The following is a 112299-nucleotide window of genomic DNA, read 5'->3' on the forward strand; positions in this document are numbered from 1 at the left end:
GAGATCCGCGCCCGCCACCGTGATGGTCTGGTGTGCGACGGCGACCGAGGCGACGGAAAGCCGCAGCGATCCGCGGACACCGCGCACCGCGAGCACCTCGGCCACGAGCGGTTCGGGCAGCGTGTCCGTGCCCAGGACGAGCAGGTCCGGGCGGAGCGGCTCGGCGGGTGGCGGACCCGGATCCTCGACCGACCAGTCGACCGGGATCGGCGGTGGCGCGGCCGCCGTCGACGCGGGCTCGCGGGCATAGCCGCCGCACCCGGTGACGAGCGCGCACAGCACCAGGGCGACGAGCTGTCTCACAGCTGCAGCGTCGCCTGTCCCAGCTGCGGCGGGTTGCACACCCGGCACGGGGTCAGGCCGCGCACGATCACGTCGTCGATCTTCACCAGTTCCGCCTCGTCACGCGCCTGCGGGAGGTGGCAGTCGACCCGGTGATAGGACGACTCTCCGGCGACGACGAACCCGGTGAAGCCGAATCCGTTGGCGGCGGCCGGGTTGGAGCCGTGGTCGGCCACCGCGGCGGCGACGCGGTCGAGCGCGTCCTCCAGCCGGACCCGGTCGGCGCGGTGGTTCTGCACGATGATCATCGCCGATCCCATCACCACGATCGCCAGCCCGACCATTCCGCCGGAGATCAGGTACGGGAACTGCGCGGGGGTGAAGTTGCTGCTGGCCGCGCCGTTCCAGCCGAGGAACATCACGAGGAAGCCGGTGACGCAGAGCAGCACCCCCAGCTGTCCGCCGAGTCGACCCAGGTTGATCCGCACTGTGTACTCCTTCGTCGTGGGCGGCTCAGGCGCCCAGGTAGGCCTCACGCAGGTTGACCTGGCGCAGTTCGTCGCCGACGCCGGTGTAGACCAGCGTCCCCTTCTCCATGATCAGCGCGCGGTCGGCGAACGGGAGCGCCCCCGCGTTCTGCTCGACCATCAGCACGGTGGTGCCGTCGGCCTTGATCCGCGACGTCACCTCCCACACCGTCTTCGCGACGGTGGGGGACAACCCGAGGGATGCCTCGTCGATCAGCAGCAGCCGGGGACGGGACATGAGCGCGCGGCCCACGGCGAGCATCTGCTGTTCGCCGCCGGACAGCGTCCCGGCGAGCTGTTCCTCGCGCTCGGCGAGCCGGGGGAAGTAGTCGTAGGCCAGGTCGAGTTGCCGCTTGACCGTCTTGCTGTCGCGCCTGCGGGTCCAGGCGCCCAGCCGCAGGTTCTGCCGCACGGTCAGCCGGGGGAAGACCCGCCTGCCCTCGGGGCACAGCGAGATGCCCGCGCTCACCCGCGCCGACGGCGACTTGCGGCCGAGATCCTTGCCGTCGAACAGGACCCGCCCCGACCGCGGTCGCAGCAGACCGGCGATGGTGCTGACCGTGGTCGTCTTGCCCGCGCCGTTGAGACCGAGCAGGACGCAGACCTCGCCCTCCTGGACCTCGAAGTCGACGCCGTGCAGCACGGGGAAGGCGTCGTAGCCGACGACCAGGCTCTCGATCTTGAGCAGCGTCACGACGCGGCCTCCTCTTCGCCCAGGTACGCGCGGACCACCTCGGGGTGGCGGCGCACCACGTCGGGTCGGCCCTCGGCGAGCACCTCGCCGAAGTTGAGGCAGTACACGTAGTCGGAGATCCGCGTGACCAGCGGAACGTGGTGGTCGATCATCACGATCGTGAGGCCGAACTCCTTGCGCAGCCCCAGAAGCGTGTCACCGAGCGAGTGCGCCTCCTCCGGTCCGAGCCCGGATCCCGGCTCGTCGAGCAGCAGCAGATCGGGGTCGGTGGCCAGCACGGTGGCGATCTCGATGCGCTTGAGCAGCCCGTAGGGCAGGTCGGCGACCCGCGCGTGCGCGTGACCCGCGAGCCCGGACAGTTCGAGCAGCTGGTGGGCGCGGTCGGTGAGCCCGCGCTCCTCGACGAAGGTCGCCGGGCCGCCCACCATGCCGGTCACCGGGTCGTAGCCGATGCGCAGGTGCTGGGCGGTGAGCAGGTTCTCCAAGACCGTGGCGTTCTTGACCAGGCCGACGTTCTGGAACGTGCGCCCGATCCCGAGCGCGGCCCGCGCGTGCACCGGCATGGCCGTGATGTCGCGGCCGCGGTGGCGGACCCGGCCGGAGGTGGGGCTGTAGAAGCCGGTGACGCAGTTGAACAGCGTGGTCTTGCCCGCGCCGTTGGGGCCGATGATGCCGACGATCTCCCATTCGCCCGCGCGCAAGGTGACCTCGCGCAGCGCCTGGACACCGCCGAAGTTGATGCTGAGCGCGTCGACCTCAAGCACGGACATCGTTCACCTCGATCTCCTTGACCGCGCCCGCGTGCCGGTCGAACCGGCCGCCGAGCATCCAGCCCCGGATCGGCGCGACCTGCTGGCCGATGCCGCCGGGGAAGCGGGTGATCGTGAGCAGCAGCAGGATCGGGCCGATCACCAGGGCGACGAACTCCTTGGGCAGTCCGATGACCCCCTCGACGAAGCCGGTCAGGTGCAGCACCTCCACGAGGAAGCCCGAGCCCAACAGCGCGAAGAAGACTGACCCGAGCACCACCCCGAGCCGGTTGCGCAGCCCGCCCACGACTGTCATCAGTACGAACAGCAAGGCCAGTTCGAAGTCGAAGCTGCTCGGCACGATCACCTCGTCGTGGTGTGCGAGCAGCGACCCGCCGATCGCGGCGAACACACCGGAGACGACGAACGCGAGCATCGTGTACGCCTTGACGTTGATGCCGTAGGACGAGGCCACCCGCGGGTTCTCCCGCAGCGCCTGCAGCGCCCGCCCGCCCTTGGTCCGGGTGAGCCGCAGGTCCAGCCACCACACCAGGGCCAGGAAGGCCAGGCACACGTAGTAGTACTGGTAGTCGGTCTCGAAGCCGATCGGCCGCGGCGCCGCCTTGCCGCCCTCGCCGCCGGTCAGCGCGGCGATGCCGAACAGGCTCTCCTCGGCGAACATCCCGTAGGCCAACGTGACCAGCGCGAAGTACAGCCCGGACAGCCGCAGCGAGATCGCGCCGAGCACCGCGGCCTGGACCCCGCCCATGAACGCCGCGACCGGCACCGCCAGCCAGAACTCCATGCCCAGGTCGGTCACCACGAACGCGGAGGTGAACGCGCCGATGCCGACGAAAGCCTGGTGGCCCAACGAGATCTGGCCCGCGTAGCCGATCAGCACGTTCAGCGACAGACCGATGATGGCGAAGATGGCCGCGGTCGAGAGCACGCCGACATCGGACACGCCGAGGTCGAACGGCGAGAGATGGTTGCCGGGGACGGCGAGCACCAGCCACGCCACCGCGGCCCAGACCACACCACGGCCCAGCACGCCGGACGCCCTTGGCCGGAACGGCTTCTCCTCGACGCTGACCGTTGGGAGGACCGCGGTCTTCTCGGCCGGAGTCTCCGGTGGAGTCTGTGTCGCGGTCATGTCGCTGCCCTCCGGACGAACAGGCCCTGCGGCCGCAGCAGCAGGACGGCGAGCAGGAAGACGAACAGCACCAGGGCTTTCGCGCCGTGGACCTGTTCGAACGCGGACAGCGTGCCCAGCTGCTCGACGACGCCGACGACAAGTCCGCCGATGACCGCGCCCGGCATGCTGCGCATCCCGGCGAGCACGGCGGCCATGAGCCCCGGAAGCAGGGCCCGACCAGCGCCGAAGGTCAGGAAGCCCGCGGTGAACGTGGTGTTCGGGCCGGCGAGCACGCCCGCCAGCCCGCCGAGCAGCGCGGCGATGCCCCACGTCATCATCGACACCCGGCGCACGCTGATGCCGACGAGTTCCGCCGCCGTCGACTCCTGCTGCGCCGCCTGGATCGCCAGACCCGACGGCGACCGGAAGAACACCGCCAGCGCGACCGCGACCGCGCACAGCACACCGAAGGTGATCAGCTGCTGGTAGGTGACCGCGGCCCCGAACGGAGTCGCCGCGACGCCCTCGACGATCTTGGGCATCTGCCGGATCGGCACCTCGTTGTTCTGCCAGAACTGGATTCCGACCGCCGTCAGCGCCACGCCCGCCGTGCCGACGAGCAGCGTGACCTTCGAGGCGTTGCGCAGCGGGTGGATCACCAGCCGCTCGGTCAGCAAGCCCATCGCGACCGCGGCGAGCAGTCCGAAGAGGACACCCCAGCCGTAGGACCAGCCCCAGATCTCCACCGCAACGAACGCGGCGAACAACCCCGTGGTGCCGAACTCGGCCTGGGCGAAATTGAACACCCCGGACGCCCGGTAGACCAGCACGATTCCCAACGCCACCAAGGCGTAGACGCTGCCCTGCAGTACTCCGGTGACCAGGACGATGCCAAGTTCATCGATACTCACGCGGCCACCTCACAAGTTCGGTGGCTGCACTCGCGAAGGCACTGTGTCGAAGATCCGCTCATGGCGCCACGTTCAGCCGCTGGGTGCGGTACTGCCGCGCGCCGCAGTCGGCACGCAGCAAGTGCATGGCGGTGCCGCCGAAATGGTCGCTGCCGCTCCACTGCACGCCCGGGTAGACCCCGGTGTCGAACCGCTTGCCACTGACCAGCGTGGCCAGGAACCTCTCCCGGCTGAGGTCCTTGCCGGTGGCCTGGAGCATCGCGCCGACAAGCTTCTCCGCGCCCCACAGCGCGACGCCGATGTCGTCGGGCGCGGAGCCGGTCTTGCGGCGGTAGGCCGGGTCGAACTCCGGGTCCAGCTGACCGATCTTGTCCAGCCCAGGGAACGACGAGAAGAACAGCGCGTTGCTCACGTTGGGGCAGCCGCCGGTGGCCACGATGTTGAGGCCGTTGGTGTTGCCCGGCCCGAAGAACTGCACACCGCACGTCATCGACTTGCTGACATTGATCAACCCGCTTGGGCTGGCGTTCCACAGCACCGCCTGCGCGCCGCTGTTGCAGATCTGGGTGGCGATGGCCGGGGCGTCCACGTCGGTCTTCTTAGGGATTCGCCGCGACAGCACCACATTCGCGCCGATCGCCTGCTTCATCGCGCCGTCGACCTTGGCGTAGAAGTTGTTGAGGCTGTCGTTGTCGGCGACGATCACCGCGACCTTCTTGCCCGCCAGGTCCGTCTTCGCCACGTTGACCAGCAGCGGAACCTGCTCCTCGTAGGTCAGCGACATCGCGTGGAACGTGCGCAGCGCGTTGAGTGAGCCCAGGTTCGGCCGGGTCTCGTGCACACCGGCCGACAGGTACGGCGTGTTGACCGAGGTGGCGTAGCGGGCGCAGGCGTCGATCTGGTCGGAGCCGCCCGCGCCGATGAGCAGGAAGACCTTCTGCTGCTGCGCGAGTTCCTTGCACACCCCGCGCGCGCTGTTCGGGTCGAAGCGGTCGTCCCGGAAGACGATCTCGACCTTGCGGCCGTGGATGCCGCCCTTGCTGTTGATGTGGTTGGCCCACACCCCGACACCGCTCTGAAACGACTGCTGGGGGAACGCGGCCGCACCGGTGACCGGGGCGTGCACGCCGATCTTGATGGTCGTGTCGGTGACCCCGGTTCGGTCGCCCGGTCCACCTCCGCCGCCTGGGGTACCGCCACCTGGGCCTGGTCTGGTGCCGCCGCCACCCGTTGAGCCACCGCCGGTTGAGCCGCCGCCAGTGGCACCACCCGCGCCAGGCACGTTCCCCGCGGGTTGACCCGTCACCGGGTCCACACCTGGTGCGGCCGCGCCGGGGTCGAGCGCAGCGCCGTCGGCGCCGACCTGGCCGGTGCCGTCGCCGTAGTACTGCCCGCCCGGGCCGATTCCGAGCTCGGCCACGCCGGGCTTCTGGCCGCAGGCCGTCGAGGCGAGCGCGGCGACGGTGAGGAAGACCGCGGGCACCAAGGTGTTCCGAACGCGCATCACAGCCGACCTCCCGCGGCACGCCGCGTTTCCAGGGCGCGGCTCACGCCGCGGCGCACCGTCGTCAGTGTCGGCTCGCCCGCCGGGCCGAGCGCCAGCATCATCAGGTAGGCGGCGACGAGAACCACCGGGATCAGGAACAGCGCCGCCGTCGGGATGTTGTCGAAAATGGGCAGCTTGCCCGCGCTCCGCGCGGCCTGCGCCTGTCCCGCCGCGGCTGGTGCCTCCGGACCGGCCGCGACCGGCTCCCCCGCGGCCGCGGGGACCGGGCCCGGGTCGGGCACGGCGCCTGCATCGGCAGGCACGCCGCCACCGCCACCCCCGCCCAGGTCACCCGTGCCGGTTCCGCCTGTGCCGCCGGAGGATCCCGCCGACTCGCCGCCGGTCGAACTGTCCGGAATGGATGGACTGGTGGTCGGCGGGGCGGGCGTGGAGACCAGTTTCGCGCCCACGCCGTTGGCCGCCGGACCGTCGAACGCGACCTGGAACGTCGCGGGCGCTTCGACTTTCTCCACCAGCACGACCGAAGGCGGCGCCGAGCTGCCCGGCGCGAGCCAGGTGCTCGCCATGGAGGTCAGGTCGAACGTCCACACGCCGCCCGGTCCGGCCGTTCCCGCCGCCGGCGCGCCGCAGTCGAACAGTGGCTGGGTCTTCCACGGCGCGGCCTGGCCGTCGGCCCAGAACTCGGTCACCGGACACGCGATGATCTTCGCGCTCTCCTGGTTGGCGTTGGCCGCGGGCGCGCCGTTCTGCTTGAGCGCCAACACGAACGACGTCACCGTCGCCCCCGGTTCGGCGTCGAGCGCGAACTCGATGGCGAAGATCTTCTCCGGGTCGCCGACCGCCGCGGCCACCGGCAGCGACCCGTTGGGGGCGTTGGGCGGCGCTACCGCCGGTGGTGCGGCGGCGGGCTGGTCGGGGGTCTCGTTGACCCGCCACCACCACCCCGTCTTCACCACCGAGACGCCGGACAGGGTGCCTGGGGCGACTTCGGGAGCGGCCGCCTGGGAAACCCCTGGAACGATCAGGAACGCGAGCCCGCCGATCAGGGCGACGGCGGCGCGGCGCCTGCGCGTGGACATGGCACTCCCAGGGTCGGCGACTGTCGATACAGGACTCAACGCCTGTCTCGATCGGAGGTTGTTGGGACATCCAGGCGTATTTCGGGCACTGGAGTTGTGACCAGTCACAACGACCTCCTGACGCCGCGACGGCGGGCGGACAGCGGGGGTGGCTGTCGAGCGGGTCAACGAGGCAACCTCGCCAAGGATGCGCACAAGTGCATGTCAGGCGGTCCCACCAAGATCGCGAAAGCCCGCCCTCGCCGGTGTTTCACCAGGTAGGACGGGCTCTCGTCGCGAACTCTCCGCGGTGTTCTCAGCCGATGCCCAAGCGCACCTCGCTCGACTGTTTCAGCGTCCGGGTGACGGTGCACAGCGCCTCGACCGCCCGGGTGACCACCGCTCGCACCTCCGCCTGCGCGTCGGCGTCCAGCCCGGACAGGTCGACGTCGAACGTGACGTCGACCCCGTCGAGCTGGTGGGCGCCATCGGGCCGCACATCGGCGGCCGTCGCCCGCATCGGGATCTCACCCGCGCGGCGGAGGACCAGTTCCTCGCCGGTGACCGCGACACAGCCCGCCGCGGCGGCCAGGAGGAGTTCGACCGGACTGAACGCCCCCTCCTGGCCGACGCGGCCGATCTTGACCTCGGCCCCGCGATCATTGCGCGCCACGAACTCATGCGAACCGGTGCGCTCCACATCGATGGTCATGCCGTGACCCCCGCACCTTCGCTGTGCCGCGCTTTCTCCGCGGCCGAACGCTCCACACAGAACTCATTGCCTTCAGGGTCCGCCAATACGACCCACCCGGTCCCGTCCGGCCTGCGCTGGTCGTCGACCAGCGACGCGCCATGGGCGAGCAGCCGCTCGACCTCGGCGTCGCGGGTGTCGTCCGGGCGCAGGTCGAGATGGATTCTGTTCTTCGACGACTTGCCCTCGGGAACGCGGATGAAGAGCAGCGTCGGGCCGTGGTCGAAGTGGATCATCGCCTCCGGGTCGCCCGGCTCGTCCTCCGGCTGGATGGGCCGGGCGACGACCTCACTCCACCAGAGGGCCAGCGTGTACGGGTCGGCGCAGTCGAAGGTGATGTTGTGGATCGCTGAAGCCACGCGGGGGTTTCCTTACGTCGTCAGGCGGAGGATGCCGACGCGACCGGTCGCTCCCGCGGCCCAGCACGCGCCGTCGCGGGCGCAGTCAACCGTGTCGAACGTGCCCGCGTCGAACTGTTTCCAGCTGCGGCCGCTGTCGAAGGTGACGTCGCTGCCGGTCGGTCCGACCGCTATCGCACCACTGCGGACGAAGGGGTGCCAGGCGACGCCGGAGCGGTAGCCCTGCGGGGCGTTCGACGGCTTGGTCCACGTCCGGCCCGCGTCCTGGGTCAGGCCCAGCGCGTCGACGCCGTTGGTGGGCGCGGCGAAGTCGCCGCCCACGGCGATCCCGCGTTTGGTGTCGCGCCACGCGGTGGCGAACACGCCGCCGCTCGCGTTGCTCGCCAGCACGGTGTCGGCCGCCGTCCAGGTCCGGCCGCGGTCGTTCGAGTGCAGCACCCGGGCCTTGGCGCCGCCGCCGGTCGCGATCCACGCGTCCCGGCCGCCCGCGACGCTGACGCACTGCCCGCTCGCGGCGAACGCGAACTCGCCCTCCAGGGCGGCGGGCATCCCGTCGGACGGCAGGACCGACCACGTCGCGCCGCCGTCGCCGGTGGACAGGACGCGGAACTTGCCGTCGACCGGGTCGCTGAGCGCGAGGCCGTGCCTGCGGTCGAAGAACGCCATGCAGTCGTAGAACGCGGTCGGCTCGGTGTTGCGGAACGTCTCGGTCCACGTCGCGCCGCCGTCGGTGGTGCGGTAGATCCGCGAGTCCTCACCTGGGCCGATCGACATCGCGACGGCGTTGTGGGCGTCGAACGCCTCGATGTCGCGTAACTGCAGGGTCTCCGCTCCCGGCGGGGTCGACCGCTGCCAGGACGCGCCGGCGTCGGTGGTGCGCAGGACGGTGCCGCCGCTGCCGCTCGCCCAGGCCACGTGGTGGCTGACGGCGGACAGGCCGCGCAGCCGGGAGTCGGAGCCGGTGGGGGAGAGCTGCCAGGTGAGTCCGGGCTCCGGGGTGGCCGAGGCGGGGACCTGCAGCAAACCGAAGGCCGCGGCGACCGCCGCGGCGATGATCAAGGGTCGCTTCATGTGCCGGACCCTAGTGCCCAAATCAAGTTACTCAAGAGTTTAAACTCGGCCACAACATGAACGCATATACCAGTTTCGTGGCCCTGGGGGACTCCTTCACCGAAGGCATGTCCGACGACCTTCCCGACGGCACCTGCCGTGGCTGGGCCGATCTCGTCGCCGACCGGCTCGCCGCGTCGACACCGGGATTCCGCTACGCGAACCTGGCGGTGCGCGGCAAGCTCGTCCGGCAGATCGTCGACGAGCAGGTCGCGCCCGCCGTGGCCATGGCACCGGACCTGGTGAGCTTCGCGGGCGGCATGAACGACGTGCTGCGGCCGGGCTGCGACGTCGGCGCGGTGGCGGCCAAGATCATCCACGCGGCGGAGGAGCTGTCGGGCGCGGCGAAGCAGCTGGTGCTGTTCCGCGTGGTCGACCCGACCGCCCGGATGCGCGGCAGCGCGCGGCTGATGCCCCGGATCAACCGGCTGCTCGCGGTGGTCGACGAGCTGGCCGAGAAGCACTCGGCGATCGTGGTGGACCTGTTCTCCGCCAAGGTGTTCGACTCGCCGGCGCTGTGGGCCGAGGACCGCATCCACCTCAACGCCGAAGGGCACCGCCGAGTCGCCGAGGCGACCCTGCAGGCCTTGGGACACGAACCCGAGTTCGACTGGGCCGGTCCCGTGCCGCCGATGGCGCCCGCGTCGGTGGCGAGCCGCGTGCGCTCGGACCTGCGGTGGGCCCGGCAGCACTTGGGACCGTGGATCGGCAGGCGGCTCACCGGGCGGTCCTCGGGTGATGGGCGCGCGCCCAAGCGGCCCGAGCTCTCCCCATTCGCCTAGGCGGCGCTGGTCGTCCGCTGTCCCAGCAGGGCGCGGATCTCGCGAACCGCCGCTCGGCCCGCCCGGTTGGCGCCGATCGTGCTGGCGGACGGGCCGTAGCCGACTAGGTGCAGGCGCGGGTCCGCCGCGACGCGGGTGCCGTCCATGACGATCCCGCCGCCAGGCCCACGCAGGCCCAGCGGGGCGAGGTGGTCCAGGGCTGCCCGGAAACCCGTGGCCCAGAGGATGACGTCGGCCTCGACGATCCGGCCGTCCGCCCAGGAGACACCGGTCGGCAGCACCCGCGAGAACATCGGCTGCCGGTCGAGCACCCCGCTCTCCCGCGCGGCGATGACCTCCGGCGTGAGCGACAGCCCGGTCACGCTGACGACGCTTGCCGGGCTGCGGCCCGCCCGCACCGCTTCGTCCACCCGGGCGACCGCCGCGCGGCCGACTTCCTGGGTGAACGGTTCCGTGCGGAACACCGGCGGACGCCGGGTGACCCACGTCGTCGTGGCGGCGACGGTGGCGATCTCCATCAGCGCCTGAACCGCGGACGCGCCGCCGCCCACGACCACCACGCGCTTGCCCGTGAACGCGGCCGGGCCGGGGTAGTCGGCGGTGTGCAGCTGCGTGCCGAGGAAGTCGGCTTGGCCGGGGTAGTGCGGCCAGAACGGCCGGTCCCACGTGCCGGTGGCGTTGATCAGGGCTCGTGCGCTCCAGTCGCCGTGGTCGGTCTCGACGCGCAGGCGGGGGCCGTCGGTCACCGAGTGGACCTTCACCGGGCGCCGGATCGGGAGGGCGAACTTCCGCTCGTACGCACCGAAGTACTCGGCGACGACCTCGGCCGCCGGGCGGTCGAGGTCGTCGGACTCGAAGGGGAAGTACGGGAGTTCGTGGATGCCGTGCACCCCGCCGAGCCGCAGCGTCGGCCAGCGGTGCTGCCACGCGCCACCGGGTCCGGGGTTGGCGTCGAGCACCACGAAATCGAGTTCGGCGCGGCGCAGGAAGTAGGCGCTCGACAGGCCCGCCTGCCCGGCGCCGATGACGGCGACGTCCACCTCGGTGGTCATATCCACCACAACGCCTGGGTCGCGTGAGGCTTCCCGCGACCGGCGTCTGATCGGTCACACGCGGTCGCGGTCGGCCTTCATCAGCGTCCAGCCGAGCGCGGCGAACAGCAGCATCCAGCCGGTGATGGACAGGCGTGCGGGGATGTGGCCCGCCATGATCGCCGGAGTCATCGGAATGAAGACCCAGACACCCAGGGCCAGGGGAAGCCACCGAGCGGCACCCTGCCAGGCGCCTGCCCGAACGACGGCCACGCCGACGACGACGAGCCCGAGACCGGTGGCCAAGGTCGACACCCCGTAGAGGACGTCGAGGAGATCGGTGCGCTCGCTGGGATACGGGTCCTCGGCGGCCGTCGTCGCGATCACCTCGGTCACAGCGAGCAGCGCCATGCCCGCGAGACCGACCGTGTGGCCGATCCAGGCCGCGCGCGACCGGCCCGCGACGCCGGTCCGCCACAGCGCGGTCTGCCCGAGGATCAGTCCGAGATGCTGGACGAAGAACCAGAGCTGGATCGCGATGAAAGCGCCCGCGGCCAGCGGATAGCTGAAGCGTTCCTCGGGTACCGCGGCCGGGACGACCGCCAGGAGGACGCCGGAGGCGGCGCCCAGCAGTCCGGCCCAGAGGCAGATCGCGCCCGCGCGGCGGACGAAAGCGGCGGCGGCGGGCGATCTCGCCGCACGGGTGTCGACTGTGCTCATGATCTTACCCTTACGCTAGAGTGACACTCTAGTGAGTGTCTTCCAATAGTGTGGCGCGTCATGGGTGAAGTCAAGAGTTCCCGCCGAGAGAAGTCCGAGGCGACGCGGCGCAAGATCCTGCGCGCGGCACACGAGGAGTTCGGCGAGAAGGGCTACCACGGCGCCACGATCGCCTCGATCGCGAAGCGGGCCGGGGTGGCGGGCCAGACGGTGTATTTCGTCTTCCACACCAAGTCGGCACTCATCAGCGCGGTCATCGACAGCCTCGTCATGGGCGAGGAGGAGCCGACCATCCCGCAGGAGTCGCCGTGGTGGCGGGCGATGGCCGCCGAACCGGACGCGGCGACGGCACTCGGGCACTTCGTCCGCGGGGCCGGTCCGCTGTTCGAGCGGGCCAGCACCATCAGCGAGATCCTGCGCGGCGCGGCGCTCACCGACGACGAGGTGCGCCGCACCCACGAGTTCCACGAGGACTTGCGGCGAACCGGGTTCCGCGAGGTCGTGGTCATGCTCGCGGAGAAGGCGCCACTGCGGACCGGCCTGACCGTGGACACGGCGACCGACATCCTGCTCACGGTCTACGGCGACACCACCTACTTCATCATGACCAAGGAACGAGGCTGGTCGCATGACCAGTACCTCGACTGGCTCTGCGAAGCGCTGCCGACTTTGCTGCTTGAGCCCTAGTCGAGCGAGCCGGTGCCGCGCCGTTCCATGTACATCATCCCGGGCTCGGCGAATCCGAAGCCGCGGTAGAGGTCGTGGGCGTCCTTGGTGTGCAGCGCCCAGCGGAACTTGGCGCCGGGGCCGTCGTCGATCATCGCGCGCACCAGCGCCTTGCCCAATCCGTTGCCGCGCGCGGAGTCCAGCACGTAGACGTCCGCGAGGTAGCCAAACCCCACGCCGTCGGAGATCGCGCGGGCGAACCCGACCTGCGCGCCGGTCTCGCGGTGGTAGGCGCCCACCACCCGCCACGCGGACTCGACCTGAGCGGCGACCTGTTCGCGGGTGCGCCACTGGCCCCAGTACGCCTCCGTCGACATGAACGCCCACACGGCGTCCAGGTCGATCCGCTTCGGGTCGTCATCGATCTCGAACTCGCTCATGTTCGCAATGTAGCGGCGTAGCGGGCGGGGGAGACACCGATATTCGCGGTGAACTCCCTGGTGAAGTGGGCCTGGTCGGCGTAGCCCAGTTCGTTGGCCAGGCCCGCCCAGCCGACGTCCTCCCCGGAGTCGACACGGGCCGCTGCCTCGTGCATCCGGAACCGGCGGATCACCCATTTCGGCCCCACACCGACGTAGTCGCTGAACAACCGCTGCACCGAGCGCGCCGTCAACCCGAACTCCCGGGCCAGGGCGTCCACTCTGGACACTCCGCCGTCGATGGCCGCCACCATCGCGCGGATGTCGTCGACCACGGGGTCGACCTCGGGCAGCCGCGGCGACAACACCCCCTCCGCGGCGGCGACCATGGCGTCGGCGTCGCCCGCCGTGAGGACACCGCCGGGCTCGACGAACCCGCGCACGACCTTGTCGGTCAGTGAGGAGACGCGCTTGCCCAGCCACGGCCGGAACCCGCCTGCATGGAAACGGACGCCGAGCACGTGCCCCTCGCCGACGAGGCGCCGCACGAACTTCCCGCGCATCACGCCGTAGAGCAGCGGGCCCTCGTCCTCGAACACCAGGTGGACGTTGGGGTGGGGCAACACCTGTTGCTCGATCGGGTCGGCCAGATCCCACGACACCAGCCAGTAGTACTCGACGAACGGTGCCAGCGCGGCCGAGGGCGCCAGCGTGCGCAGGTCGAACTTGGTGCCCACTTGGGAGCCAAGCACGCCCTTGCGTTTCTCTCCGACCACCGCCACACCGGCAACCTAACCCCGGGCACCGACATGTCGCGTTTCTTCAAGACCTCCCCTGTGGACAACTCGTAGCGTCGGCGGCATGGACAAGCAGACCTGCATGGAACGGGCCGCCAAAGCAGCCGCGGCCGTCGTCGCGAACGTGAAGCCCGACCAGTACGACCTCCCCACCCCGTGCGCCGACTGGGACGTGCGCGCGTTGGTCAACCACCTCACGCACTGGTCGGCCGTCGTCTCCGAGCGCACCGCGCGCAAGCTGCCGATTCCCGAGGACGGCTCGGAGAAAGAAGGCAGCACCGACTACGCGGCCATGCCCGGCTTCCAGGACTTCTTCGCCGACCGACTCGACCGCGCGGTCCGCGCGTGGGGCGAGCCGGGAGCCTGGGATGGCGAGTCGGTGATGGCGTCGAGCCCGCTGGCCGCGTCCTTCATCGGCCAGATGGTCTACGGCGAACTCGTCATCCACGGGTGGGACCTCGCCAAGGCGACCGGCCAGGACCTCGATGTGGACGACGAACTCGCCCGCGTCGCGCTGGCCGACGCCGAGGGCATGGCCGACATGGCTCGGGAGTGGGAGGCGTTCGGCGCCGAGGTCAAGGTGCCCGACACCGCGCCGGTGCTCGACCGGTTGGCGGGATTGACCGGCCGCGACCCGGCCTGGCGGCCGTAGTCTGCGGGGCATGACGACGGTGGTGATCGGCGGCGGTATCGCTGGGGTGTCGGTGGCGGCGGAGCTGGCGGTGAGCCGCGACGTTGTGCTCGTGGAAGCCGAGCCGATGCTCGCCCGGCACACCACCGGCCGCTCCGCCGCCGTCTACCTGCCGAGCTACGGCGGCCCCGTCATCCGCGCCCTCACCGCCGCCAGCCGCACCCGGTTCGCGCCGGAACTGCTCAGTCCCCGGCCCATGCTGTGGGTGTCGACCGACGAGGACGGTGACCAGCACGTTCGCGACACCCTGGCCGCGGGGACCGCCGAGCCCATCACCGTCGCCCAGGCCCGCGAGCTGTGCTCCGCCCTTCGCCCTGACGCGTTCCGGTCCATCGCGATCGACACCGGGACGATGGACATCGACGCGATGGGCCTGCACCAGCACTACGTCCGCGAGCTGAAGGCCCGCGGCGGCGAGATCCGCATGGGCGCCCCCGTCACCGCCCTGACCCGCGACGGCGGCGGCTGGCGGATCTCCCTCGGTGAGGACGAGCTCCACGCCGACGAGGTCGTCAACGCCGCGGGCGCCTGGGCCGATCACGTCGCCGCGCTGGCCGGGATTCCCTCGATCGGCCTGACCCCGCTCAAACGCACCATCGCGATCGCGGTCGGCAAACCCGTCGACCCGGCGTGGCCCCTCGTCGCCGACGCCGCCGACCGGTTCTACTTCCGCCCCGAGGGCGAAGGCGTGCTGCTCTCACCCGCCGACGAGACCCCCAGCGAGCCCTGCGACGCCAAGCCCGACGACCTGGACGTCGCGCTGGCACTGGAGCGGGTCAACGAGGTCACCACCCTCGGCCTGCGCTCCGTGCGCACGGCCTGGGCGGGCCTACGGTCGTTCACCCCGGGCCGCACCCCGGTCGTGGGGGCCGCGCCCGGCCACCCCGGTTTCCACTTCTTCGCAGGTCAAGGCGGTTACGGCATCCAGATGGCGCCCGCGCTGGCCGCCGCGGGCGCCGCGGTCATCCTCGGTGCGGCGATCCCGGCCGATATCGCGGTGACCGCCCAAGACCTACGCAGTCCGCAATGGACGGCGTAGCGTCACTCCCATGGCCACTCTCGGAGAACGGTTCGCCCACGCCATCGCGCAGCGGGACCGCGACGGGATGACCGCGCTGCTCACCGACGACGTCGACTTCAAGGCCCTCACCCCGGGCAGGTTCTGGGACGCGGGCAGCCCCGCCGAGGTGCTCGACGTGGTCTTCGCGAACTGGTTCACGGAGTCCGACCACATCGACGCCTTGGCCGAGGTGGAGAGCGGGAAGCCGGTCGGCGACACGCAGCGCACCGGCTACCGCTTGGACATCACCAACCCCGACGGCACGCACGTCGTCGAGCAGCAGGTCTATTACCGCGAGCGCGACGGCAGGCTGCTCTACCTGCGGATCGTCTGCTCCGGCTACCGACCCGCGTAACTTTCACCTGGTGCGAATCGCCACCTGGAACGTCAACTCCCTGCGCTCTCGCATCGACCGGGTCGAGAAATTCCTGGAGCGCCACGACATCGACGTGCTCACGCTGCAGGAGACCAAGGCCCGCGAGGACCAGCTCCCGCTGATGGGCCTGCAAGCCCTCGGCTACGACATCGCCGCGGCGGGCACCAACCAGTGGAACGGCGTGGCCGTCCTCAGCCGGGTCGGCATCGAGGACGTCCAGGTCGGTTTCGAGGGCATGCCCGGCTGGGGCGACCCGATCGCCGACGAGTCCCGGGCCATCGGCGCCACCTGCGGTGGTGTCCGAGTCTGGTCGCTCTACGTCCCGAACGGCCGCAAGGTCGACGACCCGCACTACGTCTACAAGCTCGACTGGCTCGCCAAGCTGCGTGCGGCCGCCCGCCCCTGGCTGGGCGTCGACACCGCGCTGACCGGCGACTGGAACATCGCGCCCATGGACGAGGACGTCTTCGACATGGCCGCGTTCGCCAAGTCCACCCACGTGACCCCGCCGGAGCGCGAGGCGTTCGCCGCCTTCCTCGACGACGGCTACGTCGACCTGGTCCGGCCGCACGCGCCCGGCCCCGAGGTCTTCACCTACTGGGACTACTACCGCCAGCGCTACGAGCGCAATCGCGGGATGCGCCTGGACTTCGTCCTCGGTTCGCCCTCCCTGGCCGCCCGCGTGACATCGGCGTTCATCGACCGCGACGAGCGCGCGGGAGCAGGGGCGTCGGACCACGCGCCGGTCGTCGTGGAGATCGCCTGAATGATCTGGGCGGAGTGCTGATCAGCGCACTATCGTGAAGCGATGGACCTCGCCGCGAAGCTGGCTGACGTCGTCGGAGCCGGGTATGTGCTCACGGGTGCCGACGCCTCGGAGGACTACTCGCACGACGAGACGCTGTCCGCCGAACCCGTCCGCCCCGCCTATGTCGTCCGCCCGGCCACCGCCGCCGAGGTCGCCGACCTCCTGCGCGTCGCGACCGAGGCGAACACGCCGGTCACCGCCCGCGGGTCCGGCAGCGGCCTCTCCGGCGCCGCCGTGCCGCGGGAGAACGGCATCCTGGTGTCCTTCGACCGGATGACCAAGGTCATCGAGATCGACACGGACAACCACGTTGCCGTCGTCCAGCCCGGCGTGACGCTGCAGGAGTTGGAGGACCGCACGGCCGAGGTCGGGCTGGTGTACCCCGTGTACCCGGGCGAGCTGAGCGCGAGCCTGGGCGGCACCGCCGCGACCAACGCGGGCGGGATGCGCGCGGTGAAATACGGCGTCACCCGCCACCACGTCCTGGGCCTGGAAGCCGTCCTGCCCACCGGCGAAGTGCTGCGCACCGGTGGGAAGTTCGTCAAGGCCAGCACCGGATACGACCTCACCCAGCTCATCGTCGGCTCCGAGGGCACCCTCGCGCTGATCACCGAGGCGACGCTCAAGCTGCAGCCCCGCGTCGCCCATCAGGCCACCGTGCTCGCGCCGTTCGCCGACCTCGACACGGTGGTGCGGGCGGTCCCGAAGGTCGTCGGCAGCGGCCTCGCGCCGCTCATCCTCGAGTACATCGACGCCATGACCATGGGCGCCATCACCTACACCGCCGACCTGCAGCTCGGCATCCCCGACCAGGTCCGCGACACCTCCCAGGCCTACCTGGTCGTCATGCTGGAGAACCGCGCGAGCGACCGCCTCGACGCCGACGTGGAAGCCGTGGGCACGCTGCTCAGCGAGTTGGGCGCGGTCGACGCGTACGTGCTGCCCGGCCCCTCGGCCCGCAAGCTCATCGAGGCGCGGGAGAAGGCGTTCTTCACCGCCAAGGGCGCGGGCGCCGACGAGATCATCGACACCGTCCTCCCACGCGCGTCGCTGCCCCAGTTCATGGCGAAGGTCACCGAGATCGCCCAGGCGAACGAGAGCTTCGTCGTCGGCTGCGGACACGCGGGCGACGGCAACGTGCACCTCGCGGTGTTCCAAAAGGACACCGAGAAGCGGACAGCCACCCTGCGCGGCCTGTTCGAGGCGGGAATGGCCCTGGGCGGCGCGATTTCCGGCGAACACGGGATCGGGCACGCCAAGAAGCACTACTTCCTCGACCTGGAGGATCCGGCGAAGATCGACCTGATGCGCCGGATCAAGCAGGCGTTCGACCCGGCGGGGATCCTCAACCCCGGCGTCCTGTTCGACTGAACTCCCTCCCCGGCAAGAGAAGGACCTCATGAACGGCGCACAGTCACTGATCCGCACGCTGGTCGACGGGGGCGTCGACGTGTGCTTCGCCAACCCCGGCACCTCCGAGATGCACTTCGTCGCCGCACTCGACTCCGTGCCCGAGATGCGCGGTGTGCTGGCGCTGTTCGAAGGCGTGGTGACCGGCGCCGCCGACGGGTACGGCCGGATGGCGGACAAGCCCGCCGCGACCCTGCTGCACCTGGGGCCGGGCATGGTCAACGGCATGGCGAACCTGCACAACGCCCGCCGCGCGCATACCCCCATCGTCAACGTCATCGGTGACCACGCCTTGTCCCACAAGGGTTTCGACGCGCCGCTGGAGTCCGACATCGACGCCTTGTCGGAGTGGACGCACGGGTGGAACCGCACGTCGACCGACAGTGCCGTGATCGGCCGTGACGCCGCCGAGGCGGTCGCCGCCGCGCGCACCGCGCCGGGGCGCATCGCCAACCTCGTGCTGCCCGCCGACGTCTCCTGGGGTCCCGACGGCGTCGTCGCGTCGCCGATCGAGCCGCCCGCTCCGTCCATAGTGGACGACTCGACGATTGCCGCCGTCGCGGATGTACTGCGGTCCGGCGAGTCGACGGTGATCCTGCTCGGCGCCGGAGCGACCCGGGAACGCGGACTCCTCGCCGCGAGCCGCATCGCGGTCGCCACCGGGGCGAAGCCGCTGATCGAGACCTTCCCCGCGCGGCTGGAGCGGGGCGCGGGCCTGCCCGTGTTCGACCGGATGGGCTACCTGTCCGAGCAGGTCCAGTGGCAGCTCACCGACGTCAAACACCTGATCCTGGTGGGCGCCAAGGCCCCCGTGTCGTTCTTCGCCTACCCGGGCAAGGCCAGTGAGCTGACCCCCGAGGGCTGCAAGGTGCACACGCTCGCCGACCTCGGCGAGGATGTCGCGGCCGCGCTGGAAAGCCTCGCCGACAGCGTCGCCGCCGACGCGAAACCGGTGCTGCAGGAGCCTTCTCGGCCCGCGCTGCCCTCCGGTGTGCTCACCCCGCAGAACTGGGCCGAGGTCATCGGCGCGCTGCTGCCCGAGGGCGCGATCATCTCCGACGAGGCCAACACCTCGGGCCTGATGATTCCGATGGTCACCGCGGGCGCGCCGCGCCACGACGTGCTCACCCTGACCGGCGGCGCCATCGGCCAAGGCCTCCCGGTCGGTGTCGGCGCCGCGATCGCGTGTCCCGACCGGCCCGTGGTGTGCCTGCAGTCCGACGGCAGCGCGATGTACACGATCTCGGCGCTCTGGACGATGGCACGCGAGAACCTCAACGTCACCACGGTCATCCTCAACAACCGCGCCTACGCCATCCTGCGGATGGAGCTGATGCGCGTCGGCGCCGAGGGGGCGGGCCCGAACGCGAACTCGCTGCTCGACCTGTCCACACCGGACATGGACTTCGTGAAGATGGCCGAGGGTATGGGAGTTCCGGCGAGCCGGGCCACCACGGCGGAGGAACTGGCCGAGCAGTTCAGCCGCGCGCTGGCCGAGCCAGGCCCGCACCTGATCGATGCGATGGTGCCCTCACTCATCTGACGAGGCACGGGCCTGTGGCCGCCGGTGTCAGTTCACCGGCCAAGGGCACCAGCCGTGGCCGTGGTGCCACCAGTAGTGGTGGCCGCCGAACAGGAGATGGTCGACCAGGCCGAACAAACCACCGTGGTAGTGGTGGTCATACCAGCACGGATAGTCGCCGCCCGCTGTCGTCTCCGGCTCCGCGGAGGCTGTTGGCGCCGCGAGTGCGAGGCTCAGTGCGGTGGCGCTGAGCAACATGCCGAATCGTCTTGCCGTGGTGCGCATAAGTCACTCCTAGCTGGACAGTACGGACCAATCAAGCGTCGCAGACAAGGAATGCCGGGACGAGCCCTCGGAAGGTGGACCCGGAGGGAGTCATCCGTCCAGCGCAACGTCACCACCACGCGCAAAGAGAACACCTTTGAGGAAGCCAAATCCTCAAAGGTGTTCTCTTCGGTTCACTGAGCGCGGATCAGCGGTCTTCGTCGATGACGAGCGGCGCGTGGTCGGCCTTCGCGCGCTCGGCCGCGTCGCGCATCTCGATCACGTCCGTCGCCCACGAACCGATCTCCCGGGCGACGTCGCGCACCGCCCCGGTGATGATCGTCGCGATGTGCCCGATGTGGGTGGCGGCGGACTCCGTCAGCTCCTGCACGGTGTCCTTCGCGGTCTCGAATTCGCTGACCATGTCGGCCCCCGTTCCTCTCATGCCGCACGCACCGCGCGGCCACTGCCGACCGTACCCGCAGGCGGGCCGGAAGGGCTGCCCCAAAGGCTGTCCGGCAGGGCAAGACGCACTATTTTGGTGAAAACCGACGTGAGCTGCCTGCTGAAGCCGCCGGTGTTGTATGGCAGGCCGTACTTCTCGCAGATGGCCCGGACCTCGGGGGCGATCTGCGGGTAGCGCCGGGCCGGGATGTCCGGGAACAGGTGGTGCTCGATCTGGTGCGACAGGTTGCCGGACATGAGGTGGAACAGCGGGCCGCCGCTGATGTTGGCCGAGCCGAGCATCTGCCGGTAGTACCACTGCCCGCGTGACTCGTTCTCGGTCTCCGCCTCGGTGAAGGTCTGCACTCCGCTGGGGAAGTGCCCGCAGAAGATGATCGAGAACGCCCACACGTTGCGGACCAGGTTCGCGGTCGCGTTGCCCGCCAGCGTGGTGAGGAACATCGGACCGGTCAGCGCGGGGAACAGCACGTAGTCCTTGAGGGTCTGCTTGAGCCCCTTCTGCCAGATGCGCTGCCGGACGCCCTTGGTCTCCGACCACTTCTTCTCACCGCTGAGGAGCTTCTCGGTCTCCATGTCGTGCAGCATCACGCCCCACTCGAAGAGCACCATGAGCAGGCAGGCGTACACCGGATTGCCGAGGTAGTAAGGGTTCCACTTCTGGCCCTCGTCCATCCGCAGGACGCCGTAACCGATGTCGCGGTCCTTGCCCAGGATGTTGGTGTAGGTGTGGTGGATGTAGTTGTGCGAGTGCTTCCAGTTCTCCGCGGGCGCCACGGTGTCCCAGTCGAACATCTTCGAGTTCAGCGCCGGGTCACGCATCCAGTCGTACTGGCCGTGCATGACGTTGTGGCCGATCTCCATGTTGTCGAGGATCTTCGACACCGACAGCGCGGTCACGCCGAGCACCCACGCGGGCGGGAAGAACCCGGCGAACAGCAGGCCGCGGCCCATGACTTCCAGCGTCCGCTGGACTTTGATCACGTCGTAGATGTACTTGCGGTCTGCTTCGCCGAGGTCGTCGATGACGCGCTGGCGCAGCTCGTCGAGTTCGCGGCCGAGGGAGTCGAACTGGGCCTTGCTGAGCTTCGGGAGTGTGGTTACGGACATGGTGGGTCTCCTTAGAGATCGATGGCGACGTCGCCGACGGGGACGGAGACACACAGCTGGATCTCTTCGTCCGGATCGGTGGACAGCGCGCCGTTGCGCACGTCGCGGACGCACCCCTCGGTCTTGACGCGGGTGCAGGAAAAGCAGATGCCCATGCGGCAGCCGTGCTCGGGCTTGAGTCCCGCGGCCTCGGCCTGCTCCAGCAGCGTCGCCCCGGAGTTCGGCGCGGTGCGGTGGCTGCGGGCGAAGGTGACATCCCCGGTCGCGTCGGCCGCGTCGACGGTGATCGGGGCGGGCGCGAAGTCCTCGGTGTGCAGTCGGTCGCTCACGCCGAGGTCGGCGAAGACGTCGCGGACGCCCTTCATGAGTCCGGGCGGTCCGCACAGGTAGGTCTGCGCCTCGGCGAACCAGGGCGCGACCTTGCGCAGGTGGGTCTCGTCGAAAAAGCCTTCGAGGTCGCCGCCCGCGGCGTCGGTGTAGGCGAGGACGAGCTTGTCCGCCGCGAGGTCGCGCAGCTGCTCCAGGCACGGCACGTCGGCCTCGGTGTAGGCGTAGTGCAGGAAGGTGACGGTGCCCTGGTAGTCCTCGTCGCTCAGGGTGCGCAGCATCGACAGCACCGGGGTGATGCCGCTGCCGCCGCTGATGAGCAGGATCTTGTCCGGGCGCTCGGCGGGCAGGGTGAACTCGCCTTCGGCCTGCGAGAGCCCGAGGATCAGGCCCGGGCGGGCATTGGCGTGCAGCCATCGGGAGACCAGGCCGCTCTCGTGCGCCTTGACGGTCAGCTCGAAGTGCCCGTCGCGGTGCTGGGAGGTGGCGGGGGAGTAGCAGCGGGCGCGGCGCACGCCGTCGATGTCGACCGACAGCCGGACGTACTGGCCGGCGGTGAAACCGCGCCACCGGCGGGTGGGGCGGATGGTCAGCGTGACCGTGTCCCGGGTGGTTCGGTGAACACTTGTCACCTCACCGCGCAGTTCCCGGATGGTCAGCATCGGATGGATCAGTTCGAGGTACCGGTCGACGCCATGCGGCGTGGCCAGGGCCTCCAGGAACCTCAGCCCAGTGGTGAGCACCACGACCTCCTTGTTGGGTGTACATGCGTACACTCAAAAGTCCAGCGCGGCGGAGCGTTGTTGTCAACGCGGATCGGATGTGACGGTGAACACCCGTACTCTCAAACTCGTGGCAGTGGACGCGGGCGGAACCCGCCAGGAACGCAAGCAGCGCACGAGACAGGCGCTGCTGGACGCCGCACTGGGGGCGGAGCAGAGCTTGGCGAGCCTGAGCCTGCGCGAGGTGACCCGCGAGGTCGGCATCGTGCCCACGGCGTTCTACCGGCACTTCGCGTCCATGGACGAACTGGGCGTCGAGTTGGTCGAGGAGGCCATGCGCCCCCTGCGCGCGATGCTGCGCGACGCCCGCAAGCGCCCCGCGGGCGACGCCATCCGCGGGTCGGTGGAGATCCTGGTCAAGCAGGTCGGCAAGCACGGCCCCCAGTTCCGCTTCCTGCTGCGCGAACGCCATGGCGACGTCCCGTCGGTGCGGCGCGCGATCGCGGCGGAACTGCGGCTGTTGGGCAGTGAGCTGGCGATCGACCTGGGCCGGTTCCCCGGCTTGGCGGACTGGTCGGCGGAGGACCTGCGGATGGGCGCGGACCTGATGGTCGGCGCGATGATGTCCATCGTGACCGCGCTGCTCGACGTCGGGGACCACCCGGACGACCGAGCGCACGTGGTCTCGGTCGCCGAGGGACAGCTACGGCTGATCGTCCTGGGCATGGCCGCCTGGCGCAGCGAGCAGGCGAGCTGACGAGCTCAGTCGGGGCGCGGTGAGTCAGAGCCAGCCGCGCTGCGCTGCCTTCAGGCCCGCCTCGAAGCGGCTCGAGGCGCCGAGACGGTCCATGAGCGCGGCCATCTGCCGGCGGACACTGCGCGATGAGACGCCGAGCCTGCGTCCGGCGACCTCGTCGGTCAGGCCGGTGGCGAGCAGGCTCAGGACTTCCTTCTCCATCGCGTTGAGACCGGTGTCGACGTCGGAGGCGCGGTCGATACCCAGGGGGATGGCGTCGCTCCAGGTGCGTTCGAAGAGCGCGACCAGGGAGGAGACGATTCCGGGCTCGCGTGTGCACAGCGCGCCCAGCCGGGAGTTGGCGGGGTCGATCGGCACGAGGGCGACGGTGCGGTCGAAGACGACCATGCGCGGCGGGAGCGTGGGGCAGGTGCGGACCAGGCCGCCCAACTCGGTCAGCCATCGGGCGTAGGCGTGGGTGGCGGGGTCGTTGCGGGCGCTGTCCTGGTAGAGGGTCAGCAGGGCGACGCCACGGCCGATCGCGCTTTCGTCCAGCGGGCGGGACGCGTCGAGGCTCGCCGCGGACTGGGCGCCCCCGGGCATGACCGAAAGGCACTCCGTGGTCAGCTCGGCGGCGAGGACTTCCAGCTTCGCCTCGATGGCGTCCATCCCGACGAGACGCTCGGAGGTCTCGGTCGGACTGTTCGGCCGCAGTTCGCCGTACTCCGCGATGGCCGCGGCGGCGGCGGCCCGGCTCAGTTCGAGTTCGCGCTGCCTGCGCTGAAGATCCAGCTCCTGCTGGCGGACGATCAGCTCCAGGCCGAGCTCGGGGCTGACCGGGCGCAGGGTGCCTGGCGCGTCCCGCGAGGCACGCAGGAGTTGCAGGTCGGCAAGCCGGTCGAGGGCTTCCCGGACAGCGGTCTCGGACAGGTTCAGCCTGCGCGAGAGCTGCGGCACACCGTCATGCGGGTCGGTGAGCAGTGCGCGATAGATCGTCTCCGCGGCAGGGTCCAACCCCAGTTTGTCCAGCACGACCGCAGCCCCCAGGCATCGTCACAGTCAGGACACCGCCCCCTGCGGGTCCGTTGAAGATTCTACCGAACGGGCAGTCCGTGCCGGGGGCTTATGAGTGAACTCGGGGTGCCCACGTCCTGAAGCGGCCGGGCCGGATTGGGAAGCCCGATTCGCCTTCCCCAGGCACCCGGTCTGCCACAGGATGGTCCTAACGGAACACCGGGACGACAGGTCCCCGGGTCGAGCGTCCGTCAGACATCCTTTCAGGACTCGTTGGAGGAAGATCCATGCCCAAGACCGCCCGCCTGCTCGCCGCGGCCGCGCTCACCCTGGTGCTGTCGGGTATCACGATCCAGGCCGCCGTCGCCACCGAGCGTCCGGGAGGCATCGGCTGGGACGGCAAGCCGCCCGTGACCGTCACGCCCAACGCCCCCACGCCTGCCGGCGCCACCGGCTAGGACCGATTCGAAATGCTGACGGTCCGGGCCACCCTTGTGGACACCGGGCTGAAGCCGGGCACGGCGGCCGCGGCCCAGCAGGTCGAGGCGGTGCTGTGGGCGCACGCCACTGCGGAACACGGGCTCGAACACGTCCGCGTCCAGACGGTGGGGAGCACCATCGGGGTGGTGCTCTTCCTCCGGACCACCTGTCAGATCGACGCGCTCGCCAAGGCGAACAGCCTGCTGCTGTGCGCTCTCACCGCGCCGACGCGCGCCCGGTTCACCGCCGTCCTCCACGTTCCTGACCGACCCACACCCACGCGAAACCACGCGGTGATCCGCCCCCAGGGCGAGATCGCCAGTTCGGGCTGCCGCGAACCAGACCAGAGAGGACCCCACGGTGCCCACTAGCCAGACCGCGCTGCTTGTCGGCGGCACTGACGAGCACCTGGACCGGGCCAAAGCGCTCGGCCTGACCGTCGTGCTGATCCAGCATCCCGACCACCTCAACCCACACCAGACCCGCCACGCTGACGCACTGCTGATGCTGGACTACACCGACTGGGAGACGGTGTGGCCGCTGGCCGAGGCCGCCCACAAAGTCTGGGGCTTCGCCGCGGTCCTCTCGCTCACCGAGGGCGGGTTGGAGACCGCGGCGAAGTTGAACGAGCACTTCGGCTTCCAGGCGAACAGCTATGAGGTCGTCCGCCGGATCCGCGACAAGGCCTGGATGCGCCGGGAACTCGCCGCACACGGCGGTCGACTCTCCACGGACTTCGGGCTGGCCACCGATCGGGGCTCCCTGGTCGAGTTCGGGGCTCGGGCCGGATACCCGTTCATCGTCAAACCCACCGACACCGCGGCCAGCTTCGGCCTGCTCAAGGTCGAGGACGCGGCGGATATCGACCGGGTCTGGCAGCGGATCGAGCAGTTGCTCGGCACCCGCACCGACCGGGGGCTGAAGCTGTTCGTCATCCGCGAGTTCCTCATGGAGGCCTACGTCGACGGGCCCGAGTTCAGCGTCGAGGCCTGCAGCTTCGCCGGTCGGCACGCCATTGTCACGGTCACCGAGAAGCTCCAGGACCAGACCAACTTCGTCGAGTTGGGCCACGCCCTGCCCGCGCGCCTGGACCCCGAGACCTACGACGAGGTGGTCGCGGCGACAGCGGAGTTCCTCGACGTGATGGGGGTGACCGACGGTCCGACGCACACCGAGTTCAGGCTCGGAAGCCAGGGGCCGGTCGTCATCGAGTCGCACACCCGCAACGGCGGCGGCGGGCTCACCGACCTGGTCATCGGCGCCTACGGGATCGACCTGGTCGCCTACGGCGTCGGCTGGCCGCTCGGCCTCGTCGAGGAGTTGCCGGACCGGCCGAAGCCGACCGGCGCGGCGTGCACCCGTTTCGTGCTGCCCGAACCGGGCACGGTCACCGCGATCACCGGGGTCGACGAACTGAAGCGGCGCCCGGACGTGCTGGACGTGAACGTGTCCGTCGCGCCCGGAGACACCATCCGCCCGCTGCGCGACAACTGGGACCGGGTCGCGTACCTCGCGGTGCGCGCCGACGACACCGACAGCGCGGTCGCGCTTTGCGAGCACCTGGTCGCCGAAGCGATCCGGATCGACGTGAGGACAGAGAGCGAATGAACGTCATCGACAACGTCATCTCCTACGCGGGCCACGCGGGCGACACCGAGGCCTTCGAAGCCGAATACCGCAATATTCTGGACAAGTACGGATTCGTGCACGCCGTCGACCTTCCGGACAGCTTCGACCACGCCTCGTTCCTCGCCCGGTTCGGCGCGTTCTACCCAGGTCCATCCGGGAAGCTGATCGATGACATCGTCCCGGAAACCGGGATGGACGACGTCTACTACGGGTCCAACAAGCGGTCGCTGCTGCCGCACACCGAGGGCTACGAGTTCCCGGGACTCCCGCCGCGCTATCTCGCCCTCTGGTGCGTGACTCCGCCGACCGGTGCGGGTGGCGAGACCACTCTCTTCGACGCCCGCCCGGTGACCGACCGCATGTCCGCCGCGGCGCGAAGTCACCTTGAGGAGAGCCGGTTCGACTGGGTCGCCAGCGAAGGGCTGCGCCGGATCGGGCTGGGCCAGCGAGCCACCCACCCGATGCTGGAGACCGTCGAGGGGATCGAACTGCTTCGGTTCTCCTGCAACAACTTGGTGCTGAAGCAGCCGGACGAGGTCGTGGCGTCGTTCCGGGCCCAGATCATGCGGGAGTGGGACGGCGGGCACCACCGGGTCAGCTATGTGCGCAACGACCTCGTGCAGTTCGACAACTGGCGGGTCCTGCACTCGCGCAACGCGTTCTCCGACCCCAAACGGCACCTCAAGCGCATTCAGATCAGGCACCGGACGGACCTCAGGTCGTGTCCGGCCCCGGCTCAGGGATAGGTGAAACGGAATGAACAGCAAGAAGCTCGAATCGGCACTGGACGAGATCGCGCACCTCAAGTCGCAGTACGTCGCGAACCGTTCGGCCTTCGTCAGCGGGGCCACGATGGTCGACCTGCTGGGTGCCCTTGGCGCGACGGAATCGGATTTCGCGCGGCTGAGCTCGATCAGCGACCGGCTGCCCATGGACCCGACGCTGCCCTTCCGGCTCACCAGGAGCGGCCGCTACTGCTACAGCCCGGCCAAGTCGCGGGTTTACCGCGGGGAGTTCCAGCCCTTCATCCTGACCGCGGCCGAGAACTTCGTCCGCCACGACTCCGGCATGGTCCGGCGATTCGCGGAGACCGACGGCGATCTGCAGTCGAACTCCGTCCTGCACGCGCTCCTCGTCTTCAACCACCTCATCTTCGGCGGGGTCGAGACGGCGCCGCGCCCGAACCTCGACTACGACCGCGACGAGTGGATCTCCACGCTGTTCCACGTCCGGACGATCACCACCCCCGATCTTGTCGGCGAGCCCGCTCTGGAAGGCGTGCACAGCGACGGCGCTGACCACACGATGACGACGTTCATCGGCGGTGACAACCTGGCCGACGACAGCGCCGTCACGTTCCTCCACGACATCAGGGAGAAGAACGGGACCCGAGCCGACAGCGTCGATCCCGCACTGACCCTGGGCGCCCACCAGCACAAGGAGTTCCTCGACACCCTGCTGGTCGTCGACAACGAGCGCAAGCACAGCCTGTCGCCGGTCGTGGCCCGCGATCCGCGGCGGGAGGCCACCCGGGACATGCTGATCTTCTTCACCCGCAAGCCGGTGACTGTCGACCACGTCTCACACCCCTTCGATTCCCTCGCGGCCCACATCGAGTTGCCGATGGAGCTCGACCTCCCCGAAGCTCGGAGCGAGCGATGACGACGACCGAAGCGCGAGGCGGTCTGGACAAGGCACTGCTGAGCAGCCTGGCCAAAGCGGTCCGTGGGCGGGTGGCGGCCTACGTCGTCGTGATCGTCGCGGCCTTCGTCGGCGGCGGCATGGCGGTGGCGCTGGTCGGCGGTGCCGTCGTGACGGTCGCGGTGGCCGTGGTGCTCGGGTTCGTCATGTCGGGCTTCATCAACGCCGCCCACGACTGCGTGCACAGCTCACACCTGCGGTCCAAGCGGGCCAACCGGATCATGGGAGCCGCGTGGTGCACGCCGCTTCTCCTCAACTTCACCAACTACCGGTACGACCACCTGGTGCACCACCGGTTCACCGGCGTGCCGGGAGACACCGAACGCCCGAAGCAGTTCCACACGCTTCGTTCCTATCTGTACTCGCTGTCCGCGATCGCATACTGGCGCTACAACGCCAGGACGATCGCCAGGACCTGGCGCAACGAGTTCCCGGCCAGTGTCAACAAGGACGACCGGCGACGGGATTCGCGGGCGGACAACGTGGCGATCTGCGCCTGGCTCGTGCTCGCCGTCGTCCTCACCTGGTTCGCTCCCCACGTTCTCCTTGCTGTCTATTGGCTTCCGCTCCTGATCTCGGCGGTCGTCATGCGGATCACCGGCCTACCTGAGCACTACGGCCTGTGGGGCGTCCCGGAGATCGAACGCAACACCCGGACAGTTCGCTCGAACGCGCTGTTCCGACTCGTCCTGTGGAACGGGAACTACCACGCCGAGCACCACCGGTATCCGGCTGTCGCGACGTTGAACCTTCACCGCCTGCACAAGGCGATGCCCGAACCGCATCCCATCCAGTCCGACTCCTACCTCGGATTCCACATCGGACTTGTCAAGAGCCTCAACGTGACCAGACGGGCTCCCGCCGAACCAGACCAGTCGTAGTGAGTGGAGGAAACCACGATGATCGACCAAGCCGAACCGGCCACGGCGAACCGCACCTGGCGTGACGGCCAGTGCCACTGCGGCGGAGTGAAGTTCTCCGTTCTGCTCAGCTACAACCTGACGGTCACCCAGTGCAATTGCGGGATTTGCTACATGTCCGGCCATCAGGAGCTGATGATCCCGGAGGAACGGTTCCAACTGCACCAGGGCCAGGAGTTCCTCAAGCCCTACCGCTTCGGCAACCGTATCGCCGACCACACGTTCTGCTCGGTGTGCGGAATCATGCCCTTCTATCGGCCTCGGTCACACCCGACCGGCTTCTTCAGTGTCAACGCCCGGTGTCTCGACCTGGGCTTCGCGGAGAACGTCGAGTACGTCGATTTCGACGGCAAGAACTGGGAAGCCAGCATCGCCGCGGGCCTGCACAAGATCACTGAATGACGACCCGTCACATCCAACGAGGGGCAACGCTGTCAATGTCTCGAATCATCCTGATCAACCTGTGGGCGGACTATCCCGACACGGCGGAGCAGCCTGCTGTCGTGCCTGGTCTGCGACTGCTGTGGCTCGCCGAGGCCGGCGACACGGTTGTCGTTCCCTGTGCGGTCGAAGACGACTTCCGGCAGTACCTCTGCGACACGCTGGGACTCGAGCCCGACTCGCTGCGCGTCCTGGCGTGGGACGGGTTCCTCACCGATGAGGCCGTGGTGTCGGAGGAGTTCGTCAGTCGACTGCGAACGGTCCTCGGCGACGGCGTGAGCTGGGAACTCGTGCCGTGCCTCGCCACCGCGGGCACCGCCGAACTGGCCGGGCTGCTGGACGTCGCCTACCCCTGCCGGGATTTCGCCGCACAACGTGGCCCGGAGCTGCTCAACCGCAAGTCCCACTTCCGACGTCTGGCCGCGGGCGCGGGTGTGCCGTTGCCCGCGGGCGCCGTCGTCAGCTCGCCCGAGGCCCTCGCCCGGGCCATCCCGAGGCTCATCGAGCGCACCGGCACCGTGATCATCAAGCAGGACAACGCCGGTGGCGGCAACGGGAACATCGCGGTCACGACCGGCACGGTCGGTCCGCTGGCGGGCGTGCGGGAAGTGCGGGCGCTCGGGGACGACGTCGACGGACTGGCCAGGTCGATCTGGGCCGAGACGACCTACGAGTCGAGCCATGTCCTCACTGTGGAGAGCTATCACCCCGCGGAGCGGATGTTCTACTTCGAGTACCTGATCGGCGAGGACGCGATCCCGGTGTTCCTCAACTCGGGAACGGTCCAGCTCGCGCCGAAGTCCGACCCGGAAGCCACGTCCCTGGCCTGGGTCGGGCTGGAGCTCCCCGCCGACGTGCCCGCCTTCACGCTGGCCAGTGCGCTCACGTGGTCGATGCGGTTCGCGATGGCGGCCGCACAGCTCGGATACCGCGGCTACATCAATATCGACGCGCTCCAAGCCGAGACCGGCGAACTGATCTTCAACGAGTCGAACGCACGCTGGGGCGGTGGTTTGGCGCTGCACGCGGTCGGCGAGCGCCTGCTCGGCCCGCGATACGCCGACACGCACTTCGTGCGCAATCTGCGAGACGTGAACCCGGTCCCACTCAACGATTTGCTCAAGGTGCTCGGTGACAACGACCTCCTCTTCAGCAGGCAAGCGCACGAAGGTGTGGTGGTCCTGGCCGCCGATCCCGCGCTCGTCGAGCCCGCGGAGTGCCTCATCATCGGACCGTCACAGGAGCGCAACCACGCGCTCGAAGCGGCGTTCCGAGACGTCGTAAGCGGGCTGTCGGCGTGCGGGTGAGCACGCTGCTGCCCGACTTCGGCGCGGTGAGCGCGGAGTCGCTGTGGGCGGCCGGCCATCTCAAGTGGACAGTCGATGGTCCGGGGCTGCTGGGGGCGGGCGCCGCCGAGATGGACTTCGGCACCGCGGCGCCGGTCGCGACGGCGATCAAGGCCGCGGTGGACGACGGCCTGCTCGGCTACCTGCCGCCCGCGTTGACGAGCGAGCTCGCCGCCGCCTGCGCCGCGTGGCAGCGGGACAGCTACGGGTGGGACGTGGAGGCCGGGGACGTCCACCCGGTGCCCGATGTCGTTCGGGCGCTGCACATCGCGATCGAGCACTTCTCCCGGCCAGGGTCGCCGGTGATCGTCCCGGTGCCTGCCTACACACCGTTTCTGACTCTCCCCGAACTGTTGGGACGGCGGGTCATCCAAGTCGAGTTGACCCTGTCCGCGGGCCGCTACCGCTACGACCTCGACGCACTGGACCGAGCCTTCACCGCGGGCGGGCACCTGCTGCTGCTTTGCAACCCCCACAACCCCGTGGGAAGGGTCATGCGGGCCGACGAACTCGCCGCCATCAGCCGGGTCGTCACCCACCACGGTGGCCGGGTGTTCGCCGACGAGATCCACGCGCCGCTGGTCTACAGCGGCAACCGCCATGTCCCGTACGCCTCGGTGTCAGGAGCCGCCGCGGACCATGCGATCACCGCCACGTCGGCGTCGAAGGCCTGGAACGTGGCCGGTCTGAAGTGTGCCCAGGTGGTGCTCAGCAACGATGCCGACCGGGAACGGTGGGGCCGGTTGGGGCGACTCGCCACCGATGGGACGTCGACGCTGGGCGCGGTCGCGACCGTCGCGGCGTACCGGCACGGCAGGCCTTGGCTCGAGGCGGTGCTCACCTATCTCGACCGGAACAGGTCGCTGCTGGGGCAACTCCTCGGCGAGCACCTGCCGTCCGCACGGTATCTGCCGCCCGAAGGGACCTACCTGGCCTGGCTGGACCTTCGCGGGCTGTTGCCGAGCCCGGTCAGGGCAGCGAACTTGATCGCGGAAGCGGCGGGGTTGTCTGTGGTCGACGGCGCGGACTGCGGCATACCGGGTCGAGGGTTTGTCCGGATGAACTTCGCGACGACGGACGAACTGCTCTCCCGCATGGTGCGGGTACTCGCGGACGCGCTCACCGGGCGGTCGCTTTGACGACCAGGGTGACCGCGGAGATCGTTCCGCCCCCGTTCTCGGTCGCCTCTCGCGGCTTTCAGACATGGGCGGCGACCGCGGCGGCGATCCGCGTCCCGGGTGCGATGACGCCGCTCGCGCTGGTCTTCCTCGTCCGCGAGCAGCCGGACGGATACCAACTCGGCGCGATCCTGGCCGGGATCTTCGTGCTCGGCGAGATGATCGGGGCCGCGCTGTCCGCGATCGGGGCCGACTCCCCGCGGTCCCGTCACCAACTGCCCGGCGGCCTGCTCGTCGGCGCGACCGCGCTCATAGTGCTCGGCGTGGCGGGCCAAGCGCCCATGGTGGTCCTGGCGCTGCTCGCGTTCGTGGCCGGGCTGGCGCCCGCCAACGCGCCCGGTTCACTGCAGGCCATCCTGGTGGAACGCTGCCAGGAGAACGACGTCGCCCGCGCCCTCGCCGCGGCACGGGTGCACGGGACCATCGTCTTCTCAGTCGCGCCCGCGCTGGTCGGCTTCCTCGCATTGCAGGTGGCCGCGGGCGCGCCGCTGGTCGTGGCGGGCGCGATGATGGCGGCGGGCGCCGGGGCGGTGGTGTTCATGCCGTCGGCGAAGCCCTCGACCCGAGGCCCGGGCGGCGCTCCGGCCATGGCCCGCACCCTGGCGGGCGCCTGGCCCATCTATGTGACCGCCGCGGCCGTGTACTTCCTCATGGCGCTCGCCGAACTCGAACTGGTCGCGCTCCTGCACCAGCGCGACATCGCCGTCGGCTGGGCGGGTCCGCTGCTCGTCGGCTTCTCGCTGGTGGGCGCGCTGGGCGCGGTCGGATATGGCAGGCGGAGCTGGCCCGGCAGCTACCGCGTGCAGTGCCTGTGGTTCACGCTCGTCATGAGCGCGGGCCTGGTGGCGGCGGCGGTGACTCCGCACGTCCTGGGCGTGGGGGCGGGCCTGCTGGTCGCGGGCGGTGCCATGTCGTGCCTTGTGTTGGCGCGCAACTTGTCGCTGCGTGAAGTGCTGCCGGACTACGCGCACAGAGCGGGATTCTCGTTGATCTACGCCGCTTCCTGCCTCGGCTACAGCGTCAGCGGCGCGTTCGCCGGGGGCGCTTTGACCGTGACGACACCGGAAGTGGCGATCCTGGCGGGCATCGCGCTGGTGCTGGTCATCACGGTGTGCACGGCGGTGGTGGAGCGTCGTGGCGCGCCGCGCCGGAAATCCGAATAGGACCTTGGAGTCGTTATGTCTGAGCACGTGGTGGTCATCCACCGGTGGCGCGACAGCCACGCCCTCTACGCGCGATACCTGGATCACGCCGCGTTCCGGGTGAGCTACGTGACCACGCCCATGGGACGGCAGTCCGTTCCCGCCGACGTGGCCGACATCGTCGAGGTCGCCGCGACGGACGACCTCCCGGCGGTGTTCCAGGCCGTCACCGAACTGGTGGAGCGACACGGGCCGCCCGCCCGCGTCGTGGCGCTCAACGAGGGCGACCTGGACACCGCGGCCGTGGTTCGCGGCCTGTTCGGCTGTCCTGGTCAGACGCGGGCGGAACTCGCGCCGTTCCGAGACAAGCTGGCGATGACCACCCGCGTCGCCGACGCAGGCCTGCGCGCCCCCGCTTTCGCCGACGCCCCCGACGCCGAGGTGGTCGCTGCCTTCGCCGCCGAACACGGCTGGCCGCTGATCGTCAAGCCGCGGCTGGGCACCGCCAGCCGCGGCGTCCTCCGGCTCGACGGCCCCGCGGATCTCGCGGCGGTCGACGCCACCGAGCCCCGGCTGGTGCAGACCTACTGCGGCGACCCGATCTACCACGTCGACGGGCTCTGGGACGGGACCGAACTGGGCCCGTGGCGTGCCTCGCGGTACCTGAACACCTGCGTCGACTTCACCACCGGCGCGATGCTGGGTTCGGTGGAGGAGGACGATCCCGTCCTGCTGGCCGCGATCGGCGAGTTCGCCGCGGGAGTCGGCGCGGCGCTGGGCGGAAGTCAGCCTTGGGTGTTCCACCTTGAGGTCTTCGTCGGCGCGGAGTTGGACGGCACCCCGCGAGTCACCTTCCTGGAGGCGGGGAACCGTGTGGGCGGAGCGGAGATCCCCTTCCTGTGGCGCGAGGTTCATGGCGTGGACCTGATGGCCGCGGCCATGGCGATCCAGCTCGGCGAGGTCCCGTCGCTCCCGTCGCTCCCTCCGCGGGAGCAGGGGGCCCGCGTCGGCGGCTGGCTGCTGGTGCCCACCCCGGTGGCGGCACCGTGCCGGGTGGTGGCGGCGAAATCGCGTCCGGACATCGAGGGCGCGCCCTATGCCCGGATCGTGCCCCCGGTCGGCTATCGGATTCCCAAGGTCGGCGGGTATGAGCACGTCGGGGCACGGTTCCGGTTCCGGGGGGAGCGGACAGCCGAGGTGGCGGAAGCCATCCTCGCGACGGCGGCGGGCTTTCGACTGGAATGCGTGCCGGACAGCGAGGCACCCTTGACGGCGTGCACGAACGCGATGAGCGCGTAGCCGGGCTGAGCGAACGGGAACGGGAAGTCGCGGTGGCGGTCGCCCACGGAAGGTCCAACGCCTAGATCAGCGACGAACTGTTCATGAGCGGCCACCGTCAAAGCCCGCGCAGCTCCGCCACTGACCGGGTGAGGCCGACCTTCTCCAGTCGGATCAGTACGTCATCGGTCGTCACGGGTGAATTCCGCCATGCGTCGGCCATTTGCCGCACGCATGCCCAGACGGTCTTCGCATCGAGGCTGACCTGATCGAGGACGAACTCGTCGGCGCTCTTGGCGTCGATACCCCACGTGTTGACTATGGCGCCGGGGAAGTCGCGAACGTTGTTGGTGACGATCACTTGAGCATTGGCCTTGATGCCTGCGGCAAGGACATGCCGGTCATCCGGATCCGGCAGGTCAAGGGCGCCTATCAGCGGTTCGTATCCAGTCACCAGGCAGTCCCTGACGCCTTTGACCATCAGCTTCTCGGTGAGATCAAGGCGGGCCGGGTCGAGGATCTCGTCCGTCCACTTGGCTTGGACCAGTCCGGCTTGTGCGATGCGAAATCAACAGGTCGCGAAGTGCGTCGGGATAGAGCACGCAGGCGTCGTAGACGACGAAAGTCACTCGTACAGACCCATTTCCTGGGTGAGAGCCGCCAACTCGTCGGCCGCTTCCCGTCGGCGCTGATCGCCGACGACTTCCGGAAACTGCGTGAGTATGCGGCCGGACTTATCACCGAATGGTCGACGCCCGAGAAAGCCGATGACCTCGCCGCCGTTCTCGAAGAGACCGCCCGCCAAGTCCGATTGTGCCGCCCGAACATCAGCCGAGTGGCCCTCACCTGGAACGACCCTAAAATGGTACAACTGTACTGTGACCGCCAACACAGTCGTAGGCGTCCCGAGGGAGTCCGCCGCGGGCGAGCGCCGGGTGGCTTTGGTGCCCAAAGTCGTCGAGCGGCTCAAGGTCAGGGGACTGGATGTCGTGGTGGAGCCGGGGGCCGGTTCCGCCGCCCTGATTCCCGACGACTCCTACGTCAGGGCGGGGGCGACCCTGGGTGACCCGTGGTCGGCCGATGTCGTGGTCAAGGTCGCGAAGCCAAGCCGCGACGAGATCGCGCGGCTGAAGTCGGGGGCCGTGCTCATCGGGTTCCTCGCGCCGCTCACGGACGCCGAGGGGGTTCGGGCGCTGGCGGACGCGGGGGTCACCGGGTTCGCCATGGAGGCGGTCCCACGCATCTCGCGGGCGCAGAGCATGGACGCGCTGTCCTCGCAGGCCAACGTTTCCGGGTACCGGGCCGCGATGCTCGCCGCCGAGCACCTCACCAGGTTCTTCCCCATGTTGACCACCGCGGCGGGCACCGTTCCGCCCGCCAAGGTCCTGGTGCTCGGCGCCGGTGTCGCGGGGCTGCAGGCGTTGGCCACGGCTCGCAGGCTCGGTGCGCACACCACGGGCTACGACGTGCGCCCCGAAGTCGCCGAGCAGGTCCGGTCCGTCGGCTCCCAGTGGCTCGACCTCGGCATCGAGGCCGCGGGATCGGGTGGGTACGCGCGGGCGCTGACCGACGCGGAGCGGGCCGAGCAGCAGCGGCAGCTGGAACAGGCGATCGGCGGGTTCGACGCCGTCATCACGACCGCGCTGGTGCCCGGGCGGACCGCGCCGACGCTGGTGACCGCCGAGGCCGTGAAGGGCATGCGGCCCGGCAGTGTCGTGGTCGACCTCGCCGGTGAGTCGGGCGGCAACTGCGAGCTGAGCGAGCCGGGCGCGGTGATCGTCGTGCACGACGTGACCATCGCGGCGCCGCTCAACCTGCCCGCGACGATGCCCGAGCACGCCAGCGAGCTCTACGCGCGCAACGTCCAGGCGCTGTTGGAGCTGCTGGTCGACGCCGACGGCGCGTTGGCCATGGACTTCGGCGACGAGGTCGTCGCCGGGGCGTGCGTGACCAGGGAGGAGCCCTGATGCTGGTGCAGAACCTGGCGGTGCTCGTGCTCGCGGGCTTCGTCGGCTTCGCGGTGATCTCCAAGGTGCCCAACACCTTGCACACGCCGCTGATGTCAGGGACCAACGCCATCCACGGGATCGTGTTGCTGGGCGGGCTGATCGTGCTCGGCCTCGGCGCCGACACCGTGCTCGACAAGATCCTGCTGGTGATCGCCATCGCGTTCGGCACGATCAACGTGGTCGGCGGATTCCTTGTCACGGACCGGATGCTGGCCATGTTCAAGGCCAAAGACCGTCCAGAGAGGACTGACAAGTGAACCGTGACGTCCTCGTCCAGGTCCTCTACATCGTCGCGTTCGCGCTGTTCATCTATGGCCTGATGGGACTCACCGGCCCGCGCACGGCGGTACGCGGCAACTGGATCGCCGCGGTGGGCATGGGAATCGCGGTCATCGCGACGCTGCTCATCCCGGGCATGGGCAACTGGGCGCTGATCGTCCTCGGTGTCGTGATCGGCACGGTGATCGGTGTGCCCGCGGCGAAGCGGGTGAAGATGACCGCGGTGCCGCAGATGGTGGCGCTGTTCAACGGCGTCGGCGGTGGCGCGGTCGCGCTGATCGCGTGGGTGGAGTTCCGCCAGAGCGCGGGTTTCGACCACGAACCGGCGTACGTCGCGGTGGCGAGCCTGTTCGCCGCGATCGTCGGGTCGGTGTCGTTCTGGGGTTCCAACATCGCGTTCGGCAAGCTGCAGGAATTGCTGTCCGGGCGGCCGATCGGGATCGGGACGCTGCAACAGCCGCTGAATTTGGTGCTGCTGCTGGTTTCCTTGACATGCGCGACGCTGGTCGTCACCGGCAACGGGTCCGAGTGGCTGATGATCGGCGTGCTCGTCTCGGCGGCGGTCCTCGGTGTGATGGTCGTGCTCCCCATCGGCGGCGCGGACATGCCGGTCGTCATCTCCCTGCTCAACGCCCTCACCGGCCTCAGCGCCGCCGCGATGGGCCTGGCGCTCGACAACACCGCGCTGATCGTCGCGGGCATGATCGTCGGCGCGTCCGGTTCGATCCTGACCAACCTCATGGCCAAGGCGATGAACCGGTCCATCCCGGCGATCGTCGCGGGCGGCTTCGGCGGCGGAGGCGGCACCGGCACGGCGCTGACCGGCGACCAGACCGTCCGCCGCACCAGCGCCTCGGACGCCGCGATCCAGATGGCGTTCGCCAACCAGGTGATCATCGTCCCCGGCTACGGGATGGCCGTGGCGCAGGCCCAGCACGCCGTCCGGGAGATGGCGGACATGTTGGAGGCCAAGGGAGTCTCGGTCTACTACGCGATCCACCCGGTCGCGGGTCGCATGCCCGGCCACATGAACGTGCTGCTCGCCGAGGCGGATGTGCCGTATGACCGGCTCAAGGAAATGGACGAGATCAACCGCGAGTTCAGCCGCACCGACGTCGCCATGGTGATCGGCGCCAACGACGTCACCAACCCTGCGGCCCGCACCGACCAGGACTCCCCGATCTACGGCATGCCCATCCTCAACGTCGACGAAAGCCGCTCTGTCATAGTCCTGAAGCGCGGTATGGCGCCCGGCTTCGCGGGGGTCGACAACGCGCTGTACTTCGACCCGAAGACGACCATGCTGTTCGGCGACGCGAAGGCGTCGGTGGCGGACGTGACAGAGGAACTGAAGGCTCTCTGACGCCTCGAACTCACTGTCCCGAGCGTTGAACTCACTTGCCGGAATGGTGAACTCGCTTGCCCGGAGGGGCGACTCGCGGGTGGGTCCACGGGACGGTCATCGCCGCCCATACCGTCACCACCAGGACCAGTTCCCACACCACATACCAAGGCCACGGCCCAAGCACGTCCAACAACGAGTCCACCGTCGGCTTCGCGTTGAGGAACCCGTAGTTCGACCCCACAACAGCGTTGAACACCAGCATCGACGCCGCCCACACCACGGTCACCACCACCGCGAACCGGTATCCCCGCCAGTCCGGCCGCATCCGCATTCCCCACGTCAGGTAGATCGCCGCCCACACCACCAGCAGATGCACCGCCCAGAACCCCAGGAACGACACATGCGGGAAGTCCGGGCCGCGCAGGGCCGGGGACACCAACGCCTGCACGCTCAGCGTCAAACCCCAGTAGTAGGTCAGGGTGAACGCCCACCGCCGGTGTGACCACAGCGCGTACGCCGTCACGTAGCCGGCGAAGTCGGACAGCTGCAGGGGCAGCGAATGGTCGAGCCGGAACCGCGACGGCGCCATCGAGTACAGCTGGATGGACAGCTGCAACGCCAGCACCAACACCGCCAGAACGCGGCTGGGCAACAGCCCGGGGTGGGCGCGACCGAGCAACACGAACCCGATGGCGCCCACGGCGAACAAGGCGAGCACGACCCAGTGCGATGGGCCGTAGGCCGTGAAGTCCCGCTCGGCGAGCGCCACGGCCAGTCACGTTACCCGGACTGTCAGTGCCTTGAGCTGAACCAGGGCTGGTGCAGGTCGAGGTACTTGACGTCCTGCATGAGCGACATCTCCTCCTCGAACATCTTCTGGGCCTCCGGTGGCAGTTCCTTGGCCTCGTTCTTGCGGGCCTCGTCCTCGGAGGTGAACGCGATCGTCTCGGTGAAGAAGCCGTCCTTGTCCACGGCCAGGGTTCCGCCGAGGACGTCCGGGCGGTACTGGGAGATCATCTTCGAGCTTTGCTCGACCATCGACCGCACCTTGTCGCGGTCGGTCACCCGGCCTTGGATGACCTGGACGAATCCCGCCTTGTCCGATCCCCCGTCGAGCAGCAGGGTGACGTCGTCGCAGTCGTGGAAGGTGACTTCGCCGTCGAAACAGCGCTCCATCTCCGCCCACCACGACGACTGCTCGGGTCGGTCGCTGTTGCGCTGAGCCGCCTCCCGCGACTCGAACCGGACCGCGGCGACCATCATCCTGTCGTCGGTGACGCCGTAGGTGCCGCCGAGCCAGCCCTCCGCCCCTGGTGCGAGGTCGGTCTGCCAGCGGTCCAGGGCGGCCTTCGCGGCCTCGGTGTCGCGCACCCTGCCTTGAATGATCTGCATGAACATGTGTTGCTCCTCTCGGGCCGCACTCACGCTACGACCGCGACGGCCCGCGGTCGACCGGGCAAAAGACCCGAGAAATGACTAGCGTGACGAGGTCGGGGGCGACACGGACACCTCGGAGGACGCACGATGACTGATTGGGTGTTCGACTTCGTCCACGGCGACAAGGACAGCAAGGACCTCCTTGGCGGCAAAGGCGCGAATCTCGCCGAGATGACCCGGCTCGGGCTGCCCGTCCCGCCCGGATTCACCATCACCACCGAGGCCTGCCGCGCCTACCTCGCCGACGGTGTCGAGCCGTCCGCGTTGCGGGTCCAGGTGACGATGGCGCTGCGCAGGCTGGAGAACCAGCTCGGCCGACGCCTGGGCGACGTGGTCGACCCGCTGCTGGTCAGCGTGCGGTCCGGGGCGAAGTTCTCGATGCCCGGCATGATGGAGACCGTCCTCAACGTCGGCCTCAACGACTACTCGGTGGCGGGCCTCGCGGAGGCCGCGAACGACGAGCGCTTCGCGTGGGACTCCTACCGCAGGCTGCTGCAGATGTTCGGCCGCACCGTGCTCGGCGTCGACCCGGAGGTGTTCGACCACGCGTTCTCGTCGCTCAAGGACGGGCGCGCCGACACCGACCTGTCCGCCGACGACCTGCGCGAGGCCGTCCAGCGGTTCAAAGACCTGATCGTCGAGCACGCCGACCGTGAGTTCCCGCAGGACCCGCGCGAGCAGCTCGACATGTCCATGCGCGCGGTCTTCGACTCGTGGAACACCCCGCGCGCCCGGATCTACCGCCGTCGCGAACGCATCCCGCACGACCTGGGCACCGCGGTCAACGTCTGCGCCATGGTGTTCGGCAACCTGGGGGAGACCTCCGGCACCGGCGTCTGCTTCACCCGCGACCCCGCGTCCGGCCGCAGCGGCGTCTACGGCGACTACCTGCCCAACGCCCAGGGCGAGGACGTCGTCGCGGGCATCCGCACGCCGCTGGCGCTCGACGAGTTCGACAAGCTCGACCCGACGTCGTCGCAGCAGCTCCGCACGGCGATGCGCAGGCTGGAGACGCACTACCGGGACCTGTGCGACATCGAGTTCACCGTCGAGCGCGGCAAGCTGTGGCTGCTGCAGACCCGGGTCGGCAAGCGCACTCCGGCCGCCGCGTTCCGCATCGCCGCCCAGCTCGTCGACGAGCAGCTGATCACCCTGGACGAGGCGCTGTCGCGGGTCACCGGCCAGCAGTTCGTGCAGCTCATGTTCCCCCAGTTCGACCCGAAGGCGCCGCGCGAGCTGGTCACGACCGGGCTGGCCGCCTCGCCGGGCGCCGCCGCCGGTCGTGCGGTGTTCGACTCGGCCGCCGCCGTCGAGTGGGCCGCCCGCGGCGAGCCGGTGATCCTGGTCCGCCGGGAGACCAACCCCGACGACCTCGAAGGCATGATCGCCGCCGCGGGCGTCCTCACGGCGAGGGGCGGGAAGACCTCGCACGCGGCGGTGGTCGCGCGCGGGATGGGCCGCACCTGCGTCTGCGGGGCCGAGGAACTCGACGTCGACCCGGTGGCGCGCAAGGCCAGGGCGGGTCAGCTCTCCTTCGCCGAGGGTGACCGGATCGCCATCGACGGCAGCACGGGCGCGGTGTTCCTCGGGGAGGTCCCGGTGGTCGACTCGCCCGTGTCGCGCTATCTGGCTGAGGGCCTTGAGGTCGCCTTGAGCGAGGCCGACGACGAGACCGCGGAACTGGTGCGTGCCGTCGACCGGCTCCTGACCCACGCCGACGAGGTGCGCAGGCTCAAGGTCCGCGCCAACGCCGACAGCGGCGAGGACGCCCGCCGGGCCCGGGCGCTCGGCGCGGAGGGGATCGGGCTGTGCCGCACCGAGCACATGTTCCTCGGCGACCGGCGCGGCCTGATCGAGAAGGTCATCCTCGCCGAGACGGCGGACGAACGCGACACCGCGCTGAGCATGCTGCTTCCGGTGCAGCGCGCCGACTTCCTGGAGCTGCTGACGGAGATGGCGGGCCTGCCGGTGACCATCCGGCTGCTCGACCCGCCGCTGCACGAGTTCCTGCCCGACCGGGCCGACCTGCTCGTGAAGGTCGCGCGGGCGGAGGAGCGCGGCGAATCGTCCGCGGTCGACAGCAAACTGCTGGCCGCCGTGGAGCGGCTGCACGAGTCGAACCCGATGCTCGGCCTGCGCGGTGTGCGGCTCGGGCTGGTCGTGCCGGGCCTGTTCAAACTGCAGGTGCGCGCGGTCGCCGAGGCGACAGCGGAGCTGCGCGCCAACGGTGTCGACGCCCGCCCGGAGATCATGGTCCCGCTGGTCGGCAGCGCGATGGAGCTGCACCTGATCCGCCAGGAGATCGTCGAAGTCGTCGCCGAGGTGGCCGCGGAGCAGGGCGTCGAGCTGACCTTCCCGATCGGCACGATGATCGAGCTGCCGCGGGCCGCGCTGACCGCCGACCGGATCGCCGAGGAGGCCGAGTTCTTCTCCTTCGGCACCAACGACCTCACCCAGACCACCTGGGGCTTCTCCCGCGACGACGTGGAGGCGGCGTTCTTCGCGACCTACCTGGACAAGGGCGTCTTCACCGTCTCCCCGTTCGAGACGCTCGACGAGATCGGGGTCGGGCAGCTGATCGAGATCGCCGTGGAGCGCGGCCGGGGCAAGCGGCCGGACCTGCACCTGGGCGTGTGCGGCGAACACGGCGGCGACCCGGTGTCCGTGCACTTCTTCCACCGCGTGGGCCTGGACTACGTGTCCTGTTCGCCGTTCCGGGTACCCGTCGCACGGCTGGAGGCGGGCCGGGCGGCGATCGGGAGTGTGAAGGGCTGACCGTCGTCACGGCAGCCCGGCAGGAGCGATGAGAGAGGTGGACCGGCGGATCGGGCGGAGGACTGCATGGCAGGTGAGGGACACCGGTCGTCCGGGCGGGCGGTTCCGCCCGCGGAGCCGTACGGCACCGTCGCGCGACCGCGCCTCGACGACCTGCTCGCCGAGGGCACCCGCCGACGGCTGGTCACCGTCGTCGCCGACGCCGGGTTCGGCAAGTCGACCCTGCTCGCCTCCTGGGCCGCGCGCAACGCGTGCGCCTGGTACACCGTCACCGCCGAGGACCGCACGCTCGCCGCGATGGTCACCGGCCTGGTCGACGCCCTGCGGCTGCGCGTGCCCGCCCTGTCCTCGACCATCGCGGGCGTCGTTGATGGCCCGCGCGGGCCGGACGCCGACGCCGAGCAGCCGATGCGGGCCCTGGCCTACGCCGCCGCCCTGGCCGAGGCCCTGGAGCGGCACCTGACCGACGACCTGGTCCTGGTGCTCGACGACGTCCAGGAACTCGCCCCGGACGACCCGGCGGCCACCCTCGTCGAAGGCCTGATCCGGGCCGGTCCGCCCGCGCTGCACCTCGTCCTCGCGTCCCGGTCGCGGGTGCCGTTCCGGATCGAGCGGCTGCGTGGTCGCGGCCAGGTGCTGGAGATCGACGCCGGCACGCTCGCGTTCACCGCCGAGGAGACCGGGGAGGCCCTGCGCACCGTCCTGGGCGAGCCCGTTCCCGAACTCGCGGCCATGGTCCACGACGCCGTACGCGGCTGGCCCGCCGCGGCGAGGCTGGCGGGGGAGGCGCTGCGCCCGGTGGCGCCCGCGGACCGGGAAGCCCGGCTGCGCCGCGCGCTGCGCCCCGGCGGGCCGGTGTTCGGCTACCTGGCCGAGGAGATCTTCGCCTGCGAGTCCGACCAGGTGCGGCACCTGATCTCGATGGTCGCGGGCCTGCCCTGGTTCTCGGCCGACTTGTGCGCGGCGCTCGGCGTCGCCGACGCCGAAGACCTGATCGACTCGCTGGAGACGCGCGGTTTCCTGGTCGCGGGCGGGGACGCCGACCGCTACCAGCTCAACCCGCTGATCCGCGAGTTCGCGCTGACCCGGATGCCGCTCGACCCCGTCGACCGGCTCACCGCCGTCCTCGACGCGGGCCGCTACTTCGCGGAAACCGGCGACTACCGCGAAGCCCTGGGCTGCCTGCGCACCGGCGGCGACTCGACGTCGGTCAGCGACCTGCTCTGGGCGCACGGACACGCGATGATCGCGGGCGGCGACGCCGAAGCGGTCGTCGACGCGATCGCCGCGATCGACCCGGACGCCCGCGACGGTGTCCTCGACCAGCTCGACGGCGAGGCGCGGCAAGTCCTCGGCGACTGGGTCGGCGCGCAGGCGTCGTTCGAGCGGACCATCGGCGACGAGGGGCCGGTCGCCGTCGGCCTCGCCTGGCGGATGGGGCTGATCCACCACCTGCGCGGCCACCTCGACGAGGCGATCGCGACGTACCGCCGTGGCACCATCGACGGGTCCGAGCCGCGCGAGGAGGCGCTGCTGCAGGCGTGGTGGGCCAGCGCCCACTGGCTGCGCGGCGAGATCGACGAGTGCAGGCAGCTCTCCGCCGCCGCGCTGTCGGCCGCCCACGCCGCGCGCGACGACCGGGCGCTCGCCGCCGCGCACACCGTGCTGGCCATGCTCGCCGCCCTCGACAGCGACCCGCGCGCGAACGCGGCGCACTACCTGCGCGCCCTCGACCACGCCGAACGCGCGGGCGATGTCCTGCAGTCCATCCGGATCCGGGTCAACCGCAGCTCCCACCACATCGCCGAAGCCCAGTACGCGCAGGGGATCAGCGAACTCGACGTGGCGATCCGGCTGGCCGACCTGGCCGGGTTCGCCGCGTTCCGCGCGCTGGCGCTCAACAACCGCGGCGAGGCGCTGCTCGGGCTCGGCAGGCTCGACGAGGCGAGGGCCGAGCTGGAGGCGTCGCGGCTGCTCTACCAGCGGCTGGAGTCCAAACTCGTCGCCCACCCGCTGACCAATCTCGGCGAGGTCTACCGGCAGCGCGGCGACCTGGCGATGGCCCGCGCCTGCTACGAGGAAGCCATCTCCATGGCCGGGGAGACCCGCGACATGCAGTCCCTCGTCCCCTCCCTGGCGGGGCTCGCCCGGGTGCTCATCGAGGAGCAGCCCGACCGAGCCACCGAACTGGTCGAGCTGGCCCGGCGGGCCGTGTCCTACGGGCCGGTCCTGGGCCAGTCCGCGGCGCTGCTCTCGCTGGGCTGGGTCTCGCTGCACCGCGGGCACCTGGCCGACGCCGCGGCCGCCGCCGACGAAGCGGCCGCACTGAGCCGCAGGCGCCGCGACCGGGCGGGGCTCGCGGAGGCGCTGGAACTCAAGGCGGCGGCCACCTCCAGCGTCGGACCGGTCGACCAGCTCCTGGAGGAGTCGCTGAGCATCCGCCGCGAGATCGGCGACCCGCTCGGGCAGGCCAGGGTCGAGCTGATGCTGGCCCGGCGGTCCACCGGCGAACGCGCCCGTGAACTCGCTGCGAGTGCCCACCAGCGCTTCCTGGCCGCCGGAGCGACCCGGTATGCCGCGCAGGCCGCGCTCGCCGAGGAACGCGCCGCGCCACCTGACGTGCGGGTCGAGTGCCTGGGTGGCTTCCGGGTCGTGCGCGACGGCACCCCGGTCCCGCTGAGCGAGTGGCCCTCACGCAAGGCCCGCGACCTGCTCAAGATCCTCATCGCCCGACGCGGCCACCGCGTCCCGCGCGCGCAGCTGATGGACTCGCTGTGGCCGGGGGAGGCGGAGTCGGTGGTGTCCGCGCGGCTGTCCGTCGCGCTGTCCACCGTGCGCCTGGTTCTCGACCCGGGCAAGCGCTTCGCGCCCGACCACTTCGTCGGCGCCGACCGCGCGAGCGTGTGGCTCGACCTCGCCACCACGTCCATCGACGTCGAGGAGTTCCTGCGCGACGCCCAAGCGGGCTTGGACGCGGCCAAGGCGGGACGCCCCGCGCAGGCCGTGCTGCTGCTGCGCACCGCGGAGGCCGCCTACACCGGGGACTTCCTCGACGAGGACGTCTACCAGGACTGGGCAAGCGTCCTGCGCGAGGAAGCGCGCTCGGTCTATGTCCGGGTCGCGCACTACCTCGCCGACCATGCCGTGGAGTCGGGCGAGAACTACTCCGCCGCGTCCTACTCGCTGCGGATCCTGCAGCACGACCAGTACGACGAGCGCGCCCACCTGGCGCTCGTGCGGTCCTCGGTCATGGCGGGCGCGCACGGCGAGGCCCGCCGCGCCTACCGCACCTATGTCGCGCGGATGAGCGAACTCGGCGTCGAGCCCGCCCAGTTCCCGAACTCACGCGGCGCGGAGCGAAACTTTAAGGCTGTCTGAAGGCGCTTCGAAGGCTGCCTGAACACCGCCGCGCACTCTTCCCCGTATGGCCGCACAGGGGCGGTCGACACCGGGAGGGACTTCTCTCATGGACACACGAAGAACACTCGCCATGCTCTCCGCCGCCGCGCTCGCGGTGGGGCTCGCGAGTGCCACCACACCCGTGGCGCAGGCGGTCAATACCGTCGGCGTCACGGTGACGATCCACCACGTCTGGGAGGTGGACTGTGACGACAACGAACTCGAATTCGGAGTCATCGTCGACAGCTGCCCCAACGACTACTACGCCAAGGCCTTCTTCCCCAACGGCGAGCGGATCTCGCCGCGCGCGGCCGACGACCAGACCGAGATCACGCCCGGGTGGCAGCTCGCGGGCACCTTCGACCGCGACGCCGGACCGTTCGGCATCCGCATCCAGCTCTGGGACCACGACAGCACCAGCGGCGACGACCAGATCGACATCGCCTCCGGCGACGACAGCCTGGACATCACCGTCGACCCGAACAGTGGCGACTTCTCCGGCGACGTGCCCACGCCGAGCCTCGGCTACGCCACCGGCAGCGGCAGTGACTCGGCGGCGATCTACTTCTCCGTCACCTTCGGCAACTCCGTGGACTTCGACGGCGACGGCCTGCACGACGGCATCGAGCGCTCCGGCATCGTCACCGACAAGAACGGGACCGTCCCCCAGCACGGCAACCTGCGCGCGCTGGACGCCAACGACGCCAACGGGACCCGGCCCACCGCGGCCGCGAACCCGTGCCGCCCGACGCTCCTGACCGAGGTCGACTACATGGTCGGCCCGGACGCCAACGGCGACTCCGTGCCCGACCACACGCACAAGCCGACCCAGGTCGCCATCGACGAGGCCGTCGCGGCGTTCAACAGCGGCGACGTGCCCACCCGGCCCGGGTGCCCGTACCCGAACGTGAACCAGAACGCGGGCGTCGAACTGATGCTGATCATCGATGACCTGCTCCCCGAGACCGACAAGGTGGGCTGGGCGACCGGTCCGACCGTCGGCGGCGCCATGGTCACCGGCCAGTCGATCCGGAACGCGAACTTCGACGCCGGCTTGCGCAAGTACTTCCACTATTCGCTGTGGATCCACCGGCAGCAGGACGTGGCGCCGCCACCGCCTGCCGCGCCCACTCCGCTGGTGCCCAATGGCAGTTCCGGTATCTGCTGCTCGGACAGCGGCAAGGACGTCATCGTCAGCCTCGGCGGCTGGGCGGGCGACGTCGGCACCGACCGCGATCAGTCGAGCACCTTCGTGCACGAACTCGGGCACGCGCTCGGACTCGGGCACGGCGGCGGTGACACGATCAACTGCAAGCCGAACTACCACTCGATCATGAGCTACGTGTACCAGACGATGGGCGTGCCGGACAACGCGTCGCCGGGCGCGCCGTTCAGCGACGTCAACCAGGACGGCACGATCGACAACCGCGACAAGGTGCGGCTCGACCTGTCCCGGGAGCAGCTGAACAACCTCGACGAGGACGCCCTCAGCGAAAGCGCGGGCATCTCGGGTCGGACCGCCGACGTGTTCCTCTGGGACAGCGACGGCGCCCGCCCGTGGCGGGTCAGCGTGTCCAACGCCGCGGTCAACTGGAACGGCAGCGGAGACGGCACCGACATCGCCGCGAACATCGATCCGGGCACCGTCGCGGTGGATGCCAACTTCATGGGCATCAGGACAAGCCAGGGCTGCCCGAACACCGCTGCGGCCGGGAGTCCCCCTGGCCCGGGCACGCCGCCGCCCGGCAGCGTGGGAACCCCTGAGCTCAACGGTTATGACGACTGGGCCAACCTCAAGTACAGGGGCCCGCTGTCGCCCCCCGGAAGCGGTGTCGGCTCCGAGCACGAGCTGACCAAGGAGATGGCTGACGAGATCCGCGCCGCGTTCAACGAGGCCGTCAGCCGCACCGACGTCGATGTCCACCTGACCGATTCGCCCGACCCGGTGGGCGCGGGCACGCAGCTCACGTACGGGCTCGAAGCACACAACCACGGCAGCCCGAACACGGCGTACGAGGTCAAGGTCGCGCAGACCCTGCCCTCGGATGTCACCTTCGCCTCGGCGTCGGCAGGCTGCGCGCACGCGGCCGGTGTCGTCACCTGTGACCTCGGGGACCTGGCGCCTGGCGCGTCGGCCTCGGCGAACGTGGTGGTGAACGTTCCCGCGGACCTCGTCCACAACAACGGCGGCCCGAAGGACATCACCTCGTCCGCCACCGCCTCGCACGACGGCACCGACTCGAACACGGCCAACAACACCGCGAGCACCACGACCAAGGTCGTCGCGATGGCCGACGTCCAGGTCACCGGCGCCACGGCGACCGGGCCGCGTGAGGTGCTGATCGGTGAGTCCGGCTCGGTCACCTTCGACGTGGCCATCGCCAACGCCGGACCGTCCAGCCCGATCGACACCGTGCTCACCACGAGCGCGTCCGGCGACAGCGGCGTGACCGTCACGCCCGCGTCGTCGACCTCGGAGCAGGCCGCACTGGCCGTGGGCAGCCCGCGCACGGTCCGCACGACCGCCGCCGTGGACTGCGCGTCGCCGGGGGTGAAGACCGTGACCCTCACCGCCGCGCTGGCGCTGAAGAACGCGGCCGACACCGATCCGGACCTGACGAACAACCAGCGGGCGTCGTCGTTCCAGATCGACTGCGTCGTGCCGATCGCGATCAACGTCCGGCCCAAGGGCTTCCCGAACTCCATCAACCTCAACACCGACGCGACGGTCGCCGCGCTGACCACCGCCGTCGGGGAGTACGGGCTGCCGATCGCCTTCGACGCCACGAAGATCGACGTCTCGACAACGTTGTGGGGACTCCGCGCGAACCTCTTCGACGCCGCGACACCGTTCGGGGCGCGGGAAGTCCACAGCGCGGGGCACCCGGAGCGCTCCTACGAGTTGGACGAACGCACCCGCGACGCCGATCTGGACCTGGTGCTGCACTTCAAGCCCGCCGACTCGGGTCTCACCCTGAGCTCGACCGAGGCCTGCTTGAAGGGCCGCTACCTGGCACCCGACGGGAACACCTACACGTTCCTGGGCTGCGACTCGGTCCGAGTCGTCAACTGATCGACCGCTGAAATGGTGAGCAGGACCGGCCCCGGCCGGTCCTGCTCACCCATGTGGACCGACGCGGACAGGCGTGGAGTTCGGCCGCCCGATACGGTCGGGCCGACTGATCCGAGTGAATGGAGTCGCTATGTCCGCCGGGCTGGGTGTGCAGGTCGTCGTCGAGACCGATCCGGAGGCCGAGGAGCGGCTGGTCGAGGAGCTGTTCACCGCCGTATTGGCCGATATCGGGGCCGACGCGGAAGACCACGACGTGGAAGACGAGGACGAGGACCTCGAAGAGGACGACGAGCGTGTCGTGCTGGCCGTCGCGGTCGCCCGCGCCGAGGGGAAGCTGCTGGGCTGGGCGTCGCTGCTCGGCCCCGACGAGGACGACCCGGGCCCCACCGTGCAGTGGCTGCTGCTGTCGCGGGAGATCGAGCGCATCAAGACCGGGATGTACGACGAACACCCGGCGACCCCGGAAGAGATCGAACTGCTGGTGGCCATGACGAAGGCCGCCGCCGACCACGCCCGCGACGCGGGCAACGACGCGGTCGTGTGGTCCGACCCGATGGCCGACCTGGACGCGCACGTCGCCAAGGCGCTCGGGGCCACTCCGGACGAGGAACTCGGGCACATCTGGGCGTTCGAGGACCTTGCCTCGGTCGCGGCGCCCGCGGGCCTGCCCGCTGTGCGCACCCAGGTCGCGACCGAACCCACCGAGAACCTGCCGGACGGGACCGACGTCATCACCATCGACGTCGTGGACACCGACGTGGAGTTGTCGGCGCTCATCAAGGGCAGGCGGGCGATGGTGGAGGAGATTTCGCACCACGACACCGAGCCTGAGGTCGTCGCCGCGGCGATTCACGACCTGGTGGGCAAAATCCGTGAGCTGAACCCGGATGTGCGGACGCTGCAGGTGCACGAGTATGACGATGAGGTTGTCGAGGACGCCGCTGAGCTGGCGGGCATGACCGTCGCCAAGCAACTCCACTTCTACCGGCTCGACCTCTGACCCAGCTTTCTCTGGGCGGGCGCCTGTTTGGGTGGAGTGGTTTCTTTGGGGCCCCTACGAAGAAAGACCCCTGTCGTGGAAGAGCGGGTGGGGAGCCTTCGGCCCACGACCACGGCAAGTTTAGGGGTCTTTCTTCTCCCCCAAAGAAACCACTCCACCCAAACAGGCCGTTGCGTTCGGCACGTCGCGTTTCGTGGGCCCCGGTCCTTACTGCCCTAGTACTCAGGTATCACGCCGGAGTTGGCGCTCGCGGGTGACGAACCGCTTGTCGATTGTCCCTACCGTTGTTCGCATGAAGACGTTGTGGCACAACTGGATCGCGGTTCCGCTGGTGCGCGGCCTGACCAGCCTCCCGCTCGCTGTGGTGCGCGTCGTCGCCACGCCGGTTGGGTTGGGTGGGCGAGTGGAGCGGGTGCGAGATGGGATCGCGCACCGGTATTCCCTCGGCGTACCGAGCCGGAAGCGGCTGAGGGCCGGTGTGCTCATGTTCCCGCTGGCCCTGCTGTGCCTCTACCTCGTCTACATGGGCTACCTCTACTTCCTCCGCCCCGACGCCATCGCCGCCCTCGGCCACCCGTTCACCGCTGACCCGAGGTTCGCCAACGCGTGGGGTGGGCCGACTCTGGTCGGCGCGTGGCTGGCGCACTCGGCCGTGGCGTTCGGGATGCACTTGGTGGCCGTCACGCTGCTGCGCCGTCTGGTCGCGTGGCAGGACGGGACGACCGTAAGGTCGGACAGGTGAAGAGGTGGCCGGTCGTCGCGGCGGTGGCGGTGTTCGTCCTCGCCTGGCTTGACGTCGTCCAGCACTACCCGGGTGCGGGGGAGTTGGTGTTGCCCGTGGCGTTGGGGCTGGCCGTCCCGGTGCTGGTGTGCGGGCAGCGGCCGGTGATCGCCGGGTGGGTCGGCTGGGCCACCGCAGTGGGGACGGCGCTGGTCACGCGAGGCCGGGCCGGTTCCGGTGAGCCCTGGCCATGGTCGGTCAGCGCGGTGGTTGTCCTGGTCATCCTGTGCGGTGTCGTCGGCGCTCTAGGGGTGCGCCGAACCACGGTCGGGCTGGTCGGGGCGGTCGGGCTCACCGGGGCCACGCTGGTGCTGGTGTTCGACGGGCAATGGGTGTCGGCGATCAGCACGACGATGCTGTGCGCCGCCGCCGCGCTGGTGGGGGACTGGCGGGCGGGGATGCGCGGCAGGCTGGCCGAGGCCGACCGGGTCGGCGAGGAGGAACGGGCCAGGCGGATGGTGCTCGAGGAGCGGGCCCGGATCGCACGGGAGATGCACGACATCGTGGCGCACCACATGTCGATGGTGGCCGTGGCAGCCGAGACCGCGCCCTACCGCAACGCCGACCTACCCGAGTCAGCCCGGACCGAGTTGGCGGGCATCGCCGACTCCGCCCGGGCCTCGCTGACGGAGATGCGCAGGCTCCTGGGCATCCTGCGCGACGGCGCCGCGGAACTCGGTCCGCAACCCGGGATCGACCGGCTCGACGAACTGGTCGCCGGTGTCCGCGGCGCCCCGGTGACGTTGGAGTGCTCGGTGGGCGCGCTGCCGCAGGCGCTGGGCCTCACGGTGTACCGGATCGTGCAGGAGGCATTGAGCAACGTGGTCCGGCACGCACCGGGCGCGGCCACCCGGGTCACCGTCGGGATGGACGGGGGTGACGTCGTGCTGGAGGTCGTGAACGACGCGCCCGAGTCGGCTCCGGTGGCGGCCGCGGGCGGGCACGGGCTGGTCGGCGTCCGCGAACGGGTCACGCTGCACGGGGGCACCATGTCGGTCGACCGACCGGCGGGCGGCTACCGGCTGTGCGTCAGGCTGCCGGTGGAGGGCCGTTGAGCATCCGGGTCCTGATCGTCGACGACCAGGCCATGGTCCGGGCGGGTTTCGCGGCGCTGCTCGGTTCCCAGGACGGCATCGAGGTGGTCGCCCAGGCCGCCGACGGCCGCGAGGGCGTCCAGGCGTGTGCCGAGACCCGCCCGGACGTCGTGCTGATGGACGTCCGGATGCCGGTGCTCGACGGCCTCGCCGCGACCCGGGAGATCCTCGCCGCCGACGACCCGCCCCGGGTGATCATGCTGACCACGTTCGACATCGACGACTACGTCTACGAGGCGTTGCGCTCGGGCGCGAGCGGGTTTCTGCTCAAAGACCTGCAGGCCGCCGACCTGGTGTCCGCCGTGCGCGTCGTCGCGGCGGGGGAGGCGCTGCTGGCGCCGAGCGTGACCCGCAGGCTGATCGAGACCTTCGCCCGCCAGGCCACCTTCGTCGCACCGTCGCGTGTGGACAGTCTGACCAAGCGGGAACGCGAGGTGCTGGTGCTGCTGGCCCGCGGACTGTCCAATGTGGAGATAGCGGAGACGTTCGTGCTGGCCGAGCAGACGGTGAAGACCCACGTCGGACGCGTCCTGGCGAAACTCGGGCTGCGCGACCGGACCCAGGCCGTGGTGTACGCCTACGAGAGCGGCCTCGTCCGCCCGGGCGGGCCATGACAGGCTGGGCCCATGTTCACGATCGCCGAAGCCCGCGCCGAACTGGCGCGGCTGCGCCCTGTCCTCGACGAGATCGTCGCGCTGCGCGCCGACGCGGCCGAGCTGGGAGCGGGGGAGTCGAGCCTCGGCGGCCTCCCCGAGTTCAAGGCGGCGCAGGCCCGCCTCGATGAGCTGCTCACCCAGGTGCAGCAGACCGGCGCCGAACTGAAGGGCTTCGCCCCGCTGCTGGTCGACTTCCCCGGCGACCTCGACGGCGTCCCGGTCCTCTGGTGCTGGCTGGAAGGCGAACAAGACCTCACTTGGTACCACCGCGCCGACCTAGGCTTCCCCGCCCGCCGCCCCCTCCCCTAACCCCTCGCGAGTCCAACGTTCAGAACAACGAGTCCAACGTTCAGAACATCCCACCTCCAGGATCACGTGACGTGAGACGAAAGGTCGATGTTCTGAACGTTGGACTCGTTGTTCTGAACGTTGGACTCGCGAGGGGTTAGCGTTCGTCTTGTTCGGCTAGGAAGCGTTCGAATTGGCTGCCGAGTTCGTCGGCGGTGGGCATGTCGGCCGGGTCGGCGAGCATGTTGCGGCCCGCGGCCTCGGCGAAGCTGTCGTACTGGTGCTCCAACGCCCGGACGCCTTCGGACACCTCGTCGGATTCCGCGATCTGGCGCTCGATCTCCACGTCCGCCTTCCGCTTGGCCTCGCGAAGCGGCTCGGCGGGAAGCGAAAGCCCGGTGGCGCGCTCGATCGAGTCGAGCAGCGACAAGGCGGCGGCCGGATAGGTCGAGTGCGACAGGTAGTGCGGCACATGCGCGGCGAAACCCATCGCGTCGCGGCCTGCCTCGCCCTCGCGGAACTCCAGCAGGTTCGCGATGCTCGCGGGGACCTGGATCCGGCTGAACACCTGCCGGTAGTCACGCACCAGGTCGGGCCGGGTCGCGTGCGCGGTGACCTCCAGCGGCCGGGTGTGCGGCACGCCCATCGGGATGCCGTGGAAGCCCACGGCCAGCCGGACGCCCCAGCGTTCGATCAGCTCACCCACCGCGGCGGTGAACCGCTCCCACACCCGGTCCGGTTCCGGCCCGGTGAGCAGCAGGAACGGGATTCCCTCGCTGTCGTGCACCAGGTGCACCGCCAACTCGGGCGCCGCGTAGGACTCCCAGTGATCGGTGAGGTAGGTCATCGTCGGGCGCCGGGCCCGGTAATCGATCAGCTGGTCGGTGTCGAACCGGGCGATGACCCGGTGTTCGAGGGTGTCGAGGAGGTGCTCGGCGACCAGGCGGCCCGCCGAACCGGCGTCCATGAAGCCCTCGAAGTTGTGCAGCAGCACCGTGCCCGTCAGGTCGGGGACATCCGAGTCCACGTCGTACAGGTCGCCCTGACCGTCCACAATCGCCTCCGGCGCACATCGATTACTGCCTTCCCTGGGACAACACCCCGGCGAGGAGATCCATTCCCGGCCACACGTCCCTATCCGGCCTGCTTCGGCGCCACTAGCGTGGAACGGGTGGAGGAACCATTCAGAGTCGTCCAGATCCGCTGGCTCGAACGCATCGCCATGGTGCTGTACGTGCCGGTGTCGGCGGGCTACGTGGCGAACCGGGTCGCCGGGTTCGTGGTGGAGAGCCGATGGGGCGTCTGGTGGCTCGGCCTCGGCGTCGTCTTCGCGTTGATCATCCTTCGGTTGATCACCGACGGCACCGCCGTGCGCAGAATGCGGTCCGAGGGCCGGGGTTCGACCGGTCGTTCGGCGGCCAAGGTGGGCACCGCCGTGGCCTGGTTCTTCGTGTTGGCGATCACGGTGATCACGCTGAAGTCGGTCTGGGAGCACGCGTCCCTGGCGGTCGCCCTCGAGGTGCTGGGCTGGGGCTTCATCGTCGCGTTCGGGATCTACACGGTCCTGCGCCTGGCCGACGCGCTCCGGCCCGCGTCGAGGCGGTCCAGATGACCTCACCCGCCCTCATCGACAGTGCCGACCTGGGCCTCTTCGGGCCGGACTCGGTCACCTGGCAGGTGCACGCCGACCCCTCGATGTGGTTCGGGGGCATCCGGAGTCTCTACCTCCAGGCACTTCACCCCCGGGCGGTCGCGGGGGTCGTGCAGAACTCCGACTTCCAGGCCGATCCGCTCGGCAGGCTGGTGCGGACCGCGACCTTCGTCGGCATCACCACCTACGGCACTCTCGACCAAGCCGACCAGGCGGCGCGGCGGGTGCGGCAGGTGCACCGGTCGTTGCGGGCGCGGGATGAAGCCGGGGTCCAGTTTCGGATTGACGACCCCGAACTGCTGCTTTGGGTGCATTGCGCCGAGGCGGTGTCATTCCTGTCGGTCGCGCGCCGGGCGGGATTTCCGCTGACCCGTGCGCACGCCGACCGCTATTTCGACGAACAGCGCACCGCGGCGGCGTTGGTCGGGCTTGACCCGGACGAAGTGCCGGGCAGCGTGGACGAGATGACCGGCTACCTGAGAAACATCTATCCGACGTTGCGGCGCACCGAGAACACCGACGTGATCTACCACTTTCTGCACCGGCCGCCGGTCCAGGGACTTCTGGCGTTGGGTGTGCGGCTCTATGAGCCGACAATCGGACATTTGTCCTATTCGCTGCTACCCGGCTGGGCGCGGCGGCTCTATGGCCGCCGCGCTTACCCCGATTCCGTCACCACTGTCGCGGTGCGGGCTTTCCGACGTGCGGCATTGGCCCTGCCCGGTGGTTTCCGGATCTCCCGCAAACTCGAACCGGCGCCGGTCGCGGCCGTGCGCAGGCTGGGGGAGTGGGCCACGCCGTCGCCGGGACGGCTGCCCTAGGTCAGGCGCCGTGCGCTTCCTGGAACTTCGTCACCAGCGCCGCCGGGATGCGGCCACGCTCGGCGATGGTCTCGCCCTGGCTGCGGGCCCACTCACGAATCGCCTGGTTGTCGGCCTTGTCGCTGGCAGACGCGGACTTGCGCGCGGTGCCGGCGGCGACCTTCGACTTGCGGCCACCGGTGCGCCGCGCGTGCCCGACGAACTCCGCGAGCGAGTCGCGCAGCTTGCTGGCGTTGTCGCTCGACAGGTCGATCAGGAAGTCGACGCCGTCGAGGGCGAAGGCCACGGTCTCGTCGGCCGCTCCACCGTCGAGATCGTCGACCAGCTCGACAACGGTCTTCTGCGCCACGGTTTCCTCCGCATGATGAGTCGTATTGGCCGAAATGCGGCCCCAGTGCCACGGTACCGGCATTCCCGGCCCGTTCTGTGCGCAGCTTATAGGTACGGCCTATGGCCACCCGCAAGGCGGTCCGGTGTGGCGGCCGGTGATAATCACGCTAGGAGGTGACATGGCAGCCGACATTGCGGCGAAGGCGACGTTGGCCGCCGTGGCCCTGGGCGGCGCCGTAGGCGCACTCGCGCGATTCATGCTGGTCAGCGCCTTACCTGGGAAAGCGGGCGGATTTCCGCTGGGCACTTTGCTGGTCAATTCCGTGGGCTGTCTGCTCATCGGGGCGCTCATGGTGGCGGTGACGGAACTGAGGAATATTCATACGCTTGCCAGGCCATTTCTGGGTGTAGGCGTACTCGGTGGCTTCACCACGTTCTCCGCCTACGCGGAGGAAGTTCGCGTGCTGCTTGCTCCGGACACGCTGATTTTCGCCATGTCCTATCTGTTGGGAACCGTCCTGTGCGCGCTGGTCGCCGTCGCGGCCGGAATGCGCCTCGCCCGGTCGCTGTTGTGACCGCGTTGCTGGTGGTCCTCGGCGCGGCGGTGGGCGCGCCCCTGCGCTACCTCACCGACCAGGCGCTGCGCCGCCGCTTCGGCGACCGGTTTCCGTGGGGCACGCTCACGGTCAACGTCGTCGGCTCTGGCATCCTCGGCGCGCTCACCGGAACGTCGACAGCGGTGCACGCCCTGCTGGGCATCGGCTTCTGCGGAGCACTGACGACGTACAGCACGTTCGGCTACGAGACCGTCCGACTGATCGAGGACCGCGCGTATCTGCGCGCGTTCCTCAACGTCACCGTCAGCGTGGTCGCGGGTGTCGGCGCCGCGGCGCTCGGCCACGCGCTGGTCGCCTAGCCCGCGAGCGTGAGCTGCAACGCCTTGGTGACCACGGATCTGAGGGCCGGATCGTCCGGGTTCGACTTCTTGTCCAGCCACACGGCCTGCACAAGTTTGAGGCTGTTGCCCTCACGCCCGCTGGCGTAGGCGGCCGACTCGAACGCGGGCTGGTGCGCACCCGGCCAGGCCACGCCCTGCGCGCCTTGGTCGACGATGCCGCCCGCGCCGGGCTTGTCCGCCACCGCGCGCAGTTCGGTCGCGGACGCGCTCTTGGTGAACCGCAGCACCGAGACCAGCACGGCCACCGGCTTGCCGTCCGAGGTCGCCTCGAATCGGCCGCGGATGAGCCGGGCGCACCCGTTCTTCTCCAGCCAGGTCCGGACGTCGCCGTACGCGTGGGCCGCGCAGTCGGTGTGCTCGACGGACCCCTTCGCCGTGAAGGCGACACCGTCGACCGGGATCTCGCTCGTGGAGTTCTCCGGCTTGCCCGCCGAGCCCTTGTTGGCGGAGCTGATCGCCACCGCGATGCCCGTGGCCAGCAAGATCGCGATGAGGATCGTCGCGACGATCGGCAGCCAGCGCAGGCCGCTCGTCGGTTCGTCGCGCTCGTGCTTGCCGTGGTGGGCGGCGAGGACCGTGCGGGGGATGAACGTGGTCGTCGCGGCGGCGTCGCGGGCGGCGGTGTCGACGAAGCCCTCGGCCGCGAGTTCGGCGTTGTCGAGGGCCGGTCCCTCGGGGTGCACGGCGGCGAGGATCTGCCGCACCTCATTGACCGTGCAGGTGCGCGTGTGGGTGGCGAGTTCCTTGGCGGCGGTCATCAGGTTGCGCGGCTCGGGATGCAGGATGCGCACCCCGCGCACGAGATCCGGGGTGGGCTGGGAGACCTGCGAGACGTAGGGGCCGATCGCGACGACGGTGCCGACCGGCACCGGCTCGGTCCGCTCGGCCTGCAGCAGCGCGGTGACCGCCGACGTCGCCGCCAGGGCCTCGGCCGCCGGGTTGGTCGCGCCGTCGGGCCGCACGAGCGGCCACCCGTCGGTCGTCCACTGCCCGGCGAGCGGCGCGTCCAGCCGGACGGCCGGGTCCGGCAGGTCGACGCCGACGATGACGAGCACGCCGCGCGGCATGACCACGACCGCGTCGATCGGGCCCGGGCAGCCGGGAGGCTGGACGTCGAGCACCGCCACACCGCCCACGATCGCGTCGCCGCGTCCCCAGGACGCCAGCGCGGCACGCAGGTCGGTGCCGACCGTGGAGGTCTCGCCCCCGACCCGGACCAGCCGCACCCCGACACCTCCGAAACCCCCGGCCGCGACCTCTGGCAGGTCGCGCGCCACCTAGCTGTGGACACGGTATCGGGGGCCCGTTCGGCCTATCGCGCCGACCTCCAGGGGTGATCCGTCACCTGATCAGTGGACCGTCGTTGTGGTTAATACCACCTTCCAGTGTCATTAATTGTCATGGAGGTTCCATGTTCGGTCGTTCCCTGCGCGACCGGCGGCTGCGGGCTTGTGTCGCCGCGGCTGTCCTGGCGATTCCCCTGGTCGCCGCGGTCCCCGCCACTGCTACTCCATTAGCGCCGGTCTCCGATTCCCTGGCCCGTCTGCTGAGTACGAGTGGTCAGCAGACCGTGTTGGTTCACGGCACCTCCGCGACCGCGGCGGACACCGCCGCCAGGGCGGCGGGCCTGACCCCGGTGACGACGTTCCGCAAGATCGGTGTCGTCGTGGCGAAGGGCTCGGCCGCGCAGGTGCAGGCCGTTCGGGCCAAATCAGGTGTCACGTACGTGGAGGCCAACGACCCGATCCGGCTCTTCGCGCACAGCTCCGGCACGGTCGCGACCCGCAGCCTGGCCGCCCAGCAGACCCTCACCGGCGCCAACGGCCGCAAGCTCGACGGCAGCGGCGTGTCGGTGGCGATCATCGACTCCGGCATCGACCCCACGCACCCGGCGTTCAAGGGCGACGACGGCAAGACCCGCGTGGCACGCAGCCTCAAGGGCGTGTGCCTCGACGAGTCCAGCACCGGCACCGGCTGCATCGTCGACACCACCAACTCCGTCGACACCGACCTGCTCGCGGTGGGCGGACACGGCACCCACGTCAGCGGCATCGCCGCGGGCAGGCCGTACACCCTCGGCGACGGAACGACAGTCGGCGGATCAGCGCCCGGTGCGAAGATCGTGTCGATCTCGATCGGCGCGGTGATCGTGATCGTCGGCGCCGACGCGGCCCTGAACTGGGTGCTCGAGAACCACAGGGCGCCCTGCGGAGCCAGTGTCCCGGCGAGCACCTGCCCGCCGATCAAGGCCATCAACAACTCCTACGGTCCCATCGGCGGCGGCGAGTTCGACGCGAACTCGGCGACGGTCAAGCTGCAGCGCCAGCTCGCGGCCGAGGGTGTCATGACCGTGTGGGCGAACGGCAACGACGGCGGCGACGGCTCCGAGAGCCTGTCCAACCCGCCCGGCCAGGACCCGACCCCCGGCGTCGTGTCGGTGGCCTCCTACAACGACCAGGGCACCGGAAGCCGTGCGGGCACCGTGTCCGACTACTCCTCGCGCGGCGCCCAGGCCGACCCGTCGACCTGGCCGGACATCTCCGCCCCCGGTGAGAACATCGCCTCCGCGTGCAGGCTCTACCTGCCGATCTGCGCGACCGGCCTCACGCCCCTGAACGGGCCGGGCCTGCTCGACCTGGGCACCTACAACGTGATCAGCGGGACGTCCATGGCCGCTCCGCAGATCACCGGCATCATCGCCCAGCTCTTCCAGGCCAAGCCGACGGCGACCCCCGCCGAGATCGAGGACGTCCTGAAGCGCACCGCGTTGAAGTACACCGACGGGTCCGGCTACCAGACCGTCAACGGGTACTCGACGAGCTTCGACAAGGGCACCGGCCTCGTCGACGTGGTCGCCGCGGCGACCGCACTCGGCGCGCACTGAGACTCGGGGTCGAATGCGGGGAGCCGATTTGGCTCCCCGCATTCGGGTTTCCCGGATCGTTTCACTGGTGCACCTGATGGTTTCGTGGTTCGTGTGGCCAAAGTGTTCGGATACAGGGCACAATGACCGCAGGTATTTCCGTTCAGTGCCGATAGCCGCTGGTTGACAGGACGTAGGGGAAGACGATCCTCGTCGAGCAGCGGAGGTCAGCAGTGAGCACCCGTGGAAACACCCAAGGCGTGGTGTACGTCCACTCGTCGCCGTCTGCGGTATGTCCGCACGTCGAGTGGGCGATTTCGGGCACCCTCGGGGTGCGCGCCGAACTGAAATGGACCGCCCAGGCCGCGGCCCCCGGTCAACTGCGCGCGGAATGCGCGTGGACCGGAGAGGCAGGCACCGGCGGCAAACTCGCGGGCGCCCTGCGGGCGTGGCCGATGATCCGCTTCGAGGTCACCGAGGAACCCAGCTCCGGCGTCGACGGTGAACGTTTCTGCTACGCCCCGGCGCTCGGCCTCTGGCACGCCCGCACCTGCGCGAACGGCGACATCGTGGTCGGCGAGGACCAGCTGCGCACGCTGGCCGCGTCCGCCCGCGGTGGCGAGTCCTTCGCCTTCGGCGTCGACGAACTCCTCGGGGCGTCCTGGGACGAGGCCCTCGAGCCTTTCCGGCGCGCGGGCGACGGTGCTCCGGTGACCTGGCTGCACCGCGTCGGCTGAGCCCTGTGGCACGCTTGACCTGTGGCGCAGGGGCGAGGGGTCAGGCAGCCGTGGTTGTGGCCCGCGGTGCTGGTCGCGGTCGTGCTGACCGCGACCGCGAGCCTGCTCGCGCGCGAGCTGTACGCCGACGACCGCAACGCCCCGCCGCCGTCGGCCATCCTGCCCAGCGCGGGCGCGCTGCCCCCAGGTGAGCAACCCGGGCACCGGGACGTGCGGGGGACGCGGGACGCCATCCAGCACCCGATGTACGAGACGGTCCGGCAGCTGCTGCAGACCTACTTCGACGCGATCAACGGCAAGAACTACGAGCGGTGGCGCACGACGGTCACGGCCGACCGGATCAAGAACATGCCCGAGGAGACCTGGCGGGCCAGCTACCGGTCGACGCAGGACGGCAGCATCGTGGTCTACCGGATCGAGACCGGCCCTCGGGGCAGCGCGCGGGTGATGCTGACGTTCATCTCCAAACAGGACGTCGCCGACGCGCCGCTGGAACTGCCGGAGCCGTGCATCAGATGGCACGTGATCTTCCCGCTCACCGTCGAGGCCGACGTGTGGAAGCTCGACGCGGGCCCCACCGGCGCGTCCCCCCAACACGAGAAGTGTTAATCGCTCGAATCGCGGTTCCGCCCGCCCATAAAGTGATCAGATGCGACTCACGAAATACGGCCACGCCTGTGTGCGCCTCGAAGCCGGTGACGGTGTGCTCGTGATCGACCCGGGCACCCTGTCCGAAATGGAATCGCTGTCCGGTGCCACCGCCGTGCTCATCACCCATGAGCACGCCGACCACATCGATCTCGACAAACTCGAAGCCGCCCGGGCCGCCAACCCGGCGCTCACCGTGCACACCCACTCCGCCTTCGCCGACGTCCTCGGGGCCGGGGTGACCGCCGTCGAGCCCGGCGACACCTTCACGGCGGCCGGGTTCACCGTGCGCGTCGTCGGCGGCGAGCACGCAGAGATCATCGACGGCTGGCCCGGCTGCCCGAACCTCGGCTTCATCGTCGACGGCGTCTACCACCCGGGGGACTCCCTGTTCGTGCCCGCCGAGCCGGTCGACACACTGCTGGTCCCGGCCGCGGGCCCGTGGCTGAAGCTGCGTGAGGTCATCGAGTTCGTCCGAGCGATCAAGCCCGCGCGCGCGTTCCCCATCCACGACGCCGCGCTCAGCGCCTACGGACAGAACCACTTCGACCAGTGGCTGGACGGCCAAGGCGGGGCCGACTACTCCCGCGTTCCGCTGGGCGACTCGGTCACTCTCCAGTAGCAACAACAACTGGGCTGTGAAGAAGTTGCTCCATTCGCGCTTGAACGCACGCGCGGTCCCCGGCGTAACGCTGGCTGAGCCCTGATGGGCTCGCACAGAGACGGAGGATCGTGTGGATCTGGTTGAAGCGCAACTGGTCAAACACCGGGAAATGGTTCTCTCACTGTTCCGCATCGTGGTCGGCCTGCTGTTCGCCTGCCACGGCGTCGCGACGCTGTTCGGGGTGCTCGGCAAGAGCGCGAAGGCGGTCCCCGACTTCGCCGCGTGGCCCAGTTGGTGGGCGGCGGTCATCCAGGTCGTCGGCGGCACCGCGGTCGCGCTCGGCATCGGTACGCGCGTGGCCGCTTTGATCTGTTCAGGCTCGATGGCCTACGCCTACTTCGTCGCGCACCAGCCCAAGGCGCTGTGGCCGATAGAGAACGGCGGGGTGCCCGCCGTCCTCTACTGCTGGGCCTTCCTGCTGATCGCGTTCATGGGCGCGGACCGCTGGGCGCTCGGCAGGCAGCTGGGCCGCGCGCGCTGACCGAGTCGACCCTCGCCCAACCCGTCAGAGCGGGATGTTGCCGTGGGCTCCGCGACCGGCAGGCGCGGCGGCCAGCGCCTCGGCCAGCTTCTGGCGGGTGTGGCGGGGGTCGATGACCTCGTCCACCACGCCGATCGCCATCGCCCGCTCCACGCCGCCCGCGATCCGCTCGTGCTCAGCGGTGAGCCGCGCGTGCAGCGCCTCGCGCTCGTCCTCCGCGGCCGCGGCGAGCTTCTTGCGGTGCAGGATGCCGACGGCGGCCTTCGCGCCCATGACGGCGACCTCGGCCTCCGGCCAGGCGAACACTGCGGTGGCGCCGAGGGAACGGGAGTTCATCGCGATGTACGCGCCGCCGTAGGACTTGCGGGTCACCAGGGTCACCCGCGGGACCACGGCCTCGGCGAAGGCGTGCAGCAGCTTCGCGCCGCGGCGCACGACACCGTCCCATTCCTGGCCGACGCCCGGGAGGTAACCCGGGACGTCCACCACGACCAGCAGCGGCACCCCGAAGCTGTCGCACATCCGGACGAAGCGGGCCGCCTTCTCCGCGGACAGCGAGTCCAGGCAGCCACCCTTGCGCAGCGGGTTGTTCGCGATCACACCGACGGTGCGGCCGCCGAGACGACCCAGGCCGATCACCACGTTCGGCGCCCACTTGGCCTGCAGCTCCTCGAACTGGGACACGCCGTGGGCGTCGGTGTCGAGGATGCCGCGCAGCAGCGGCTTGACGTCGTAGGCGCGGTTGACCTGCTCGGGCAGCAGGTCACGCAGCGGGGTCTCGTCGCGCACCGCGTGCAGGTCGAACAGGCCGGGCTTGGCGAACAGGCTGGTGATGCGGCGGGCCCGGACGTAGGCGTCCGGCTCGTCGGTGGCCAGCACATGCACGACACCGGACTTGCGGCCGTGCGCGTCGGCGCCGCCGAGGCCCTCCTGGTCGATCTGCTCCCCGGTGACGCTGCGGACCACGTCCGGCCCGGTCACGAAGACCCGCCCGGCCGGGGACATGATCACCACGTCGGTCAGCGCGGGACCGTAGGCGGCGCCACCGGCCGCCGGGCCGACCACGACACTGATCTGCGGGATGCGGCCCGAGGCCCGGATCATCGCGGCGAAGACGTTGCCGACGGCGTCGAGCGACTCGACGCCCTCGGCCAGCCGCGCGCCGCCGCAGTGCCAGACCCCGATGACCGGGCTGCGCTCACGCAGCGCGGTGTCGATGGCCTCGACGATGTGCCTGCAGCCCTCGGTGCCCATGGCGCCACCCATCTTGGTGGCGTCGGTGCAGTACGCGATGACCTTGACACCGTCGATGCGCCCACGCACCGCGAACACGCCGCTGGTGTCCGCGGGGCGCAGCGGCGCCATCGAGCCGGCGTCGAGCAGCTGCGTGAGCCGGACCAGCGGGTCGCGCGGGTCCAGGTCAGGCGCCTCGGCCGACATGGTCGCCAGAGCGGTCATCGGGAGAGCTCCTCAACTGGGCTGGTGGGCCCCGGTGGTCAGGCGGCGGTGAAGGCGAGCGCCACGTTGTGGCCGCCGAAACCGAACGAGTCGTTGATCGCCGCCGCGAGCTCGACCTTGCGCGGCTGGCCGGTCACGACGTCCAGGCCGACGCGCGGGTCGATGTTCTCCAGGTTGCGGGTCGCGGGGATCACGCCGTAGTAGATCGAGAGCAGCGTGATGATGCTTTCCACCGCACCCGCACCGCCGACGAGGTGACCCAGCGCCGACTTCGGCGCGGTGAGCACGACGTGGTCGCCGAGCGCCTTGCGGATCGCCGCGGCCTCACCGATGTCGCCGACCACCGTCGACGTGGCGTGCGCGTTGACGTGGGTGACGTCGGTCGGGCTCAGGCCCGCCATCCGCACCGCGTTGGTGATCGCCTTGATCTGGCCGACACCCTCGGGGTGGTTGCCCGTGATGTGGAAGGCGTCGGAAGTCATGCCGTAGCCGGAGAGCCTGCCGTACACGCGGGCGCCGCGGGCGGCGGCGTGCTCGGCGGTCTCCAGGATGACCACGCCGGCGCCCTCACCGAGGACGAAGCCGTCGCGGTCGTTGTCGAAGGGCCGCGACGCGCGCTCGGGCTCGTCGTTGCGGGTGCTCAGGGTCCGCGACTGGGCGAACCCGGCCACGGTGATCGGGTGGATGCACGCCTCGGCGCCACCGGCGACGACGACGTCGGCCCGACCGTTCTGGATCATCTGGTAGGCCGTGGCCAGCGCCTCGGCGCCGGACGCGCAGGCCGAGGCGGGCGTGTGCACGCCGGCGCGGGCGCGCAGCTCGATGCCGACGTGCGCGGCCGGGCCGTTGGGCATCAGCATCGGCACGGTCAGCGGCGAGACCTTGCGCAGGCCGTCGCGCTGCAGGAGCTCGTACTGGTCGAGCAGGGTGACCGGGCCGCCGATGCCGGTGCCGATCACGACGCCGAGGCGCTCGGGGTCGACCGGCGCTTCCTCGTCCCTCGGCAGTTCGAATCCGGCGTCAGCCCAGGCCTCGCGGGCAGCGATGATCGCGATCTGCTCACACCGGTCGAGCCTGCGGGCCTGGACCCGGGGCAGGACGTCGGTGGGATCGACCAAGAGCGGCGCGGCCAGCTTGGCGGGCAGGTCGTAGCGTTCGACCCACTCCTTGTCGTTGACGCGGATGCCGTTCTTGCCTGCGAGCAGCGCTTCCCAGGTGGTCGTGACATCACCGCCGAGCGGCGTGGTGGCGCCCAGCCCGGTGATGACGACGTCGACGTTGCTCATGGGGTTTCCTTCGCAGCGTGGGTGGTGACTGGATTCGAATGCCGAGGGAACGAGGTGTGCGGTCAGGCGTTGGTGGAGATGTACTTCACGGCGTCGCCGACGGTCTTGAGGTTGGCCAGCTCGTCGTCCGGGATCTTGACGCCGAACTTGTCCTCGGCCTGCACGGCGATCTCGACCATCGAGAGGGAGTCGATGTCGAGGTCGTCGACGAAGGACTTCTCGGCGGTCACGTCGTCGGTGGCGACACCGGCGACCTCTTCGACGATCTCCGCGAGTCCTTCGAGGATCTCGGTGTCGCTGGGCTTCTCCGACATTCCAGGTTCCTTCCTGTTTGGATCAACCGGCCGGTACCGCACCTGCCGGAGTCTTGCTTCCCCTGTGGTCAGGGACAGATGACGACCTGTCCCGCGTAGGACAGGCCCGCGCCGAAACCGACGAGCAGCGCGACGTCGCCGGGCTTGATCCGGCCCGCCTCACGCATGTGGTCCATCGCCATCGGGATGGACGCCGAGGAGGTGTTGCCCGACTTGACGATGTCGTCGGCGACGACCATGTCCTCGCGGGCGCCCTTGGCGCGCAGCTTCTTCGCGATCGATTCGACGATCCGCAGGTTGGCCTGGTGCGGGATGAGCACGTCCACATCGGACGGCTGCAGCCCGGCCGCTTCCAGCGCCTGCAGCGCGATCGGCGCGATCCGCGTGGTCGCCCAGCGGAAGACCGACTGGCCCTCCTGGAAGATGTGCCGGTCCTCGGTCATGCCGATCATGTCGACCATGTCGCCCGCGCTGCCCCAGACGACCGGGCCGATGCCCGCCTCTTCCGAGGGTCCCACGACCGCGGCGCCCGCGCCGTCGGCGAAGATGATCGCGTTGGCCCGGTCGACCGGGTTGACCCAGTCGGTGAGCTTCTCGGCGCCGATGACCAGCACGCGCCGCGCGGAGCCTGAGCGCACCAGGTCCGACGCGGTGCCCAGCGCGTAGCAGAAGCCCGCGCAGGCGGCGTTGAGGTCGAACGCGCCCGCCGCCTTGATCCCGATGCGGTCGGCGACCTGGGCCGCGCCGTTGGGGATCTGGGTCGGCATGGTGCAGTTGGCCAGGATCACGGTGTCCACATCGGACGGTGAGAGGCCGGAGTTGGCCAGCGCCTTGGAGCCTGCCATGACCGCCATGTCGACGAGCAACTCGTCGGGCCCGGCGAACCGGCGCTCGGCGATGCCCACGCGCTCGCGGATCCACTCGTCGGTGGTGTCCATCTTCTGCGAGAGCTCGTCGTTGGTGACGATGCGCTCAGGCTGGAAACTGCCGACCCCGAGGATGCGGCTGGCTTTGGCTCCAGTGGCGAGTCGCATTGTGGTCACGCGCTACTTCCGATCATGTCGGTCACCGTGTCGAGGTTCTCGGGGGTCTTCATGGCCACGGTGGGGGTGCCTTTGAGTTCCCGCTTTGCCAAGCCGACGAGCGCGCCCGCGGGCGGGAACTCGACGATGCCGTCGACGCCGAGTTCGGCCATCGTCGCCATGCAGCGGTCCCAGCGGACGGGGTTGGTGACCTGGTCGATGAGCCGGGCGAGCACCTCGGCGCCGTCGGTCACCGCGGCGCCGTCCCGGTTGGACAGCAGCGTGAAGGCTGGGTTCGCCGGTGCGCCCAGCGTCTCCGCGTGCGCGGCGAGGGCCTGCTGTGCCGGTGCCATGTAGTGGGTGTGGAACGCGCCCGCGACCTTGAGGGTGATCACCTTCGTGTCGGCGGGCGGCTCGGCGGCGAGCTTCTCCAGCGCGGGCAGCGACCCGGCGGCGACGATCTGGCCCGCGCCGTTGCGGTTGGCGGGCACGAGGTCGAGCTCGGCGAGCCGGGCGAGGATGGCCTCTTCGGTGCCGCGCATCAGGGCGGCCATGCCGGTGGGCTCGAGCTCGCACGCGGCGGCCATCTCCCGGCCGCGCACGGCGGCCAGCGCGATGGCGTCCTCGGCGGTGAGCACGCCCGCCATGGCGGCGGCGGCGAACTCGCCGATGGAGTGTCCGGCGATGACGGCGTCCGCGGGGATCTCCACGCGCGAACGCAGCTCCTCGAACGCGAGCAGCGTGGCCGCCACGATGAGCGGCTGGGTGATCGCGGTGTCCTTGATCTCGTCGGCCTCGGCGGTGGTGCCCAGCCGGGTCAGGTCGAGGCCCGCGATGTCCGACCACGCCGCCAGCCGGTCGGCCGCACCCGGCAGTTCGAGCCACGGGCTGAGCATGCCGGGGGTCTGGGAACCTTGCCCAGGAGCGAGTAGCGCGATCACCTGTTCACTAGACACTGTCCGAGCCTCGGTTATGCATGTCGGCGGTCACCAAGTTGTGGGGTCTCTGTTGTAGGGAGTCTACAAAAGTGACCACCCGGTAAACGCTACGGACGGGTATTCATTGTCAGTTGTGGCGATAACCACTAAAAACGTGGCTACCAGAGCCCGCGAGCCCTTGACAGCCTGCCGACCGCCAGTGCGATCCGCAGCACGAGAGCGTCGCGAGGATCGTTCGCGTTCCGCCCGGTCAGCTCCGTCGCCTTGCGCAGGCGGTACCGGACGGTGTTCGGGTGAACGAACAGCTGCCGCGCGCAGGTCTCCAGGACGCCGCCGGTCGAGAGGTACGCCTCGACGGTCTCCTGCAGCGATCCGCCTGCCTCTTCGAGGGGTCGCGCGATGCGGTCGATGAGCTGGAACTCGGCCTCCGGGTCGCCCGCCAGCGCCCGCTCCGGCAACAGGTCCGTCGACCGCACCGGTCGCGGCGCCTCCCGCCACGCGACGACCGCCCGCAACCCCGACAGCGCGTCCGCCGAACTGCGGTGCGCCTCGGCCAGGCTGGCGACGGTGGGGCCGGCGACGACCGCGCCCTCGCCGAACGCCTCGGCCATCTTGCCCATGACCTCCCGGTCGGCGCCGTCCTCGGTCGGCCCGCCCAGCACCACGACCAGCCGGGAACCCTGGACGCCGAGCAGCACGGGTCGGCTGACCCGGGCGGCCCGGCTGCGGACCTCGAACACGACCGTCGGCGGGTCGTCGGACGGCGGGTTGCCGACCAGCACGGTGGCCTGCGCGCCCGGATCCCAGCCGAGGGCGGCGGCCCGGGACAGCAGCGACTCCTCGGCGTCGCCACGCACGATCCCGTCGACCACGAGGGCTTCGAGCCGCGCGTCCCAGGCGCCGCGGGCCTCGGCGGCGGAGGCGTACGACATCGCGGAGGCGAACGCCACCTCGCGCCCGTAGCGCAGGACGGCCTCGCCCAGCAGCGCCCGGTCCTCGTCGTTGGCCGCGAGGTCCGGCACCATCTCCTCGAAGATCTTCAGCGACACCCGGACCATCTCGACGGTCTGCCGGAGGCTGACCCACCGGGACAGGTCGCGGGGGGCGCCACGGAAGGTGTCGGTGGTCATCCGCAGGGCTTCCATCGGGTCACGCAGCCACGCAGCGAACCCGGCCACGCCGCTCTGCGCGACAAGCAGCACGGACGCCCGCTGGTCGGCGGGCATCCGCACGAACCAGGCGAACTGCGCCTCCATGGCCGCGACTGCGGCGGACGCCAGCTTTCCCGACGCCCGCTCCACCGCTTCCAACGTCTCGGCGGACAAACCGACCGACGCCCCACTCATCTCTCCACACTCCCACACGGTCTTCGTGTCCGGCCGCTCAGCGCCGGTCGGCGGCTTGCCGTCGTTCTTCGCGGTCCACAAGGTTCGTGAGCACGTGCTGCTGTCCGAAGGTCCACAGGTTGCTCGCGAGAAAATAGAGCAGCACGCCGATAGGCACCGGGAAGAAAGCCCCGGAGACCAGCATCCCGATTGGCGCGAGGTACATCATCGCTTTGCTGACCGCGGCGAGCTGCGGATTGGTCGTGTCCTGGCGTCGCAGGCCCATGCGCATGGTCAGGAACGTCGCGAGCCCGGCCACGAGCATGAGCGGCACCCCGACGCCGATCATGTGCGCCAGGTCGGTGCCGGAGGCGACGAGGTCGGCGGCGGGCTGGCTGAGCCAGTTGCCAAGCCCCGCGCCGAACAGGTCCGCGCTGAGGAACGAGTCCACACCCGCGCGGTCGAACACGTAGTTGGACTCGGCGCCGGGGGTGAACCCGCGCAGGACCCAGAACAGGCTCAGGAAGGCGGGGATCTGCAGCAGCGCGGGCAGGCAGCCGCCGAGCGGGCTGCTGCCGTTGTCGGCGTGCAGTTTCTGGATCTCCCGGACCATCCGCTCCTTGTCGGACCGGTACTTCTCCTGAATCTTCCGAACTTGCGGCGCGAGGTGTTGCGCCCGCCGCGCGGCCCGGAGCTGGCTGAGCGCGGGCCGGACCAGCAGGGCGCGGATGGTGAAGACGAGGAAGACGACAGCCAGCACCCAGGCGGCCCCACCAGGGCCAAGGAGGGTGTTGAAGATCAGGTGCCAGAACCAGAGGACAGCCGAAACAGGGTAGAGAAAGACGTCGAACATCGAGGGTCACTCCGTCACGTGGGAGGCGGCTTTCGGACAGGCGGAAGCGGCCGCCCGTGCGATCAGGCGGCCGCGGCGCCCAGTGACGGAGCTCGTGGTCGGGGGCTTCCCGGTGTGCCCGGGTCATGGAGCCGAAGGACTTCGGCGAGCCGGGCTTGTTCGCGCAGGCTGACGGTCCGCACCAGGGCGGGAGCGGCGTCAGGTTCGACCCGGACGTGAGTGACACACACGATCAGGGCGGCGGCGAGGCCCGCGGCCAGCGCCAGCGGGTTCAGGTCGCCCGCGGCGGGAAGGGCCAGGAAGAGCGCGGGCAGGAACAGGGCGAGCATGAACGTGAGCCGCGTCCTCACCCCGCTCCCAGTCCCCATGCCCTCGACTGTACCCATTTTCCGGCTGCGACCTGCCCCTCACCGCTGAGGCAGCCGGTCGAATCCGGTGAAGGGCTCGCGGATGGTCACGCTCTCGTCGCTTCCGTCGCTGCGCATCAGGGACGAGATCGCCTGAGTCAGCTCCGGGGTGAGGGTGCCGTAGACCTGTTGGGTGCTTTCAGGTTCGAGGTATTCGGTGTAGGCCTCGATGAAGTGGTCCACCCCGACTTTCAGGTGGGTCGCCATGGAATCGGCGTCCGGGTGGATCTGGACGACGGTCACCAGGTCGGACTCCGGCGCCGCGTAGCCGTAGAAGGAGTGCAGCCGGGGCTCCTGCGGCTCTACGATTTCGGAGCAGAACTTCGCGAAGTACGCCTTGAACGCCTCGCGCTTGCCGGGCTTGATCTTGTGTGTGCCGATGAAGATGAACGGTGTGGCCATGGTGTCCTCCTCGGGTCGGTGCGTTGACGGGGTGGGTCGTCCGATCCAGCATCGGCGCCACCCGGATGGCGTCGCTTCGGCAGACCGGGCCGACCTCGCCCGCGGGTCATGGGTATTTCTGCCCAGCGCGGCACTGCCTGGCGGGATCAGCGGCGAGGCAAGGCGGTGAACGAGCACCTCGGCCGTCGTGACGCCGCCCGCGAGCACCACCGCGGGTCACGGTGGGTCGAGGCATCCGAGGACTACGCCGCGGCTGATCGGGTCGCGCCCCTGGGCATTCGGGATCTCGAGTGCTGGGCCGAGTCCGCGCAGGTCATCGGTCGGGTCGACGAGGCGATCGATGTGCTTGCCCGGTGTTTCGAGCTGCGGGCTCAGGCGGGCGAGGTCCACGAGGCCACGCGCACCGCGTACTGGCTCTGGAGTGCTCACGTCTTCACGCGCGGCGAGTTCGCCATCGCGGCGGGCTGGGTCGAGCGGGCCCGCGGTCTGGCCGCCGCACGGCAGGCGGGAGAGTACGGCTGGCCGTTGATCCCCGAGGCCTACCGGTGCATCGCGGCAGGCGACTACGCGTCCGCCGAGGCGGTCTTGCACCGCGCGACCGAGTTGGGCCTGGGCTGTGGCGACATCGACTTGGTCACCATCGCGACAACGATGCGTGGTCGGGCGATCCTCAAGCTTGGGTCGTTGGAGCGCGGGTTGGCGCTGCTTGACGAGGCGATGGTCCGGATTCTCACTCGGACGACCTCGCCTCGGGCCACCAGTGTCATGTATTGCGCCGCGATCGGAACTTGTTATGAGGTCCATGAGATCGCCCGCGCGGCGGAGTGGTCGGTCGCTCTCGACAGGTGGCTCGGCGAGTTGCCCCGGCTTGGTGGCGCCTATTTCGGGAACTGCCGGATCTACCGGGCGCTCCTGATGCGTTTGCGCGGGGACTGGTCACGGGCGGCGGCTGAGCTTGAGCAGGCGTGCCGTGACCTGGCTGTCGATGGGCAGTTGGTGGTCGGTCATGCCTGGTACGAACTCGGCGAATCGCGGAGGCTGCAAGGCGATCCGGGGGTCGAGGAGGCTTACCAACAGGCCATGGTCTTCGGTCGCGTGGCGCAGCCGGGGTTGGCACTGCACCGGCTGAGCCAGGGCGAGGTGGTCGCGGCGGACACCGGTCTGCACCGGGCACTCGCCGAGCGCCACTTCGCGGCGGACCGGTTCGCGCTCCTCCCCGCGGCCGTGGAGGTCGGTATCGCCGCGGGCCGGGTCGGTTCGGCAAAGGACGCCCTCGCCGAGATGGAGCGAACCGCCACCATCTACCCCACAACAGCCGCACGATCCACTGTGGCCGCGGCCCGCGGGTCACTCGCGCTGGCCGAAAACCGCCCAACCGACGCCCTCGCGCACTTGCGGGACGCAGTCAACGGCTGGCGCCAACTAGGCGCGCCCTACGAGGCGGCCACAGTCGGAGTACGCATCGCGGAGGCGTGCCACGCCTTGGGCGACGAGGACGGCGTCCGCATGGAACTCCACGCCGCCAACGCAACTTTCACCCGCCTGGGAGCCCGCCCGGACGCGGACCGCACCCAGAACCTCTTGTCCGACTGGCTTGACCCTGGTTCCGGCCTGACGCCACGGGAGACCGAGGTCCTACGCCTGATCGTCGACGGCCAAACCAACGCCCAGATCGCCACGGAACTCCACCTGAGCGAACGCACCGTCCACCGCCACGTAAGCAACATCCTCACCAAACTAGGCGTCCACTCCCGCACCGCCGCCGCCACAACCGCCATCCAAAACCACCTGACCTAACCCACCTGACCTAACCCACACCCACGCAATCAAGAATTGGCCGTGTAGATCCCCGACGCGGTAGATCCCCGATGCGCGCAGCGCGAGCCCCACTCGATGCGCAAAGCGCGAGCCCACCCTGATGGTCCGGCAGGGCTGGAATGGATGGTCCGGCAGGGCTGGAATGGCCACCGATCGCACCGTGGGGGTCTGGGGGGTCGCCCCCCAGGGGCAAATGACGCCCGATCCCCCCGGTGAGCGCATTCCGCGAACATGGAAGCGGAATCGGGCGGGCCGCCCGGCAATTTCGGTGCGCTCGATGCCGGGCGGCCCATCTCCCCGGTCCCCACCGGTGGTTCCACTATGGATAGATCTTGGCGGTGGTGCCATGCGATTCGGTGGTTTTAACCCATTCGTGGGATGTGTTGCGGTTGCTTGGGCGGGTGACGTGGGAAACGATCTCCCAGGACAGAGATCTGCCCGTCGGGGGCCTAGGAGGTACACATCATGGGTGCGGAACTGCGGGAAGGGTTGGGTGCGGCGTGGTCGATGGTTGCCACGTTCGTGCCGAAGCTCCTCGGCTTTCTCATCATTCTTTTGATCGGCTGGCTCATCGCGAAGGCTGTGGCCAAGGGTTTGTCCATGGTGATGGGCAAGCTCGGTTTCGGTAAGCTGATGGAGAAGACCGGGATGTCCGGTCTGGCCCGCAATTCCGGGGTTGATGTCGGCAACATCCTGGTGAAGTTGGTCTACTACTTCATTTTGCTGATCGCTCTGCAGTTGGCGTTCGGCGTGTTCGGTGAGTCGAACCCGGTCAGTGCGCTGCTCAACGATGTCATCGCGTTCCTGCCGCGGATTGTCGTGGCGGTTGTGCTGCTCATCGTGGCGGCGGCGGTCGGCAAGGTTGTTCGCGACCTGATCACGAGCGCGTTGGGCAACCGGCCGTTCGGTCCGATGATGGGCACCATCGCGTATGTCTTCATCATCGCGTTCGGTGTCATCGCGGCGTTGAACCAGGTGAACATCGCGACGACGGTGACCATGCCGGTGCTGATCACGGTGTTGGCGACCATCGGCGGCATCCTGATCGTCGGCTTGGGCGGTGGCCTCATCAAGCCCATGTCGGAGCGGTGGGGTGGTTGGCTCGAGCGCGCGCAGTCGCAGATGGGCACGACTGACCACGCGCCGCGGCCGCGGGTGGAGACTCCGCCCAACGTCGAGGCGACGATGGACCGTCCGGCGCACGATTCGCGTCGGTAGTCGGGTTTTCGCGGCGGCGTCGGGCTTCGGCCTGGCGCCGCCGTTTTCGTGCCGGGACTTTGGTCCTGTGCGGGCTGGGACCGGCTCACACCTGTGGGGGAGTGGGGTTCGCTCCCCAGCGGGATGATCTTCGGGCTTGGCGGGGAGACGCTCGTGGCATGACCGAGCGACCGCACATCCTGATCGTCGGCGGAGGCTATGTGGGCCTCTACGCCGCGTACCGTTTGCAGAAGAAGTTGCGGGGCGGTGAGGCGACCGTGACTGTCGTCGACCCCCGTCCGACCATGACGTACCAACCGTTCCTGCCGGAGGCGGCGGCCGGTTCCATCGAGCCGCGTCACGTGGTGGTGCCGCTGCGCAAGGTGTTGCGCGGGTGCCGGGTGGTGACGGGCGTGGTCACCGGGGTCGATCATCGGCGGAAGGTGGCGACGGTCGTGCCCGCCGAGGGCGTGCCGACCGAACTGCCCTACGACGTGATCGTGTTGGCCGCCGGGTCGGTGGCGCGCACGCAGCCCGTGCCGGGGCTGGCCGAGTGCGCGATCGGGTTCTCCACAGTCGGTGAGGCCATCTACCTGCGCAACCAGGTGCTCTCCCGCCTCGACGTGGCCGCGAGCGCGACCGATCCCGAAGTCCGCAGGCGTGCGCTGACGTTCGTCGTCGTAGGCGGCGGTTATGCGGGGGTGGAGGCGTTCGGCGAGTTGGAGGACATGGCCCGGTTCGCCCTGCGGGTCTACCCCGAGTTGGCTCCGTCGGACATGCGGTGGGTGCTCGTCGAGGCGGCGGACCGGATCATGCCCGAGGTCAGCCCTTCCCTTGCCGAGTACACCGTGCGGCGGCTTGAGAAGCGCGGGATGCGGGTTCTGTTGAACACCACGGTGACCAGCATGGTCGACGGGCACGTCGTGCTCAGCGACGGCGAGGAGTTCGACGCCGACACCGTCGTCTGGACGGCAGGCGTCCGGGCCAATCCGCTGGCCCAGGCCAGTGGGCTGCCGGTCGATCCGCGTGGTCGGCTGGTCGCCTCGACGACGCTGCGCGTGCCGGGCTACGAGGGAATGTGGACCGCGGGCGACAGCGCCGCCGTGCCCGACCTCTCGGCCGAGGGCGCATGGTGCGCGCCGAGCGCTCAGCACGCCGTGCGGCAGGCGAAACTGTTGGCGGACAACGTAATCCGCTCACTGCGTGGCCGTGAACCCAAGCCGTACAAGCACTCCCATGCCGGTTCGGTGGCGAGTCTGGGCCTGCACAAGGGAGTCGCGGAGATCTACGGCATCCGGCTGCGCGGCGTGATCGCCTGGCTCATGCACCGCGCCTACCACGTCACCCGGGTGCCGACGCTCAACCGCAAGGTCCGCGTCCTGGCCGACTGGCTGATGGCCTTCCTGCTCCGCCGTGACGTGGTCTCGCTGGGCCAGATCCACGATCCGCGCCGCGACTGGGCCGCCATGGTGGAGACCACCGCCACCCACCCGCGAGTCGCCCCGCCAGGCAAGTGAGTCGCCCCCTCCGGCAGCCGAGTTCGACATTCGCGCCTGTGCGAATGTCGAACTCGTTCGCCTGGAGGGGCGACTCGCTTGTTGGAAGGGGCGACTCGCGGGTTGGTCAGGCGGAGCCGGGGTCGGAGGTTTGGGGGCCCGCGGCGGTGACGTCGTCGATGCGGTGCTTGCGTGCCGCCTCGACGACCTTCGACTGGTCGACCTCGCCGCGCCTGGCCAGCGCGCCCAGGACGGCGACGGTGATCGACTCGGCGTCGACGAGGAAGTGCCTGCGGGCGGCCGGGCGGGTGTCGGAGAAGCCGAACCCGTCGGTGCCCAGGGTGGTCATGTCGGTCGGCACCCACGGGCGGATCAGGTCCGGCACCGCGCTCATCCAGTCCGACACCGCGACCACGGGCCCGGGGCTGTCCTTGAGCACCGACGTCACGTACGGCACCCGCGGCTCGGCCTCGGGGTGCAGCATGTTGTGCCGCTCGATGTCGACCGCCTCGCGCCGCAGCTCCGACCAGGACGTGGCCGACCAGACGTCGACCTGGACGCCCCACTCCTCGGCCAGCATCTGCTGGGCCTTGACCGCCCACGGCATCGCCACACCGGAGGCGAGGACCTGCGCTCGCGGGCCGGAGCCCTCGGGCGCGTCCAGGTACCGGTAGAGACCCCGCAGCAGGCCCTCGACGTCGAGGTTCTCCGGCTCCGCCGGCTGCTGGTACGGGTCGTTGTAGACGGTCAGGTAGTAGAAGATGTCCTCCGCCTGCTCGCCGTACATCCGCCGCAGGCCGTCCTTGACGATGTGCGCGATCTCGTAGGACCAGCCCGCGTCGTAGGACACCGCCGCCGGGTTGGTCGCCGCCAGCAGCAGCGAGTGCCCGTCGTTGTGCTGCAGGCCCTCACCGGTCAGCGTCGTGCGGCCCGCCGTGGCGCCCAGGACGAAGCCGCGCGCCATCTGGTCGGCCGCGGCCCACAGGCCGTCGCCGGTGCGCTGGAAGCCGAACATCGAGTAGAAGATGTAGATCGGGATCATCGGCTCGCCGTGCGTGGCGTACGACGTGCCGACAGCGGTGAACGACGCGGTCGAGCCCGCCTCGTTGATGCCCTCGTGCAGGATCTGGCCCGACTCGCTTTCCTTGTAGGACAGCATGAGCGAGGCGTCCACCGAGGTGTAGAGCTGGCCCTGGTGGTTGTAGATCTTCTGGGTCGGGAACATCGAGTCCATGCCGAACGTGCGGGCCTCGTCCGGGATGATCGGCACGATCCGCGCGCCGATCTCCTTGTCCTTGGCCAGGTCGCGCACGAGCCGGACGAACGCCTGCGTGGTGGCGACGTCCTGCTTGCCGGAGCCGCGCCGGATCACGTCGTAGACCTGGTCGCCGGGCAGCACCAGCGCCTTGGCCTTCGAGCGGCGCTCGGGCAGGTAGCCGCCGAGCTGGCGGCGGCGCTCCTGCAGGTACTGGATCTCGGGCGAGTCCTGGCCGGGGTGGTAGTACGGCGGCAGGTACGGGTCCTTCTCCAGCTCCGCGTCCTCGATCGGGATGCGCAGCGTGTCCCGGAACTGCTTGAGGTCGTCCAGGGTCATCTTCTTCATCTGGTGCGTCGCGTTGCGCGCCTCGAAGTGCGGACCGAGGTTGTAGCCCTTGATCGTCTTGGCCAGGATCACCGTCGGCTGGCCGTGGTGCTCGGTGGCCGCCTGGTAGGCCGCGAAGACCTTGCGGTAGTCGTGGCCGCCGCGCTTGAGGTTCCAGATGTCCTGGTCCGACATCGGGTCGACCAGCGCCTTGGTGCGCGGGTCGCGGCCGAAGAAGTGCTCGCGGACGAACGCGCCGTCATTGGCCTTGTACGTCTGGTAGTCGCCGTCGGGGGTCTGGTTCATCAGGTTGACCAGGGCGCCGTCGCGGTCGGCGTGCAGCAGCGAGTCCCACTCGCGGCCCCAGATGACCTTGATGACGTTCCAGCCCGCGCCGCGGAAGTAGGACTCGAGCTCCTGGATGATCTTGCCGTTGCCGCGGACCGGACCGTCAAGCCGCTGCAGGTTGCAGTTGATCACGAAGGTCAGGTTGTCCAGGCCCTCGTTGGCCGCGACGTGGATCAGGCCGCGCGACTCGGGCTCGTCCATCTCGCCGTCGCCGAGGAACGCCCACACGCGCTGGTCGGAGGTGTCCTTGATGCCGCGGGCGTGCAGGTAGCGGTTGAAGCGGGCCTGATAGATGGCGTTCATCGGGCCGAGGCCCATGGAGACGGTCGGAAACTCCCAGAAGTCGGGCATCAGCCGCGGGTGCGGGTAGGACGGCAGGCCGCCGCCGGGGCCCGCGTGCGAGAGCTCCTGGCGGAACCCGTCGAGCTGCGCGGTGGAGAGCCTGCCCTCGAGGAACGCGCGGGCGTAGATGCCGGGGGAGGCGTGGCCCTGGACGTAGATGTGGTCGCCGCCGCCGGGGTGGTCCTTGCCCCGGAAGAACCAGTTGAAGCCGACCTCATAGAGGGCCGCTGAGGAGGCGTACGTCGAGATGTGACCACCGACACCCACGCCGGGCCGCTGCGCGCGGTGCACGGTCATCGCCGCGTTCCACCGGACCCACGCCCGGTAGCGGCGCTCGACCTCCTCGTCGCCGGGGAACCACGGCTCGCGGTCGGTCGGGATGGTGTTGACATAGTCGGTGCTCGTCAGCGACGGGACGCCGACGTGGCTCTCACGGGCGCGCTCGAGCAGCCGCAGCATCAGGTACCGAGCACGCTGCTGCCCGCCGCCCTTGAGCGCGGCGTCGAACGACTCCAGCCATTCCGACGTCTCCTCCGGATCGATGTCCGGCAGATGCGCCGCGAGCCCGTCGCGGATCACGCGCACGCGCTCGGGAGTGCCTGGGTTGCTGTTCTGGGTGGGCAACTCGAGCTCCAGCCTGCTTCGAAGGTGTATATAAATCGCGCGCGCGTTAACGCGCGCGAGGGGACACTCTGCCATGTTCGTCTGAATCGACGCCGCCGTCATCGTTACTGGTCAGTACGGGTGCCAGGACACGCTCCGGAGCAGCCGCGAAGGCCTGTTTGCGGCGTGTCGGAGACTCCACGGTTGCGCAGGTGGCCACACTCAGTGTTCGCTATCGCCTAACCGAAGAGGCGTTACGCGGTCGGACAGGCCAAGATGGGCTCTGATGACCGTGCGAAATCAACTGGAGGAGTGACACCGTGGTGGCCGCGGGAGACACCGGCAATGCCGGCGTCGCCGACAAACTGGGGATCGAAGAAGGCACCGTTGTCCAGGAGATCGGCTGGGACGAGGACGTAGACGACGATCTCCGTGCCGCCATCGAGGAGCGAATTGGCTCCGATCTCCTCGATGAGGACGCCGACGATGTCGTCGACGTCGTACTGCTGTGGTGGCGTGAGGACGACGGCGATCTTGTCGACGCACTCATGGACGCCATAGGCCCGCTCGCCGAGAACGGCGTGATCTGGGTGTTGACCCCGAAGACGGGCCGCGACGGACACGTCGAGCCCAGCGACATCGCCGAGGCGGTGCCGACCGCGGGACTCGCACAGACCTCCAGCATCAGCGTCGGACCCGACTGGTCCGGCACGAGGCTGGTGTCGCCCAAGTCGGTCAAAGCCAAGCGCTGACCTCATGCGACCGGGAGGCCCCTACATCAGGGGCCTCCCGGTCCACGAGGTGGACATCACGGTGCCGTCGCCTGCCGGTGGCCTAGGGTTGGAACCACACGCACGATTGGCGGGCGCCCACGCGCGCCCCAATTCCCAGGAGGATGCCGGGTCATGGCAGTCGCGGTCGGGTCGAAGGCTCCGGATTTCACGCTCAACGACTACAACAAGCAGCCGGTGAAGCTGTCGGACTTCCAGGGTTCCAAGAACGTCCTGCTGGTGTTCTACCCGTTCGCCTTCAGCGGCATCTGCACCGGTGAGCTCTGCCAGGTGCGCGACGAGCTGTCGACCTACACCGACAGCGACGTCCAGGTCATCGGCGTGTCCGTCGACACCCCGTTCAGCCTCAAGGCCTGGGCCGAGCAGGAGGGCTACACCTTCCCGCTGCTGTCCGACTTCTGGCCCCACGGCGCCGTCGCCACGGAGTACGGCGTGTTCAACGAGGCCGCGGGCCTCGCGAACCGCGGCACGTTCCTCATCGACACCGAGGGCGTCGTCCAGTTCGCCGAGATCAACGCCCCGGGCGAAGCCCGCGACCAGGACGCCTGGAAGAAGGCCGTCTCGTCGCTCAAGGGTTAAGTTCTTCCACGACCGGTGCCTTCGGGCGCCGGCGTGCGGGCGCATAGCTCAGCGGGAGAGCACTCGGTTTACACCCGAGCGGTCGCAGGTTCGAATCCTGCTGCGCCCACCGTATAGGTCTCATTCAAACCACGCTCGGTCGCCGCGGTATCACCGGGCGTGGTTGTGGGCTAACGCCCAGTGATCGCGGTGCTGCCTCAATCCCGCGTTTGCCAGGTAACGCAACTCGGCCGCTTCCCGCTCGTCGCCAAGAGCTCCGCCATTGCTTGCCGGACCAGGCTCAGCGGAACCTCAGAGTCAGCCGGAAACTCGTGTCCGGTGCCGAAGTATGCATATTCCACGACGCCGCCGGGCTGAGCCGGGTCGCCCACGCTGAACCACTCCTCGGCGTCGTCACCAGGGATAGCGTCCCCACCCGAGTAGCGCACGACACCGACACCACGATCAGGGTCCACGCCGACAATCATCTCGTGGTCCGGGTCGGCGTCAGTGTCCTCATCAATCGCGTAGACACTGGCCGAACGGTGGAACGGGTCCGCCGCCAGCAGCTCGGCCACGAACCGCTCAGTGTCCGCCTCGGTACGGAGCGGTTGCACCGGCACATCGTTGTGGTACGCCACTTCCAGCACAAACCCCACCGTCACGGCCTCCGTCCTCGGTATGTTCGTTTGCCCTCGGGCCAGTACACCGTAACCTCTTGATCAGGCCGCAGGATTTGAGGCAACAGCCGGTCACAGGAGAACCGCCCCTGGAAACAGGGTGTGTTGTTAATGACCAGCGTTATTTGTTTACGCTCACTTTCGCGCAGACGCACGGCGAACTTCACTTCCACATGCGCGGTCGCCCACATCGCGCCTCGGGGTGGGCCAACCTGTATGGCTCGCAGTACTTCGAGCGCTCGCCGGTAGTCCTCGTCTTCGCCGCTCACCAGCGGCCCATGCTCCTGGCCATCCTCGTCGATCCAATAGCCGGACGTCTTGTCTCCCGGGTTGACCCGCTCCGGCAACTGGGCCAGCAGTTCCGCGGCGCGTTCGTCGGTCGGGCTATCCGCGCGAGGCTTCGCCACCGACAGTGCTGGATTGTTGATCTTGGCGGATTTCGGCGGGATTGCCGGAGCCGCCCCACCGTCTCCGCCTATCAGCGCGGCAATGACGCCTCGGGCCGCCGACCGAATCGCGATAAAGGTGGCTTGGACCCGCTCAAGTTCTCCGAGCGCGTTTTGGAGTCCGGCGGCGGCCTGGTGCATGTCGGCCTGTGTGCTGCTCGCTGCCACCGGCGCCAGGATTTCGTAGGCTTCCCGTAGCAGCTGCTGCGCATTGCCCACCAGCTCGACCGGCAGGGCGCTAATGCCCCGCTCAAGGTCGGCCGCGACACCACCGGCCCCCGCCATGGTTACCCCCGTCCCCGGTACCAGTCATCGTGTCAGAACGGCCCGACAGCGGGCCCTAGTCAGACTGAGTTCGCGGCATCACGCTGGTGGGCCATTCCTCGTCAGCCACCGCTTGGCGGTTGGGGTCGTCCTGTGGCCAGGCCAGCCGGACGGGTTGGCCGTCTTGGATTGCTTGCGCTAGCAGTTCTGCCACCGTCACGAGGGCCCCACGTTCGGAAGTGTGCGACGGTCGGTCGTGTCGTCCCATGGTTGCGTCCATGCCGTATCGGCGTGCTGCTCCGGCTCGTCCGTGCTGATTCCCTCAATGACTAGGCGGCCAGAGTCCGCAGTCCGCTGTGTCGCTCGCTCCTGCAGCTGCTGGCCCAATGCGGCGAGGTACTCTCCGAGGGCGTGTTCAGCGTCGGGCGGCGTCGGCGCGGCTCGTTTCGCATCAGCATCGAGGGCCCGCAACACGTACTGCCCGATCTGCCGGTTGACCTTGGATAGCTCAGTGATGAGCACCAGTTCGTCATGCCACTGGTCGAAGGTCACCGGTGCACCTCGCGCAGGCGCGTGACGAATATGTACGCCAGTCGGGCCAGGAATACATAGGCCGCCATGGCCACCACTGTGACGAGCAACAGGGTCATGGGGTCCGCTGCCCCTGCTGCTGGCAGAGCTTGGCAGCGGCCTCGGGCAAGCCCCCGTCCCTGACGAACACAGCCGCGCCCAAATGGCGAACCTGACGCACCTGTTCAAGGACCACGTTCGCGCTGGGCGACAAGTGGCCGCTATCCAGCACCGCCATGCCCGCCGCGTTGGGCAGGCTCAAGGCATCGAGCAAGCCGCGGAACCCGATCCGGTCGGCGCTGTCGAGGGGCGCACCAATGTCGGTGAAGATCGCGCCCAGTACCCAACCTCGGCGAGCACTCCACTGGCGCAAGGCTTCCTGACAGTCAGCGACGCGCTCCGGCTGGTCGCGGGCAGACCAGACGTAGCCGTAGATCAGCGGGGCGGGCCGAGCTTGCGGGGTGGCGTCCACGGCTTACGCCACCCCCGATCGGCGCTGCGCGACGCGGTCCCGGCTAACCCGGACCAAATCGGCATGTTGGGCCTCAACGACCGTTGCTAGCTCGTCGAGCCGGGTGCTCAAGGCCCGAGCCTGAGCCGGAGTCAACAGGGCCGTCTCGGCCGGTGGTGCCACCAATACCACCCGCCCACTGGTCGGCGCGGTCCACAACCCCACCGAGCGCAGGCGGTCAAAGCCATCGGTACAAGGAAGTTTGGTCTTGTGCTGGTCGAGGTTCGCCATCGTCATGACCGAAATTTCCGTCTCCGTTGAGAGTGCCGAGTTGGAAGGCACCCGGAGCCGGGGATCACGGGTCGCGCCCCAAGGGGGAGGCGTCGGGGGATCTCGGAGCGTTCGCCGTGATCGTCCCGGCACCGGGTGCCAGGCGAACGACGTTATGGCGATTACTCGTGAGTAACCGGAACCGAGAGTTCGGTCGGATTCGCCGGTGATCTAGACCGGCAGGCCGATGCGCAGTGCCAAACCGGCGGCCTCGCCCGCCACCGTCCGACCGCCGCGTTGGACGACGGTTCGCAAGATGGCGTGAGCAGCGGGGCGATGCCGTAGATCTTCCGGCGCCTCCCGTTCGGCGTCACCCAGCAGCCTAAGGGCACTGTTGTAATCCCGCCGCAGTTGGTAGCCCTTGGCCTGATCGAGCAAAAAGGCTACGCGGCGCTCGATGGACGGCGACCGGTCGTGCGCGACCTGACGTGCCATGCGCAGTCCCTCGACGGCTTCGCCGGACTCGACCTCGACGCTGACGGCGAACATCGCCACGTTGGTGGGGCCAAAGGCCGTCCAGTAGATGTTGTGTTCGCCGGTCTGGTCGGCCAGCGGGGCGGCTTGGTCCAGCCGGGCGCGCGCCGTCCAGGCGTCACCACGGCGGACAGCGGCAACCGCGCCGATTAGCAGCAGCGAGCCATATAGGGCGACGGCATCGGCGTTGCCTTGGCGCACAACGGATTCGAGGCTTCCGGCTGCTCGCAGGGCGACGTCTTCCGCGCCCTCGGCTTGGCCATCGGCCAACAGGACTTGCGTCAGGTTCCAGTGCGCGGAGGCCAGCCGTAGCGGATCGTCGGCGGCCTCGGCGGCGCGGACAGCTCGGTCGGCCGCCAGCAGTGATACGTCAGAGCGTCCGACACGCTTGGCCACCGTGCGCACCAGCCCGTACAGATCGGCCGCGCAGCGCTGGGACGCCCGCGCCGTGTCCGAGCCGGACTGACGCAACCCCTGCTCGGTATCGGCAATTAAGCGCGGCAGCACGGCGGCAACTTGGGTGTACCGCCGAGGCGAGGTCTGCCACGTGGTCCAGGCGGCGGCGATGTCACGGCTCAGCTGTGGCAGGGCGGGCGGCGCGTGCTCGTCAATGGGCGGACTGGTGAGAGCGCGGTAGAGCGCGTCACCGGCTGCCGACTTGGCGCGGGCCGGTGCGCGGGCCGGTTGGCCTTCCACCAGTTCGCCCACCGATACGCCGAGCGCGGTGGCCAACTGGGTCAGTACGGCCACCGTCGGCAGCTTCTGGCCGCGCTCGATTTGGTACAGGTACTCCGGGGTGATCCCCGCCAGGCCAGCCACGACGGTCTTGGTTCGACGCGAGGCGATGCGCTGGAGCCGCGCCCGTTCCCCGATTGCCCGCGCCAACGGATCGTTCATTGACAAGATCACGCTCCCCGGTTGTGACCAGGGACGATGGTACGCGCCGGTCAAGATGGTCATCTGGGTGGCAAACTCCCCGTATGGATAGCCTGCCCTCCGCGTCTGAATCGCCGCGCCTGTTGGTGCTCTGGGACATCGACCACACCCTGATCGAGACGCGGGGCGTTGGTTTGGCCATCTATCAACGCGTGGTGCCGACCGTCACCGGCCGTCCGTTCGAGCGCCTGGCCAACATCTCCGGCCGGACCGAGCTCGACATCATGGCGGAAACCTTGCGGCTCAACGGGGTTGAGCCTACCGACGGCGCGGTGGTCCAGCTGGCGGCGGCGCTAGTCCAGGGCTACGACGATGCCCGCGACGAGCTGGGCACCACCGGCCGCGTGCTGCCGGGGGCGCAGGAAGTGTTGGCCAAGCTGGCGGCCGACCCGTCCGTCCACCAAGGCGTCCTGACGGGCAACCTGCGGGAAGTCGCGCGCATCAAGGTGGAGGTGTTCGGCCTGGCGCAGTACCTCGATCTGGAGGCGAGCGCCTACGGCGACGACCACGCGGTCCGGGCCGAGCTGGTGAAGATCGCCCAATTGCGGGCGGCCGAGCGCACCGGGCGAAGCTTTGAGGGTGAACGAACCGTGTTGATCGGGGACACGCCGAAGGACGTGGCTGCTGGGCTCGCTGCGGGTGTGCGGGTAGTTGGCGTGGCGACGGGCAAGAGCACAGTTGACGAATTGCAAAATGCAGGGGCTCATGACATCGTTGCTCATCTGGATACTCGAATTATTCCGAGCATCATGATGGACCCGCGCGCCGGGCGTTCTTAGCAACTAGCTTATATATGCCGTTCGGGCAGCTTGAGCCTTTGACCAGTCATCTTTGAGTTCGGCAAGTGTCGGCTTGGTGTTGAGGGTCTCAAGTCCTTGCGAGTGGCCTGTCATGTTACGGCAAGCCTTATCAAATAGCGGTGTGATTACCGAGGCGGTCGAAGCAAATAGGTCTACTCGTACCGCGTCCAGTCTCGTCATCATGATGTTCGCGCGGTATCTTTGTGTCACATTCTTGAGTAGTTCTTGCTCCACAAACGCTTCGCACCACGAGCGAATAAGATCGTATGACTGCGCAATCAGTGCGTCCTGCACGGCAGGCTCGGCGGTGGCACAAAGCGCGATGTGCTTGTTGATTCGTTTGGCTATGTCGCTAGGCTGGTCGAAGCGTGGCTCGACGTCAGGTGCGAGTATCCCCTTCTCTGGTTCGCCGTCTCGAACCTCATAGTATTTGCAGCGACGACCCTTGCTTTGCCGTAAGGCAATGAGTGTCGATGCGAACATGATGTTGTGGGTAAACAGCACCACTTGGTGCGTCTCAGAAAGTTCATGGATTCGGCGCGAGACCTCTTCCAGGCGACGGTAATCGAGGCTAGTGATCGGATCATCAAAGACTACCGGAGCTTTGACGCCTCGCATTCGGCTTTCTGCTAGGAAGTCCGCCAAGGCAAGCACTTTCTGTTCGCCCTCAGACAAGATTTGTGAGGGTTTGTGGCTTGCAACGAATTTGCGTCGTTCTGCGCGACCGCTTCTGGCCTGGAATTGGAGAGCCACTAGCGGTGCCCGTAGAACCTCGCACTCCTCCCGGAAGAGTTGCTCAAAGTTCTTGTTGACCAAATCTTCGCTGGCCAGCTTCGATTGGTCGGTTAGTGAGCGCGCAATCTTGTTGGAGATGCTTTTGGAAAGATTGTCAAGTTGCTCTCCGCGTTTGGCATTCTGAACATAAACTCGCGCCGTTTCCAGGTTGGACCGAAGTTCGATCCGTGCAGACAGTTCTCTGAGGTTTCGCTCCTTAGCAGCCAAAGTTTCGGCACGATCATGCTTCTGCTGGGCAAGCTGCCTGACTTGTTCCTTCGTCACTGAGATCAGAGGGCCCAAGATCGAAGTCAGCGAGTGTGACCGCTTAGTCATCTCTGGTGCTACAGACTTTCTCCTTGCATTCACCTCGACTAGTTCTGCCGAAAGTTCATCCAAGAGGATCTCGGAGACGCCGATCCAACTTGACGGATCTTTCTCACCCGTTTGTGTCTCGATAAATTCACGACATTGAACGACCACGCCGGGATCAACAAAGATGGCCATCTCATCAACCTGGCGACGGCTGTCAGTAACTCGGCGCGTATAACTCTCGTCGAGAAATGTGCGATACCGTCGAACCAAGTCCAGTGCTGACTCGGCCAATGGTTGACGGCAATAGAGGCATTGATTCCCGCTTTGCGGATAGTCGTGCAGTCCGAGGTGGGTCTGGTATTCATCGCCTGCGGTGATGAACTTCTGCCAGTCATCGTCGGGAGGTCCGGGCAACTCATCGGCGTCAAATAGTTCGCCACGTGCCTTTCGGCGCGCAGTCTGCGCGACCGAGAGGTTATCGAGAGCGAGATTGTACGCTTTCGGACTGAAACGGCTCACCACTTGGGCTAGTTCTTCAAGTCGTGTCATACCTCGAACTTGCGATTCGGCGTGAGTCAGTAATGCCTCGGCCGTGTTGGCGCGCAGGGCAGCAACTTCTTGTTCGAGTCTGTCTTTTTGTTCGGTCGCGTCATCAGGCACCTCGGCAAGTGCGGCTAGCTCGGCCAATTCGGTGGCCGCCCCCAAACTTTCAATTACGGGGTAGACGGTTGTGCCTCTTACGAATCGGGACAACAACACGTTTGACTTAGGCCGGAGAGCGCGCGCTTCCTCGGTAATTTTCTCTTGAAGCTTCTGTATACCAACCGATACTTGACCAAATAGAGCCAGTTCGGCTGGCGTATAGACATAACCAAGATCGGTATCTACATGAAGTGTGACCGCAGTTGAATCAAACACGCTTATTCGCGTCAGAGGTGACAGCCCGGCTTCATTGTTCCATCTAACTTCGGTTGGCTCCGTGTCTAGTGTGTATGAAATACTAGCGCTCGGTTCTTCCTGTTCACCCTCAATATTTACGTTGGGCAAGATCGGCTCTGCCGTACGTACTGCAGCCGCTCGCTTGATGATGCGGGCATAACCAGTTTTGCCTGATCCGTTCTGGCCATACAGAATGGTTAGGCTCGGGTCGAAATCCAGGACCTGGTTGAGGGCGAGAGCGTTGACGCCTTTAATTTCTTGAATTCGGATGAGTTCAAGTGTCTCCTCCGCAGCCTCTTCGCGGTCGTCGAGTTCAAGGAACGGGATTTCTGGCTGCGGCTCCTTGGAAAGACCTTTTTCTGCAAGGAAGACGGAATAGAGTTGTTCTATAAAACTGCCATCGGCTGGCTTGCGTGTCAGTAGCGTTTCAGCGACTAAATGCCGTACCCACGCATCTTGCTCATTTGCCCACGTGACAAGCAACCGCTTCGGACTTGCATCTCCGATGTTGACCGGCTGGGGTTTGGCCACGTTGGGCACTCCGTTCATGACGTCGGAGCCCCGGCGCATCGCAGACGCGACGAGGGAACTTCTTTGGGTATCGTCGGCCGCCGCCAAGATGTGTCAGTTCCGGATTGCATACAAGATCATTTTAACCCGAGTCGTGCGATGAACAAGCATTAGCAGTTCGAGTCTTGACTGGTCAGCCCAGCTGTTCAGGTCTCAGCTCCCGGTCAACATCTAGTGCGGCGTCGGGTGGTGCGCCTCCTGAGGTGTCACCGTCATCAGCGGAGCCGCGCGGCCGCCCCGCTGCGGCCGCATCTCCACGCCAGCCTCAAGCAGTCGGCTCCGAACCGTGTTGTCGGATATCCCGAACTTTCTGGCGATTCTGCCTAATGACCACCCCAACTCGTACAGGCTGGCAGCGACCGGGACGTCATCGGGAGGGAGCGCGGGGGGCTTGGTGTCGATGCCCCGGGTTGCCAAGTGCTTGCCTACTGTGGATCGGTAGACGCCGAACTGTGCGGCTAGCTGCTGGACATTGGCACCGTCGCGGTAGGCATCGACCAGTTCATCTACCTCGGCCGGGCGGAGCTGCCGAGCGGTGCGGTACTTCATCGGTGATGGTTTATCGCGGGGCAAATCGTCTGGCCAGGACTCTGCAAGATCAAGTAGGCGGCGGGTCGGTCGGGACGGGTTTTCAAGGGCCTCCGCAGCGCCCACCGAATGACGCTTGATCAGCGGCTCAACGAGGTTCCGCAGTTGTCGCAGAACCGGGCGTTCGCGTCGTTGGCTGTGCCGCAGTCGCGGCAGTAGGGGCCGCGTCCGCGGAGCCCATCACCGATGGCCGACGCTGTGGTGCGGACCGCCTCCTGTGTCTCGTCCGCGACGTACCGCGATGCGGCGCCGAGGAAACCTGCCTGGAGGCACCAGCCGGCGATTCCGACCAGGGGAAGGCCGACGAAGCACATCCAGAAGCGGGTCGGGCCTTCCGGCAGTTCCTGATCGTTGAACGGGTCGAACGAGGCCACTCGGCCGAAGGATTCGAACAAGTCGATCGCGCCGGAGATCAGGAAGAACAAGCCGACCGCGAGAAGTGCGAGGCCGACGACTCTCAGGACGATCCTGGTCTCGGCGTGCTTGTCCACCGAGCGCTTGCGTGTGGTCATGTTTCCCCCATTTTCTGCGCGCGATGGTAGCCGGCGCGGATGCCGGTAATGTTTGGATTCGCGAAATCGACATGTGTGCTGACTGAGTGGAGTGAACTGGGGGTTCGGGCGCATGTGGCGTCGTGGTGTTGTGCTGCTCTGCGCTCTGCTGACGTTGAGCGGGTGTACGTCAATGGTTTCGGGCTCCGCGGTGCCTAATGAGGCCGCGGGCGCGCTGTCGGCGCGGCTGGGCGGTGCTGACGGCGGGCTCGGCGAGCTGACCACCGTCGACTTCTGCAGCCTGCTGGACGGGAAGGCGATCAAAGACCTCGCCCGGCACCAGAACGTGGAATTCGGGTCGCTCGACTACTGCGTCCTGTTCGCGGAGGCCGACGGTGAGGACATCCAGGTGAGCGTCGAGCTCACCAACCCGCCGCCGAACCTCCACAACCTCGACCTCGAACGCCGCGACTGGCTGCCCGACCCGCTGCGCGTCGGGCCGCACGACGACGTCGAAGGTGGGTGTGAGGCCGCGATCTTCTTCAAGGACGGCAAAGGGGTTCTGTCGTTCGGGGCGCGGACCCTGCCCGACGACGAAGGCGAGCCGGCAGTCGACCAGGACGACCTCTGCGACATCGCCGACGCCCTCCGCAAGGCCGCCGCGGCTGTGATCGTCGAGGGCCGGGTGAAGCACACGGAGTACGCGGCGAACTCGCTCGGTCGGGTCGACCCGTGCACGCTGCTGACCGGGCAGCAGATCAACACGGCGATGCCGACGACGTTCAAGCCACAGGTCGGAAACCCCACCAAACACCGTTGCACGTGGGGTGTGCACGAGGAACTGGAACTCGCCGCCGAGATCAGTGACTGGCCACTGGACGAGGAGTTCTACGCCCCGGAGACGATCGCGGGCCGACCGTCCTTTGTGTACACGTCGAAAGAGGGCGGGTTTGCCTACTGCGAAGTGGTGACGGCGAACATCGAGGACGCGCCGAACACCCGCGAGACCCTGTCGGTCTACGTCTCCGACAAGATCGACAAACCGGACCCCTGCATCGCCGCCCGCAAACTCGCCGCGGTCGTCTGGCCACAGTTGCCCGCCGCGCCCTGAGCCACACTGGTGCTGGGCGAGGTCGGCGAGTGCTGACCTCGCCCAGCAACAACTCAGCTGACGGGTTCGAGCGCCGCTTCCTCGGTGACAGCGGCCTTCTTCTTGCGCTTCTTCACGGTGTGCACGATGAGGCCGCCGATCACGACCACGCCGAGCAGGACCAGGCCGCCGGTCGACAGCGCGCCCTCGATGCGCTTGGCTGCCTCGCCGAGAGCGGCGCCGATGCTGATGTGGATGGCCGACCAGCAAGCCGCCCCCGCGACCACGGCGGGCAGGAACTTGCGGTACGGGAGGCCGGACGTGCCCGCCGCCGCCGGGGTCAGGGTGCGCACCACCGGCATGAAGCGGGCGAAGAACACCGCCCACGCGCCGCGCCTGCGGAGGATGTCGGTGGCCTTGTCCCAGCCCTCGGTGCCGTACTTCTGGATCAGCTTGGTCTCGCGCAGCTTCGGGCCGAAGCGGCGGCCGATGAAGTAGCCGATCGAGTCGCCGATGCCCGCGCAGACCGTGACCACGAGCCACAGCAACAGGAAGCGCGGGGCGCTGTTGACGGTCGTGGAGGCCACCAGCAGCCCCGCCTCACCCGGTGCGATGAAGCCCAGGCCGATGGTGCACTCCGCCAGCACCAGACCGCCTGTCGCCGCCACGAGAGCAGGCTGCGGCAGTGCCTGGAGCCATTCGAGCACGTCGGTAACCAAAGCCACGGTCGATCCCCCTCAAGAATCGGCGCCGGACCACCCGGCGCCGCACGAAGTCTCTCGTTTGGAGGGAGCCTGGCATAACAGGGTTCCCCCTGAGATCGGACCGAGATCCGATCTTCGGGTCATCCTGTGGTCTGACTACCGCTTGAGCAGCGCGCTGATCTCCTGGCTCGCCGAGCCCGCCTGCGCGAGGTGCCGCAGGTTCTCCGGGACCTCGTCGCCGCGGTGTTCGACGGCCTGGGTGTAGAGGCGGCCCGCGCGGTACGACGAGCGCACCAGCGGCCCGGCCATGACCCCGGCGAAGCCGAGCGCCTCCGCGGTTTCCTTGTGCTGCAGGAACTCCTCGGGCTTGACCCACCGGTCGATCGGGTGGTGGCGCACGCTCGGGCGCAGGTACTGGGTGATCGTGATGATGTCGCACCCGGCGTCGTGCAGGTCGCTGAGCGCCTCGGTGACCTCTTCGGGCGTCTCGCCCATGCCGAGGATCAGGTTCGACTTGGTGATCAGCCCGAAGTCACGCGCCTCGGTGATCACCTGCAGCGAACGCTCGTAGCGGAACGCCGGGCGGATGCGCTTGAAGATCCGCGGGACGGTCTCCAGGTTGTGCGCCAGCACCTGCGGGCGCGAGCCGAAGACCTCGGCCAGCTGGTCCGGTTCGGCGTTGAAGTCCGGGATCAGCAGCTCGACACCGGTGCCCGGGTTGAGCGCGTGGATCTGTCGGACCGTCTCGGCGTAGAGCCACGCGCCGCCGTCGTCGAGGTCGTCGCGGGCGACGCCGGTGATCGTCGAGTAGCGCAGGCCCATCGCCTGCACCGACTCGGCGACGCGGCGGGGCTCGTCGCGGTCGAGGTCGGACGGTTTGCCGGTGTCGATCTGGCAGAAGTCGCAGCGCCGGGTGCACTGCTCACCGCCGATGAGGAACGTGGCCTCGCGGTCTTCCCAGCATTCGTAGATGTTGGGACAGCCCGCCTCCTCGCAGACCGTATGCAGGCCCTCGCGGCGGACGAGGCCCTTGAGTTCACGGAACTCGGGCCCCATCTTCGCGCGGGTCTTGATCCACGAAGGCTTCTTCTCGATCGGGGTCTGGCTGTTGCGCACTTCCAGGCGCAGCATCTTCCGACCCTCAGGCGCAACCGTCACGGCGTCAGGCTACGCCCACGATCGGCGTGACTGGTATCACGTAGGTCACTCCGGGTCCGGCGAAACGCCGGTCAGGTCGGCGCTCCGCTGCCACAATGTCCGGCCAAGATCGGGGTTTACCGCCGCTGCCCTCGGCTTCGCCCGCCCGGGAGCGCCGAAGACCTCACCCGGTCCGGTCGGGCCGAAGTACTCGCCACCCCGCACGTCGGGCGCCGTGGCGGCGTAGAGCTGGGGCAGCGCGCCGCGCTCGACGGACTGGGTGATGAGCTTGTTCCCGAGGCTCACGACCTTGGACACCGCGCCGCCGAGCGGCCCGGGGACGCGCAGCCGGGCCGAGTTGACGGCGAGGTCGGTCTCGGTCATGCCGGGATGCGCCGCGACGCTGATCACCGTCTCGCCCGCGGCGAGCAGCCGCCGGTCGAGCTCGATGGCGAACAGCAGGTTCGCCAGCTTGGACTGCGCGTACGCGGCGGCGGCGTTGTAGCCGCGGCGCTCGAAGTTCAGGTCGTCGACGTCGATGCGGCCGGAGCGGTGGGCGATGCTCGACAGCGTCACCACCCGCGCGTCCGGCACGCCGCGCAGCGCGGGCATCAGCAGCCACGTGAGCGCGGCGTGGCCGAGGTGGTTGGTGCCGATCTGCAGCTCGAAGCCGTCGGCCGTGGTGGCCTTGGGCGTGCCCATCACCCCGGCGTTGTTCATCAGCACGTCGAGCCGGTCGCCGGTGCGTTCGCGGACCTCCGCGGCGGCCTTGCGGACCGACGCCAGGTCGGCGAGGTCGATCTCGAGCAGCTCGGCCGCGCCGTCGATGGCCGCGATCGCCGCCCGGCCGCGCTCCAGCGACCGGGCTCCGACGAACACGTGCGCGCCTTTGGCCGCCAGCACCTGGGCGCTGCGCAGCCCCAAGCCGGAGTTCGCTCCGGTGATCAGGACAGTGCGGCCGCCCAGGTCGGGCAGGTCGGCTTCGGACCACGTCATCGTGCCCTCCAAAGGTCTACTCCCACCGACCCTAGGAACAGTGGGCTGAGAGCGCGCTCAGGCGCTCGCGACCAGCCTGCGGAACAGCTGCTCGACCGGGTGCCTGCGGCGCTCGGGGCGGTCCGGCGCGCTGCGCACCAGGGCGACGAACGCGGCGCCCACCCGGGTGATCTCGTCGCGGGTCTCGTGCGGCTCGGCCAGGCCCGCGGCGAGCGCGAGCATGCGGTGTTCGCTCTCGACACCCGGGCGCAGCGCGCTCGGGTAGGTCTCGATGCCCTGGTCGACGAGCCTGCGCAGGACCGGGAACTCGGTGGCGGTGGTGCGCCACGCCCGGGAGACGGCGTCGACCGGGTCGATCGACGGGTCGCGCTCGGCCTCGGCCTGCGCCAGGCCGAGCCTGCCGGTCAGCTTCAGGGTCCACTTGTAGTGCAGGGCGAGCAGCAGCTCCTCGGGGCCGGTGAAGACCTCGACGGCCTCCGGCACCTCGGCGAACGGCAGCTCCCCGCTCGGGTTGTTCTCGGCGTACTCGACGATGGCTTCCATCGCGTCGCGCCTGCGGTAGTAGTCGTTCCAGCTCATGGCTTCCTGGCTCCCCTCCGTGACCTCGGCCATACCGTGGGTTTCCGGCATACCGTCGGTACGGAACCGATACCGCCAACCTACCACGGGTACGTACCGCCGGTATGTCGTACCGTTGTGAATATGGCGACAGCGCAGTCGAGGCGAGTGGATTACAGCGAAAGCACCAGGCAGGCCCTGGTGGACTCCGCGGTGTATTTGTTCACCAAGCGTGGGTATTCCGCTACCTCACTCGATGTCATCGCCAAACGCGCCCGAGTGACGAAGGGTGCGCTCTACCACCACTTCAGCGGCAAACAAGCCCTGTTCGAGGCCGCTTTCGGGGCCGTTGAGACGGGGGTGATGGGCCGTTTGGCCGAAGTCGTCGCCGGGCCCGGCAGTGCTTGGGACAGGGCTATGGCCGGTATCCAGGCATATATCAAAATGTGCATGGAACCGTCGTATCAGCGAATCGCCATCCACGAGGGTCCGGTGGTGATGGGATGGGAACGCTGGCGTGAAGCGGAGGAGCATTTCAGTTACGGGATTGTGAAGGCCGCGCTGGAGTCGCTGATCGAGGCGGGGGAAATCGAGGAATTGCCCATCGAGGTGACCACCCGCATCCTCTTCGGCGCCCTATCATCCGGGGCCACGATCATCGCGGGCTCCGAGGACCCGAAGCGGGCGGCCGCGGAGGTCGGCACCACGATCACCCGGGTACTGGAGGGCCTGCGCACGCAGGCGGCGCCTGAGTCGGGGGACGGGGTCGCACCGGTTCGGCGCCTGCGCGGATAACGTCTGGCAGGTCACCGGCGATTTCCCTGGTGAGCTCACTGGGGAGGCCGAGATCGAATCGACCACGGACGTCGTCCGCGCGCCATTTACCGACCGTCCGGCACTATCCGACCCGACTACGGCGATCCTGCTGCGCAACCGCGAACGCCAGCGCAAGATCAACACCTTCGCGTTGGTCGGCAGCAGCGTGATGCTCGTTCCCGCCCTGATCCTGGCCTTGGCGATCGGCGAATTTCGTCCGGTCAGTGCCCCTCAGGTCTTCGTGCTGGCGACGTTTCTCGTGATCCGGCGGCGGACCGTCGGCGGGTTGTCCGCGGGAAAGCGCCTGCTCGCGGAGCAGGCTTGGCGGCCAGTATCGGCACGGGTGGTCCGCGCGGGCCGGTGGTGGCTTGGCTGCCGGATCGAGGTGACTGACGGCGACTCCGTGGGTGTGCTGTTGGTGACTGGATTGACCCGAGCCCATGCCGCGGTGATCGCCCGCACCGGATCGGTCTGGGTGGTGGGGGACGTCATGGGAGTCGCGGTCGTCCGCGTCGACGGATCGCATGAACCTTGGCAGGCGAAGGCGCCGCGTTGGACGCGGTCACCGAGACTGTTCGCCGCCGGCCAGGACCCCACGATGATGCTGGCCCGTCGGATCCAGCGGGCGATGTCTTTGCAGTGGGCGAATCTCGCCTGGTTGCCGATCTTCGTGGCACTGGGTGTTTGGGCGTTTCCGGACCGCCCGTGGGTTGTGGTGGCCTGGGTGCTTCTCTTCGCGGCCGTGATGATCGCAGCCGTTGCTTTTCGGCTCCATCGCCACCCGATGCTGCATCGGCTGCCCGAACTTGTCGAAGCAGGCCCGTGGACGCCCGTTCAGGCGAGCCTTCGGCCGTGGCAGGCGCGGACGGACGACACCGCTCAGGCGTCGGCGGTGATCCGGCTCGCCGATGGGCGGACGATGACCGCCGACATGCGGTCGGCGTCGGTGGACCTGCTCGGGACGGTGTGGGACACCGGCACGCTGTGGTTCGCGGGGGAGCCGGAGCCGGGCAAGACCATGGCCGCGGGGTACCCCGGATACCCGCTGCTGGCCGTGGCGGTGATCCGATGACCGTCGCCTCGCTCCACGAGCCCGCCCAAGATCGGCCCGCTATGGCCGACTTGACGACGGCGATCCTGTTCGACCTGATGCGCCAGCGCGCATGGCGCCTTGTGGCCGCATGCGTCCTCATCGCGGTGGCGATAGGTCCGTTGGCCGCGCTCACGGCTCACGGTCTTGAAGAGAATCCCCCGTACCCGCTGGCGAGCGGTCTCGTCCTCATCTGGATCTTCGCGGCGTTCAACTCACTGTGGATCTTGTGGGTTCCTCGCTCGGCGCCGCTGCTGCGGACGTGGGCTTGGCGCCCGGCGCGAGCCCGTGTGGTGCGGGCGGGACGCCCCTCCTTCACCTCGCTGATCGAGTGCGACGGCGACCTCGTTCTGCGGGTCGACAGGCTGTCCCCTGCACACCACGCGCTCATCGCCCGGACTGGCCGGGTGTGGGTCGTCGGTTGCGACGACAAGGGCTGGGCGGCGGTGCGGGTGGACGGCTCGCACGTGGTGTTCCCAGCGCGGCGGGCCAAGGTGTCGCGGGAAGTGCCCGTGCAGGCGGAAGGCGACGTCACGGCGCTCACTGCCGCGCGGATGCGTTTTGGCGCCACGGCCCAAATCTGCTTACTTTCCGGGGTATTGGCGTGGACGGCGGTGATGCTCGCGCTGGATGTCCGCCTGACCTACTTGGGCAGCATCCTCGGCCTTTCGGTGGCGATGGCGGCCAAGCGACGCTTCTCGCTCGTCGACCGAAAGCTGCCCGCGTTGGTCGCGGACGCTGAGTGGTGTGAGCTGCCGGTCTCGATGAACCCCTGGTTCTGGCGGGAGGACGGCACTTCGACGGCTGAGGGTGTGGTCGCGCTGCCGGACGGTCGCACGCTCGCCCTGCGAATGCCCAACGCCACCGTCGATCTGCTCGGCACCATCTACGAAAGGGGAACAGGATGGTTCTCGGCGCCCCCCGCGAGCGGGAAGACCGTGGCGGTGGGATTCCCCGGGTATCCGCTGCTGGCCGTGGCCACGATCCGATGACCATCACCGAGCCCCGAACCGACCGGCCGGCCATGGCCGACCCGACGACGGCTGCACTGTTCCGCGCGCATCGCCGGGACGGGATCGTCCTGGTCTGCGCCGGACTGCTCCTGCCGTTGTGCGGCTGGTTCATGCTGTCGCTGGACGATGGCGGGTATTCGACGCCACTCATGCTCGGGTTCGGCGTGCTCGGGCTCGTCATCGCCGCGCGGGTCCGACTGTGGGTTCGCTGGCTGCGGCCCGGTGGACAGCTGCTGCGGGCGGAGGCCTGGCGCCCGGTCGCCGCGCGGGTGGCGCGGGCGGGCAGGCCGTGGTGGAACTCGGATGTGCGCCTCGACGATGGCACCGCGCTGCGGGTGACCGAGCTGACTGCCGCCCACCACGCGTTGATCGCGCGAACCGGTCGGGTGTGGGTGGTCGGACCGGACGACTCCGGCTGGGCTGCCCTGCGCGTCGACGGTGTGCGGAATGCGTTGCCCGCCCAACGGATCCGCGGAGCGGTAGGCCAGCCGCCGGTGGCCGGGGACGTGACGGCCCTCGCCGCCGCGCAGCTGCGCGCACGGTCCTTCGTGCCCGTGTGGATCCTTGTCGGCTGGGTGCCGTGGACCGCCTGGTGGATCGCGTCCAGCGGAAGCTGGTCGATCATCGGTTCGCTGATCGGATGGGCAGTCGTGGTCTTCGGCACTCGCGAGCGGCTCCTCGACCGGCATCTGCCCGCGTTCGTGGCGGGTGCCGAGTGGACCCCGTTGGAGGTGACCTTGAAGCCGTGGGGCGTCGGCCAGGGCGGGCACACCCGCGCTGACGGCCGGGTGTGGTTCGCCGACGGGACGTCGTCTCCGCTGTCGATGCCCAACGCGTCGGTCGACCTGCTCGCGGCCGCGCACGAAGCCGAGTCCCTCTGGTTCTCCGAGCGGCCGGAGCCGGGGAAGACCCTGGCGGTGGGGTTCCCCGGCTACCCGCTGCTTGCGATCGCGAAAGTCAGCTCAGTGCGAACGTGACACCGGGGCTGGCGGGCTCCGGCTTGTCCAGCCAGTGGTCGGACACCGCGAGCGCGCCTTCCAGCGCGTCCAAGACCAGTGCGCGGGCCAGGGGGAGCACCTCGGCCACGGTGACCGTGCGGCCCAGTTCCTTCGACAGGGACGTGACACCGGCGTCGCGGATGCCGCAGGGGACGATCCGGTCGAACGCGCCCAGGTCGGCGTCGCAGTTGATCTCGAAGCCGTGCATGGTGACGCCGCGCTGCACGCGGATGCCGATGGCGGCGATCTTGCGTTCCGGGCGGGTCTCGTCGGCGGCCAGCCAGACACCGCTGCGGCCCTCCACGCGGCCCGTGCGCAGGCCCAGCTTGGCGCACACGGCGATGAGGGCTTCCTCGATGCGCCGGACGTACTGCACCACGTCGACCGGGTCGGACAGCATGACGATCGGGTAGCCGACGAGCTGGCCGGGGCCGTGCCAGGTGATCTTGCCGCCGCGGTCGACGTCGATCACCGGGGTGCCGTCGTCGGGGCGCTCGTCGGGCTCGGTGCGCTTGCCCGCGGTGTAGACCGACGGGTGCTCCAGCAGCAGGAGGGTGTCCTCCCCGGTGCCGTCGGCGCGGGCGTGCGCGAGTTCGCGCTGCAGGTCCCAGGCCTCGAGGTAGTCGATGGTGCCGACCTCGCGCACCGAGACCGGTCGGGTGTCGGCGCGACAGGAGATGTTCGCTGTGCTCACCCCGCGACCCTACGCCGTCGGTTTCGGCGCCGGCAGCAGTCGCAGCGCGAGCGCGGTCAGCAGGCCGACGCCGAGGACGCCGAGGGTGGCTCCGACCAGGTCCGTCAGCCAGTGCACGTCGAGGAGCACCCGGCAGAGTGCGGCGAGGACCACAGCCGAGGCCGACACCAGCACCGCCATCCGCACCCGCTCACGGGCCAGCCACGCGCACAGGACCACGGCGGTGAACCCGACCGACGCCACCGATACCACGTGCCCGCTGGGGAAGCTGAAATCCGGGTAGTCCGTCGGCCGGGCCCGCTCGAACAGCGGTTTGACCAGCGACACCGCCCGGCACGCCGCCAGCAGCAGCGCCGCCCGCAGCAGCAACCCGGCCCTGGGGCGCACGAGCGCCGCCGCCACCAGCAGGCCGACCACCGCGACCGCGGGCAGGATCGGCCCGAGCACAACCGTCACGACCGACGCCACCGACCGCAGCCCCAAGCCGTCGCCCGCGGTGTCGGCGACGAACCGGTCGACGTCCGGGACCGGTCCTGACACCACCAGGCCGAGCAGGATGAACGCGATCACCAGCGCCGCACCGAGTGACCTCACTGCCCTTCGACCGCCTCCAGCGCGGCGTCGACAGTGTTGAACGTGAAGGTGAAGCCGTTGTCCAGCAACACCTTCGGCACGACCCGCTGGCTGAGCAGGATCTCGTCGGCCAGGTCGCCCAGCGCGGCTTTGAGCGCGAAGCGCGGCACGGTGAAGGGGGCCGGGCGGTGCTTGACCCGGCCGAACGCGGCGGTGAACTCGGCGTTCGTCGCGGGCGTCGGACCGGCCAGGTTGACTGGCCCGGCGACATCGCCGCCCAGCAGGAACACCAGCCCGCCGATGTGGTCGTCGAGGTGGATCCACGGCATGTACTGCTCGCCGCTGCCGAGCTTGCCGCCCAGCGCCAGGGCGAACAGCGGGCGCAGCGGCCCGAGCAGGCCGCCCTTGCGCGACAGGACCGACGCGGTGCGGGCCAGCACGACCCGGGTGCCCGCCGCCTTCGCGGGCTCCGTGGCGGCCTCCCAGTGCGCGCACAGCTCGGCGAGGAATCCGCGGCCGACCGGCGCGGACTCGTCGACCGTCGAGGCGCCCGTGTCGCCGTAGACGCCGACCGCCGAGGCGTTGATCAACACCGGCACACCGGTCTCGGCGATCTTCGCCGCCAGCACCTCGGTGGGCTCGATCCGGCTGTCGAGCAGCACCTGCTTGCGCGCCTGGCTCCACCGCCGGTCGCCGATGCCCACGCCGCACAGGTTGACCACCGCGTCGACGCCGTCGAGCACGCCGGAGTCCATCCGGCCCGCGGGCGGATCCCACTCGCGCTCGTCGGGCGCGTGCGGGGTGCGGCGGACCAGCCGGAGCACCTCGTGCCCGTCCTTGCGGAGCCTGGCGACGAGTGCGGTCCCGATGAGGCCGGACGAACCGGCGACGACTACGCGCATGACCCGATCGTGCCGAATATCCCAAAGGGACGCTTGATCGGGTGGGCCGCTAACGCCGCTGGGCCGCCCCGGTCGGGACGGCCCAGCGGTGTGGAACGGGTGTTCTCAGAGGCCGAGTTCGCTCTCGAACGCGCCCTCTTCCAGGCGGTTCTTGACCGCGGTGAGGAAGCGGCCCGCGTCGGCACCGTCGACCAGGCGGTGGTCATAGGTCAGCGCGAGGTAGACCATCGAGCGGACGGCGATCGTGTCGTCGCCGTTCTCGTCGGTCAGCACCACGGGCCGCTTGACGACCAGGCCGACGCCCAGGATGCCGACCTGCGGCAGCTGGATAATCGGCGAGTCCCACAGCGCGCCCTGGCTGCCCAGGTTGGTCAGGTTGAACGTCGCGCCGAACAGCTCGTCCGGGGTGACCTTGTTCGCCCTGGTGCGCTCCGCGACATCGGCGATCTTGTGCGCGAGGCCCGCGATGTTCAGCCCGCCCGCGTCGCGGATGGCCGGGGTCAGCAGACCGCGGTCGGTGTCCACGGCGATGCCGAGGTTCTCCGTGCCGTGGTAGGTGACCTCGGTGCCGTCCTCGCTGATCGAGGCGTTGAGCTTCGGGTGCTGCTTGAGCGCCTCGACGGTCGCCTTGGCGAAGAACGGCAGGAACGTCAGCTTGACGCCCTCACGCTGCTCGAACGCGGACTTGGCCTTGGACCGCAGCTTCGCGATCTTGGTGACGTCGACCTCGACGACCTGGGTGAGCTGGGCCGCGGTCTGCAGCGACTCGACCATGCGGCGCGAGACCGTCTGGCGCAGTCGCGACATCTTCTGCGTCGTGCCGCGCAGCGAGGAGTCCGGCCCGGTGGGGGCCTTGCTCGCGGCGGGCGCGGCGGCGGGGGCCGCGGCGGCGGGCTTGGGCGCCTTGGCCGCCTCAGCGGCTTCCAGGACGTCCTGCTTGCGGATGCGGCCGCCGACGCCGGTGCCCTTCACCGACGCGAGGTCGATGTTGTTCTCCGCCGCGAGCTTGCGCACGAGCGGGGTCACGTAGGGGGCGTTGTCGTTGGCGGGCGCGCTCACCGGGGGAGCGGCCGGAGCCTGCTGCGCTGGAGCCTGCTGGGCCGGAGCCGCCGGGGCGGGCGCGGGCGCTTCCTGGGCGGGCGGCGCCTGCTGAACCGGGGGAGCCTGCTTGGGCGCCTCAGGCTCAGGGGCCTTGGCCGGAGCCGGGGCCTCCGCCGGAGCGGCGCCCGCCGCCCCGATGACGCCGAGCTTGCCGCCCACGTCGACCGTGGTGTCCTCGCCCGCGGTGATCTCGAGCAGGGTGCCCGCGACCGGCGACGGGATCTCGGTGTCGACCTTGTCGGTGGACACCTCCAGCAGCGGCTCGTCGACCTCGACGGTCTCGCCGACCTGCTTGAGCCAGCGGGTGACGGTGCCCTCGGTGACGCTCTCGCCCAGCGCGGGCATGGTCACGTCGGTGCCCTTGCCGTTGCCGGTGGGGGCGTCCTGGTCGGGCGCGGGGCCTTCGGTCGCCCCCGAGGAAGGCTCCGCCTCGGCCTGTGGAGCGGGCTCAGGAGCGGGCTGCTCGGTGGACGGCTCGTCGACCGTGGACTGCTCCTGAGCGGGTTGCTCGGGAGCCTGCTGCTCGGAAGACCCGGAATCAGCGGATCCGTCGCCGATCACCGCGAGCTCGGCGCCCACGGCGACGGTCTCGTCCTCCTGCGCGACGATCTTCTGCAGGGTGCCCGCGACCGGCGACGGGATCTCGGTGTCGACCTTGTCGGTCGACACCTCCAGCAACGGCTCGTCGACCTCGACGGTGTCGCCCTCTTGCTTGAGCCACCGGGTGACGGTGCCTTCGGTGACGCTCTCCCCGAGCGCCGGCATCTCTACGGAGAACGCCATGGTTTCGTGGACTCCTCGTGCTTTTCTGCGTTTGGCTGACTGGTGGGCTGAGCCGTCCGGCGGTCAGCCGTGCACGTGCAGGGGCTTGCCCGCCAGAGCGAGGAAGGCCTCGCCCATGGCTTCGTTCTGGGTGGGGTGCGCGTGGATGAGCGGCGCGACGTCCTCCGGGTAGGCCTCCCAGCTGTAGATCAGCTGGGCCTCCCCGATGAGTTCGCCGACCCGCTCGCCGACCATGGTCACGCCGACGACGGGGCCGTCGGGCGCCTTGATCAGCTTGATGCCGCCGCTGGTCTTGAGGATCTGGCTCTTGCCGTTGCCCGCGAGGTTGTAGACCAGCGTCTCGGCGGAGCCGTACTTCTCCTTGGCCTGCGCCTCGGACAGGCCGACCGAGGCCACCTCCGGGTTGCAGTAGGTGACCTTGGGGATGCCCGCCTCGTCGATCACCTTCGGGTTGAGCCCGGCGATCTCCTCGGCGATGAAGATGCCCTGCTGGAAGCCGCGGTGGGCCAGCTGCAGGCCGGGGACCAGGTCGCCGACCGCGAAGACGTTGGGCAGGTTGGTGCGCAGCCGCTCGTCGGTCAGGACGAAGCCGCGGTCCATCTTGACCCCGGCCTCCTCGTAGCCCATGCCCGAGCTGCTGGGGCCGCGGCCGACCGCGACGAGCAGCAGGTCGGCGTCGAAGGTCTCGCCGGACTCCAGCGAGACGGTGACGGCGGCGTCGGTCTGGGTGGCGCCACTGAAGCGGACGCCGGTCTTGAACTTGATGCCGCGCTTGCGGAACGCGCGCTCGACCTGCTTGGAGGCCCACTCGTCCTCCAGCGGGACCAGCCGGGGCAGCGCCTCGACGATGGTCACGTCGGCGCCGAAGGAGCGCCACACGCTGGCGAACTCGACGCCGATGACGCCGCCGCCCAGGACGACGACCTTCTCCGGCACGTAGTCGAGGCTGAGCGCCTGGTCGCTGGTGACGATGCGGCCGCCGATGTCGAGACCGGGCAGCGTCTTGGCGTACGAGCCGGTGGCCAGCACGACGTTCTTGCCGGTGTAGCGGGTGCCGCCGACCTCGACGGTGTTCGGGCCGACGAACTTGCCCTCACCCTCCACAAGGGTCACCTTGTTGGCCTTGACCAGGCCCAGCAGGCCCTTGTGCAGGCCCGCGACGATGCCGTCCTTGTAGCTGTTGACACCGTTCATGTCGATGCCCTCGAGCGAGGTCTTCACACCGAACTGGTCGCCCTCGCGCGCGATGTCGGCGACCTCAGCGGCGTGCAGCAGCGCCTTGGTCGGAATGCAGCCTCGGTGCAGGCAGGTTCCACCGACCTTGTCCTTCTCGATCAGGATGACGGAAAGTCCTAGCCCGGCCGCGCGGAACGCGCAGGCGTAGCCTCCGGACCCGCCTCCCAGGATCACCAGGTCAGCGGAGGTGTCAGTCACGGGGTCTCCTCGACAAGCGACAGCGTTGTTTTCCGGTGGGCGCGGCGTCGCGGACGACGGCTCGCCACCACACGCCATCTTGTCACTATGGGAGGCAGGCTTGCGAGGTGGCCGGGGGTCTCGGGCCATTCACCGGGACAATGGACGCAGACGAGGTTTCGGAGGTGGCGGACATGGGGGTTTTCGACTCCCTGCGGCGCAAGCGCAAGCCGGGCGTGCTGCGCGGTGCGACCAAGGAGGACACGAGTCACCTGGACGAGTGGGCGGCCAGCCGCACCGGCGTCGAGGCGTACGTGGAACCCAGGACGAACGTGACGGACACGACAATCGTGCTGGTCGCCCACGACGGCGAGTGGACCCGGCGGCGCATCGCCGACCCGGAGGCCGCCTTCGCCTTCGCCAAGAAGCGCGCCATGCCGATCTACGAGGTCGCCAAGGTCGGCTACCCACAACGCATGCGCGACTACATGGCCCGCCAGAAACGCGAAGGCCGCCCCTGACTCCCGTACCCCGCCATCGGCGATGGCGGGGTACGGCGCGGGGTCAGCCGTTGGCGGCGATGTCGGCCAGGACGGCGGCGAGGGTGCGGACGGGGAGACCCGTGCCGCCGGAGGACGTGTAGCCCCACGGCTCGCCGGTGTTGTAGGCCGGACCCGCGCAGTCGATGTGCGCCCACGGGGTGCCCTCGGAGACGAACTCGCGCAGGAAGACGCCCGCGGCGAGCATGCCGCCCCAGCGGTGGCCGGTGACGTTGGCCAGGTCGGCCAGGCGGGAATCGAGGTCGGCCCGCAGCTCCTCGGGCAGCGGCATCGCCCAGCCACCCTCACCGGTGGCCTGCGCGATGCCCGCGACGCGGTCGCGGAACTCGTCGGAGCCCATGATCCCGCAGGTCCGGGTGCCCAGGGCGACCAGCTGCGCGCCGGTCAGCGTCGACGTCTCGATCAGGTAGTCGGGGTTGTCCTCGCACGCGCGCACGATCGCGTCGGACAGGATCAGGCGGCCCTCGGCGTCGGTGTTGAGGATCTCGACGGTCTTGCCGCCGTACATCGTCAGCACGTCGCCCGGGCGGTAGGCGGCGCCCGAGGGCATGTTCTCCGCCATCGGCACGGTCGCGGTGATCTCCAGCGGGTACTTGAGCTTCGCGGCGAGGACGACCGTGGCGATCACGGCGGCGGCGCCGCTCATGTCGGAGGTCATCTGCTCCATGTGCAGCGCGGGCTTGATCGAGATGCCGCCGGTGTCGAAGGTGATGCCCTTGCCGACGAGCGCGACCTTCTTCTTCGCCTTCGGGCCCTTGTAGGTGAGCCGGACCAGGCGCGGCTGGCGGGTCGAGCCGGTGCCGACGCCCAGGATGCCGCCGAAGCCGCCCTTGCGCAGCGCCTTCTCGTCGAGGATCTCCACGTCGACGCCCACGGCCTTGGCCAGCGCGGCGGCCTTCTCGGCGAACGACGCGGGGAACAGGTCGTTGGGCGGGGTGTTCACGAAGTCGCGGGCCGTCGCGACGGCCTCGGCGATCGCGGTCGCGGCCTTGAGGGTCGCGCGGTGGTCCTTCGCGTCGCCCTCAGCGGGGCTGGCCAGGTCGACCTTCGCGAGCTGGCCGTTCTTCGGCTCCGACTTGTATCCGGTGAACCGGTAGGCGCCCAGGACGGTGCCCTCCACGGCGGCGTGCAGGTCGACGCTGGAGAGCGTCGTCGCGACCCGCTTGCTGTCGGAGAGGGAGCGGGTGGCCGCACCGGAGGCGCGCCGCACCTGCTCGGCGGTGATGTCACCGTCGACCTTGCCCATGCCCGCGGCCACGACGAGGGCGGCGGGCAGCTTGCCCAGCGTCGGGAGCTTGACGACCTCGCCCGCCTTGCCGGTCGCGCCCAGGGTGCTCAGCAGGTCGGTCAGCGAACCGTCGAACGCCGCGTCCACCAACTCGCCGCCGGGGGCGAGCGCGACGCCCGCACCGTTCTGCACGGTGCCGATCACGATGGCGTCGACGGTGGCCTCGGACACCGGCGCGGTGGCCAGGGCCAGCTTGGGGGCGGTCACAGATGTGCTCCTCGGTCGTTCGGAAGGCTCGGGGGGAGTCCTTGTGGGGAACCCGGGCCTGCCTGATCAGGCGGGTCGGCTTGACCAGGTGGTGACGAATGCTAACGACTTGCCGAGGGGATTCAGCCGGCAGGCCGATGGAGATTTGGCAACCGGTCTGGCACGGTTGTGCCCGTGACAGCGATGGGACAGCAGGTGGCGAGGGCCGTCGGGACACCTCTCGGCACGGTCGCCGGGATGCTCGGCGCGGGTGCGCTCGTGGTCGTGTCGCCCGCCGTCGGCGCGGCCGGATGGTGGTCGGTGGCCGGGCTCGCGCTCGCTGTCCTCGTCGCTTCCCTGACCGCTGTCTCGGTTGCCGACTTGACCGCCGCTTCCGCGGATCAGAGCGGGTATCTGCACGTCAGGGACCGGCTCGGAGTCTGGCCGAGCCGACTCGCGGGCGTACTCGGACTGACCGGGCGGGTGGTGGCGATGGCCGCCGTCGCGAACATGATCACCGCGTATGTCGCGCCGACCGGATCCGCCGGGACCATCGGAGTTTTCACCGTCTGCGTGATCTACGCGGGCCACGCGAACGGCTTCTGGCGCCTGGCTCCGATCTGGCGCGCGGCAGCTGTTGTGTTGATCGTCACAATTGGCCTCCTGGTCGCGGTGGGCCTCTCGATCCACCCGGCCGAGCACCACGCAATCACCCAGCCGGGTGTCGCTGGATCGAATGAAGCCACGGGCATCCTCACGGCTGCGGGAGTGTTCTTCTTCGCCTTCATCGGACTGGATCGACAGCAGGCCGGGAGGGCGCGCACACGGGTGGTGTCGATCATGGCCGCCGCCGTGGGACTGCTGCTCGTCCTGCTGGTGGCGCTGCGCCAACTCGGTGGCCCGCGACTGGCGCTCTCGCCCGCCCCGCTGCGGGACACGCTCGCCGCCGCGGACGCCTCCTCCCTCGGCGTCCTGCTCGCCATCGGCCTGCTCGCCGGCGGGATCCTCGCGCTCTACGCGTTGGTGGAAGGCGCGATGGAATTCGCCCGCGACATGCGCGCGACCGGGGACCTCCCGGCGGGCGGACTGCTCGGCCCCCTCGTCGTCGTCAGCGCGGGCGCGGCCGCGGTGGCCGAGTTCGTCCCCACGGGCCACATCGTGGCGCTGGCGGCGTGTCTGGTGCTCGTGTCCTACGCGTTCGTCAACTCGGCCGCCCGCTCGTTGTGCCGGGCCCAGCGGTCCACGTGGATACGCACTGGCTGCTGCGGGCTCGCCCTATCGGTCATCGTGGCGGTCAACATCAGCGTGGTCTCGTTGCTCAGCGCGGTCGCAGTGGTGCTCGTGGGCACACTCCTGTGCACGCTGAGTGCACGAAAGGCTGATCGCGCTTAGTAGCACGTCCAAAGGTCGGGATACCGATTTTCCCGTCGGCGCGGGGGAGATACCGTTCTCCTATGACGCCTACGTTGCCGTTCACACGGACTCCCAACCCCCAGCCGGCCACCCCGGAAAGGGTTGCGGAGGTACTGGCCAAGCCAGGCTTCGGGCAGCACTTCACCGACCACATGGTGACGATTCGCTACTCCCGCGAGCACGGCTGGCATGACGCCCGGGTCGAGCCCTACAGCCCGATCACACTCGACCCTTCCGCGATGGTCCTGCACTACGGTCAGGCGATCTTCGAAGGCCTCAAAGCCTATCGGCAGCCCGACGGCTCGATCGCGTCGTTCCGGCCCGAGGCCAACGCCGAACGATTCCGCGCCTCCGCGCGCCGGATCGCTATGCCGGAGCTGCCGGATGAACTGTTCCTCGAGTCGATCAAGGAGCTGGTCTCCATTGACTCGCGGTGGGTTCCCGCCGCCGACGAAGAGTCGCTGTACCTGCGGCCGTTCATGATTTCCACCGAGGCTGGCTTGGGGGTGCGACCCGCGTCGGAATACCTGTACGTGTTGATCGCCTCGCCCGCCGGGTCCTATTTCGCCGGCGGTATCAAGCCGGTGACGGTGTGGCTGTCGACGGAGTACGTGCGGGCGGCGCCGGGCGGTACCGGTGCGGCGAAGTTCGCGGGCAATTACGCGGCTTCGCTGGTGGCGCAGGCGCAGGCGGCCGCGGAGGGCTGCGATCAGGTCGTCTGGCTCGACGCCGTCGAGCGGCGGTGGGTGGAAGAGATGGGCGGCATGAATCTCTTCTTCGTCTTCGGCGACCGCATTGTGACGCCCGAGCTTTCCGGCGCCCTGCTTCCGGGGATCACCCGGGATTCACTGCTGCAGTTGGCTGTGGATCTTGGATGTACCGTTGAGGAGCGGCGGATTTCCACTGAGGAGTGGGAGAAGAAGGCCGAGTCCGGTGAGCTGACTGAGGTGTTCGCTTGCGGCACCGCCGCTGTGATCACTCCAGTGGGGCATGTCAAGCACGCCGGCGGCACGTTCAGCATTTCCGGTGGTGCGACTGGGTCTGTTACTTCTCGCCTTCGTTCTGCGCTGACTTCGTTGCAGCGCGGGGCCTCCGATTCGCATGGATGGATGTCCACGCTTGTGGAGCCCTCTGCTTCGGCTGAGTAGCCCCTCTTTTTCAGTGTGACTATGCCGGGGATGAGTTTGTCAAGGCGGGAAAGATGCCTTGACAAACTCATCCCCGGCATGTTTTTGCTTTGGAGAGGGGCGGGGTGGGGTCTGGGCTACTGGGCCAGTGTCGTTGTTATCAGGACTATCGTGGTTGTTAGTTCACAGGTGGCGCCCAGTGTGTCTCCGGTTATGCCGCCGAATCTTTTTATGGTGTGGCGGATGAGGAGAGTGGCTGTGGTGGCGGCTATTGCGATTGCTGTGGGGGCGAGCCAATAGTTGTTGGGGATCGCTTGGGTGGCCGCGGCTGTCAGTAGTGCCAGCCAGGTTGCCGGGATCCACCAGGGTTGGGTGGCGGCTACCAGGGCTCCCAGGCCTTCTGGTCTGGCTGGTTTCAGGCCCTTGAGGCAGCACGCGGCGAAGGCAGTTCTTCCGGCGGTGATGGCCAGGACCACCGCGAGCCAGCGTTCTGGTGTGAGGGCAGCGAATGCTGCTGCCTGTGCGCCTAGGACGACTATCAGGGTGACTACGGCGAAGGGGCCCGCGCCGCCGTCTTTCATGACCGCCAAGGCCCGTTCCGGGGGGCCGTAACAGCCGAGGCCGTCCGCGGTGTCCGCCAAGCCGTCGAGGTGCATTCCCCTGGTGGCCAAGGCCATGAAGCCGACCGTCACCAGGCCCGCCAACAGTGGGGGCATTCCCGCCTTGTGGGCGGCGTAGAGCAGGCCCGCTGCCGCGAGGCCTAGCAGCAGGCCGACAACGGGGGCGACCGCGATCGCTGTGCGTGCGGCTGAACGGTCGACCTTGTTCGTGTGGAACGGGAGGACCGTCAGCCAGGACAGCGCGAGCCGCATCCGACTACTCCGGCCGCTCGGTGACTCCGGCGTCGGTGAAGGTGGCCATTTCGGCCAGGATGCGGGTCGCCATGGTGACCAGGGGGATCGCCGCGGCGGCGCCGGAGCCCTCGCCCAAGCGCATGTCCATCTCCAGCAGGGGAGTGAGGTTGAGCTTGTCCAAGACCAGGGTGTGGGCGGGCTCGACCGAACGGTGGCCCGCGACCCACCACAGGGACGATCCCCAAGCCAGCTCCTCGGCGACCAAAGCGGCCGCGCCCGCGACGACGCCGTCGAGGATGACCGGGGTGCGGCGGACCGCGGCTTGGGCCAGGAAGGCGGCCATGGCGGCGATGTCGGCGCCACCCGCGGTGCGCAGAAGGGCGACCGGGTCGGCGCTGACCCTGCGGGCCCGGCGCAGGCCGTCGCGGATGGCCGTGGCCTTGCGCATCCATCCCTGGTCGTCGATGCCGGTGCCGCGGCCCACCACGGCGACCGGCTCGGCGCCGGTGAGGGCGGCGATCAGGATGGCGGACGGGGTGGTGTTGCCGATGCCCATGTCGCCCGCCACCAGCAGGTCCGCGCCGCCGTCGATCTCCTCGTCGGCGATGGCCCGGCCCGCGGTGATGGCGGCTTCGACCTCGTCCTGGGTGAGCGCGTCCTCGCGGTCCACCGAGCCCGATGACCGTCGCACCTTGTGGGCGGTGACCTGCTCGGGCAGGCCTTCGCCATCCGAGTCCACCGCCATGTCCACGACCCGCACCGTGGCGCCGGCCTGGGCGGCGAGGACGTTGATGGCGGCGCCGCCGGTGAGGAAGTTCGCGACCATCTGCGCGGTCACTTCGCTCGGGTAGGCCGACACGCCGTGCTTGGCGATGCCGTGGTCGCCCGCGAACACCACGATGCGGGGGCGGGTGAACGGCTTCGGCGGGCACACACCCTGGCAGGACGCGACCCAGACGCCGAGTTCCTCCAGTTTGCCGAGCGCCCCGAGCGGCTTCGTCAGGGTCTCGTGCCTGGCCACGGCCTCGCGGCGGGCGGCGTCGCTGGGGGGATCGACGGACGGGAACACGGTGCTCACCGCGAGCTACCTCCGGGTGTCAGGAACTCACTTCAGCCGCAGCGGCAGACCCGCGACCAGGAGCAGCACCTCGGTGCACACCTCGGCCAGGGACGCGTTGACCGCTCCGAGCTCGTCGCGGAAGAGCCTGCCAGAGCGGGTCTCCGGGATGACACCCAGGCCGACCTCCGCCGAGACGATCACCAGCCGGGCCGCGCAGTGCGCTACGGCGGTGACCAGCCGGTCGCGCTCCGGGGTCAGATCGACGGTGTTCTCCCAGGCCCGGGCGTCGTCGAGAGCGCCGGTGAGCCAGGTCGCGATGTCGTCGACAAGCAGCGGCGGGTCGTCGGGGCGAGCCGCGTCAAGGGCCGCCACCAAGGCGTCCGTGTCCGGTGTCTCCACCGTGCGCCACGACGCCGGACGGGAGGCGATGTGCCGGTCGATCCGGGCGTCCCAGTCGGCGTCGCCGTCGATGCGCCGGGCGGTCGCCAGGTAGGTGGCCTCGGTGCCGGGCAGCAGGCCTTCGGCGTGCGCCGACTTTCCCGAGCGCGCGCCGCCCAGCACAAGGGTCCTGTTCACGGCGCGGCACGTTACCGTTGGTGGCGTGAGCTTCCGCTGGCGGTACGAGAACGCTTCAGGCACCGAGGTCGAGGGACCCGACAAGGCCTTCGACGACCAGGCCGAGGCCGAGGAGTGGTTCAGCGCGACTTGGCCGCAACTCCTCGACCTCGGGGTCGATCAGGTCTTCCTGCTGGAGGGCGCCAACCAGGTCTACGGACCGATGAGCCTGCACCCGCCCGCCTGACTCAGGGAGTCTGGGTCATCCGAGGATCGCGCTCGATCACGCCATCGAGCACGTCGTCGATCTTGGCCAACAGGTCGGCGTCGAGCTTGACCCCGGCCGCCTTGACGTTCTCGGTGACCTGTTCGGGCCGCGAGGCGCCGATGATCGCCGACGCGACGTTCGGGTTCTGCAGGACCCACGCCACCGCCAGCTGGGCCAGGGAGAGATCCGCTTCCTTAGCCAGCGGCTCCAGGTTCTGCACCGCGGTCAGGACGTCGTCGCGCAGCCAGCGGGAGATCATGTTATTGCCGCCGGACTCGTCGGTCGCCCGCGACCCGGCGGGCAGCTCCGCGCCCGGCTTGTACTTGCCGGTGAGCACGCCCTGCGCGATCGGCGACCACACGATCTGCGAGATGCCCTCCCGCTCACACGCGGGCACGACCTGCTCCTCGATGACCCGCCACAGCATCGAGTACTGCGGCTGGCTGGAGATCAGCGGGACGTTGAGCTCACGGGCCAGCGCCGCGCCCCGGGTGATCTGCTCGGCGGTCCACTCCGAGACACCGACGTAGAGGACCTTGCCCTGCCGCACGAGGTCGGCGAAGGCGAGCATCGTCTCCTCCAGCGGCACGGTCCGGTCGTACCGGTGCGCCTGGTAGAGGTCGACGTAGTCGGTCTCGAGCCTGCGCAGCGAGGCGTGCGCGGACTCCATGATGTGCTTGCGGCCCAAGCCCTTGTCGTTGGGGCCGCCGGGTCCGGTCGGCCAGAAGACCTTGGTGAAGATCTCCAGCCCCTCGCGGCGCTCACCCTTGAGAGCGCGCCCGAGGACGGACTCCGCTTTCGTGTTGGCGTAGACGTCGGCGGTGTCGAACGTGGTGATGCCCGAGTCGAGGGCGGCCCGCACACACGCGTGTGCCGCGTCTTCCTCCACTTGGGACCCGTGGGTCAGCCAGTTGCCGTACGAGATCTCACTGACATTGAGGCCACTGCGGCCGAGGCGACGAAACTCCATGAAGCAAACCTACTTCGCATTGCTAAGTAGCTGCCACTCGTTTCGCCCGGAACATCAACTGATGACGTCGCCGGGGCCCACGCGGGGCTTCGGGGCGCGGAGCTTGCGGATCTGGGTCGCGCGGACGAAGGCGTACCAGCCGATCGAGGCGCCGCGGATGTTCTCCTTGGGGAACTTCGCGCGGACCAGGCGGGTGATGCGGCGGCCGTTGATGACGGCCTCGATGACCATCAGGATCAGCATCACCAGCGACGCCAGGGTCGCGTACTGCTGCACCGCCAGCGACGGCACGACCATCGACACGATCACCACACCCGCGAGCGGCATGAACAGCCCGAGCAGGTTGCGCTTGGAGTCGACCAGGTCGCGCACGTAGGCCTTGACCGGCCCGCGGTCGCGCGCCATCAGGTACTTCTCGTCGCCCTCGAGCATCCTCCTGCGGCCCTCGAGGCGCTGCTCCTTGCGCTTGGCGGCCAGCGCCTTGCGCTCCTCTTTGTTGCCACGGGCGCGCTTCATCGCCTCGCGCGTGGTCTTCGGCGGCGGCGCGACCGGTCCGCGCCTGCGCGCTTCGGCCTCGCGGCGCTTCGGGGTCGGCCTGCCCTTGCCGGGCGTGTGGGCCTTGGGGGCGTCCTCGCCGATGGCGACGGCAGCCTCCTCGACCTGCGAGTCGGTGCTGTCTGCTGAGTTACGGCGAAGGAACCTCACAGCGACAAGGGTAGGACAGTGCCGTTGATCGCTACGCTGCGGCTCATGCGAGTCGTCATCGCCCCGGACTGCTTCGGCGGCACCCTCACCGCCGCGCAGGCCGCGGACGCCATCGCCACCGGGTGGCGACGCGGCGCACCAGACCACGAACTCATCCTCCGGCCGCTGGCCGACGGGGGCCCCGGCTTCGTCGACGTGCTGCACACAGCCATCGGCGGAGTCCTGCACCGGACCACCGTGACCGGCCCGCTGGGAACGCCCGTCGAAGCGAAATGGCTGATGCACGCCGGGGTCGCCTACCTCGAGTCCGCCGAGGCCGCGGGCCTGCACCTGGTCCCGCGCGAACAGCGGGCGGAGATGTGCGAGCGGGCCACCACGCGCGGGGTCGGCGAGCTGATCGCCGCGGCCCGGGACTTGGGCGCCCACGAGATCGCGATCGGACTCGGCGGGTCCGCCACCACCGACGGCGGCTCGGGCGCGCTCGCCGCGCTCGGCCTGGTCGCCCTCGACAAGGACGACCAGCCGGTGGAGCCGGGGTCGCTGGCCGACTGCGTGCGGATGGAAGGCAAGGCCGACGTGGGCCGGGTCGTCCTCATCGCCGCCGCCGACGTGGAGAACCCGCTCCTGGGACCGCACGGCGCCGCCGCCACCTTCGGCCCGCAGAAGGGCGCCGACCCGGCCGCAGTCGATCGGCTCGAACGCGGTCTCACCGTCTGGGCGGACCTGCTCACCGCGCGGACCGAACGTGACAAGCGCGACACCCCGGGCGCCGGGGCCGCGGGCGGGCTGGGCTACGCGCTGCTGACCCTGGGCGGCGAATCGGTGTCCGGGGCCAACCTGGTGGCGGGCGCCACCCAGCTGAGCGCCATGATCGGGCAGTCCCAGCTCGTGGTCACCGGGGAAGGCAGCTTCGACTGGCAATCGCTGCGCGGCAAGCTCGTGACCAGCGTGTCCGGCGTCGCCGCCGCCCACGGCGTGCCGTGTCTCGCGCTGGCCGGGCAGGTCGCCGTCGGTCGCAAACAGGCCGCCGCGGCGGGCATCGAGGCCGCGTACTCCGTGTCCGACCACGTCGGCTCGGTGCGCAAATCCATGGCCGACCCGGCCGGGACGCTCACCGAACTGGCCGAGCACGTCGCCAAGCAGTGGCGCTGACCGGCCGGGCCGCCCGAAGCCGCTGTGCCATCATGGAGGGTGGAACAAATCGGCACGTAACCTTGTTGGTGCCGGGTGTACCGCCCGCGTGGGACTTCGCTCCCGCGAGGAACCTGACTTAGGGAGAACGATGACGACCGCTCAGGAGAACACCGCCGAAGCGGCCACCACCCACGGTGTGGAGCTGACGGACGCCGCCGCGGCGAAGGCCAAGGCCCTGCTCGAGCAGGAAGGCCGCGACGACATGCACCTGCGCATCGCCGTGCAGCCGGGTGGCTGTGCGGGCCTGCGCTACCAGCTGTTCTTCGACGAGCGCTCGCTCGACGGCGACCTGCTGCGTGAGTTCGGCGGCATCAAGGTCGCGGTCGACCGGATGAGCGCCCCGTACGTCCAGGGTGCCGTCATCGACTTCGTCGACACCATCGAGAAGCAGGGCTTCACGATCGAGAACCCGAACGCGGGCGGCAGCTGCGCGTGTGGCGACTCGTTCCACTGACCTGACACACAAAGAGGGCCACGATCGCACTGATCGTGGCCCTCTTTGCTGGATTGCGGAGTTGTTGCGGGTGCGCTGGTCTTCTAGACGTACTCGTCCAGGTCGGCAACCTGTGCGGCGGTCTTCTCGTCCACGGCCCAGTGCGCCGCGCGTGACCTGGGGATGACCGCCGGGTCGGCCATCAGCGAGGACGGGATGGCCGCGCAGTCGGCGATCAGCTCGTCCATGGTGTCCGGTTCGGATGTGCTCACGTGCTCGACGTTAGGCACTGTTGACGGGTCCGGCACAGAGGTACTAACCGGTAGTGTTCAACGGTGACCAAATGCCACCCGAGCGGGTGGCATCGACCAGATCGCGCCACCGACGTCGACACCGAAGTCGACCAGCCAACAGGGAGAAGGCCTCGTGCCCGTTGCCGTCACCGGAAGCATCGCGACCGATCACCTCATGCACTTTCCCGGGAGGTTCGCCGAGCAGCTCGTCGCGGAGCAGCTGCACCGGATCTCGCTGAGCTTCCTTGTCGACGACCTGGTCGTCCGTCGGGGCGGTATCGGCGCCAACATTGCCTTCGGCATGGGCGTCCTGGGCTGTTCGCCGATCCTGGTCGGGGCCGTGGGCGACGACTTCGCCGACTACCGCTCCTGGCTTGAGCGCCACGGCGTCGACTGTTCCGGCGTGCGGGTCTCCGAGGTCGCGCACACCGCGCGCTTCGTGTGCACCACCGACGACGACATGTGCCAGATCGCGTCGTTCTACGCGGGCGCGATGTCGGAGTCCCGGCTCATCGAGCTGCTCCCGGTCGCCGAGCGCGCGGGTGGCCTCGACCTGGTCCTGATCAGCCCGGACGACCCCGAGGGCATGCAGCGCCACGCCGAGGAGTGCCGCACCCGCGGCTACACCTTCGGCGTCGACCCGTCGCAGCAGACCGCGTGGATGAACGGCGAGCAGCTCAAGACCTTCATCGACGGCGCCGACTACCTGTTCACCAACGACTACGAGTGGGAACTGCTCCGGCAGAAGACCGG

General features: G+C 69.2%; 119 protein-coding genes and 1 tRNA gene (2 of these 120 only partly in view). 59 read left to right on the top strand and 61 right to left on the bottom strand.

What is annotated here, in order from left to right; translation table 11 throughout:
• The 11 genes from C8E96_RS18120 to C8E96_RS18170 all read right to left on the bottom strand — a co-directional run.
• Nucleotides 1–303, bottom strand: the start of a protein-coding gene (locus C8E96_RS18120) for a M15 family metallopeptidase (RefSeq protein ID WP_091372058.1). The gene continues 849 nt to the left of window position 1, outside the view; only the first 303 of its 1152 coding nucleotides appear in the window; it begins with the start codon at nt 301–303; its stop codon lies off the left edge, out of view.
• On the bottom strand, nt 300–770 hold the full coding sequence (locus tag C8E96_RS18125) for a hypothetical protein (RefSeq protein ID WP_091372055.1): 471 nt from the start codon (nt 768–770) through the stop codon (nt 300–302). Before C8E96_RS18125 ends, C8E96_RS18120 begins: the two co-directional genes overlap by 4 nt.
• A gap of 25 nt (nt 771–795) precedes the next feature.
• Nucleotides 796–1503, bottom strand: coding sequence for an ABC transporter ATP-binding protein (locus C8E96_RS18130; protein WP_166658040.1), 708 nt, complete (start codon nt 1501–1503; stop codon nt 796–798).
• Nucleotides 1500–2273 (bottom strand): ABC transporter ATP-binding protein, encoded by a 774-nt coding sequence (locus C8E96_RS18135; RefSeq protein ID WP_091372051.1) that lies wholly within the window; start codon nt 2271–2273, stop codon nt 1500–1502. Before C8E96_RS18135 ends, C8E96_RS18130 begins: the two co-directional genes overlap by 4 nt.
• Nucleotides 2260–3405, bottom strand: coding sequence for a branched-chain amino acid ABC transporter permease (locus C8E96_RS18140; RefSeq protein WP_091372047.1), 1146 nt, complete (start codon nt 3403–3405; stop codon nt 2260–2262). The genes C8E96_RS18135 and C8E96_RS18140 overlap by 14 nt, the downstream gene beginning before the upstream one ends.
• Entirely contained in the window at nt 3402–4298 is an 897-nt protein-coding gene (locus tag C8E96_RS18145; protein WP_091372044.1) for a branched-chain amino acid ABC transporter permease, read from the bottom strand. The genes C8E96_RS18140 and C8E96_RS18145 overlap by 4 nt, the downstream gene beginning before the upstream one ends.
• A 58-nt stretch (nt 4299–4356) precedes the next feature.
• Nucleotides 4357–5802 (bottom strand): ABC transporter substrate-binding protein, encoded by a 1446-nt coding sequence (locus tag C8E96_RS18150; protein ID WP_091372041.1) that lies wholly within the window; start codon nt 5800–5802, stop codon nt 4357–4359.
• A complete protein-coding gene (locus C8E96_RS18155; protein ID WP_091372039.1) occupies nt 5802–6884 on the bottom strand; it encodes a hypothetical protein in 1083 nt (360 codons plus the stop codon). Before C8E96_RS18155 ends, C8E96_RS18150 begins: the two co-directional genes overlap by 1 nt.
• 295 nt (nt 6885–7179) lie before the next feature.
• Nucleotides 7180–7575, bottom strand: coding sequence for an OsmC family protein (locus tag C8E96_RS18160; RefSeq protein ID WP_091372036.1), 396 nt, complete (start codon nt 7573–7575; stop codon nt 7180–7182).
• Entirely contained in the window at nt 7572–7973 is a 402-nt protein-coding gene (locus C8E96_RS18165; RefSeq protein ID WP_091372033.1) for a VOC family protein, read from the bottom strand. Before C8E96_RS18165 ends, C8E96_RS18160 begins: the two co-directional genes overlap by 4 nt.
• Before the next feature lie 12 nt (nt 7974–7985).
• Complete coding sequence (locus C8E96_RS18170; RefSeq protein ID WP_091372030.1) at nt 7986–9044, bottom strand: beta propeller repeat protein; 1059 nt, start codon at nt 9042–9044, stop codon at nt 7986–7988.
• Nucleotides 9045–9100: 56 nt separating this feature from the next.
• On the opposite strand from C8E96_RS18170, the gene C8E96_RS18175 reads away from it, so the two are divergent.
• On the top strand, nt 9101–9865 hold the full coding sequence (locus C8E96_RS18175; protein WP_091372027.1) for an SGNH/GDSL hydrolase family protein: 765 nt from the start codon (nt 9101–9103) through the stop codon (nt 9863–9865).
• Here the strand turns inward: C8E96_RS18175 and C8E96_RS18180 are convergent.
• Nucleotides 9862–10917 carry an FAD-dependent oxidoreductase gene (locus C8E96_RS18180; protein ID WP_176926739.1) on the bottom strand — a complete coding sequence of 352 codons (1056 nt, stop codon included), beginning with the start codon at nt 10915–10917 and terminating at the stop codon, nt 9862–9864. The two genes, C8E96_RS18175 and C8E96_RS18180, sit on opposite strands and share 4 nt — an antisense overlap.
• Nucleotides 10918–10971: 54 nt before the next feature.
• Nucleotides 10972–11616: a hypothetical protein gene (locus C8E96_RS18185; protein ID WP_091372024.1), complete on the bottom strand. Its 645-nt coding sequence runs from the start codon at nt 11614–11616 to the stop codon at nt 10972–10974.
• Nucleotides 11617–11676: 60 nt separating this feature from the next.
• On the opposite strand from C8E96_RS18185, the gene C8E96_RS18190 reads away from it, so the two are divergent.
• Nucleotides 11677–12303, top strand: coding sequence for a TetR/AcrR family transcriptional regulator (locus C8E96_RS18190; RefSeq protein ID WP_091372021.1), 627 nt, complete (start codon nt 11677–11679; stop codon nt 12301–12303).
• On the opposite strand, the gene C8E96_RS18195 is transcribed toward C8E96_RS18190, so the two are convergent.
• Both C8E96_RS18195 and C8E96_RS18200 read right to left on the bottom strand, forming a co-directional pair.
• Nucleotides 12300–12722, bottom strand: coding sequence for a GNAT family N-acetyltransferase (locus C8E96_RS18195; protein WP_091372018.1), 423 nt, complete (start codon nt 12720–12722; stop codon nt 12300–12302). The genes C8E96_RS18190 and C8E96_RS18195 overlap by 4 nt on opposite strands.
• A complete protein-coding gene (locus C8E96_RS18200) occupies nt 12719–13483 on the bottom strand; it encodes a helix-turn-helix domain-containing protein (RefSeq protein ID WP_228769757.1) in 765 nt (254 codons plus the stop codon). Before C8E96_RS18200 ends, C8E96_RS18195 begins: the two co-directional genes overlap by 4 nt.
• 79 nt (nt 13484–13562) lie before the next feature.
• On the opposite strand from C8E96_RS18200, the gene C8E96_RS18205 reads away from it, so the two are divergent.
• The 6 genes from C8E96_RS18205 to C8E96_RS18230 are packed head-to-tail and all read left to right on the top strand — an operon-like array spanning nt 13563 to nt 19386.
• Nucleotides 13563–14150 carry a TIGR03086 family metal-binding protein gene (locus C8E96_RS18205; protein WP_091372015.1) on the top strand — a complete coding sequence of 196 codons (588 nt, stop codon included), beginning with the start codon at nt 13563–13565 and terminating at the stop codon, nt 14148–14150.
• A 10-nt stretch (nt 14151–14160) separates the two neighbouring features.
• Nucleotides 14161–15228 (top strand): NAD(P)/FAD-dependent oxidoreductase, encoded by a 1068-nt coding sequence (locus C8E96_RS18210; RefSeq protein ID WP_091372012.1) that lies wholly within the window; start codon nt 14161–14163, stop codon nt 15226–15228.
• A 10-nt stretch (nt 15229–15238) separates the two neighbouring features.
• Entirely contained in the window at nt 15239–15604 is a 366-nt protein-coding gene (locus C8E96_RS18215; protein WP_091372009.1) for a hypothetical protein, read from the top strand.
• 10 nt (nt 15605–15614) lie between these two features.
• Nucleotides 15615–16391, top strand: coding sequence for an exodeoxyribonuclease III (locus C8E96_RS18220; protein WP_091372006.1), 777 nt, complete (start codon nt 15615–15617; stop codon nt 16389–16391).
• Nucleotides 16392–16433: 42 nt separating this feature from the next.
• Nucleotides 16434–17804 carry an FAD-binding oxidoreductase gene (locus C8E96_RS18225; RefSeq protein WP_091372003.1) on the top strand — a complete coding sequence of 457 codons (1371 nt, stop codon included), beginning with the start codon at nt 16434–16436 and terminating at the stop codon, nt 17802–17804.
• Between the two features lie 28 nt (nt 17805–17832).
• Nucleotides 17833–19386, top strand: a complete 1554-nt coding sequence (locus C8E96_RS18230; protein WP_091372000.1) for an acetolactate synthase large subunit — start codon at nt 17833–17835, stop codon at nt 19384–19386.
• A 27-nt stretch (nt 19387–19413) separates the two neighbouring features.
• On the opposite strand, the gene C8E96_RS18235 is transcribed toward C8E96_RS18230, so the two are convergent.
• The 4 genes from C8E96_RS18235 to C8E96_RS18250 all read right to left on the bottom strand — a co-directional run bounded on the left by C8E96_RS18235 (nt 19414) and on the right by C8E96_RS18250 (nt 22271).
• Nucleotides 19414–19650: a hypothetical protein gene (locus C8E96_RS18235; protein ID WP_133794562.1), complete on the bottom strand. Its 237-nt coding sequence runs from the start codon at nt 19648–19650 to the stop codon at nt 19414–19416.
• Between the two features lie 187 nt (nt 19651–19837).
• Entirely contained in the window at nt 19838–20053 is a 216-nt protein-coding gene (locus C8E96_RS18240) for a hypothetical protein (protein ID WP_091371994.1), read from the bottom strand.
• Between the two features lie 17 nt (nt 20054–20070).
• Nucleotides 20071–21201 carry a fatty acid desaturase family protein gene (locus tag C8E96_RS18245; protein ID WP_091371993.1) on the bottom strand — a complete coding sequence of 377 codons (1131 nt, stop codon included), beginning with the start codon at nt 21199–21201 and terminating at the stop codon, nt 20071–20073.
• Between the two features lie 11 nt (nt 21202–21212).
• Nucleotides 21213–22271 carry a ferredoxin reductase gene (locus C8E96_RS18250; RefSeq protein WP_228769756.1) on the bottom strand — a complete coding sequence of 353 codons (1059 nt, stop codon included), beginning with the start codon at nt 22269–22271 and terminating at the stop codon, nt 21213–21215.
• Between the two features lie 85 nt (nt 22272–22356).
• Here C8E96_RS18250 and C8E96_RS18255 point away from each other — a divergent pair, with 85 nt between their 5' ends.
• Nucleotides 22357–23007, top strand: coding sequence for a TetR family transcriptional regulator (locus C8E96_RS18255; protein ID WP_228769755.1), 651 nt, complete (start codon nt 22357–22359; stop codon nt 23005–23007).
• Between the two features lie 24 nt (nt 23008–23031).
• Here C8E96_RS18255 and C8E96_RS18260 read toward each other — a convergent pair whose 3' ends face one another.
• A complete protein-coding gene (locus tag C8E96_RS18260) occupies nt 23032–24018 on the bottom strand; it encodes a helix-turn-helix transcriptional regulator (protein WP_091371991.1) in 987 nt (328 codons plus the stop codon).
• Between the two features lie 269 nt (nt 24019–24287).
• On the opposite strand from C8E96_RS18260, the gene C8E96_RS33365 reads away from it, so the two are divergent.
• From C8E96_RS33365 to C8E96_RS18310, 11 genes are read left to right on the top strand one after another with little or no spacing between them, the layout of a single operon-like run.
• The gene (locus C8E96_RS33365) at nt 24288–24458 is read left to right on the top strand and encodes a hypothetical protein (RefSeq protein ID WP_166658041.1); all 171 of its coding nucleotides are present in this window, start codon (nt 24288–24290) and stop codon (nt 24456–24458) included.
• Nucleotides 24459–24470: 12 nt separating this feature from the next.
• Nucleotides 24471–24851, top strand: coding sequence for a hypothetical protein (locus C8E96_RS18265; protein WP_091371989.1), 381 nt, complete (start codon nt 24471–24473; stop codon nt 24849–24851).
• Nucleotides 24841–26088 carry an ATP-grasp domain-containing protein gene (locus C8E96_RS18270; protein ID WP_091371986.1) on the top strand — a complete coding sequence of 416 codons (1248 nt, stop codon included), beginning with the start codon at nt 24841–24843 and terminating at the stop codon, nt 26086–26088. The genes C8E96_RS18265 and C8E96_RS18270 overlap by 11 nt, the downstream gene beginning before the upstream one ends.
• On the top strand, nt 26085–26855 hold the full coding sequence (locus tag C8E96_RS18275) for a TauD/TfdA family dioxygenase (RefSeq protein ID WP_091371984.1): 771 nt from the start codon (nt 26085–26087) through the stop codon (nt 26853–26855). The genes C8E96_RS18270 and C8E96_RS18275 overlap by 4 nt, the downstream gene beginning before the upstream one ends.
• Before the next feature lie 10 nt (nt 26856–26865).
• The gene (locus tag C8E96_RS18280) at nt 26866–27771 is read left to right on the top strand and encodes a 2OG-Fe dioxygenase family protein (protein WP_228769754.1); all 906 of its coding nucleotides are present in this window, start codon (nt 26866–26868) and stop codon (nt 27769–27771) included.
• On the top strand, nt 27768–28691 hold the full coding sequence (locus C8E96_RS18285; protein ID WP_091371981.1) for a fatty acid desaturase family protein: 924 nt from the start codon (nt 27768–27770) through the stop codon (nt 28689–28691). Before C8E96_RS18280 ends, C8E96_RS18285 begins: the two co-directional genes overlap by 4 nt.
• A gap of 18 nt (nt 28692–28709) precedes the next feature.
• Nucleotides 28710–29132 carry a GFA family protein gene (locus C8E96_RS18290; protein WP_091371979.1) on the top strand — a complete coding sequence of 141 codons (423 nt, stop codon included), beginning with the start codon at nt 28710–28712 and terminating at the stop codon, nt 29130–29132.
• A gap of 35 nt (nt 29133–29167) precedes the next feature.
• A complete protein-coding gene (locus C8E96_RS18295; RefSeq protein ID WP_091371976.1) occupies nt 29168–30478 on the top strand; it encodes a preATP grasp domain-containing protein in 1311 nt (436 codons plus the stop codon).
• Nucleotides 30475–31656: a MalY/PatB family protein gene (locus tag C8E96_RS18300; RefSeq protein WP_228769753.1), complete on the top strand. Its 1182-nt coding sequence runs from the start codon at nt 30475–30477 to the stop codon at nt 31654–31656. Before C8E96_RS18295 ends, C8E96_RS18300 begins: the two co-directional genes overlap by 4 nt.
• The gene (locus tag C8E96_RS18305; protein ID WP_133794564.1) at nt 31653–32858 is read left to right on the top strand and encodes an MFS transporter; all 1206 of its coding nucleotides are present in this window, start codon (nt 31653–31655) and stop codon (nt 32856–32858) included. The genes C8E96_RS18300 and C8E96_RS18305 overlap by 4 nt, the downstream gene beginning before the upstream one ends.
• A 15-nt stretch (nt 32859–32873) precedes the next feature.
• Nucleotides 32874–34136: an ATP-grasp domain-containing protein gene (locus C8E96_RS18310; protein WP_091371970.1), complete on the top strand. Its 1263-nt coding sequence runs from the start codon at nt 32874–32876 to the stop codon at nt 34134–34136.
• A 97-nt stretch (nt 34137–34233) separates the two neighbouring features.
• On the opposite strand, the gene C8E96_RS18320 is transcribed toward C8E96_RS18310, so the two are convergent.
• Nucleotides 34234–34569 (bottom strand): PIN domain-containing protein, encoded by a 336-nt coding sequence (locus C8E96_RS18320; RefSeq protein ID WP_228769752.1) that lies wholly within the window; start codon nt 34567–34569, stop codon nt 34234–34236.
• 424 nt (nt 34570–34993) lie between these two features.
• Between C8E96_RS18320 and C8E96_RS18325 the strand changes: the two genes are divergently transcribed.
• The 3 genes from C8E96_RS18325 to C8E96_RS18335 are packed head-to-tail and all read left to right on the top strand — an operon-like array spanning nt 34994 to nt 37766.
• Nucleotides 34994–36082: a Re/Si-specific NAD(P)(+) transhydrogenase subunit alpha gene (locus C8E96_RS18325; protein ID WP_228769751.1), complete on the top strand. Its 1089-nt coding sequence runs from the start codon at nt 34994–34996 to the stop codon at nt 36080–36082.
• A complete protein-coding gene (locus C8E96_RS18330) occupies nt 36082–36381 on the top strand; it encodes an NAD(P) transhydrogenase subunit alpha (protein ID WP_166658042.1) in 300 nt (99 codons plus the stop codon). The genes C8E96_RS18325 and C8E96_RS18330 overlap by 1 nt, the downstream gene beginning before the upstream one ends.
• On the top strand, nt 36378–37766 hold the full coding sequence (locus C8E96_RS18335; RefSeq protein ID WP_091371964.1) for an NAD(P)(+) transhydrogenase (Re/Si-specific) subunit beta: 1389 nt from the start codon (nt 36378–36380) through the stop codon (nt 37764–37766). The genes C8E96_RS18330 and C8E96_RS18335 overlap by 4 nt, the downstream gene beginning before the upstream one ends.
• 31 nt (nt 37767–37797) lie before the next feature.
• On the opposite strand, the gene C8E96_RS18340 is transcribed toward C8E96_RS18335, so the two are convergent.
• Both C8E96_RS18340 and C8E96_RS18345 read right to left on the bottom strand, forming a co-directional pair.
• Nucleotides 37798–38517: a YwaF family protein gene (locus C8E96_RS18340; RefSeq protein WP_091371960.1), complete on the bottom strand. Its 720-nt coding sequence runs from the start codon at nt 38515–38517 to the stop codon at nt 37798–37800.
• A gap of 23 nt (nt 38518–38540) precedes the next feature.
• Nucleotides 38541–39146, bottom strand: coding sequence for a hypothetical protein (locus C8E96_RS18345; RefSeq protein ID WP_091371956.1), 606 nt, complete (start codon nt 39144–39146; stop codon nt 38541–38543).
• Nucleotides 39147–39272: 126 nt separating this feature from the next.
• On the opposite strand from C8E96_RS18345, the gene ppdK reads away from it, so the two are divergent.
• The 8 genes from ppdK to C8E96_RS18385 all read left to right on the top strand — a co-directional run bounded on the left by ppdK (nt 39273) and on the right by C8E96_RS18385 (nt 52272).
• Nucleotides 39273–41960: a pyruvate, phosphate dikinase gene (ppdK, locus tag C8E96_RS18350; protein ID WP_091371952.1), complete on the top strand. Its 2688-nt coding sequence runs from the start codon at nt 39273–39275 to the stop codon at nt 41958–41960.
• A 66-nt stretch (nt 41961–42026) separates the two neighbouring features.
• Nucleotides 42027–45338 carry a BTAD domain-containing putative transcriptional regulator gene (locus C8E96_RS18355; RefSeq protein WP_091371949.1) on the top strand — a complete coding sequence of 1104 codons (3312 nt, stop codon included), beginning with the start codon at nt 42027–42029 and terminating at the stop codon, nt 45336–45338.
• 88 nt (nt 45339–45426) lie between these two features.
• The gene (locus tag C8E96_RS18360; RefSeq protein ID WP_133794566.1) at nt 45427–48432 is read left to right on the top strand and encodes a M66 family metalloprotease; all 3006 of its coding nucleotides are present in this window, start codon (nt 45427–45429) and stop codon (nt 48430–48432) included.
• Between the two features lie 130 nt (nt 48433–48562).
• Nucleotides 48563–49432, top strand: a complete 870-nt coding sequence (locus tag C8E96_RS18365) for a hypothetical protein (protein WP_091371943.1) — start codon at nt 48563–48565, stop codon at nt 49430–49432.
• Nucleotides 49433–49724: 292 nt separating this feature from the next.
• Nucleotides 49725–50174 carry a hypothetical protein gene (locus C8E96_RS18370; RefSeq protein ID WP_091371940.1) on the top strand — a complete coding sequence of 150 codons (450 nt, stop codon included), beginning with the start codon at nt 49725–49727 and terminating at the stop codon, nt 50172–50174.
• Nucleotides 50171–51268 (top strand): sensor histidine kinase, encoded by a 1098-nt coding sequence (locus tag C8E96_RS18375; RefSeq protein ID WP_091371936.1) that lies wholly within the window; start codon nt 50171–50173, stop codon nt 51266–51268. The genes C8E96_RS18370 and C8E96_RS18375 overlap by 4 nt, the downstream gene beginning before the upstream one ends.
• Nucleotides 51265–51921, top strand: coding sequence for a response regulator (locus C8E96_RS18380; protein ID WP_091371933.1), 657 nt, complete (start codon nt 51265–51267; stop codon nt 51919–51921). The genes C8E96_RS18375 and C8E96_RS18380 overlap by 4 nt, the downstream gene beginning before the upstream one ends.
• Before the next feature lie 12 nt (nt 51922–51933).
• Nucleotides 51934–52272 (top strand): DUF2203 domain-containing protein, encoded by a 339-nt coding sequence (locus C8E96_RS18385; RefSeq protein WP_091371930.1) that lies wholly within the window; start codon nt 51934–51936, stop codon nt 52270–52272.
• 136 nt (nt 52273–52408) lie between these two features.
• On the opposite strand, the gene C8E96_RS18390 is transcribed toward C8E96_RS18385, so the two are convergent.
• Nucleotides 52409–53305 (bottom strand): proteasome assembly chaperone family protein, encoded by an 897-nt coding sequence (locus C8E96_RS18390; protein WP_407642634.1) that lies wholly within the window; start codon nt 53303–53305, stop codon nt 52409–52411.
• A gap of 117 nt (nt 53306–53422) precedes the next feature.
• Here C8E96_RS18390 and C8E96_RS18395 point away from each other — a divergent pair, with 117 nt between their 5' ends.
• Together C8E96_RS18395 and C8E96_RS18400 are read left to right on the top strand one after the other, a co-directional pair.
• Entirely contained in the window at nt 53423–53863 is a 441-nt protein-coding gene (locus tag C8E96_RS18395; protein WP_091371927.1) for a hypothetical protein, read from the top strand.
• Nucleotides 53860–54723: an oxygenase MpaB family protein gene (locus tag C8E96_RS18400; protein WP_091371923.1), complete on the top strand. Its 864-nt coding sequence runs from the start codon at nt 53860–53862 to the stop codon at nt 54721–54723. Before C8E96_RS18395 ends, C8E96_RS18400 begins: the two co-directional genes overlap by 4 nt.
• A gap of 1 nt (nt 54724) precedes the next feature.
• Here C8E96_RS18400 and C8E96_RS18405 read toward each other — a convergent pair whose 3' ends face one another.
• A complete protein-coding gene (locus C8E96_RS18405; protein WP_091371920.1) occupies nt 54725–55072 on the bottom strand; it encodes a histone-like nucleoid-structuring protein Lsr2 in 348 nt (115 codons plus the stop codon).
• A gap of 160 nt (nt 55073–55232) precedes the next feature.
• Between C8E96_RS18405 and crcB (C8E96_RS18410) the strand changes: the two genes are divergently transcribed.
• Together crcB (C8E96_RS18410) and crcB (C8E96_RS18415) are read left to right on the top strand one after the other, a co-directional pair.
• Nucleotides 55233–55628, top strand: a complete 396-nt coding sequence (crcB, locus tag C8E96_RS18410; RefSeq protein WP_091371916.1) for a fluoride efflux transporter CrcB — start codon at nt 55233–55235, stop codon at nt 55626–55628.
• Nucleotides 55625–55969: a fluoride efflux transporter CrcB gene (crcB, locus tag C8E96_RS18415; protein WP_091371913.1), complete on the top strand. Its 345-nt coding sequence runs from the start codon at nt 55625–55627 to the stop codon at nt 55967–55969. Before crcB (C8E96_RS18410) ends, crcB (C8E96_RS18415) begins: the two co-directional genes overlap by 4 nt.
• On the opposite strand, the gene C8E96_RS18420 is transcribed toward crcB (C8E96_RS18415), so the two are convergent.
• Complete coding sequence (locus C8E96_RS18420) at nt 55966–57237, bottom strand: hypothetical protein (RefSeq protein WP_133794568.1); 1272 nt, start codon at nt 57235–57237, stop codon at nt 55966–55968. The genes crcB (C8E96_RS18415) and C8E96_RS18420 overlap by 4 nt on opposite strands.
• A gap of 185 nt (nt 57238–57422) precedes the next feature.
• Between C8E96_RS18420 and C8E96_RS18425 the strand changes: the two genes are divergently transcribed.
• From C8E96_RS18425 to C8E96_RS18445, 5 genes are all read left to right on the top strand, one after another.
• Nucleotides 57423–58895, top strand: a complete 1473-nt coding sequence (locus C8E96_RS18425) for a S8 family serine peptidase (RefSeq protein WP_091371907.1) — start codon at nt 57423–57425, stop codon at nt 58893–58895.
• A 212-nt stretch (nt 58896–59107) separates the two neighbouring features.
• Complete coding sequence (locus C8E96_RS18430; protein WP_091371904.1) at nt 59108–59611, top strand: DUF3145 domain-containing protein; 504 nt, start codon at nt 59108–59110, stop codon at nt 59609–59611.
• Between the two features lie 21 nt (nt 59612–59632).
• On the top strand, nt 59633–60220 hold the full coding sequence (locus C8E96_RS18435) for a hypothetical protein (RefSeq protein WP_228769750.1): 588 nt from the start codon (nt 59633–59635) through the stop codon (nt 60218–60220).
• A 40-nt stretch (nt 60221–60260) separates the two neighbouring features.
• On the top strand, nt 60261–60881 hold the full coding sequence (locus C8E96_RS18440) for an MBL fold metallo-hydrolase (protein ID WP_091371897.1): 621 nt from the start codon (nt 60261–60263) through the stop codon (nt 60879–60881).
• Between the two features lie 151 nt (nt 60882–61032).
• Nucleotides 61033–61404, top strand: a complete 372-nt coding sequence (locus tag C8E96_RS18445) for a DoxX family protein (RefSeq protein WP_091372878.1) — start codon at nt 61033–61035, stop codon at nt 61402–61404.
• 24 nt (nt 61405–61428) lie between these two features.
• On the opposite strand, the gene C8E96_RS18450 is transcribed toward C8E96_RS18445, so the two are convergent.
• The 9 genes from C8E96_RS18450 to C8E96_RS18490 all read right to left on the bottom strand — a co-directional run bounded on the left by C8E96_RS18450 (nt 61429) and on the right by C8E96_RS18490 (nt 69409).
• Nucleotides 61429–62862 (bottom strand): acyl-CoA carboxylase subunit beta, encoded by a 1434-nt coding sequence (locus tag C8E96_RS18450; RefSeq protein ID WP_091371894.1) that lies wholly within the window; start codon nt 62860–62862, stop codon nt 61429–61431.
• A 38-nt stretch (nt 62863–62900) separates the two neighbouring features.
• The gene (locus C8E96_RS18455) at nt 62901–64148 is read right to left on the bottom strand and encodes a beta-ketoacyl-[acyl-carrier-protein] synthase family protein (RefSeq protein ID WP_091371890.1); all 1248 of its coding nucleotides are present in this window, start codon (nt 64146–64148) and stop codon (nt 62901–62903) included.
• Nucleotides 64149–64210: 62 nt separating this feature from the next.
• The gene (locus C8E96_RS18460; protein WP_091371887.1) at nt 64211–64462 is read right to left on the bottom strand and encodes an acyl carrier protein; all 252 of its coding nucleotides are present in this window, start codon (nt 64460–64462) and stop codon (nt 64211–64213) included.
• A gap of 68 nt (nt 64463–64530) precedes the next feature.
• Nucleotides 64531–65496 (bottom strand): beta-ketoacyl-ACP synthase III, encoded by a 966-nt coding sequence (locus C8E96_RS18465; RefSeq protein ID WP_176926746.1) that lies wholly within the window; start codon nt 65494–65496, stop codon nt 64531–64533.
• Between the two features lie 5 nt (nt 65497–65501).
• Nucleotides 65502–66440 (bottom strand): ACP S-malonyltransferase, encoded by a 939-nt coding sequence (locus C8E96_RS18470; protein WP_324187061.1) that lies wholly within the window; start codon nt 66438–66440, stop codon nt 65502–65504.
• Nucleotides 66441–66580: 140 nt separating this feature from the next.
• Nucleotides 66581–67768: a PucR family transcriptional regulator gene (locus C8E96_RS18475; RefSeq protein WP_091372873.1), complete on the bottom strand. Its 1188-nt coding sequence runs from the start codon at nt 67766–67768 to the stop codon at nt 66581–66583.
• A 37-nt stretch (nt 67769–67805) separates the two neighbouring features.
• Complete coding sequence (yidC, locus tag C8E96_RS18480) at nt 67806–68600, bottom strand: membrane protein insertase YidC (RefSeq protein ID WP_091371878.1); 795 nt, start codon at nt 68598–68600, stop codon at nt 67806–67808.
• Between the two features lie 62 nt (nt 68601–68662).
• Nucleotides 68663–68968, bottom strand: coding sequence for a DUF6412 domain-containing protein (locus C8E96_RS18485; RefSeq protein ID WP_091371875.1), 306 nt, complete (start codon nt 68966–68968; stop codon nt 68663–68665).
• 39 nt (nt 68969–69007) lie between these two features.
• On the bottom strand, nt 69008–69409 hold the full coding sequence (locus tag C8E96_RS18490; protein WP_091371872.1) for a hypothetical protein: 402 nt from the start codon (nt 69407–69409) through the stop codon (nt 69008–69010).
• A gap of 165 nt (nt 69410–69574) precedes the next feature.
• Between C8E96_RS18490 and C8E96_RS34120 the strand changes: the two genes are divergently transcribed.
• The 3 genes from C8E96_RS34120 to C8E96_RS18505 all read left to right on the top strand — a co-directional run bounded on the left by C8E96_RS34120 (nt 69575) and on the right by C8E96_RS18505 (nt 73941).
• Entirely contained in the window at nt 69575–71206 is a 1632-nt protein-coding gene (locus tag C8E96_RS34120; RefSeq protein ID WP_228769749.1) for a helix-turn-helix transcriptional regulator, read from the top strand.
• Between the two features lie 486 nt (nt 71207–71692).
• Nucleotides 71693–72445, top strand: a complete 753-nt coding sequence (locus C8E96_RS18500) for a mechanosensitive ion channel family protein (protein WP_091371866.1) — start codon at nt 71693–71695, stop codon at nt 72443–72445.
• Nucleotides 72446–72603: 158 nt separating this feature from the next.
• Entirely contained in the window at nt 72604–73941 is a 1338-nt protein-coding gene (locus C8E96_RS18505) for an NAD(P)/FAD-dependent oxidoreductase (protein WP_091371863.1), read from the top strand.
• Between the two features lie 106 nt (nt 73942–74047).
• On the opposite strand, the gene aceE is transcribed toward C8E96_RS18505, so the two are convergent.
• Nucleotides 74048–76816, bottom strand: a complete 2769-nt coding sequence (gene aceE / locus C8E96_RS18510; RefSeq protein WP_091371860.1) for a pyruvate dehydrogenase (acetyl-transferring), homodimeric type — start codon at nt 76814–76816, stop codon at nt 74048–74050.
• Between the two features lie 299 nt (nt 76817–77115).
• On the opposite strand from aceE, the gene C8E96_RS18515 reads away from it, so the two are divergent.
• The 3 genes from C8E96_RS18515 to C8E96_RS18525 all read left to right on the top strand — a co-directional run bounded on the left by C8E96_RS18515 (nt 77116) and on the right by C8E96_RS18525 (nt 78274).
• Nucleotides 77116–77547: a DUF3052 domain-containing protein gene (locus tag C8E96_RS18515; RefSeq protein WP_091371858.1), complete on the top strand. Its 432-nt coding sequence runs from the start codon at nt 77116–77118 to the stop codon at nt 77545–77547.
• 153 nt (nt 77548–77700) lie between these two features.
• The gene (locus C8E96_RS18520; RefSeq protein ID WP_091371855.1) at nt 77701–78165 is read left to right on the top strand and encodes a peroxiredoxin; all 465 of its coding nucleotides are present in this window, start codon (nt 77701–77703) and stop codon (nt 78163–78165) included.
• Between the two features lie 37 nt (nt 78166–78202).
• Nucleotides 78203–78274: transfer RNA gene (locus C8E96_RS18525), tRNA-Val, on the top strand.
• Between the two features lie 88 nt (nt 78275–78362).
• Here the strand turns inward: C8E96_RS18525 and C8E96_RS18530 are convergent.
• The 6 genes from C8E96_RS18530 to C8E96_RS18555 form a co-directional block, all read right to left on the bottom strand.
• A complete protein-coding gene (locus C8E96_RS18530; RefSeq protein ID WP_166658043.1) occupies nt 78363–78809 on the bottom strand; it encodes an Imm1 family immunity protein in 447 nt (148 codons plus the stop codon).
• A complete protein-coding gene (locus C8E96_RS18535; protein WP_091371850.1) occupies nt 78806–79555 on the bottom strand; it encodes a DddA-like double-stranded DNA deaminase toxin in 750 nt (249 codons plus the stop codon). The genes C8E96_RS18530 and C8E96_RS18535 overlap by 4 nt, the downstream gene beginning before the upstream one ends.
• Before the next feature lie 195 nt (nt 79556–79750).
• Nucleotides 79751–80086: a hypothetical protein gene (locus C8E96_RS18540; protein ID WP_091371847.1), complete on the bottom strand. Its 336-nt coding sequence runs from the start codon at nt 80084–80086 to the stop codon at nt 79751–79753.
• 94 nt (nt 80087–80180) lie between these two features.
• Entirely contained in the window at nt 80181–80576 is a 396-nt protein-coding gene (locus tag C8E96_RS18545; RefSeq protein WP_091371845.1) for a recombinase family protein, read from the bottom strand.
• A 3-nt stretch (nt 80577–80579) separates the two neighbouring features.
• Nucleotides 80580–80852, bottom strand: coding sequence for a hypothetical protein (locus C8E96_RS18550; protein WP_091371843.1), 273 nt, complete (start codon nt 80850–80852; stop codon nt 80580–80582).
• Nucleotides 80853–81056: 204 nt separating this feature from the next.
• Nucleotides 81057–82319: a helix-turn-helix domain-containing protein gene (locus C8E96_RS18555; protein ID WP_228772081.1), complete on the bottom strand. Its 1263-nt coding sequence runs from the start codon at nt 82317–82319 to the stop codon at nt 81057–81059.
• A 20-nt stretch (nt 82320–82339) separates the two neighbouring features.
• Between C8E96_RS18555 and C8E96_RS18560 the strand changes: the two genes are divergently transcribed.
• Nucleotides 82340–83074: a haloacid dehalogenase-like hydrolase gene (locus C8E96_RS18560; RefSeq protein WP_091371839.1), complete on the top strand. Its 735-nt coding sequence runs from the start codon at nt 82340–82342 to the stop codon at nt 83072–83074.
• Between the two features lie 3 nt (nt 83075–83077).
• On the opposite strand, the gene C8E96_RS18565 is transcribed toward C8E96_RS18560, so the two are convergent.
• From C8E96_RS18565 to C8E96_RS18575, 3 genes are all read right to left on the bottom strand, one after another.
• Entirely contained in the window at nt 83078–85654 is a 2577-nt protein-coding gene (locus C8E96_RS18565) for an AAA family ATPase (protein ID WP_166658044.1), read from the bottom strand.
• 210 nt (nt 85655–85864) lie between these two features.
• Nucleotides 85865–86242 carry a hypothetical protein gene (locus C8E96_RS18570; protein ID WP_091371836.1) on the bottom strand — a complete coding sequence of 126 codons (378 nt, stop codon included), beginning with the start codon at nt 86240–86242 and terminating at the stop codon, nt 85865–85867.
• 119 nt (nt 86243–86361) lie between these two features.
• Nucleotides 86362–86793 carry a zinc ribbon domain-containing protein gene (locus C8E96_RS18575; RefSeq protein ID WP_166658045.1) on the bottom strand — a complete coding sequence of 144 codons (432 nt, stop codon included), beginning with the start codon at nt 86791–86793 and terminating at the stop codon, nt 86362–86364.
• A gap of 172 nt (nt 86794–86965) precedes the next feature.
• Between C8E96_RS18575 and C8E96_RS18580 the strand changes: the two genes are divergently transcribed.
• Nucleotides 86966–87883 (top strand): DUF3558 domain-containing protein, encoded by a 918-nt coding sequence (locus tag C8E96_RS18580; protein WP_091371830.1) that lies wholly within the window; start codon nt 86966–86968, stop codon nt 87881–87883.
• Between the two features lie 53 nt (nt 87884–87936).
• On the opposite strand, the gene C8E96_RS18585 is transcribed toward C8E96_RS18580, so the two are convergent.
• The 4 genes from C8E96_RS18585 to C8E96_RS18600 form a co-directional block, all read right to left on the bottom strand.
• On the bottom strand, nt 87937–88587 hold the full coding sequence (locus tag C8E96_RS18585) for a DedA family protein (protein ID WP_091371827.1): 651 nt from the start codon (nt 88585–88587) through the stop codon (nt 87937–87939).
• 135 nt (nt 88588–88722) lie between these two features.
• Nucleotides 88723–89724 carry a lipoyl synthase gene (lipA, locus tag C8E96_RS18590; protein WP_091371824.1) on the bottom strand — a complete coding sequence of 334 codons (1002 nt, stop codon included), beginning with the start codon at nt 89722–89724 and terminating at the stop codon, nt 88723–88725.
• A 45-nt stretch (nt 89725–89769) separates the two neighbouring features.
• Nucleotides 89770–90699 (bottom strand): oxidoreductase, encoded by a 930-nt coding sequence (locus C8E96_RS18595; RefSeq protein ID WP_091371821.1) that lies wholly within the window; start codon nt 90697–90699, stop codon nt 89770–89772.
• Nucleotides 90700–90756: 57 nt separating this feature from the next.
• Nucleotides 90757–91311: a hypothetical protein gene (locus tag C8E96_RS18600; protein ID WP_228769748.1), complete on the bottom strand. Its 555-nt coding sequence runs from the start codon at nt 91309–91311 to the stop codon at nt 90757–90759.
• Nucleotides 91312–91401: 90 nt separating this feature from the next.
• Between C8E96_RS18600 and C8E96_RS18605 the strand changes: the two genes are divergently transcribed.
• From C8E96_RS18605 to C8E96_RS18620, 4 genes are all read left to right on the top strand, one after another.
• Complete coding sequence (locus C8E96_RS18605; protein WP_091371818.1) at nt 91402–92052, top strand: TetR/AcrR family transcriptional regulator; 651 nt, start codon at nt 91402–91404, stop codon at nt 92050–92052.
• 190 nt (nt 92053–92242) lie between these two features.
• Nucleotides 92243–93145 (top strand): hypothetical protein, encoded by a 903-nt coding sequence (locus C8E96_RS18610; RefSeq protein WP_133794574.1) that lies wholly within the window; start codon nt 92243–92245, stop codon nt 93143–93145.
• The gene (locus tag C8E96_RS18615; RefSeq protein ID WP_133794576.1) at nt 93142–94155 is read left to right on the top strand and encodes a hypothetical protein; all 1014 of its coding nucleotides are present in this window, start codon (nt 93142–93144) and stop codon (nt 94153–94155) included. Before C8E96_RS18610 ends, C8E96_RS18615 begins: the two co-directional genes overlap by 4 nt.
• Nucleotides 94152–95153: a hypothetical protein gene (locus C8E96_RS18620; protein ID WP_091371809.1), complete on the top strand. Its 1002-nt coding sequence runs from the start codon at nt 94152–94154 to the stop codon at nt 95151–95153. The genes C8E96_RS18615 and C8E96_RS18620 overlap by 4 nt, the downstream gene beginning before the upstream one ends.
• Here the strand turns inward: C8E96_RS18620 and lipB are convergent.
• From lipB to lpdA, 5 genes are all read right to left on the bottom strand, one after another.
• The gene (lipB, locus tag C8E96_RS18625) at nt 95134–95868 is read right to left on the bottom strand and encodes a lipoyl(octanoyl) transferase LipB (protein ID WP_091371806.1); all 735 of its coding nucleotides are present in this window, start codon (nt 95866–95868) and stop codon (nt 95134–95136) included. The genes C8E96_RS18620 and lipB overlap by 20 nt on opposite strands.
• A gap of 9 nt (nt 95869–95877) precedes the next feature.
• Nucleotides 95878–96462 (bottom strand): phosphatase PAP2 family protein, encoded by a 585-nt coding sequence (locus C8E96_RS18630; RefSeq protein ID WP_091371802.1) that lies wholly within the window; start codon nt 96460–96462, stop codon nt 95878–95880.
• Nucleotides 96459–97343: a TIGR01777 family oxidoreductase gene (locus C8E96_RS18635; RefSeq protein ID WP_091371799.1), complete on the bottom strand. Its 885-nt coding sequence runs from the start codon at nt 97341–97343 to the stop codon at nt 96459–96461. The genes C8E96_RS18630 and C8E96_RS18635 overlap by 4 nt, the downstream gene beginning before the upstream one ends.
• Before the next feature lie 105 nt (nt 97344–97448).
• Nucleotides 97449–99227 carry a 2-oxoglutarate dehydrogenase, E2 component, dihydrolipoamide succinyltransferase gene (gene sucB, locus C8E96_RS18640; protein WP_091371797.1) on the bottom strand — a complete coding sequence of 593 codons (1779 nt, stop codon included), beginning with the start codon at nt 99225–99227 and terminating at the stop codon, nt 97449–97451.
• 63 nt (nt 99228–99290) lie between these two features.
• Nucleotides 99291–100661, bottom strand: a complete 1371-nt coding sequence (lpdA, locus tag C8E96_RS18645) for a dihydrolipoyl dehydrogenase (protein WP_091371792.1) — start codon at nt 100659–100661, stop codon at nt 99291–99293.
• Between the two features lie 173 nt (nt 100662–100834).
• Here lpdA and C8E96_RS18650 point away from each other — a divergent pair, with 173 nt between their 5' ends.
• Complete coding sequence (locus C8E96_RS18650) at nt 100835–101161, top strand: oxidoreductase (RefSeq protein WP_091372866.1); 327 nt, start codon at nt 100835–100837, stop codon at nt 101159–101161.
• 43 nt (nt 101162–101204) lie between these two features.
• Here C8E96_RS18650 and C8E96_RS18655 read toward each other — a convergent pair whose 3' ends face one another.
• Nucleotides 101205–102695 carry a leucyl aminopeptidase gene (locus C8E96_RS18655; RefSeq protein ID WP_091371789.1) on the bottom strand — a complete coding sequence of 497 codons (1491 nt, stop codon included), beginning with the start codon at nt 102693–102695 and terminating at the stop codon, nt 101205–101207.
• Between the two features lie 174 nt (nt 102696–102869).
• Between C8E96_RS18655 and C8E96_RS18660 the strand changes: the two genes are divergently transcribed.
• Nucleotides 102870–104066: an APC family permease gene (locus tag C8E96_RS18660; protein ID WP_091371786.1), complete on the top strand. Its 1197-nt coding sequence runs from the start codon at nt 102870–102872 to the stop codon at nt 104064–104066.
• A 62-nt stretch (nt 104067–104128) separates the two neighbouring features.
• Entirely contained in the window at nt 104129–105235 is a 1107-nt protein-coding gene (locus C8E96_RS18665; protein WP_091371782.1) for a branched-chain amino acid aminotransferase, read from the top strand.
• A gap of 116 nt (nt 105236–105351) precedes the next feature.
• On the opposite strand, the gene cobS is transcribed toward C8E96_RS18665, so the two are convergent.
• The 3 genes from cobS to C8E96_RS18680 are packed head-to-tail and all read right to left on the bottom strand — an operon-like array spanning nt 105352 to nt 107704.
• Nucleotides 105352–106086 carry an adenosylcobinamide-GDP ribazoletransferase gene (gene cobS / locus C8E96_RS18670; RefSeq protein ID WP_091371778.1) on the bottom strand — a complete coding sequence of 245 codons (735 nt, stop codon included), beginning with the start codon at nt 106084–106086 and terminating at the stop codon, nt 105352–105354.
• A gap of 4 nt (nt 106087–106090) precedes the next feature.
• Nucleotides 106091–107146: a nicotinate-nucleotide--dimethylbenzimidazole phosphoribosyltransferase gene (gene cobT, locus C8E96_RS18675; protein WP_091371775.1), complete on the bottom strand. Its 1056-nt coding sequence runs from the start codon at nt 107144–107146 to the stop codon at nt 106091–106093.
• A gap of 27 nt (nt 107147–107173) precedes the next feature.
• Nucleotides 107174–107704, bottom strand: a complete 531-nt coding sequence (locus C8E96_RS18680; protein ID WP_091371772.1) for a bifunctional adenosylcobinamide kinase/adenosylcobinamide-phosphate guanylyltransferase — start codon at nt 107702–107704, stop codon at nt 107174–107176.
• A 25-nt stretch (nt 107705–107729) separates the two neighbouring features.
• On the opposite strand from C8E96_RS18680, the gene C8E96_RS18685 reads away from it, so the two are divergent.
• Nucleotides 107730–107930, top strand: a complete 201-nt coding sequence (locus tag C8E96_RS18685) for a hypothetical protein (RefSeq protein WP_091371769.1) — start codon at nt 107730–107732, stop codon at nt 107928–107930.
• 1 nt (nt 107931) lies between these two features.
• Here the strand turns inward: C8E96_RS18685 and C8E96_RS18690 are convergent, their stop codons facing one another.
• Together C8E96_RS18690 and C8E96_RS18695 are read right to left on the bottom strand one after the other, a co-directional pair.
• Nucleotides 107932–108921, bottom strand: a complete 990-nt coding sequence (locus tag C8E96_RS18690) for an aldo/keto reductase family protein (protein WP_091371765.1) — start codon at nt 108919–108921, stop codon at nt 107932–107934.
• Between the two features lie 54 nt (nt 108922–108975).
• Nucleotides 108976–109626 (bottom strand): DUF3043 domain-containing protein, encoded by a 651-nt coding sequence (locus C8E96_RS18695; protein WP_091371762.1) that lies wholly within the window; start codon nt 109624–109626, stop codon nt 108976–108978.
• Nucleotides 109627–109671: 45 nt separating this feature from the next.
• On the opposite strand from C8E96_RS18695, the gene C8E96_RS18700 reads away from it, so the two are divergent.
• Complete coding sequence (locus tag C8E96_RS18700; RefSeq protein ID WP_091372860.1) at nt 109672–110778, top strand: glycerate kinase family protein; 1107 nt, start codon at nt 109672–109674, stop codon at nt 110776–110778.
• A gap of 130 nt (nt 110779–110908) precedes the next feature.
• Nucleotides 110909–111274 carry a HesB/IscA family protein gene (locus C8E96_RS18705; RefSeq protein ID WP_091371760.1) on the top strand — a complete coding sequence of 122 codons (366 nt, stop codon included), beginning with the start codon at nt 110909–110911 and terminating at the stop codon, nt 111272–111274.
• A gap of 83 nt (nt 111275–111357) precedes the next feature.
• Here the strand turns inward: C8E96_RS18705 and C8E96_RS33375 are convergent, their stop codons facing one another.
• Nucleotides 111358–111525: a hypothetical protein gene (locus C8E96_RS33375; protein WP_166657831.1), complete on the bottom strand. Its 168-nt coding sequence runs from the start codon at nt 111523–111525 to the stop codon at nt 111358–111360.
• Nucleotides 111526–111721: 196 nt separating this feature from the next.
• Between C8E96_RS33375 and C8E96_RS18710 the strand changes: the two genes are divergently transcribed.
• Nucleotides 111722–112299 carry the 5' portion of a carbohydrate kinase family protein gene (locus tag C8E96_RS18710; protein WP_091372856.1) on the top strand. 358 nt of this gene lie beyond the right edge of the window, so only the first 578 of its 936 coding nucleotides appear in the window; it begins with the start codon at nt 111722–111724; the stop codon falls past the right edge of the window.

This window comes from Actinokineospora alba, assembly GCF_004362515.1.
GTDB classification, from domain to species: domain Bacteria; phylum Actinomycetota; class Actinomycetes; order Mycobacteriales; family Pseudonocardiaceae; genus Actinokineospora; species Actinokineospora alba.

Coding starts and splice junctions, on each gene's coding strand:
- C8E96_RS18135 (WP_091372051.1), bottom strand. CDS start 2,273: ATGTCCGTGCTTGAGGTCGACGCGCTCAGCATCAACTTCGGCGGTGTC.
- C8E96_RS18140 (WP_091372047.1), bottom strand. CDS start 3,405: ATGACCGCGACACAGACTCCACCGGAGACTCCGGCCGAGAAGACCGCG.
- C8E96_RS18150 (WP_091372041.1), bottom strand. CDS start 5,802: ATGCGCGTTCGGAACACCTTGGTGCCCGCGGTCTTCCTCACCGTCGCC.
- C8E96_RS18155 (WP_091372039.1), bottom strand. CDS start 6,884: ATGTCCACGCGCAGGCGCCGCGCCGCCGTCGCCCTGATCGGCGGGCTC.
- C8E96_RS18160 (WP_091372036.1), bottom strand. CDS start 7,575: ATGACCATCGATGTGGAGCGCACCGGTTCGCATGAGTTCGTGGCGCGC.
- C8E96_RS18170 (WP_091372030.1), bottom strand. CDS start 9,044: ATGAAGCGACCCTTGATCATCGCCGCGGCGGTCGCCGCGGCCTTCGGT.
- C8E96_RS18175 (WP_091372027.1), top strand. CDS start 9,101: ATGAACGCATATACCAGTTTCGTGGCCCTGGGGGACTCCTTCACCGAA.
- C8E96_RS18180 (WP_176926739.1), bottom strand. CDS start 10,917: ATGACCACCGAGGTGGACGTCGCCGTCATCGGCGCCGGGCAGGCGGGC.
- C8E96_RS18185 (WP_091372024.1), bottom strand. CDS start 11,616: ATGAGCACAGTCGACACCCGTGCGGCGAGATCGCCCGCCGCCGCCGCT.
- C8E96_RS18190 (WP_091372021.1), top strand. CDS start 11,677: ATGGGTGAAGTCAAGAGTTCCCGCCGAGAGAAGTCCGAGGCGACGCGG.
- C8E96_RS18195 (WP_091372018.1), bottom strand. CDS start 12,722: ATGAGCGAGTTCGAGATCGATGACGACCCGAAGCGGATCGACCTGGAC.
- C8E96_RS18205 (WP_091372015.1), top strand. CDS start 13,563: ATGGACAAGCAGACCTGCATGGAACGGGCCGCCAAAGCAGCCGCGGCC.
- C8E96_RS18210 (WP_091372012.1), top strand. CDS start 14,161: ATGACGACGGTGGTGATCGGCGGCGGTATCGCTGGGGTGTCGGTGGCG.
- C8E96_RS18215 (WP_091372009.1), top strand. CDS start 15,239: ATGGCCACTCTCGGAGAACGGTTCGCCCACGCCATCGCGCAGCGGGAC.
- C8E96_RS18225 (WP_091372003.1), top strand. CDS start 16,434: ATGGACCTCGCCGCGAAGCTGGCTGACGTCGTCGGAGCCGGGTATGTG.
- C8E96_RS18230 (WP_091372000.1), top strand. CDS start 17,833: ATGAACGGCGCACAGTCACTGATCCGCACGCTGGTCGACGGGGGCGTC.
- C8E96_RS18235 (WP_133794562.1), bottom strand. CDS start 19,650: ATGCGCACCACGGCAAGACGATTCGGCATGTTGCTCAGCGCCACCGCA.
- C8E96_RS18240 (WP_091371994.1), bottom strand. CDS start 20,053: ATGGTCAGCGAATTCGAGACCGCGAAGGACACCGTGCAGGAGCTGACG.
- C8E96_RS18245 (WP_091371993.1), bottom strand. CDS start 21,201: ATGTCCGTAACCACACTCCCGAAGCTCAGCAAGGCCCAGTTCGACTCC.
- C8E96_RS33365 (WP_166658041.1), top strand. CDS start 24,288: ATGCCCAAGACCGCCCGCCTGCTCGCCGCGGCCGCGCTCACCCTGGTG.
- C8E96_RS18265 (WP_091371989.1), top strand. CDS start 24,471: ATGCTGACGGTCCGGGCCACCCTTGTGGACACCGGGCTGAAGCCGGGC.
- C8E96_RS18275 (WP_091371984.1), top strand. CDS start 26,085: ATGAACGTCATCGACAACGTCATCTCCTACGCGGGCCACGCGGGCGAC.
- C8E96_RS18280 (WP_228769754.1), top strand. CDS start 26,866: ATGAACAGCAAGAAGCTCGAATCGGCACTGGACGAGATCGCGCACCTC.
- C8E96_RS18285 (WP_091371981.1), top strand. CDS start 27,768: ATGACGACGACCGAAGCGCGAGGCGGTCTGGACAAGGCACTGCTGAGC.
- C8E96_RS18290 (WP_091371979.1), top strand. CDS start 28,710: ATGATCGACCAAGCCGAACCGGCCACGGCGAACCGCACCTGGCGTGAC.
- C8E96_RS18295 (WP_091371976.1), top strand. CDS start 29,168: ATGTCTCGAATCATCCTGATCAACCTGTGGGCGGACTATCCCGACACG.
- C8E96_RS18310 (WP_091371970.1), top strand. CDS start 32,874: ATGTCTGAGCACGTGGTGGTCATCCACCGGTGGCGCGACAGCCACGCC.
- C8E96_RS18330 (WP_166658042.1), top strand. CDS start 36,082: ATGCTGGTGCAGAACCTGGCGGTGCTCGTGCTCGCGGGCTTCGTCGGC.
- C8E96_RS18345 (WP_091371956.1), bottom strand. CDS start 39,146: ATGTTCATGCAGATCATTCAAGGCAGGGTGCGCGACACCGAGGCCGCG.
- ppdK (WP_091371952.1), top strand. CDS start 39,273: ATGACTGATTGGGTGTTCGACTTCGTCCACGGCGACAAGGACAGCAAG.
- C8E96_RS18355 (WP_091371949.1), top strand. CDS start 42,027: ATGGCAGGTGAGGGACACCGGTCGTCCGGGCGGGCGGTTCCGCCCGCG.
- C8E96_RS18360 (WP_133794566.1), top strand. CDS start 45,427: ATGGACACACGAAGAACACTCGCCATGCTCTCCGCCGCCGCGCTCGCG.
- C8E96_RS18365 (WP_091371943.1), top strand. CDS start 48,563: ATGTCCGCCGGGCTGGGTGTGCAGGTCGTCGTCGAGACCGATCCGGAG.
- C8E96_RS18370 (WP_091371940.1), top strand. CDS start 49,725: ATGAAGACGTTGTGGCACAACTGGATCGCGGTTCCGCTGGTGCGCGGC.
- C8E96_RS18385 (WP_091371930.1), top strand. CDS start 51,934: ATGTTCACGATCGCCGAAGCCCGCGCCGAACTGGCGCGGCTGCGCCCT.
- C8E96_RS18400 (WP_091371923.1), top strand. CDS start 53,860: ATGACCTCACCCGCCCTCATCGACAGTGCCGACCTGGGCCTCTTCGGG.
- crcB (WP_091371916.1), top strand. CDS start 55,233: ATGGCAGCCGACATTGCGGCGAAGGCGACGTTGGCCGCCGTGGCCCTG.
- C8E96_RS18425 (WP_091371907.1), top strand. CDS start 57,423: ATGTTCGGTCGTTCCCTGCGCGACCGGCGGCTGCGGGCTTGTGTCGCC.
- C8E96_RS18440 (WP_091371897.1), top strand. CDS start 60,261: ATGCGACTCACGAAATACGGCCACGCCTGTGTGCGCCTCGAAGCCGGT.
- C8E96_RS18445 (WP_091372878.1), top strand. CDS start 61,033: ATGGTTCTCTCACTGTTCCGCATCGTGGTCGGCCTGCTGTTCGCCTGC.
- C8E96_RS18450 (WP_091371894.1), bottom strand. CDS start 62,862: ATGACCGCTCTGGCGACCATGTCGGCCGAGGCGCCTGACCTGGACCCG.
- C8E96_RS18455 (WP_091371890.1), bottom strand. CDS start 64,148: ATGAGCAACGTCGACGTCGTCATCACCGGGCTGGGCGCCACCACGCCG.
- C8E96_RS18460 (WP_091371887.1), bottom strand. CDS start 64,462: ATGTCGGAGAAGCCCAGCGACACCGAGATCCTCGAAGGACTCGCGGAG.
- C8E96_RS18465 (WP_176926746.1), bottom strand. CDS start 65,496: ATGCGACTCGCCACTGGAGCCAAAGCCAGCCGCATCCTCGGGGTCGGC.
- C8E96_RS18475 (WP_091372873.1), bottom strand. CDS start 67,768: ATGAGTGGGGCGTCGGTCGGTTTGTCCGCCGAGACGTTGGAAGCGGTG.
- yidC (WP_091371878.1), bottom strand. CDS start 68,600: ATGTTCGACGTCTTTCTCTACCCTGTTTCGGCTGTCCTCTGGTTCTGG.
- C8E96_RS18485 (WP_091371875.1), bottom strand. CDS start 68,968: ATGGGGACTGGGAGCGGGGTGAGGACGCGGCTCACGTTCATGCTCGCC.
- C8E96_RS18490 (WP_091371872.1), bottom strand. CDS start 69,409: ATGGCCACACCGTTCATCTTCATCGGCACACACAAGATCAAGCCCGGC.
- C8E96_RS18500 (WP_091371866.1), top strand. CDS start 71,693: ATGGGTGCGGAACTGCGGGAAGGGTTGGGTGCGGCGTGGTCGATGGTT.
- C8E96_RS18505 (WP_091371863.1), top strand. CDS start 72,604: ATGACCGAGCGACCGCACATCCTGATCGTCGGCGGAGGCTATGTGGGC.
- C8E96_RS18520 (WP_091371855.1), top strand. CDS start 77,701: ATGGCAGTCGCGGTCGGGTCGAAGGCTCCGGATTTCACGCTCAACGAC.
- C8E96_RS18535 (WP_091371850.1), bottom strand. CDS start 79,555: ATGGCGGGGGCCGGTGGTGTCGCGGCCGACCTTGAGCGGGGCATTAGC.
- C8E96_RS18550 (WP_091371843.1), bottom strand. CDS start 80,852: ATGACGATGGCGAACCTCGACCAGCACAAGACCAAACTTCCTTGTACC.
- C8E96_RS18555 (WP_228772081.1), bottom strand. CDS start 82,319: ATGACCATCTTGACCGGCGCGTACCATCGTCCCTGGTCACAACCGGGG.
- C8E96_RS18560 (WP_091371839.1), top strand. CDS start 82,340: ATGGATAGCCTGCCCTCCGCGTCTGAATCGCCGCGCCTGTTGGTGCTC.
- C8E96_RS18570 (WP_091371836.1), bottom strand. CDS start 86,242: ATGAAGTACCGCACCGCTCGGCAGCTCCGCCCGGCCGAGGTAGATGAA.
- C8E96_RS18575 (WP_166658045.1), bottom strand. CDS start 86,793: ATGACCACACGCAAGCGCTCGGTGGACAAGCACGCCGAGACCAGGATC.
- C8E96_RS18580 (WP_091371830.1), top strand. CDS start 86,966: ATGGTTTCGGGCTCCGCGGTGCCTAATGAGGCCGCGGGCGCGCTGTCG.
- C8E96_RS18595 (WP_091371821.1), bottom strand. CDS start 90,699: ATGACGTGGTCCGAAGCCGACCTGCCCGACCTGGGCGGCCGCACTGTC.
- C8E96_RS18600 (WP_228769748.1), bottom strand. CDS start 91,311: ATGGCCGAGGTCACGGAGGGGAGCCAGGAAGCCATGAGCTGGAACGAC.
- C8E96_RS18605 (WP_091371818.1), top strand. CDS start 91,402: ATGGCGACAGCGCAGTCGAGGCGAGTGGATTACAGCGAAAGCACCAGG.
- C8E96_RS18610 (WP_133794574.1), top strand. CDS start 92,243: ATGCTCGTTCCCGCCCTGATCCTGGCCTTGGCGATCGGCGAATTTCGT.
- C8E96_RS18615 (WP_133794576.1), top strand. CDS start 93,142: ATGACCGTCGCCTCGCTCCACGAGCCCGCCCAAGATCGGCCCGCTATG.
- C8E96_RS18620 (WP_091371809.1), top strand. CDS start 94,152: ATGACCATCACCGAGCCCCGAACCGACCGGCCGGCCATGGCCGACCCG.
- C8E96_RS18635 (WP_091371799.1), bottom strand. CDS start 97,343: ATGCGCGTAGTCGTCGCCGGTTCGTCCGGCCTCATCGGGACCGCACTC.
- sucB (WP_091371797.1), bottom strand. CDS start 99,227: ATGGCGTTCTCCGTAGAGATGCCGGCGCTCGGGGAGAGCGTCACCGAA.
- C8E96_RS18650 (WP_091372866.1), top strand. CDS start 100,835: ATGGGGGTTTTCGACTCCCTGCGGCGCAAGCGCAAGCCGGGCGTGCTG.
- C8E96_RS18665 (WP_091371782.1), top strand. CDS start 104,129: ATGACGCCTACGTTGCCGTTCACACGGACTCCCAACCCCCAGCCGGCC.
- cobS (WP_091371778.1), bottom strand. CDS start 106,086: ATGCGGCTCGCGCTGTCCTGGCTGACGGTCCTCCCGTTCCACACGAAC.
- C8E96_RS18690 (WP_091371765.1), bottom strand. CDS start 108,921: ATGGAGTTTCGTCGCCTCGGCCGCAGTGGCCTCAATGTCAGTGAGATC.
- C8E96_RS18700 (WP_091372860.1), top strand. CDS start 109,672: ATGCGAGTCGTCATCGCCCCGGACTGCTTCGGCGGCACCCTCACCGCC.
- C8E96_RS18705 (WP_091371760.1), top strand. CDS start 110,909: ATGACGACCGCTCAGGAGAACACCGCCGAAGCGGCCACCACCCACGGT.